Source organism: Rhodococcus sp. NPDC059234 (assembly GCF_042754225.1).
In the GTDB taxonomy this organism is placed as follows: Bacteria; Actinomycetota; Actinomycetes; order Mycobacteriales; family Mycobacteriaceae; genus Rhodococcus_G.
Genome location: NZ_JBHZAH010000004.1, coordinates 1 through 95,791 on the forward strand (window position 1 = coordinate 1; position 95,791 = coordinate 95,791).

Sequence of the window (95,791 nt, forward strand, 5' to 3'; positions counted from 1 at the left end):
CATCGTTTGCGGTTCCGCTAGCGCCGCGCGAACACCGCCGGCTCGGTGCCCGGCACCTGGCCGACCTGCTCGCGCGCGACGAGGTGTCGCAGGTGCGCGGCCGCCTCGGACAGCGCCATGCCCTTGGCCATCGGGTGGAAGTTCTCCCACGGCCGGTACCACTTCATCCGCTGCGCGACCTCCCACACGGTGATCTGGTCGTCGCCGAACGCGTCGAGCAGGTGGGTGAGCCGCTCCTCGTGGTGGTCGATCAGCTCGCCCGCACGGCCGGCGACGTCGTCGATGGGCAGCCCGTGTGCGCCGAGGCCGCGGGTCACCTCCATCGACTGCACGCGGCGCAGCGAGTCCAGGAACTCGGCGAGCGCGTCGCGTTCCTCCAGCGGGTAGACGAAGTTCCCGACGTGCGGGGTGGTCTTCTGCAGCACGTGGTCGCCGGTGAACATCACGTCCGCGTCCTCGAGGTAGAAGCAGGCGTGACCGGGGGTGTGGCCGGGAGTGAAGACCACCCGCAGCCCCCGGCCGGTGAGCGCGATCACCTCGTCGTCGGAGAGGATCCGGTCCGGCGCGGATCCCGGCCCGACCGGTGCGTCGCCGCCCGCCGCGCCCGCGAACGCGTCCAGGTCCGCCTGTGCCGCGCCCGCCCGTGCCATGTTCGTCAGCTGGTAGTCCATCCATTCGGCGTCCCGGCCGGAGGACATCTTCTCGAACAAGTCGTGATCCGCCTCGTGCATGGCGATCCACGCCCCGGACGCCTCGCGGACCCGCCCGCACAGGCCGGTGTGGTCCGGGTGGAAGTGGGTGAGCACGACGCCCTCGACCTCGGATATCGAGTGCCCGACCGACTCGAGCCCACCGGTCAGGCCCTCCCAGCCCTCGTCGCCGTCCCAGCCGGCGTCGACCAGGATCAGCCCGCCCGGCGACTCCATCGCGTAGACGAGCGTGCTGCCCAGGGGGTTGTGCGTCATGGGAACGGAAATCTGGAAGATGCCATCACCGATGGCTGCCGCGTCGACCATCTGACTACCTCGAAACTAGTGAAATAGGTTTCAAACTCTTTGATGGTCATCATTACCGGACGTCCGAGCGGTGGTCCACACCCGGGTCCCGGTCAACCACGGTTGCGCTCGACGACCCAGGCGGCGATCTGCGCCCGCGAGGTGAATCCCAGCTTGGCGAGGATGTGCTCGACGTGTCCCTCGGCGGTCCGCTGCGAGATCACGAGTTTGGCGGCGACGGCGCTGTTGGTCAGGCCCTCTGCGACGAGGCCTGCGACCTGCAGTTCGCGTCGGGTCAGGGCGGCTTTCTCCTTGGCGGCCGACGGCCGGGGTGGTTCGGTGGTCTCGGCGAGCACGTACGCGACGGCCTCGCCGAAGCTCGCGGATTCTCCCTTGCGGTAGTTCGCGTCGAACGACTTCGGCCCGAGCGCCTGACGGGTTCGTCGCTCGCACGCGTCGTGGAATTCGCGCAGGCTCGGGAGCGCGATGTTCGGCACACCCCCCGTCCGCCGCATGGCCTGAGCGCAGCCCAGCAAAACCGCGGCCCGCGGGTAGGCGTCGCCGGCCGCGGCGATCCAGGCCAGGCACTCGAGGCACGGTGCGGAGCCGAACGAGTCGTCGACGGATCGGAACAGTCGCACTGCCTGGTCGATCAGTGCGACGGCTCGCGCCGGCTCGGTCGCCCACACCGTCAACCCGAGCGTCCGCAGTGCCCACGCGCGGAACACGAGCTCGCCGCGAGGCTCGGTGATGTTCAGTACCTGTTCGAGGCAGTCGGCCGCCCTCACCGCGTGGCCGAGCAGTCCGTGGGCGACCTCGACACCGGTCAGGGTGACCACCCGCAGGAGGTGGTCGTCGGGCGGACACGTATCCAGGGCCGCATCGAAATGTGTTGCTGCGGTGGATATGTCGCCCGACATCAGTGCCAGATTGCCGGCGGCGTAGAGCATGGTCGCGGTGGCGTCCGGGTCGTCGATGTCCGCCGCTGCCGCGCGTGCCCGATCGACCCGTTCGGCTCCGGTCGGGACGTCGCCCTGAAACCCGTTGAGCACCGCGCCGAGGCTGATTGCTCGTACCCAGGCCGGGCCGCGCGGAACGCCCTCGACGGCCAGCATTCGTTCGGTCCAGCGGGCGCCCTCGTTGATCTGACCGCTGGCGAGCCAGAAGGGGTACAGGGCCGCCGTGATGCGGAGACCGACCGCCACGTCGTCGGGCTCCGCGATGCTGGCTTCCAGCGCCTCGCGGATGTTCTGTTGATCGAGTTGCAGCCGGGCGATCCAGTCCAGCTGGCGCGGTCCGATCCAGTCGGCTTCGGCCTTCAGCGCCAGGCGTTCGAACCAGTCGCGGTGACGGCGCCGCGTGGCCGCGCACTCGCCGGACTCCTCGAGCTTCTCGAGACCGTACTCGCGGAGGGTCTCCAGGAGTCGATACCGCCCCGCGGTCGCCGACTCCTCGCGAAGCAGGATCGACTTCTCCACCAGTGACGCGATCAGATCGAGAAGCACGTCCGGTGTCAGGCCCGCGCCACAGACCTGCTCGACCGCGGTGAGTTCGAAGCTGCCCGCGAACACCGACAGGCGAGCCCACAATCGCTGCTCCTCGGGGGTGCACAGTTCGTGGCTCCAGTCGATGCACAGCCGGAGTGTCTGCTGCCGCGACGGGGCGGCGCGTCTGCCCCGGCTCAGCAGGGTGTAGCGGTCGGTGAGGCGCTGCAGGATCTGCTGGGGCGAGAGTGCCGGCAGTCGTCCGGCCGCCAGTTCGATCGGGAGCGGCAGGCCCTCGAGCCGGTGGCAGATCCCGGCCACGGCGTCCATGTTGTCCTCGGTGAGCTCGAATCCGGGAAGCACCGCGACGGCGCGTTCGGCGAACAGCGTGACCGCGTCGTAGCTGGGCAGGCCCCCCAGGTCGAGCTGGCGGTCGGGCTCGGGCGCGGTCAGTGGCGGGACGCGGAGGGTCGCCTCCCCGCCGATGCCGAGCGACTCCCGGCTGGTGGCGAGGATGCGCAGGCCGGGGCACCGTTGCAGGAGGGCCCCGGCCAGCTCCGCGACCGCGTCGATCACCTGCTCGCAGTTGTCGAGCACCAGCAGGGTCTGACGCGGCTCGAGAAACTCCGCGAGGACCGCCTGCAGCGGCTGGAGCGAGAAGGACTTGAGCCCGAGGGTCGCGGCCACCACACCGACCAGCAGCGACCCGTCGCGAAGTTCACCCAGCTCGATCAGCCACGCCCCGTCGGGGAAGCCGCGCTGGGTGCTCGACGCGATCCGCAGCGCGAGGCGGGTCTTGCCGACGCCACCGATTCCGGTGAGCGTCACCAGTCGGGCACTCGACATCAACTCCTTGGCCTCGGCCAGCTCGTTGCGACGGTTGACGAAACTCGTCAGCTCCGCGGGCAGGTTTCCCTTCCTGTTCCGGGTCGAGGGCCCGGTCGGCGAGCGCCCGCCGCCGGTCGACGGGCGCCGATCGCCGCGCTTCCGGGAGGGCGCGGACGTCAGCGCCATCTCGTCGACGGGAAGGCCGTGGCGGAACTGGATCTCACGCAGTGCGTCGCCGAGCTGTGCGGCCGTGTGGCGAGCGTCCGGGTCCGTCGACATGGCGCGCTCGATGGTGGCCGCGACGTCGTCGGGAATGTCCAGTTCGCGCAGGTCCGGCACGGGCTGGCTGGTGATGCGCAGGAACTGCGCGACGACCTGCTCGCCGCTGCGCCGCTCGAAGGCCGCGTGCCCGGTGAGCGCGCAGAACAGCGTCGCGCCGAGCCCGTACACGTCCGCTGCGGGACTGGGCGGTCCGCCGTCGAGGACTTCGGGCGCGGTGAAGGCCGGCGTCGCGGTGAACGTGCCGATGGCGGTCTCGAACCCGCCGGAGATGTGTGCGATGCCGAAGTCGGTCAGCGCCGGCTCGCCGTAGTCGGTGAGCAGCACGTTCGCCGGCTTGACGTCGCGATGCAGGATGCCGAGCCGGTGTGCCGACTCCACCGCTCCGGCGAGCTTCACGCCGAACTGCAGTGCCTGCTCGAGTGGCAGGGGGCCGTCGTCGCGGATGTGGACATCCAGCGAACGCTGCGCGTGATAGGGCATCACGATGTACGGGCGGTCGCTCTCGGTGGTGCCGACCTGCAGGACGTTGACGATGTTGGGGTGCCCGGTGAGCCGGCCCATGGCGCGCTGCTCCCGGAGGAAGCGGGTCAGGTTCTCCTCGTCGAGGTCGGCGGTGAGCACCTTCACCGCTACGGTGCGGTCCAGTGGTGCCTGGGTGCACCGGTAGACGACGCCGAAGCCGCCGCGCCCGATCTCGGTCGCGTCGGTGAATCCCGCGGCGTCGAGCTCCGACGTCACCGACGGGCTCACGCCGCGCTGAGTCGCGAACGGATCGCTTCCGGCCATCGGTCAGGCCGATCCGTCGCGCGGAGGACGTCCTCGAGGATGCGGCACGGCACTCACCTCATGGCAGGTTCTGGAATTCCATACTGCCACCCGATTCGGGGTGCATACCAGCGGCCGGCTGGCGCCGCCACCGCGCGCTTGATCGTTCCTCCTGTCGGAGCGCTGTGGTAAGCCTGTCGCATCGTCGACCTCCACCGGTCGGCACGCAGGCAGGGCGACGGGGGGAGCTGGGTTGCTGACGCTGCACCGGGCCGAACGCACGGACACACTCGCCGCTGCGCTCGCCGGCGTGCTGGCGGCCCCGCTGCCGGACCCCTTCGCACGCGAGGTGATCGCGGTGCCCGCCAAGGGCGTCGAACGCTGGCTCACCCAACGCCTCTCGCACACGCTCGGCGCGGCCGTCCCCCTCGAGGGGGAGGTGCCTCCAGCGGACGGGGTGGCGGCGAACATCGACTTCCCTCCGCCGTCCCGCCTGGTGGCCGAGGCGCTCGCCGTCGCAACCGGGGTGAGCGCGGACGACGACCCGTGGGACACCGGCCGGGTGCTCTGGACGCTGCTGGAAGTGGTCGACGACAGCCTCGACGAGCCCTGGTGCGCGGTGCTGGCCCGGCATCTCGGGCACGGCGCCGACGACCACCGCGGCGGCCGCCGCTACGGCACCGCCGCGCACCTGGCCGAATTGTTCCGCAGCTACGGAGCGCAACGCCCGGCGATGCTGGTGGACTGGGCGGCCGGACGCGACACCGACGGCACCGGTGGACCGCTCGACGACGACCTGCGCTGGCAGGCGCAGCTGTGGCGCCGGCTGCGGGAGCGGATCGGCAGCCCCAGCCCGGCGGAGCGGCTCGAGGGCGCCTGCGACCGGCTGCGCGCCGAACCCGCACTCGTCGACCTGCCCGCCCGGCTGTCGCTGTTCGGGCCCACCCGCCTGACCGCCGACCAGCTCGCCGTGCTGTCCGCGCTCGGTGCGAACCGCGATGTGCACCTGTGGGTTTCGCATCCGAGCCCGGCGATGTGGTCGGCTCTCGCCGACGCGGCGCCACCCGCGACCCGCGCCGAGGACGACCGTGCGTTGACGGTCGCGCACCCGCTGCTCGCCGGCCTCTCCCGCGACGTCCGGGAACTGCAGGCCCGACTTTCGGGGCTCGACCTCACCGCCGTCCACCACGCCGCGGCGGCGCTGCCGGACACGCTGCTCGGCCGGCTGCAGGCGGACATCGCCGCCGACCGGGCGCCCGCCCGGACCGGGCCGGCCGACGACACCGTGCAGATCCACTCCTGCCACGGCCCGGCCCGCCAGGTCGAGGAACTGCGGGAGTCCCTGCTGCACCTGTTCCAGGACGACCCGGGGCTCGAGCCCCGCGACGTGCTCGTCATGTGCCCCGACGTCGAGTCCTACGCTCCGCTGATCCGGGCCGCGTTCGGGCAGGACGCGCTCGGCCACCCCGGGCACCGGCTCCGCGTGCGGCTCGCCGACCGTGCGCTGCACCAGACCAATCCGGTTCTCGCCGTGGTGGGTTCGCTGCTCGACCTCGCCGACGGCCGCGTCACCGCCAGCCAGGTCCTCGACCTGCTCGCGACCGCCCCGGTCCGGCGCCGCTTCCGCTTCGACGAGGACGACGTCGAACGCATCCGGGAGTGGACCTCGGTGGCGGGCGCGCGGTGGGGGATCGGGCGTCGTCAACGGTCCGCGTACGGGCTGGACGGCTTCGCGCAGAACACCTTCGCCGCCGCGCTCGACCGGATCCTGCTCGGCGCGGCCGCCGACGAGTCCGACGGCGCCTGGCTCGACCTCGCGCTGCCCCTCGACGACGTCGACAGCAACGACATCGACCTCGCCGGCCGGTTCGCCGAGTTCGTCGACCGCCTCGACGTCGCGCTGCGGGGCCTCGCCGGGCCGCAACCGGTGCCGATGTGGTCGGCGGCGCTGGCCCGCGCCCTCGACCTGCTCGTCGACACGACCCCCGCCGACTCCTGGCAGCTCGGGCAGGCGTCGCGGGAGGTGGGCGAGTCGCTCGAGAACGGCGGGCAGGTGGTCCTGCGGCTCGCCGACGTCCGATCGATGCTCGCGAGCCGCCTCGCCGGGCGCCCGACCCGCGCCAACTTCCGCACCGGCGAACTGACCGTGTGCACCATGGTCCCGATGCGGTCCGTGCCGCACCGGGTGGTGATCCTGCTCGGCCTCGACGACGAGGTCTTCCCCCGCTCGGCCGGGGTCGACGGCGACGACGTGCTGGCCCGCACACCGCTTCTCGGGGAACGAGATCCGCGCAGCGAGGACCGGCAGCTGCTGCTCGACGCGATCATGTCCGCCGGGGAGAAGCTGCTGCTGTTCTACACCGGATCGGACCCGGTGACCGGCGCGACGAGGCCGCCCGCGATCCCGCTCAGCGAACTCCGCGACGTGGTCGAGTCGATGGTCGGGGCGGACGGGATCGACGCCGTCGTGACCCGGCACCCCCTGCAGCCGTTCGACGCCCGCAACTTCCGCCCGGAGGCGCCGCGCAGCTTCGACCGGGCGGCGCTGGCCGGGGCGCGGGCCGCGCGGCACCCCGTCGTCGCCGAGACCCGTTTCCTGGCAAGGCCGCTCGCGCCCCCGACGCCCGGGGACGTGGACCTGGCGGATCTGATCGCGTTCCTCGTGCACCCCACCCGCGGCTTCCTGCGTCAGCGTCTCGGCATGGCCGTGCCCGAACTCGACGAGGACCTCGCCGACGCGCTCGACGTGGCACTGGATCCGCTCGCGCGCTGGGACCTGGGGCAGCGGATGCTCGACGCCCGACTGTCGGGCGTCGCGCTGGCCGACTTCCGGTCCGCGGAGTGGCGCCGCGGCACCCTGCCGCCGTTCCACCTCGGCGAGTCCGAGCTCGGCGGCGTCGAGCAGGCGGTCGAGGCACTGGTCGGGGTGAGTCGCGACGTGCACGTCGGCAGGCCCGAAACCGTCGATGTGGACGTCGATCTCGGTTCGGGGCGGCGGCTCACCGGGACGGTCGGCGGCGTGCACGGCACCGTCGTCGCCCGTACCTCGTATTCGCGGCTCGCGCCCAAGCACCGGCTCGAGGCGTGGGCGGCGCTGCTCGCCGTCGCCGCCTCCGCTCACGCCGACCGGGGGGAGTGGCGCGCGGTCACCACGGGCCGCGGCCAGTTCCGCAGGCCCGCCTGGCGGTCCACGCTCACCGCACCCGTCGACCCGCTCGCGCAGCTGCGGGCGCTGGTCGCCCTGCGCGACCGCGGCCTGCACGCCCCGCTGCCCGTCGCGACCGGGGCGTCGGCCGTCTACGCCGAACGTCGCGCCGGCGGTGCCAGCGTCGAGATGGCCCTCGACGCCGCCGCGAAGGAGTGGGGCGGCGACTTCGGCGACGGCAAGGACCGGCACATCGGCTACGTCCACGGGGCCGCGCCCGCGATGCGCGTGCTCACCGCGGAAGCGGCGCCCGGCAGCGAGGAGACGCGCTTCGGGGCGGAGGCCAGGGCGCTGTGGGAACCGCTGCTCGCGGCGGAAGTGCAGGGGCAGCCGTGACCGGGACCCGCACCTTCGACCTGTGCGGCCCGCTGCCGCACGGCACCACCGTGCTCGAGGCCAGCGCCGGTACCGGCAAGACCTACGCCATCGTGGGCCTGGCCGCGCGGTTCGTCGCCGAGGCGGGGGTGGACCTCGCCGACCTGCTGCTCGTCACGTTCAGCCGCGCCGCCACCAAGGAACTGCGGGAGCGGACCCGGCAGCGGTTCGCCTCCGCCGCAGCGGCACTGGCGGACCCGGAGGCCGCTCGCCGGAGCCCCGAGCCGCTGATCGCGCACCTGGCCGCCGTCCCCGACGGCGAGGTCGCGGTGCGCAGGCGGCGACTGCTCCACTCGCTGTCCGACTTCGACGCCGCCACCATCGTCACCACGCACAGCTTCTGTCAGCGGGTCCTCGACGGGCTCGGCGTCGCCGGTGAACGCGACCCCGACGCGGTGCTCGTCGAGGAGGCCGACGACCTGGTCACCGACGTGATCGGCGACCTGTACCTGCGCGAGCACGGCCGCTCGCCGGCGCTGCTCGGGCCGGCCGAGGCGCGCAAGGCCGCGAAGGCCGCGGTCTTCGACGGGCAGGCGATCCTCGCGCCGGAGGAGGCGGACGGCACCGCGGCGGGGGAGGCGGTCGGGTTCGCGACCGCGGTGCGCGCGGAGGTGTTGCGCCGCAAGAGGATGACCGGACTGCGCGACTTCGACGACCTGCCGCTGCTGCTGCACGGCGTGCTCGCCGACCGGGAGCACGGCGAGGCCGCGTGCCGACGGATCCGGGACCGCTACCGGGTGGTCCTCGTCGACGAGTTCCAGGACACCGACCCGCTGCAGTGGGACATCCTGCGCCGCACCTTCCACGGCGCCGCGGCGGGAGGGGACGCGGCCCGCGCGCTGGTGCTGGTCGGCGATCCCAAGCAGGCCATCTACGCCTTCCGGGGCGCCGAGGTGCTCGCCTACCTGGACGCGGTCCGGTCCGCGGACAGCCACCAGGAACTGACCACCAACTGGCGCAGCGACCGCCCGGTGATCGACGCGCTGACGCACCTGCACGGCGGCGCCGCGCTCGGCCACCCGGACATCGTCGTGCACCCGGTCGGGGCGAACCACCCGGCGTCGCGGCTGCCCACCCTGCCGCCGCTGCGCCTGCGCTACCTGCCGCGGGCCGGCGCGGGGCCTGTGGGCAAGTCCGGGTTCCCGTCGGTCGGACCGCTGCGCGGCCGGGTCGCCGCCGACCTCGCCGCGGACGTCGTCGCGCTGCTGCGCCGCGGCGACCCGCTCGACCTCGGCGCCGGACCGCGACCGGTCGCGCCCGGGGACGTCGCGGTGCTGGTGCGCACCAACGCGCAGATCGCCCTCGTGCACGACGCCCTCGACCGGGCCGGGGTCCCGTCGGTGCTGGCGGGCGGGGCCAGCGTGTTCTCCACGTCCGCCGCGCGGGACTGGCTGTGGGTGCTGCAGGCGGTCGAGCAGCCGCACCGCGCCCCCCGGGTCCGGCTCGCCGCCCTGACCCCGCTGTTCGGGCACACCGCGACGGTGCTCGACGACCGCGGCGACGAGCTGGTCGCCGAGGTCGGGGCTCGGCTCCGGGAGCTGTCCCTCGTGTTCGAACAGTCCGGCTTCGCCGCGCTGTTCGAAAGGCTCTCGGCGGCAGGGGAGTTGGAGGCGCGACTGCTGGCGGTCCACGGTGGCGAACGGTCCCTCACCGACCTGCGGCACATCGCGCAGCTGCTCAACGCCGTCGCGGTCGACGAGTCGCTGGGCCTGACCGCGCTCACCCGCTGGCTCACCGAGCGGATGAAGGACCCCACCTCCGGGGTGGTGGACCGCAGCCGCCGGCTCGACAGCGACGCCGCCGCCGTGCAGATCGCGACGGTGCACGCCAGCAAGGGCCTCGAGTACCCGATCGTGTACCTGCCGTTCGGGTGGGACGCGGCCAAGAAGTCGGTGCCGGACCGGCTGCTGCTGCACGACGACGACGGCCGGCGCATCCTCGACGTCGGGGGCGAGGGCAGTCCGGGGTACGCGCAGCGCAGGAAGAAGCACGAGACGGAGGAGGCGGGGGAGGAGCTGCGGCTGCTCTACGTCGCGCTCACCCGCGCGAAGTGCCACCTGGTGCTGTGGTGGGCGCCGAGCTTCTCGACCGCCGGTTCGCCGCTGCACCGGATGCTGCTCGGTCGCAGGCCCGGCGAGCTGGCCGTGCCGCTGCGGTCCGGGGTGCCCGCCGACCCGGTTGTCGCCGAACAACTCTCCGGCTGGGCGGCGTCCGCCGGGGACGTCGCGAGGGCGGAGCCGGTCGGGGCGGACCCGATCGCCGTCGAGGAGTGGTTCCCGGTGTCCGGGGAGGCGGGGAAGCTCGAGGCGGCCCGTTTCGACCGCGCGCTCGACTTCCGCTGGCGCCGCACGTCCTACTCGGCGCTCACCGCGTCCGCGCACGACGCACACGCCCCCGCGGCCTCCGGCGTGGGCAGCGAGGTCGAGGACGGCGGCACGGACGACGAACCGGACGAGCCGCCGCTGCGACTGCCCGCCGGCTCGGGCATCGCGTCGCCGATGAACGGGCTGCCCGCCGGGGCGGTGTTCGGCACCCTCGTGCACGCGGTGCTCGAGATCGTCGACACCGCCGCGGCGGACCTCGACGCGGAACTGCTGCGCTGCTGCCGCGAGACGACCGCCGGTCAGCTGTCGTCCGTGGATCCCGAGCAGTTGGCGGTCGCGTTGGCGCCGGTGCTGCGGACCCCGCTCGCGGCGGGCGCGCGCACCCTCGCCGACATCGCACCCGCGGACCGGTTGCCCGAACTCGACTTCGAACTGCCCCTGGCCGGCGGCGACGCACCCTCGGTGGAGGTGTTGCTCGGATCAGTGGCGGCACTGCTGCGCGCGCATCTGCCCGCCGGTGACGTGCTGGCCGGGTACGCGGACCGGCTGGCGACGCTGGAGCCGACGCCGCTGCGGGGCTACCTCACCGGCAGCATCGACGCCGTGCTGCGGCTGCCCGGACCGCGTTTCGTGGTGGTGGACTACAAGACCAACCGGCTCGCGCAGAGCACCGCCCCAGTCGGTTCGCTCGCCCCTGGCGACGTCACCACCGCCGACTACACCCGCGAGGCGATGGCCGAGGAGATGATGCGCTCGCACTATCCGCTGCAGGCGCTGCTGTATTCGGTTGCGCTGCACCGGTACCTGCGCTGGCGGCTGCCCGGCTACGACCCGGCGTTGCACCTCGGCGGATCCCAGTACCTGTTCGTGCGGGGAATGGTCGGGCCGGACACCCCGGCGGGCTGCGGCGTCTTCGACTGGCACCCGCCCGCCGCGCTGGTGACCGAGTTGTCGGACCTGCTCGCCGGCCTTCCACCCCGGGGTGATGGGAAGCATCGGCCGGTCAGACCGAACGAAGGTTCCCATCACCCCAGCGGGGAGGCGCCGTGACTGACGTGCGGGTGGCGCAGCGCGGCAAGGGTGTGCTGCGCGAGTTCAACGAGGCGCGGGTGCTGTCCGCGGCGGACGTGCACGTCGCGCTGCGGCTCGCCGCGCTGAGCGGCGAACGGTCGGAGGAGGTGCTGCTGGCGACCGCGCTGGCGGTGCGGGCCGTGCGGTCGGGCTCGGTGTGCCTGGAGCTGGGACGGATTCGCGAGGTCACCGTCGACGAGACGCCCGGCGAGGATTCGGCTCCGGTCGACCTCGACGCGTTGCCGTGGCCCGAGGACGCGGCGGTCGCGGCGGCGCTGCGGGCGAGCCCGCTGGTGGTCGGCGGTGCGGCGGGACCGCTGCGCCCGCTGCGACTGGTCGACACCGAGGACGGCGGACTGCTGTACCTGGAGCGGTACTTCCGGCAGGAGGAGACGATTCGGCGGGTGCTCGACGAGCGCGCCGGCCGGCACCCGGTGGTGGACGAGGACGCGCTGTCGCGGGGGCTGGCGGAGGTATTCGTGGACGAGCACGGCGGTCCGACCGCGGCCCCGGACCGGCAGCGGGTCGCGGCGGCGGTCGCGGCCACCCACGCGACGTCGGTGATCGTCGGCGGTCCCGGCACCGGCAAGACGCACACGGTGGCGCGGATTCTCGCGCTGCTGGCGCGCCAGCCCGGCCCCGCGCCGCGGATCGGGCTCGCCGCGCCCACGGGGAAGGCGGCGGCGCGCCTGGAGGAGTCGGTCCTCGGGGAGGCCGAAACGCTCGGCCTGCCCGACGGGCTGACCGCGATGACCCTGCACCGGATGCTCGGCTGGCAGCGCGGCGGCAGGTTCCGGTTCAACGCCGGCAACCACCTGCCGTACGACGCGATCGTGGTCGACGAGACGTCGATGGTGTCGCTGACCATGATGTGCCGCCTGCTCGAGGCGCTGCGCCCGGACACCCGGCTGGTGCTGGTCGGGGACCCGGATCAGCTGACCTCCGTCGACGCGGGCGCGGTGCTGGCCGACCTGGTGACGCGACCGGTGACGGGGACGGCGAACCCGGCGCTGGCCCGGGTGGTGGGAGCGGACCTCGACGCGGCGGACGACCCGGCCGAGGCGGCGCTGAGCGAGGGCGATCGGGACCGGTTGCGCGGCGGGGTGATTCGGCTCAGCCGGGGCAGGCGGTTCGGCGGCGCGATCGCGGAGCTGGCGGTCGCGGTGCGCGGGGGCGACGCCGATGCGGTGCTCGAGATCCTGCGCCGCGGCGGCGAGCAGGTCTCGTTCGTGGCCGACGACGAGCTGTCGAAGCTGCGGTCGGACGTGGTGGCCTCGGCGGTCGCGGTGACCGCGGCGGCGGAGGCCGGTGACGCGGCCCTGGCGGTGCGGAGGTCGGAGTCGCACCGGCTGCTGTGCGCGCACCGCGACGGCCCGCACGGGGCGAGCTGGTGGGCGCGGCAGGCGATGGAGTGGGTCGGGCAGGAGTCCGGGCAGCGCCTCGACCCCGACAGCTGGTTCCCCGGCCAGCCGCTGCTGGTGACCGCGAACGATCACGACGCGCGAATCTACAACGGCGACACCGGCGTCGTGGTGCGCCGCGAGGACGGGACGCTGGCCGCCGCGTTCGCCCGCGGGCAGGATCCGTTCCTGCTGCACCTGAGCAACCTGTCCGCGGTGCAGACCGTGTACGCGATGACGATCCACCGCAGCCAGGGCAGTCAGTACGACACGGTGTCGGTCGTGCTGCCGGGGGAGGAGTCGGCGCTGCTGACGCGGGAGCTGCTGTACACCGCGATCACCCGGGCCCGACGGCACGTGCGGATCATCGGGAGCGAGGCGGCGGTGCGGGAGGGCGTGCGGCGGCGGGTGTCGCGGGCGAGCGGGCTGCAGCGGGGGTAGGCGAGACGGAGGGTGGCGGCCCCGGAGGCCTGGGGAATCGCGAGGTACGCGATAACGCTAGGCGACAACAACCACCGCCGGCACGCGCTATCCAATGGATGACGGCCATGGCCCTCGAGGCCAGAACTCTGCCAGCACAGTAGTGGTCCGTGGGATCGCTCGCGAGTTGCCGCTGTTATGCCGAGTCGTGCTGAATGATGTCATCGAGCCAGGACCGGACAGCCTCGAGTACCTGCGCAGGATTTGCCACGATCATGCTCGATGTTGCGCCGTAGGCGTCCACGCCAAGCAGTCGGGCGCGGAATCCTGTGGCGTGATCGGATTCCATCCACGCGCGCACGACGAGCACCGTGTTTGGGCTGGGCCGGGTGGTGTCCATCGCTCTCCGCTCCTGGGCCGCCGGTGTTCTCAGTATGGCCGCAGAGCGTCACCGGATCGTCAGCGGCCGGTGACTCGGAGTCGGGAATGTCCTGCGCGGGAACGGGATATGTGCGAGGAGATGAGCGCCTGCAGTCGGGTCGACGGTTCGACGCCGAGTTCGTCGTGGATTGTCTTGCGGAACAAGGCGAAATGCCGCATTGCCTCGGCGATGTTGTCTTCACACAGGTGTATCCAGATGAGAGTGCGGTGTGCGCTTTCTCGCAGCGGTTCCACTCGGGTGGCCTCGAGCGCCGTCTCGACGGCGGCGGTGAATCGGCGGCGCCGGCACAAATGACATGCCATGGCTTCGATGGCGTGCAGCCGAAGTTGGCGTAGCCGCTCTCTTTCGAAGAGGACCCAGTCCTCGTACCACCCGGGGAGGAGCTCTCCCTCGGAGAGGTGGGCGAGGTCGAGGTCGGCTTCGTCTGGTGTGGCGGCGGAGTCAGTGAGGCGATGCGCCCAGGCCACGAAGCGGAGAAGATCGACATCGACCGGTCCGAGCGCTAGGTTCTCGCCGCGGTTGTGCACGAGGTCGGCGTCGGTCTGATGCAGCCGCCACAGGGTGCTGCGGAGGCTGCCGAGGGCGTGCTGCTCGGTGGCTTCGGGCCACAGCAGGTCTGCGATCGCGGTCCTGCTCGTAATGCCGCGCAGTGTCAATGTGGCGAGCAATCGCTGGCCGCCGGGGCTCAGTGGCAGCCGTGTTCCCATCCGTTCGGCACGGAAACTGCCCAGAAGACCGAGCCGGATGGCGGCGGGTACCGAAGGTTCGGGCATGCCCATCATGCTCCCAAACGGAATGGTCGGTCTCTTTTGGTGTATAGGTTACGGCGCAGCGACGCGTGGCAACACCCCACGGCCTGGATTGTCGCGCAGTTCGCGCCTGCGATGGTTATTCAGCTTGGACGGGAGCCGTTGCCTGCGGCGACCGGGGTTATTGGCGCGGGCGCCGGCGTTCGAACTGCCGGGGTGTTGGTTCGGGGGGTCACCGTTGTCCGGCGGGCCTTCATGTCCCTGCCAGTGGCAGCCGACCATTGGTTGATGATCTCGAGCATGTCGTCTCTTATGGTTCCTGCGTTGGTGTTGTAGAGCGTCCCGACCGCGCTCGCAGTGTTGAATTTTCCCTGCTCGATTGAGATCAGCAAGGGTGACGCTATCGGCGCGAGTCGGAAGAATGCTTCCGATTGCGTGTGCGGGGCAAGGCCTACCCGCTCACCGATCTTGCGCAGCCGCTCCTCTGGGCTGCCGGCGTTGGCTTTCAGATCGCTTGTCAGGCTGTTGTCGGTCTCGAGGGCCAGGTGGAACCAGGAGAGCATTGTGACGATGACGAACTCTTCGCGGGCGAGGTTGCCACCTCTCCGGCGGGTTATCAGCATGTCCTGCATGTCTCGGCAATAGTTGGCGATGGCGGCGTCGTCTTTGGTGTTGACTCCGCTTGTGTTGGTGAAGTTCTCCGAGGCGAGCCAGACTTCACGAAGGAAGTCCTCGAACACCGCGATGAACCCAGTGTTGGATGCGACCGGCCGCTGGTACGGGTAGGCGGCCCCTCCCTGTGCGCCGTGGTTGAGGTCGACCCCGAACATCCGGTAGTAGGCGTTGCGGCGGATGGCTTCCGAATCGGGCCGGACGCGGCTGGTGATCGCTGCAATGCTGCCTGAAGGCAGGTCCCGTAGGAAGAGATCTTCGGTCGTGCGCAGCCATCGATGGGTCAGTGGCGAAGGAACCTCGAGCCGTTCGCCGTGAAGGTACTCGCTGACGACCCGTGTGAAGATATCGAGGAGCCGGGTGTTCTCGATGAGGTAGGCGTAGATCAGGTGGTCCCACGCCCCGCCTTTTCCGCCGTCCGGTGTCTGGCTGGAACGGGGCTGCGGTTTGGGTGGAGCGAAGATCGTGTCGGTGATCCCGTCCAACTCTTCTCGGATGCCGGACTCCAGGCCGCTTACCTGACCGTAGAGCAGTGACGGCGGTAGTGGAGTATCGGGGCGGTTGTCGGCGCCGCCGCCACTGTAGGCCCATGCCTCTTCGAAGAAGCGCAGGAGCTGGACCGGGTGCAGCCCCCAGACTTCCTCGGTTGCCACGCGATCGAGGTCCGGCGTCGTGACCTTCTTGGTCTCGCTGAACCAGCGGGCTAGTTGACGGATCATGACCGAGATCCCTCCATGCGTTGGTCACTGCGGAAGTGTGGGGTGCGGCGCATCATCACTGTTGGTGATGTGGAACTCCCAGCGACTCGTGAGAACATCGTCGGTCGAGGTCCTCACCGTGACCGGCCCGGACGTCGCTGTTTCCGGGACGACAACCTCGAATAATTGGTCTGTCCCAGCAGTATCGTCAGTTCGGCTCGCCGTCTGCGGATTCACTTCCACAGGAATCGCCTCTGCTTCACCACTATTGCCGTCTAGAAAACCGACTCGGACGAGCGGAGCGGAGTTGCGCATGCGGATCTGTACCGTCGTTCCAATCGGGCCGCGATCTGGCCTCACGCGGACGATCCTCGCGGGACTGACTCGATAGTCGTCGGTAGGACCGGCGAGTTGGCTGCGGAGCAACGCATAGCCTCGGGCGAGATTCAGTTGCTGCTCGGTCAGTCCGGGGCCGGTTCGATCTGTCAGCATCCTGCCGAAGTTCTTGGCCAGCTCGTGCGCCAAGTTTCTGTAGTCCTTTTTCTGTTCGCGGAGAATCTTCTCGAGAAGCTGTGCGAGTTCGAGGTCCTCCTTAGCGTCCAACGGGGTGGCGTCGTCGTCTCTTGTGTCCATTTTGTATGTCTCCCTTCACGCGGCGACGGTCACCGAGGCCAGTGCCCCTAGACGGCGCATCCATGTTTCGAAATCCTGTGCGGTTTGCGCGGCGGTCTCGGGATGGACTGCGACGCTGAGGGCTGCATGTGCCAGCAGGCGGAGCCCCTCGGCCTGCAGGTAGTGGCTGGATGTGGTTAACGCGCCACCGCCGGCCCTCGTCAGCTCCGTCAGGGCGGTGGGACTGACTCGGGCAGGGTCGACGATCTGCGCCAGTGCGGCGCCGCCGAAGGCGCGCATCGGGGTGCGGAGCCCGAGCTCAACGATCCGGGGTAGCTGTTCGACGCTGCGGGTGAGTAGTGGCTGGAGAGAGGTAGGGGCGGAATCGATCGGGTAGACGGTCTGCCAGGCTTGACGGAGGGTGTCCCAGGGGCCGATGCCGTAGAACCGTTGGCACATCTGCACTCCGACCAGCACCCGCAGGTACGCGATCGGGTGTGGGTCGCCCAGCGGATAGCTGAACACGTGACGTGCATCGTTGACCACGTCGTGTAGGGCCGCGACCGCACCGTAACCAGAGTGGGCGAACGCCAGCAGATCCGGTCCCAGTTCCGTCGCCCACCCCGCCCACACGTCGGCCACCATCTGGTCTGGGATTCCCCGGCGCAACACTGAAGCCAACTCGTCGTTCCACCCGGTCAGATGCGCCACCTGGTGTCCAGCCTCGTGCAACATGGAGGTGGGCCGCAGCAGATTGAAGCGGGTGAGCTTGATTGCGGCGGCAGGAGAAGGGGATCCCCCGTCCCACGCCCGCCAGCCGGCCCGCAGAATGGAAGCACCCAGGCCGCTGTCGAGGTAGATCAGGGCGGGCGGTGGGGTGATCTTCAATGGCGACAGGGGGGCGCGCATGCTCTCGACTGCCAGGAAGTCGCAGGCCCGCAACAACTCACCCAGCCGGGCTGTGGTGCGGGACCGGACGGCGTTCCCGTAGAAGGTGAGAACGGTCTCGGCCTGCAAGTAGCGGCGACGGAATCGGTGCACCCGCTGCTGGCAGCGGTTCAGATCGGCGAGTGTGAGCGCTGCGCGGATGTCGGTCTGTACCGCGTCGAGCTCGAGTCGTGCGCTGGTGACGAGTTCAGACAAGTGTCTGCGCAATGCGAGCCCCAAATAGGCTTCCAGCGCCCGCCAGGCGTCCGGCGAGGCGAAGTTGTCCAGGTCGGCCAAGCCCACGGTGGCGGTCTGCCAGTGCGCCGCCTCGCCGGACAACTCGAAACGCAGCGCGGCGGCCTCGTCGATCATGACCGGAAACCTGCGACGGTACGCACACCGATCTCGGCCCGCTGCAGCAGCGCTTTGGTCAGGGCGACCGCGGAGCCTACCGCATCGCCAGCAAGTGCCTTGCTGAGTACCTGCATCATCGAATTGTGCCGAGCGGTCACGATGATGGTCACCCCGTTGACCGGTTTGTCGGCCGCGGTGAGGAAGTCTTGGCGTTGCCGGGTGAAGTACTCCGACAGGGCCGTGCCGACCCAGTCGATGATCTTTGCGCCGATCTTCTCGAGCAGTTGTACGCCGACCGCGGAGAGCACCTTGCCGGCGAACTGTTCACTCGCCGCCGCCTCGTGTATCACCTTGACGTGTCGCCCGGCGTTGCCCGAGAGCATGCTCCGCAGCGCGGCGGCATAGATCTTCTTGAGCAACACGATTGCAGGGGTGACCGACTCGCCGCGCCGCATCGACGCTGCCACGGCCTGCGTGTCGGTCTCGTTGAGGTGAATGTAGATCTGCGCCTGCGATGCCGGGACATTCAGCGTCAGGTTGGCCTGACTGGTGCGCCCCACCAGCGACCGGGTCGTCACGACACCGCCTTGGGGCGCCGGACGTCGACTTGGACCTTGGGGGATGAGAACTAGGAAGCGCTGTCCAACCGCGATTCGGCGGGGGGAGAGCAGGAATTGGTTAGCCACATCGCGTCCAAGTCGGGGTTCGCCGAACAAGGCGGCGGCCGTCTGTCGGGTCAGAGGCAGGAACAGCTTCCACCCCTGCGACGAGGTCGGGCCGAGTCCTGGAACACCCTGTTCCAGCCTGGCGATCGAGGACAGTTTGGTTCCCACCAGCGCCTCGTACAGGTAAGCCTTGCAGGTCACGGGTGCCGCGACCCCGAATCGGGCCTGCAGGAACGACGCCAGCTGCACCGACCCGAACCCAGTGACCAGCCGGGCGGTCTGCCGGTTCACGGTGACGTCGAGGACCCGGGTGTATCGCTTGTACCGCCGCCGGCCGGTGACCGGGCGCAGCACCCAGGTGCCGCGCCCGGCCAGTCGCGGCGACGCCTCCTGGTATTCCTCGCGGATCATGTCGGGGGGGAATGATTCGGCGGCGGCTTCTGTGAAGGCTTCCTGCACGGCCGCCTCGAGCAGGCGTTGGTCTTCGAAGACTTCCTGCCCCTGCTCGGCGACCCGGCGAACGGTCCCCTCGACGGCGCTGGCCACCGCCTCCCCGGCCAATCTGCTTGGTTCCGCAGGAACCTCCAGCCCGATCAGACTCATCCCGGTGGACACGATGGCCTGCGACAAGGGGGACGCGACGTCCGCTCCCACGTAGGGGCGGACAAGGTCTCCCAGGTAGCCAGCGAGGAAGCCGACCACCTTGTCGCGGCCGATGATGCTGATGCCCAACTTGAGTGCGGCCAGGATCGCGGGAACGAAGTTCTCCATCGCATCGTTGACGTTGCCGCCCGGAGCGGCCTGGGTGACGTCGCGCACGAACTGCTCGCGGGCGGTATCGAGTGTGGCTAGCCGGTCCTCGGTCTCTTGCTCGGTCTCCTGGGCGGCTTCCGCTTGGATCGACTCCTGCTCGTCCTCCTGTTCGGTGAAGAACAGACTGGCCACGCGTGCGTCGAATTCGCGTTGGATCCCGTCCGGGTCCGGGTGTGCGAGCGACTCGCGTGCCGCGAGGGTTTCAGTCTGTTCGAAGCCGCTGAAGTCCTCGTCCTCACCGGCTCCTAGCTCCTGCTCACCGAACAACCGACCCGCAAGCTTGCGGGCCACTGGCCGCAGAGAGACTGGGAGTCGCCCCAGCGCGAGCTTGAGTACCTGCTTGAGCAGCGGCCGAACCAGTCCCTTGAGTTTGCCGAAGATCCATCCGAGCGGGACGATCTTGCCGACGGCGGCGACCCCCTTCTTCGCCAGGCTCACCGCACCGCGGGCAGCGGCCTTGGCCTTGTCCCAGATTCCTCCCAGGAAGTTCTCGAACGCTGGAGACATATGTTCGAAGCTGGGCCGGATCGACTCGAACAGCCGGTCGAGTTCGTCCTCGGAGCTAGTGGTGATGTCGTGTTGCATGTACTGCTGCGCATAGCGATCGAGCACCGCTTCAGCTTCACTTGCGAGCGGGGCCATGTACTGCTCGAGGAATTGCTCGCCGTCGCGGGCCTGGACCTCATTGGACTGCGCGCCCATCGTGGCAGCGGCCTCAGCCGCCAACTCGTAGAGCGCCTCACCGAATTCCGCCTCGTACAGGCTCGAAACCATTGTCTCGTACGCCTCGCGCTCCGGACTCGGCCCACCGAGGCCAGCGGCCTCTCGATACTCGGAGCGGAACGGCGATTCCATACCAGTTCCCGGAGGCATCGTCTCCATGCCCATTCCGGGGGCTTCGTCCTCCGACACCAGCTGGAAGGTCTCGGCAAACGGGGAGGCCGGAGCGTAGGCCTCGATTTCGGCGGACGTGGCGGTCATGGCCTCCCCCTCGGGGATATCGGTGCAGTCCACTGCGACGCGGCCTCCCAAATCAAGCCATCGTCGCGCTCCCAATCGTCCTCATCAGCCGTCATCGAGGTGTCACCAAGCTGTCACCGACCCGAGGAGAGCGCTCCTGGGCGCGGGATACCGTGCGCGTCGCACTACGACTCTGCAGTGGCCTTCGCGACCTGCTCTTAGGCACCGCTGCTGAGCGCGTATCGCGATGGGCCGCAGGGGGATCCGTTCCTGCTGCACCTGAGCAACCTGTCGGCGGTGCAGACCGTGTACGCGATGACGATCCACAGTGCTGCTCGCGCCGGGTGATGGAACCATCAACTGGGTAGACCGAATGATGGTTCCCATCAACCGATGCGGGGGGTAGGCGTCCGGAGACGCGGTCAGTTGGCCGCGGCCTGCTGCAGTTGTCGGAGCGACTCGCCGGTGGTCCCGAGCTCGGCGACGATCGCGCTCCACGAGTAGCCGGCGTCCCGCGCCGCGGCGAGGCTGGCCGCGAGGTCGTCCTCTGCCTGGGCGTGGGCCCGCGCGGCGGCGCGGAGGACGGCGAGCGGGGTGGGCTCCAGGTCGTCTGCCTCTGCCTCTGCCTCGGCGGCGGTCTCTGCCTCGGCCTCGGCCTGTTCGTCGGTGGCGTCGGAGTCGACCTCGGCGTCGGCCTCTTCGTGGGTGGCGTCGGCGTCGGCCTCCATGTCCGCGTCGGGGGCGTCGGTCGGATCGGTGGCCTCGGTGGCCTCGGACTCGGCCACGTCGTCGGCCTCGATCAGGTCGCTCCAGTCGGTCGGCACGTCATTCTCGAAGCGCTGGGCGAACTCCGCGGCGCGGTCGAAGATTTCTTGGGTCGATCGGTTCAACTGGGGGCACCTCGGGAGTACGGGTCGGCAATGTCGCTGGGAGAGAAGGCGCATTCGTGCAGCGTTGACCACGGTGCCGACGTCCTGTTCGGTGGTGCGATCTCGACGACCGTCCCCGACCCCCGTCGCAAAGTTACCCTGCCCCGTCGTCAGAACAGCGTGGGCTCCGCCAGTGCCCCCTGCCGGGCCTCGCGCAGTCGCGCGCTCCACCGCTGCACCAGCCACATCTCGATCAGCTCGGGGCGGGTGTTCGCCTGCGCCGCCCAGTCGCCGAGCAGGGTGACGTACCGGTCGTAGCGGCGGAGGGTGAAGCCGCTGACCGACGGGTCCTCGAGCCAGCCCTCGTGGATCAGCGTGGAGACGCCGTACTGGTCGATCAGCTGGGCCCGGCCGCTCGACGTGCCCGCCTCCACCGCCCACAGGTACACCGCCAGCAGCGACACCCCGACGCCCGGCGTCTCCGGCCAGCCCGACCACGACGCGCTCGCCGCGTTCGGGAGGGAACGCTCGCGCGCGCAGTGCCTCAGGACGCCCCGGATCCGGGCGAGCGGGTCCTCGCCGACGCGGGCGTGCGGATTGACCACGTCGGGGAAGCGGCGCTTGAACCGGCGGTGCGGGTGCGCGCCCTGCCAGGCGGCGCAGAGGAACAGCAGACCCAGGCCGTCGTCGTCCGGCTCGACGAGTTCGCTGCCGCGCCGAAGGTCGTTGCGCTGCACCACCGCGACGCCCTCGGCGACGACGCGTCCGTCGAGATCGCGTCCGCGCAGCCGAATCTCGTGGCCGGCCTGTGCGAGGTGCCCGTTCCACCAGTCGAGGTCGACCTGGGCGCCGTCGTCGAGGACGTGCAGCGGGTAGGACCGGGTGCGGCACCACTGCACGCACGCCTCGGGCGGCTCGAAGCCCTCGTCACTCAGGTGCATGGGGGAAGGATGCCAGGCCGCACCGACAGCGCCGTGACGCGTGCGACGGGCGTGTCACGAGATCGTGACACTTCGTGGCGGAGGCGGGGCGCGGGCGCGGCGGGCTCGTGACACGGCGTCGGCAGTGTCGGTGGCATGAACATTCTCAACCGCCGCGTCCGGGTCCGTCCCGAACGGCTCTCGGCCGCGTTCGCGCTGGGGGTCGTCGGCCTCGCCGTCTTCGGGCTCGCCGTCCACACCACCGCGGGCCAGGTCGTCGACCAGGCGCTGATGGCCCGGGCGTCCACCTCGTCGGCCAGCGGCTTCTCCGCGATCTTCGTCGGGGCGATCGTGCCGTTCACGCTCGTCGGCGGGGTCCTCGTCGCGTTGCTGGTGGTGATGGGGGAGCAGCCGCTGCGGCTGGCCGGCCGGGTGGCGCTGGTGACCTTCGGTCCGATCGTGACGGCGTGGTGGCTCAAGCGGGCGCTGAACCGCCCGAGCCTGGACGGGCTGGTGATGCACAACTCCTTCCCGAGCGGCACGCTCACCGCGGTCGCGGCCGTCGCATGCACGGCGGTGCTCGCGACGCCGCGGCGCTGGCGCCCGGTCGCGGCGGTCAACGCGGCGCTGGTGACCACGGGCACCGCGGTGACGGTGGTGGTGCTGCGATGGCACCGGCCCAGCGACGCCCTCGGCGCGCTGCTGATCGTCGGATGTTTCACGTTGATCGCGTCCGCGTTCACCACCACCGACGCGCCGGTCGGCGGCGGTGACGGGCTCGCGCGGCTGTCGGATCCGCGGGCGGAACGGCTGGTCGCGCGATGAACGCGACCCGGGGGCGGCTCCGGCGCGGCGGTACGATCCTGACCAGCGGCAGGAGTGCATCCGACGAAGGCGGCCGACACGTGGCGAGCATTCTCCTCATCGAGGACGATCCGGCGGGGGCCGAGGCGATGCGCCTCGGCCTGACCCGGCTGGGGCACCGGGTGCGGCACCGCGCGGACGGCAACACCGACCTGGCGGCGGAGATCGCCGAGACCGACCTGATCCTGCTCGACCTCGGTCTGCCGGGCGCCGACGGCTACGAGATCTGCCGCCGGGTGCGGGCCGTGAGCGCGGTGCCTATCGTGATCCTCACCGCGCGGTCCGACGACGTCGACACCGTCGCCGGGCTGGAGGCGGGCGCCGACGACTACGTGGTCAAGCCGGTGACGCCGCGGGTGCTCGACGCCCGCATCAAGGCGGTGCTGCGGCGCACGGTCGCGTTGCCGCAGGCTCCGCAGGCGGCTGCCGCCGCGCCGTCGGACACGGGCCTCGACATCGACCGCCGGGCGCTGCGCGTGCACCGCGACGGGGTGCCGATCACCCTCACCCCGACCGAGATTCGGCTGCTGCTGGTGCTGTCGGAGAGCCCCGGTCAGGTGCTCAGCCGGCAGCAGCTGCTCGCGGCGGCCTGGGACCAGGACTACCTCGGCGACTCCCGGCTGGTGGACGCGGCGATCCAGCGGCTGCGCGCGAAGATCGAGGACGACCCGTCCGACCCGCGGATCGTCGAGACCGTCCGCGGGTTCGGCTACCGATTCGTGCCGCCGCGGTGAGGCCGCGGCTCGGGGGACTGCAGGCCCGCTTCGTGCTGGTGTTCGTCGTCGCGGTGGCCGTGGTGGCGGGCGTGACGGCGGTCGCGGTGGCGATCGCCGCGCGGTCCTGGGTGTACACCAACGCGCAGGACGCGGCGATCACCGAGTTCCGCGACGACATGGCCGTGCTGTACGGCCAGCACATCGACACCTCGAATCCGGCTGCGCTGCAACAGTATCTGCCCGGCGACGCGACCGCCGTGGTGGACGGGAGGGTGGTGCACCGCGGCTCGGTGGATCCGGCGCAGGTCGGTGAGTCGTTCGCCGCCGGCGTCGACTCTCCCCGGCTGGTGCGGTTCCAGCGGCTGGACTCGCAGCGGATCCTGCTCGGCGAGTCGGTGGTGGTCAGCGACGTCGCCGGCGAGCAGGAGCAACTGGTGAAGGCGTACGCGATCAGGCCGCTGGTGGGGGTGCAGGAGAAGTTCGACAGCCTCGTCCGCATCGTCGCGGTGACGCTGACGGTGGGCGTGGTGCTGTGCGGGCTGGTCGGGTGGTGGATCGCGTCGACGCTCGTGCGTCCGCTGCGCCGCCTCGACGACGCGGCCGCGCAGGCCGCGGCCGGCGACCTCGACGTGCGGCTGCCGGAGGTGGGGGTGGCCGAGCTGGCGCAGGTGACCGAGACGTTCAACGAGATGATACGCCAACACGGTTCGGCGATCGCCCGGCTGACGGCGTCGGAGTCGCAGTCGCGCCGGTTCGTCGCCGACGTCTCCCACGAGCTGCGCACGCCGCTGGCCGCGCTGGTGCCGATGGGGGAGGTGCTGCGGGAGGAGGCGGACCGGCTGCCCGCGGACACCGGCGCGGCGGCCCGGATCGTCGGCGAGGAGATCGACAAGCTGGCCCGGCTGGTGGAGGACCTGATAGAGATGTCGCGGCACGACGTCGGCCGGGCGACGCTCGACGTCGCGGAGCTGGACCTGGCGGCGCTGGTGCGCGCGACGCTGACCGCGCGGGGCTGGGACGGCCGGGTCCCGGTGTCGGCGGACGCCCCGGTGCCGGTGCGCGGGGACGCGCGCCGGCTGGAGATCGTGGTGGCGAACCTGGTGGGGAACGCGCTGCGGCACGGGGCCGACCCGGTGCGCGTGAGCGTGCGGCGCGAGGGGGAGCGGGCGGTGGTCGAGGTGCGCGATCACGGGCCGGGGGTGCCGGACGAGCACCGGGAGGAGATCTTCGAGCGGTTCTTCAAGGTGGACACCGCCCGCGGGCGCAGCGAGGGCAGCGGGCTGGGGCTGTCGCTGGCGCTGGAGAACGCGCGGCTGCACGGCGGCACGATCGACGTGGCCCGGGAGGCGGGGGTCACGGTGTTCACGCTGCGGCTGCCGGCGGCGTGAATTGACCTGTGGCGCAGCAAGGCCGGGCCGCCCCCGTGCGGGGCGACCCGGCCTGGTGCTGTTGCCGGGTTACTTGGCGGTGATGCCGAGGTCGCCTTCGGCCGGCTCGGCGTCGTGCCCGCACGCGCAGTCGTCGCCGCAGCCGCCGCCACCGCACTCGCCGGCATAGCTGTCGTCGTCGGCGTCGCAGTCGAGGCTGCCGCCGAACCGGGCCGCGAAGTCGTCGTCGAGGTCGTGGGTGAGGTCGTGGACCTCGTCGATCAGGTTGAGCAGGTGCTGCGGCGCGAACGGGTCCGCGTCGAGGAGGGTCGAGACCAGCAGGTGCTCCTCGCTGAGCGTGAAGCGCAACCGCGGCCACTCCTCCGACAGCTCGACCAGCTGCGTGGTGGCCTGCGCGCGGTCGGTGATGCCGGTGACGATCGACGACCACACGTGCAGCTGCGGTCCGTCGTCGGCGACCGTCACGTAGACGGCGAAGCCGTGCACGGGGATCGCGATGTCGCCGTCCTCGTCGGTGTCCGGCTCGGAGCCGAGCAGCTCGGCGAGGGTGCGCACGCACAGGGAGTGCAGCTGGTCGCGCTCGTCGGTGACCACGGCGAGGGCGCCGTCGATCCGAAGCGGCTGGTCGTCGGTGGTGTCGTGGTCGGTCATCGGGTCCTCTGTCCTGCGCGGGGATGTGTGCGGGTCCACGGTAGCGCGGGGCGAGGGTCTTCGGCGCGGCGCCTACCTGGGTGTACGGCGCACGATCGGTCGTGCGCCGGCCTCGAGGCAAAGACTGGTGTGAATGGTCCACGCCCGGCAGCTCGGGTTCATTCTCCCTTTCCCAGCAGTAGGAGCAATTCCACCAACGGCGTCCTCGAGCAGGACGGTCAGCCCGGGGTGGTCGGTGGTCGCGCCGGACTTGCGGTCGACGTATATGCAGTCCGGGTCGATGCCGGAGGCGGTGAGGGCGTCGATCTTCCGGTCGAGGTCCTGTCCTATCGTTGAGACGCGCGCGTATCTCAGCTCGATGCCGTCAGGCGGATCGAAAATTGTTTCCGTAGCAGGGTTTCGGCACCCCGCTTTGGAATGATCTTTTGAGACGGAATTGAGTTGGGATGACCCACTTCGGCGCCAGGCTGTCAGGAGCCGTCTCACTAAAAGGAAATGGGACTCTCCGGATTTGCTGGGCGATCCCAACTCAGTAGAGCTTGAGCCCCACGTGGTCAACGATGATCCTGCGATTCCCGGAGTCGAGGGCAAAATGGATCCGCCCCACCTGTGACGGTGCCGTGTGATCGCGAACCTTGACGTGCGGCGTTCTGTTGTGCGTCCTGCCGTCGTATTCAAAGTCCCGGAGCTTGGCGTTCTTCTCGATTCGATCGTCTTGAAGAGCGACCTTGAGATCGAACTCGTCCCGCATCCATGTATCCAGATGCGGGTAGGTTCGGTCCTGATCGTCATAGAGGGTCGCCGCAACTCGGGTGAGCTTCGTTAGACACTCGGCCATCTCATCGGGAAAGGGATACTTGCTCTTCTTCCACGTAGTTGCAGCTCGATCGGTGAACAGGATGTGCCCGGACCCGGCGTCTTGCAGATGAAGGAAGAGGTTCTCTGCACTGAATGCGTCACCAGTAATGAGGGGTGGGAGTGTTGCCCAGGGATCTTCTTCGGGTCTTGCGGCGTCAGGCGGAGTGATGCTTGCTTGAAGGGCTACCTTCAGCTGTTCGATTTCGGCTTCGAGAGTGGGCACCTTCTCCGCTTGTGCCTGGAATCGTGAAGCGCGATCCTCCTCGTCTGTTGCGAGTTGCTGCCACTCGTAGGCGCCTGATCGTACGGCGCTGAGTTCGTCTTGTAGGGCTTCAATCTGCGCACTGGTATTGCCCTCGGCCAGGGCATGCGCGGTCCGAGCTCGAGCGGAGCGATCCTGATCGGCGACCTCCGCCCGACGCGCCTCGCGAAAGGCGCGATCCAGACCGCGCGCGAGAACGGATGTCGGTGCGAGCAGCCGCATCAGGTGGGCTCGTAGTAGGTCCGAGTTTTCGGAATTCAACTGTTGCTCGTCGAATGAAACGGTGCGTGCTGAAGGGTCGCTCCAGATCAGCCGTGCGCCCGCAAAAGGTGGTGCGAATCCAGGTATCTCGGCATCGAGAGTCCTCAAAGCGCGATAGTCGATAGTCACGACACGTACAAGACCAACAAGTTTGGCCGCAGACTCGCGAGATGCCTTGAGTGCGGGAAGTGTTCGCGTATGGACGAGCAGAATCGGCAATCGAGAGGGCGTGCGGATGGCCTCAGCTAGGGTGCTGACTTCGGCATCATCTCGGACCTGCAGGTAGCGGCCATCCTGAATCTGACCGTTGATGGCGAGAACGATCTGGTCGTTCTCGAGAAGCGAACGAATGACTCCAGGCTGCCAGAGATCCGCTGGCGGCGCAGGTGAAAGCCATGTAGGAGAGCTCTCGCGTGCCATTGAGACACGAACGGTCGTTTCAGTGCCGATGTGTCCCAACGTCAGTCGGGTAACAAATGCTGAGCCCGATTCTTCACTACCATCCCGGATCTCGACCCTGATCGCTTTCGCATCTTTTGTGCCGGTGGCTTCCCAGATAGCAGTGCGGGGAGAACCGGACTTGTTGGGGCGCATCTCGAGACGCCCACGGGTGGCCAGGGTAACCCGATCAATGCGCTGACCCGAGGTGAAGGTGAGCCAGGACGCGATGCTGCCCAGTGTCGTCTCGTACAGATCGATTGAAGCGTTCCGCGGCCGAACGTCAAACTCCACAACATAGAGAACCTGCACTGTGCCTCCTTCTTCCGTGTTCGATGTGCGCACCCTACTGGCTCACCCCGTCATGGATAGTCTTTGTAGCTGGTGCCGACTCCGACTGTCGTAATTTGGTGCCAGGCCGGGAAGGTCGTACATCAGGCGCCGACTCCGTGCAGGGTGCGGTACACGGACGGCAGGAGTTCGCCGGGGAGCTTCTGGGCGAGGTTCTTGTTGTTGAGGATCTGCGCCAACTGGTTTGCCGAGGATTCCATCGCCCCGATCACGGCGTCGACGAACGCGATATCGAGGTCGGGGCTGGCGGAGACTTGCGCCATCGAGTTGTGACGGGCCTGCTGCTGCAGCGTTTCCGATTCCTCGAGCCGGTCCCAGATGTGCGTCACGACATTCGGGTCGTACGAATCCGGGTGATCGCCGGAGAATAGGTCGTTGATCTTCGCGATCACCACTTCGAGGGCGACCATCTCCGGATCCCTCACGGATCCGGCGTATGCATTCTTCGCTGGCTCCAACCGCACGCCGGCGGTGGCTGGCTGTGCTGCTGCGCCTGCTCGTGGTGACCGAGGTAGTCGATCGTCACCGGGGACGTCGATCGGGGTCTGCTTTTCGTCGCCGGTGAGCTGGGGGGCGGAGTTTGAGGTAAATCGCGAGCTTCTACAGCCACGGGTTCTCGTAGTCGAACAACTGCGACAGGAACTCGTACTGGCGGACGTACATGCCCCACGTCCCTGTCGGAACATCCCCAGCTCGTCGATCGCTGCAGTGTCCGAGCTATCGCCGGCGGACATGCTACGGACGGTGTACCGCTACGCGGCGGGCGCGATCCACATCTCGAGGACGCCGTTGCCCTTGCGCGCGAGGGACGCGTCGACGAGGCTGCGACCTCGGGGCGACCGCGAGTTTGCGTTCAGTGTCGTGGACGATGTTCGAGTCTGTGATGTCGGCGAGGGTCATCGGAACCGAGGAAGACGGGGCTTTTGCCGTCCACCCGGGTCGGTTGGGAGAGCTTCATCTGCGCATGCAGCCACCTGGTGACCTGGACACGATCGTTGCTGGGCGGCGGTGCGTGGGAGTCCAAGCCCGGGACTCTCGGTGACACTATGGAAGGTGTGGCGTGGAGTCGCTTTCGCCAGGTCAGCGGGGCCTAATCAGCAGTAGGCGAGGTGTACCGGATCCAGTATCCGGTACACCTCGTTGCCCGGCCGTGCTAGGGATAGGCCATGCCATCGGCGAGGAAGATCGCCTCGATCAGGTTCTGGTTCGTGGCTTCCGCGATCTTGTCGTCGATGCCAGGTGCGGTCAGGTCCAGTGCTCGCAACTTGCCGTCGACCTTTGCGACCGCGAGGCAGCGGCGGACCCGATCGGTGTGGTCCTGGGCGTAGCGCGCAAGGGCAGACCACTTCGCCGAGGTGTCCGCGAGGTCGAACCGGTGTGGATCGACGATGTCCATGACGAACGCGCCGTCGCCATCGTCGTGCCAGAACAGGAAGTCCGGGTGCATCAGTTGGTGCTTGTCGCCGAACTCGTAGGACACCGCCAGCGCATGCCGGCCTGACGAGGGATTTCGGTACCAGCCCACCAGAGTCTCTGACGCGAGCTCGACGTCGAGAACCTCCGCCTCCCACGACGAGCGGGACGTGTCGACCGGGAACTCGCCCGGGTGAGGCTTTCCTGGGGGAATGACGTACAGGTGAGAGGGGTACGTGGTGATCGGCTCGGTGGCCTTGTCGCGCACCCTCTCTGTCGCGGCCGGGTAGGCGTCACGGACCTCGACCGTCGTGGGAAGCATGGGCGTTGAGCCTTGATGCCATAAGGGTTCGATCTGGTCCCGGACGTGACGCGGACGCGCTGACACCTTCGCGCGATGTTGCTCGCGCCAAGTACCGATCAGCACCTCGGCCTGTTCCTCAATTGTCGCCTTGAATCCGAGGTCGGCCATCGCTGCCAGGCGCACGGCAGCGTCGACCTCGTCCTCGCCCGCGTCGCACAGGTCGTTGAAGTACCAGTTCGCCGAACCGTCCGGGAGCAGGCGTTTGGCCTTCTGAAAGTAGCCCTCCAAGTCTCGCTCATTCGTGGCGGTGCTGGACTTGCCGACGCTCTGCATGATCGTTTCGCCGTAGGCGATCATCGTGGTGCTGATCGTTAGCGACACGATGTCGTCGACCTTCGCGTCGATCTCGCTGCTGTGCTGGCCATCAGCGGCGCGTATCTGGTCGACGATCCATTGCTTGGCCTTCGCCGACCCCTTCGTGATCACGTTGTGCTCGGTGAGCGTAGCCGCCAAGCGCATCAGCTGGGCAGTGCGGGAGCTGAACGACGCTCTCTGTCGCGTGTACGACGGCAGCGTGTCGAGCTGGTCGAACAGTTCGGCCGGCACCGTCGCGGACTTCTCGCACACGACAGGCGCTACGACGATGTCAACCTCGACGGTTTCGTCCTCGGTCAGCGCGCTCACGACCCGCGCGACGTGCTCGGTTCGGAAGCCTGGTAGATACGCGGCCACCTCGTTGAGGCGGTCGTGGCCGCCGTCGATGCGCTTGGTAAGTGGGGTGCGGACGAGCCGGCCGATCAGCTGGGCGATCTCGGTGTAGCTGTCCTTGTTCTGGAACGAGATCATCACCTCGGCCCGCGGGCAGTCCCAGCCGGTAGTCAGCGCAGACTTGAACAAGACGACCCGCGCCTGATCGTCGCCGGAGATCGCCTCCGGCGGCAGGTAGCGAATAGTCCTGTCCCCCACCTTCTTTGGGCCGTGTGGGTCGCCGAAGGCATGAGCGACGGCGTAGTCGGACAGTGCCGGCCACGTCGACTCCATCACCGACAGGATCTCCGCCAGTCGTGCCTCCTCCTTCGCAGGCGACAGGCCCTGCTCAACCTGCACCACCAGCAGCGGCTCGACGAGCCGGTCACCGGTGGTCTCGTGGTGGACGCGCCATGCCTCGTCCGAGGACTTCAGCTCCTCGACCGCTAGCGCCAGCATCGTGTTGTCGGCCGATTGCGACTCTCCGAGGCTGCGCAGCAGGATGCGGTCCTTGAGCAGGCCGGACTCGCGGACGTCGCCGGCCTTGACGTCGTGCAGGCGCATCGTGCGATCGGCGGCGTGCATGGCGGCGTGAAACCGATCAGGCGTTGCCGAAATACCGAGGACCACGGGCGCTGGAGGCTGCGTGGTGCCGATGTTGGTCGTCCCGCCACCGACGATCGTCCCGGCGATCGACTTGCGGTCGTTGCCCTTCGTCGCCGAACCGCGGTGCGCCTCGTCCCAGATCACCAGGAAGTCCTCGCCGCGTTCGCGCGCGGTGTTGGCGATCATGTCCCACGCGCCGTGCGTCCGCTTGTCATTGCGGGTTCCGTCGGCTCGGACGGCGTGCAGTGTCGAATTCTTTTGCATGGCTTGGATATGGACGAAGTAGATGACACCGGGTTCGAGCGTGCGGTAGTCGACCTCGCCCAGGTAGCGGATGCAGTTAATGTCGATCGCACCGCCGGATGCCTGGTGGATTTTCGTGATCGTCTGCGCATTCAGTGCCCGGTCGTCGGTGATCCACAGAACGGTCATGTTCGAGTTCGGCGAGCGGGTCGGTGTGCCCTTGTAGATGCCTTCGAGCACCGCCGTGGCGATGACGGTCTTGCCGGCGCCGGTTGGGGCGGTGAGACCGACAGCGGTGCGCTCGCTGTCTTCAAGGTAGGCCGCGCGCGCCTTGGCGAGGCTGGTCAGGACAGCTTCGACGGCGTCGGTCTGATACTTCTCCAGCGTGAACTTCACCGGGCACCGCCCGCGATGTTGATGGTGTAGTTCGACAGGTAGTCCTCGTACAGCTGCACTGTCTCGATCCCGACAGGGATGCGCTCGACAGCCTCCTGGTACTCGGCCTCGGAGTCGGTGATGATGAATGCCACCGCAGGCGGGGTAGCGCTGGTCGCGGCCTTAGTCACGGCGCTGGTGAACGCGGACAGCGCGTCGATGTCGAACAGGACACCGTAGGCGTCGGTGAGCGCCCAGCCCTCGTCCGGCGCCCTGTTGATGCGCGGCCCTCGCGCACCGCTTTCGAGCCACATCAGAGGAGCGACCGACTCGAACTCGTGCCCGCGGCGAACCATGCCCGGGTCGAGGTAGGTCAGGTCGAACATCTCCACGTTCGCCGCCAGCGCTTCGGAGTGCACAGTGCCATCAGGGCATTTCCCAGTGACAACAGTCGAGACCCTGGGACGGGTGACCGCCTCGAACACACCGCACTCTTCCCACTCTGTGTCGCCGGGGTGCGAGCCGTGTCGACGCAGCTTCTGCTGCTGCTCAATACCTACTTCATTGTTCGTTACTACAATGGATTGGCGATGGCCACCGTCTTTGGCGTTCATCCGCATGATCGCATGAGCGGTCGTTCCAGAACCGCCAAAAAAGTCGAGCACGATTGCATCTGGTGCATTGTTGGCCCACCGAATCAGCTGCTCGATGAGTCGTAACGGCTTTTTTCCATTGGCGAATGCGACACCGCCTTCGGTCGACACATGACCCATGTCCGAATGAAACCCGCGCCAGAGATCTCCTCTGATGACGGTGCGTCCAAACCGGGGAATGTAGTCGTCAGACTGTCGGTAGTTTCGGTCGAGTGTGTAGATCTGCCAGACTTTACCCTTGCCGGATTTAGTGAGCCGATACGACCGGTCGTCAGTGTGGTGCACCACCCATCGGCCAGCCGGCACATCAACCACATTGGCAGAAACCGGCGGGGTATCAGTGCGGCCTATGCGATGCAAGTTGTTCAGGATGAACCCGCGTGCAGCCTCGGAAGCCGGGAGTAGGACGTCCATTGCCGACGCGCCCAGGAACTTTCCTCGTTTTTTGCCAGTTTCGTGGATCAGTTCGAATCGCTCAATGTCTGCGCGCACGTCAGGATCACGGTCGAGACGATCATAGACTGAGTCCGTAGTGCCATCGTCGTTGAGCCACAATGGGTAATTCGCGTCCCACCTGTCGATTCCGTCGTACAGTGGTGTGTGTTGTACCTCCACATCGAATGCGTCTGACTTTCGATATATGAGCACATACTCAATATTCTTGACGATTGTTCCTTGCTGAGCGTTCGTGGTTTTTGGGCCAGAGGTCGTGGACATCTCCACGGCAAGCTGAGCAACCCGGTTGTCCACCTCAAATACCTCATCCAAGAGCATCCGAAGCCTATGTTGTTCATCGTCACCGATCGAGACCATGATTGCCCCCGACGGTTTAAGCAGATGCCACGCAATCTTGATACGACGTTCCATGAACGATAACCACTTCGATGACTTCGCCCGGTCGCTGCCATCGACGAATCTGTCGTTGTAGAGCCACGATCGCTTGCCGCCGGAGTTGTAGGGCGGGTCGATGTAGATCAGATCAACCTTCTCGCGGTGCGTTGACCGTAAGGCTTGCAGTGCATGGAAGTTCTCGCCGTTGATCACGATGTGCCACGGCGCTTTAGCAGGACCGTTCTCGATCCGCTCCGCCGACCGCAGACCGGGGTAGATTGGCTCACCGAACTCACGGACCACGATCAACTCGGAGACGTGCCGCTCACCGCCGTCGCCGCTGAGGACAGCGACCTCGCGAGTGCGGTCGGTGAACCGGTCGACGATCCATGCTTCGGAAGACGACTCGTCGCGTAGCGCGACGCGGATACCCTTGCGGATCGGATGGTCAGGAAGGCGGACCGACTCAGGGAGGTGCCGGTCGAACACCAACCCGAAGCGACGAGACCCACGCAGGAGATCTACCTCACGCGCGAGCCGCTCACGCAGACGGGGGTCGTCGATGCGGGAAATCAACTGGTCTAGGACGTTTGATTCGTCGCCCATTTCGCCCCTTGCCATGTCTTACCGATTCAACTGCTACCCCAGGAGCTTATGGGGTAGCAGTCGGGCTGGTTTCCGTTGGGCTCGGAGCAGCTTGCGGAACCGCGGCCACTCAGCTTGATGACCCGTCGAGCTGGCGAAGGATCTGATCCAGCTGCGCCCCCGATAAGGGTGGGTACCGGCGGTGCCGGTGATGTGATCAGCCGCTCGGCTTCGAGGCTTTTCCTCGCGCGATCGGCGCTCTTCGGAACACGAGTGGCAGGTGAACAATGGACGTCGGACCCCGCCGATCCCGGTAATCAGCTGGGCGGCAAGATGATTTGCACCGACCGGGCGTGCTCGCAACGATGGAGCCACAACGGCGGCCACGCCTCGAGCGGTTCGGGGCTCGGGTCGCCCGGCGAGTCCGTTTCCCCCGCGCCCGGAACAGGCCCACCGCATTCGGGTTCGGTTCGGTCGTGAACCGAGCCTGGTAGCAGGCCGGAGAATGCGGCGGAGAACGCCGTGTGTAGAACGCTCGCCAAGTGGCCTTCTTGACCTCGATCTTGAGACGGTTGGGGTTGTCGTACTTCGCCGCGAGCGCGCACCGACTCCCGTTCAGGCATCGAGGATGCAGTCGAGGCGGCGTAGGACCCTGAGCGGGAGGATCACGTTGCAGTACTGGTTGGCGCGGTAGGGACCCCGAAGTTGGTCGGTGATTGACCAGATGAAACTACCGAGGGTGCTCACAAGGCTCCTTACGAGGCTCACCCGACGACGAAGGCTGGAGGCCCGGCGCGAGCCCGGGCGCGCTGTCCTAACAGGCTGCACACAGTTTGCAGCAGCCGGTGCGTCACCCAAACATCATCGCGCATCACGACACCCCGGCGGGCCACGAAGTCAGCAGCAATGATTGCGCTGGTTCGAAATCGCTCGCGTCGTCAATGAACCGAGTTCCCTCATCGCGTACCGCGCAGCGCGACTGATCACTGCACGGCGGATTCGACGCCACGGCCTCCGTCCGAGTCGTCACGGGATCAGCCGATGGATACGGTGGCAACTGTGACGGCATCAGCGTGGGTAGTGCGTTCGGGCAGGCTGGGAGAAAGGGACCAGGCTGCCATCGCCGAGGGGTGTTCGGGTGGCGGCTGGGAGGAGATCCCGGACCTCACGGCCTGCACTTCGCGCGCCGACATCGCTGGAGTTGTCGAGCCGATCCTCATGGGTGAAAGCAAGGGTCGAGTGCAGAACGTTGTAGCGCAACTGTGGGCAATCCGCGGACGCATCACCCCCGGTGACCTGCTCGTCATGCCGATGAAGACGACCAAGCAGATCGCGCTGGGCCGGGTCACCGAGGGCTACCGGTATCGACCCGACGGGCCGCCTGCGATGCGCCACACGGTGTCGGTGGACTGGCGGCGCACCGATCTGCCCCGCTCGGCGGTCAAGCAGGATCTGCTCTACACGCTGGGCAGCGTGCTCACCGTGTTCGCGCCGAGCAAGAACAACGCGGTCTCGCGCCTCGAGCACCTGCTGCAGTACGGCACGGATCCCGGTGCGGTGGAAGCACTGCCGATCCCGCCCGGAACCGGTACCGCCGGCTCAGAGTCCGACAGCTCAGTCGATTCGCCCGAGCTGAGCACCGATTTCGAACAGGCCGCCACGGATCAGATCCTCACCCGCATCGGAGAGGACTTCACCGGTCACGAGTTGGCGCGGTTGGTGACCGCCGTCCTCGAAGCCGAGGGTTTTCGGTGCGACATGTCCCCGCCCGGACCGGACGGCGGCATCGACATCACCGCGGGCTGCGGCCCTTTGGGATTGGACTCACCAACTGTGTTGGTGCAGGTCAAGTCCGGTGGTCAGGTCGGCGCGCCAGTGGTGTCACAGCTTCAGGGTGTGATGGCGACGCAGAAGGCGGATCAGGGTCTGCTTGTGGCTTGGGACGGGCTGACTCGACCGGGCCGGGATCAGATGCGCCACGATCGGCTCAGGATCCGGGTGTGGGCGGCAGCGGACGTGGTCGATGCCGTGCTTCGCAACTACCCCCGCCTACCGGCCGACCTCCAGGCCCGCCTACCTCTGAAACAGGTATGGATGGTCAGCAACCCCGAGGGCTGATCTCGTGATCCCGGCCGGGCGGGAAGTAGTCTGCCGGGGAGCCCGGGAGCGACCGCGCGTCGTGGACGGACGTAGTCGCGGGAGCACCACAGCACGAGCGTGAGCAGGCGGCTCCCGCGGCGCTCCGTCGAGACCGTTGCCGCCCTTCAGCAACCGGGCGAATGATAGCCGCCCTTGGCTTAAGTCGACCTCGTGCGGGATTAGTCCCGGCCGAACACCTTTCGTTGAGACGCTCTCGGCGCGGGCAGACGGCAGCCTGCGGACGCGGGTGTCCCTGAGCGGCTAGCTCGAAGTCTGTTGGGGACTTGCCTATCGCCGAGTTGCGACTGGTCGCAACGAAATGCGTCCCGCATCGAAGACTCGCCGCTTCAACGGGATGGGTACGTGCGGGTGAACGCGCGTAGCGCACCTCCACTTGCGGTGGTGCTGCAGCGGCGTATGGCGTGCGTCTGCCTGCGAAAACCTGCCCCGTGTGTAGGCCCCATCCGCTAGCGTCCTCCGCTCTCCGGGCTCCATCTAGTCGTGATAGATCGGTTCGAGTGTGCGGTATCGGAACCGGCGTACTGGCGTGGGACCGACGGAACGCCAGACGGATCGGTCCAAGGTGGCATGCTTGAGCGTTACGGTGCCCTCAACTCTCGAAGTTGAGAACAAGGGCGAACACGGACACCGCGACGGCGACTATCGACGGGTATTTGGAGATGGAGAGTCGCACAGTCCGAGGATTCAGGATGGGTACGCCAGTTCGCAGCAGACGCTCTGCACGAGCGGAGCTCGACAGGCGGTAACAGTGACGCACAAAAGCCCCATAAGTATCAGAGTTGACGCCGCTGTGGTCCAGATTTCCAGCGCCGACGCGATCAGCATCTCAGTACGCACATCGATGGACTTGGCGTCGCAGTGCTCGAACACCTGAAGGCCCGGCACGGATGTGCCCACCCGGTGTTCTTGCCGACAGTGCTCGGTTCGGTGGGGCAACGGTGAAGTCGCCGCCGCTCTGCGCGTTCAACGGCAGTTTCGCGTCGTGGAAGGCGTTGCCGACAACAATGTTGTGAGGCTCTCCAACAGCGTCGGGTTTCCGAGGCGGTTCACGTACGTGAGTTGACATCGCAGGCGTTCGCCCAGTCGGCTAGGAGATCCTTGGCCGGTGTCTGAGGCGCAGATCAGTGCCGCGAAGCCGGGGCGTCCCCGACGTCTCCGTCAGCCGGCCGCCGCCAGCGACTGCGCCAACTGCTTGCGCGCCCGGTGAATTCGCGTCTTCACGGTGGCGACGCTGACCTGCTGGTGTTCGGCGATGTCGGCGTAGGGCAGGTCGGCGTACTCGGCGAGGACGATGGCGACGCGGAAGTCCTCGCCGAGTTGACGGAGTGCGTGCTGGACGGCGTCCGAGGTGACGACCTGCTCGTCGAAACCGCTGCCGTGGTCGGTGAGGTCGATGCCGGGGGAGTCGTCGTCGGTGTCGTCGAGGCTGGTGGTGAGCTTGCGGCGGCGAACCACCTTGAGGGCGGCGTTCGTCGCGATGCGGTGCAGCCACGTGTTGAAGCGGGCCTCGCCGCGGAACCGGTGCAGGTTCTGCCACGCCGCGGTCAACGCGTCCTGCAGCGCGTCCTCGGCGTCGTGGGCGTTGCCGGTGATCTGCAGGCACACGTGCCAGGCGTTGGTGCGGTACCGCCCGACGAGCTCGGCGAACGCGTGCTGGTCACCTCCACGGCACGCGGCCAACAGTTCCGCGTCGTCCATCGACTTCCCCCACGCTCCTTGCGTTTTCACCCAACCCCCACACGGCCGTGGGGGATGCTACCCGCAGCCCGCGCACGGCGCGTCACCGTGGGGTCCGGGGCTCCGGTCACAGCAGGTCGTCGCCCGGAAAGGGGTCGACGGCGTCGTGCTGGAGGTCCGGCCCTGGGTCGTGCACCCCGACGTCCGTGGCGTCCCCGAGGTCGCCGAGTCCCGTGTCGGTGTCGGTGTCGTCATCGTCGAGTCGCAGGGGCTCGTCGTCGTCGACCGGGAGGTCCGCGGTGTGGTCGCCGGGCAGCAGGTGCTCGCCGGCCGACAACTCGTCGTCGACGAGGACTATGTCGTCGTCGGGAACGACCGGATCGTCGTCCATCTCGGGCACGAGATCGGCGTCGACCGCCGGCGTCGCCGGGTCCAGCGCGACCGACAGGGCCCGCTCCCACACGTCCTCGGGCAGCGGCGGCAGCGCGTCCGCCCTCGACTCCGCGAAGAGCGACTCGTCATCGTTCATCGGTCACCTCGTCGACTCCTTCGTATCCGTCACCGCCGGCGCCGCGCGTCGGCACCACCGTCACCATTGTGCGTCCTCCGCGCCCGAATCCCGCGATCACAGCGCGATGATCGCCGACCGACGCTCACCCGGCGTCGCCGCGGGGGCGAGCAGCGCGTCGTCTGGGGCGTCGGTCACGACCATCTGGAAGCCCGAGTCGGCCCAGGCCGCTTCGAACTGTTCGATCGGGACCTCGAGCTGATTGCCGTACGGCACACCGGGATCCGACAGGATCACCACCCCGCGGGCGTCGTCGATGCCCGCGACGACGAGGACGTGATCGGGGGCGTCGTCCTCGCCGGCCTCGTCCTCCGGTGTCCAGATCTCCCCGGAGTCGACCATCGCGATCACCCCGTACCCGGCGTCCAGCCGGCCGCGCAGGTCGTCGAGGGAACCGTCGGTGCGGGTGCACGGCACCCCCTGATCCTCGAGCAATGCCTCCACGGCGGGCAGGGTCATCCCCGCGCTCGGATCGTCCATCAATCCGAGCTCGACGGCGCGGTCCACCAGCTGCTGCGGGTCGGTGATCGTCGCCCCGGTGTACTGGGCGACGACCTGCGCCACCACCGACGGCCCGCAGTACCCGTCGAACTGCTGGTAGAACCAGTCCAGCGTCCACGCGACCGGGTTACCGTGCACCGCACCGTCGTCGGTGAGGTCGGGACCCTCCTCGACGGACGCCGCCACGTCACCGGCGGCGCCCAGGGAGACCTCGTCCGGCACCGACACCTCGTCCGGCTCCGCCGCCATCTCGGGCTGCAGGTCGGCGGGCGGGATCTGCTCCGGCGCGGCGTCGTCCACCGCAGGCGCCTCCGCGACGGCCACGTCGGCACCCGACCACGCGCCGCCCGCGCCGTCGTCGAAGTCGTCCATCGTCGATCCTTCCGGGGCGGTCGGTCAGGCCAGGTCGGCGGGCAGCTCGTCGACGACCGGCGGCTCGTAGGCGTCGGTGCCGGCCTGGGTGTGGTAGCTGTCGTCGGCGGGGATCAGCGATTCGTAGGTGCTGATGTCGCCGAGCGACCCGACCCCGTTCTCGCCGGAGGTGAGGTACGACTCCTGGCTGCCGTCGTTGTCGTTGTCGGAGGTGACCAGGTCGAACTTGCCGTCGCCGTCGGTGTCGATGAGGGTCGCGTTGACGACGCCGTCGCCGTCGGTGTCGACGGCCGCGGTGTCGAAGCGGCCGTTGCCGTCGCTGTCGACCAGGTGCACGTCCGGTCGGCCGTCGCCGTCGGTGTCGAACTGGCTGGCGGTGATTCGGGCGCCGTCGATCTCGTCCTGACGGACCGGCTGACCGGTGGCCGGGTCGTGGTAGGTGACCAGGTCGACGTCGCCGTCGTCGTCCTTGTCCTCGGCGATCCGGACGGTGCCGTCGGCGCGGACCGCGGTGGCGGTCTCGTAGGTGCCGTTGTGATCGGTGTCCTGCTCGACGAGGGTGACGTTGCCCTCGTCGTCGACGTGGGCGATGGTGTCGACGCCGTCGACGCGGGCGTGGATGACGTCGACGTTGCCGTCCCGGTCGACGTCGCGGGGGGAGTAGTAGTCGACGTTGCCCTCGAGGCCGGTCGCGGTCGGTGCCGGCTCGGTGGCGGCAGGGGCAGGTTCGGAGACGGGCTCCGCGACCGTGTCGGGGGTGGCGGTGCCGTAGGTGGCGGTCGCGGGGTCGCCGACCACGTCGGATCCAGCGGTCGCGTCGGCGCCGATGTTGCTGAGTTCCTCGGCGGTGGCGTCGATCGCGTCGAGCCGGTCCTCGACGGTGGCGGTCGGTTCGGTCACGGTGGTCTCCTCGGGTGCGGTGTCTGCGGTGTCGGTGTCCGTGATGGACGGGGCGGACGGAGCCGGTGCGGGGGCGGCGCCCATGATCTCGTCGATCTCCGCGCTGACGGCGTCCCCGATCGCGTCCAGCTTCTCGTCGGGGCTCAGGTTCGGGTCGGCCGCGATGTCGGTGAGCTCGGCCTCGTACTCGGCGAGGTCGGCGTCGGTGTATGCGTCCGGGTTGCTCATCGTTTCGTCCTCGCTCGCTCTCGTGTGCGTTGTCGAGAGTTGGATGCGGCGGGACACCGGAAAGGTTCCCGACGGTGGCGAGCAATCCTCGCGGCCCCGGCCGACACGCGAAAGGGGCTGCCGAACACGGTGGTTCGGCAGCCCCTCGTCATGCGTCCGCGATCAGTTCATGAGCCCCGAGCGGGCCAGGAAGGTCTTGGCGCCGTCGAGGCCCTGGGCGCCGCCGTAGGACGCCATCACGCCGGTCGACGAGTTGGCGTACCAGATCTTGAAGGTGTTGTTGTAGCCCGGGCCGTCGATGTGCGCGGCCGCCACCCGGCCGGTGTCCTCGACCGTCTCGTTGGTGGCGACGGCGGAGTTGTTCTGGAATCCCTGCCGGATCCCGAGCACCCGCTTCTTCGCGTCCTTGACGTCGACCGAGACGATGATCGACTGGTAGTCGCCGGTGGTGATGCCCGCGGTCAACGCGCTGCCCTTACGGATCACGCACTGCAACTGCAGGCCACCGTTCTCGGTCTCCCCGGACGTCTTGCAGTTCTCCACCTCGGTGCGCAGCGCAGCCGGCAGCCCGGCGATCACCGCCTCCTTCGACGCAGGCGCGGTCGCGCCGCCCGTACCGTCACCGCCGGAACCCGCGGCCGCACCGGAATCCGTGGCGGCACCGGACGATCCGCCCGCGACCAGCGCCGGGGCCGGCTCGGCCGGGGCGTCCTCGCCGCCGAGCGCGTACACGCCGACCCCGACACCGACGGCGACCACCGCGACGGCCGCGGCGACCAGCGCCCACGTCTTCCCGCGACCCGCGGTGCCCGACCCGCCCGCCGGGACCTCGGGGGGAATGGCCGAAAACTGTTGCGTGGGCGGATCGTACGACTGGGTCGTCGGCGTCGACTGCGGTGGCACGGGCGGCGCGTACGGCTGAGGTGCGGGCGCGGGGGTCACCGGCGCGGCACCGGGCGGCGGCCCGCCGAGACCGCGGACGATCGGCGCCGCCGCGGCGATCGCGCCCTGCGCCACGACGGTCTTCGGGTCGTCGAGGGTCGCGATCGGGCCGAGCTCGGCGAGCCGCGCGTGCACGATCGGGATCCGCGAGGAGCCGCCGGTCAGGTACAGCGCCTCGAGCTCGCTCGGGTCGGTGACCCGGGCGTCGGCCAGGGTCGCCCGAGTGAGGTGGACCGCCCTGTCCAGGGCGGGGGCGATCAGTTCCTCGAACTCCTCGCGGGTGATCTGGAACCGTTCGCTGCCGCGCCCGTCACCGCCGGTGACGGTGATCGTCGCGGACGGGGCCTCCGACAGCAGCTCCTTGGCGCGGCGGATGGAGTCGTCGAGGGCGTACCGGACGTCCATCGGCGCCTCGCGACGCAGGTAGTCGAGCAGGTCCGGGTCGCGGGCCTCGAGCTGCTGGTCCACCCAGCGGCGGACGAACGCGTCGAAGTTCTTGCCGCCGAGCCCGTTGTCGCCGCGCGCGGCGACCACGTCGAAGGTGCCCGCGTCGTTGGCCTCGAGGACGGCGATGTCGAGGGTGCCGCCGCCGAAGTCGAACACCGCGATCTTCGTTCCCGGGGCGAGGGTGTTCGCGCGCGAGTAGTAGTGCGCGGCGGCCCGCGGTTCGGACACCGTGCGGATCTTCGACGCGTCGAGCCCGAGCCGCCCCGCGGCGTCGAGGAGCACCTGGATCTCCCGCGGCGACCACGCCTCCGGGTGGGTGAGCACCAGCTCCGACGGCGCGGATCCGCCGTGCGCGCCGACCGCACGGGCCATCACCGACTCGAGCACCGCCGCGACCGGCACCGACGCCGGCAGGTCGTACCCGTTGACGTTCACCACGCCCTGCGCGACCACGCGCTTCGGGGAGGGCATGAACGCGGCCGGGTTGGACTCGGCCCGGTCGGCGGCGACGTCCCCGACCGCGATGCGGTCCGGCGACTCGACGAACACCGACGACGACATCGTGGTGCGGTTGTGGCTCAGCTGCAGAGCTTCCACGGACCCGGACACCGGGCCGGTGTGCGCGGCCGCGGTGTTGGAGGTACCGAAGTCGATACCGAGCACCCATTCTCGGGCGGACATCAGCGGAGTCCCTTCTCGTCGCCGGCTGCCCGGGCGCACTGGTTCATCGGTTCGGTCCTTCCTGTGTCCGCAGCGGAGCTGGGACGTTCGTGTCGTCTCCCAGTTGGATCGCGGGCACCGGCGAAAGGTTCCCGGTGGTGTCGACGACCGTCGTCAGCCCCGGCCGGCGGGCCGCACGGTGACCTGGTTCGGCTGGTATCCGGCGGCCGTCGCGGCGTCGCGCAACCCGCCGACCTGGCCACGGGTCCAGTCCTCGGGATGCGTCAACACCAGCGCGTCCGGTCCGGTCACGATCCCGGCCAGCTGCGCCGACGCGACGGCGGCGGCCGAGGTGGCGGCAGGCACGACCAGCTCCGGCCGCGACCGGGCGTCCGGTGCCGGCTCGCCCAGCGAAAGCCGCTGCGCGAGACCCGTTCCGGTGTCGAGCAGGCCCGCGGACACCGACCCGTCCGCGAAGTCGATCGTCAACACCAGCGTCCCGCCCATCGTGCCCCCTGAACCTCGTCGCCGTCCCACGGTCGGGACGGCCGGGCGGCATCATTGCACGACGCCGCCCCAGCCGTGCACCGCCGCCCCGATCGGAGGCGGAAGAATCTCAGTGGCGCACATCACAATTCGGCGGAGTGTTCGAGGTCGGTGCGGCAGACGCCCGCCGGGGCCGACACCGGGAGGCGGAGTAATGCCCTAGGGTACGGACGGTACCGACGGCAGGCGGCACGGAAGGAGATGCGTGGACGGGTCCGGAGAGCACGATCGCCGGACGGCGACGCCCCCGCGTCAACGGGCCGACGCCCTGCTCGCGTCGATCACCGGAAAGATCCTGCGCCCGTTTGGTCACGACGAGCTCAGCGACCTCGCCGAGCAGCGGGCGTCCGGCGCGGACCAGGTCCGATCCGTCGTGGTCGTCGGCGAGGTGGGGCGTGGCAAGAGCTCCCTGATCAACGCCCTCGTCGGCAGGCGGGACGCCAGCCCCGTCGGGGTGGACGTGACCACCTCGACGACCCTCGCGGTCGGGGAGGCGTCCGGCGAGTACCCCGACGGCACCGCGCACCTGCTCTTCCCCGGCCGCAGCGAACGCATTCCGCACGCGGACCTCGCGGACTGGGTGACCTGCGAGGGCCGCCGCGTCACCGACGCCCGGATCGACGAGCTGCCGACCCGGGCGATCGTCCCGGTCGCGGGCAGTCGCCTCGGGGACGTCACGGTGGTCGACACCCCCGGCGTGGGTGGACTGGACCCCGGCTACGCGGCGCTGGCGACGGCGTCCGCGGCCCGGGCGTGCGTGCTGGTGATGGTGTGTGACGCCGGCAGCCCGATCACGGCGCCGGAGATGGCGTTCGTCCGGGACGCCGGTGCCGGCGTCGAGGCGCTGGTCGTCGTGGTCACCAAGACCGACAAGAACGTCCGGCGCTGGAAGCCGATCGTCGCGGAGAACCGGGCGCTGCTGCGCGAACACCTCGGTCGGGACGTGCCGGTGCTCCCGGTGTCGAGCCTGCGGGCGCTGCTCGCCGCGGAGTCGCCGCCCGGACCCGAGCGGGACCGCGCCGAGCAGCGGTCCGGCATCGCCGGTCTGCGCTCCACCATCCACGCGAAACTGGCGGCGGCGGAGGACCTTCCGGCGGCGAACGGGCTGCGGACGGTCGTCGGGGGACTGCGGTCCCTTGACGCCGACATGGGCGCACAGATCGACGCCCTCACCCGGGGCGACCAGGTCATCCCGGGCCTCACCGAGCAACTCGCGGAACTGCAGGACCTCAAGGACCACTCCCAGCAGTGGGAGCAGTACCTGCAGCGGGACCTGACCCTGATCCGGCAGGACGCGACCGACGAACTCGACCGCCGGCTGGACGCGATCCGGGACAAGTGGACGACCCGGATCAACAAGAGCGGAATGGAAGTGCTGCGGAAGAACCCGCAGCACTTCACCGCCGAGATGGAGAGCGACTTCCAGGGCGCGATGGCGGCGTCGATCACCGTCTTCCTGGACCGGTTGCACGGCACCATCGTGGCGCCCCGATTCGATTCGGAATTGGTGTGGAACGAGATTCAGCACCAGGTCACCGCCGCCCTGGCCAACCGCTCCCTCGAGACGCACCGCGTCGCCGGGAAACGCCAGGGCCTGCTGGACCCGTCGATGCTCACGATGGGCGTGATGGGCTCGTCGATGCTCGGCGGCCTGATCGGAGTGACCACGGTCGTCGGCGTCGGTGCCGTGGTCGGCGTCGCCTGGGTCGGATTCAACCTCGGTTTCCGGGCGATGCGGGCCGGCAAGACGAACCTGCTGTCCTGGATGCGGGAGACGACCGCCACCACCAAGACCACCACCGCGCGGATGCTCGAATCCGCACTCGCGCTGGCCCGCCCGGAGATCGTCATCCGGTACCGCGACCACCTCAAGACCTCGATCGAGCATCTGCAGAAGCAGATCAAGGAGGCCGAGGACCTCGCCCGCACCGACAAGGCGACGCGCGAGAAGAAGCTCTCCCGCCTCGAGGGCAACCGGAAGGTGGTCGTGAACAACATCGCCCGGGCCGAAGCGCTGATCGCGGAACTCACCGGCGCCGACGGCGGTGCCCGGTGACAGGTCCGCCGCTCGATCCGGTCCGCGCCAGCCTGGACCGGGCCCTGCACGCGCTCGCCGCACTCGGTCCCGAACTCGCCGCGGAGGCCAACCGGATCGGCGCGATCCTGTGGTCGCCGCCACGGATCGTGGTCGTCGGGCGCCTGAAGGCGGGCAAGTCCACCCTGGTCAACGCGCTGGTCGGGGCCGCGGTCGCGGAGACCGCTGCGCTCGAGGCCACCAGCGTCGTCTCCGTCTACCAGGACGGCGCGCCGGCCCGGGTCGAGGCGGTGCTGCTCGACGGCACCCGCAACCCGGTCGACACCGTCCGCGGGCAGATCGCCGCCCTGCCGGTGCCCGCCGACGAGATCGCGTACCTGCACCGGTGGCTGCCGTCGGCCGCGATACGCGATCACACCCTCGTCGACACGCCGGGACTGGCGACCCTGACCGCGGAGAACGAGGCCCGTACCCGCCGCGCGCTGATCGACGGGTTCGAGCAGACCCGCACCGCGTCCGTCGACGCCGACGCGGCGGTGTTCCTGTTCGACTCCACCCCGCGCGCCGACGAGGTCGATTTCCTGCGGCAGCTCGGCTTCACGCCACTCACGACGCTCGGGGTGCTCTCGCGCGCGGACGGGTTCGGGGAGGGTGCGCTCGGCAACCGGGACCCGCTCGAGCACGCCGCCGAGCACGCGGTCACCCTCGCGCATCGCTTGCGCGGCACCGTGATGACGGTGCTGCCGATCGCCGGGCTGCTGGCCGAGACCTCGCACACCGGCGCGCTGACCGAGGCCGATGCACGCGCCCTCGCGGAGCTCGGGGCGATGGCGCCGCTGGACCTGATCGACCTGCTCGACTCCGACGACCCCGCCGAGCCGCACGTCCGCGACCGGCTGCTCGACCTGCTCGGCGAGTACGGGATGATCCACGGTCGTGCGGTCGCGGGCCGGGGTGCGGCCGCGCTCAACGACTGGCTCGTCGCGAAATCCGGTGTCCCGCAGTTGCGGCGCGTCCTCGCTCGGCATCTCGGTGCGTTCGCCGCGGTGCACCGGGCCGGCCGGATCGTGCGGGAGCTGGACCAGCTGGCCTACACCCATCCCGCCCGCGACCGGATCCGCGACATCGCCGCCGCCCTGCGGGCGGACCCCGCGCTGCGCACCGTGGTCCTGTTCGAACACCTCGGGGCGATGCTCGACGCCGACCCGGCCTCGCCGGTGACCGACGAACTGCGTCGACTGATCGAACACCCCACCGACGCAGGCAGACTCGGGCTCCCGCCGGGTGCCACCGCAGATCAGGTCCGGGCCGAGGCCCGCCGCAAGCTGTCCTGGGCGCAGGCGCAGCAGCTGTCGACGATGACCGCCGCGGAGGACGCGGCCCTGGTCCCGCTGATCCACACGTACGGACTGCTCGCGCGCGGCGTGTGAGCCGCGCCACGATCGTCTCGGTCGGGAACCTTGCCCGCCGCGCCGGGCATCCAACCCCCGACACCATCCCGAGGGCCCGAGCGCGGCGCGGGAGCGACGAAAGGACCACCGAAGTGCGTGGGACGAATGTGATGCGGACGAATGCGATGTCGAGGAAATGGATTCCGCGGGCCGCGGCCGTGCTGTGCGCGGGCGTGCTGGTCGCCGGCTGCGGCGGCACCGACAGCGAGCCGAAGGCCGGTTCCGGCGGCGCCGCTGCCCCGACCGTCGACGCCGCCGCACTGGACACCGGCAGTTACCCGACCAGTCCGGCCCCCGAATTCGGAGTCGCCACTTCCGAGAACATCATCGAGGTGGAGGGACAGCGACTCGCCGAGTTCACCGTCGCGCCGTTCGAGATCGACCCCGAGCTGATCGCCGGGAAGATGCCGACGATGGTGATGCGCAGCGGCAAGAACCTCGGTGTCGTCATCGGCGGCAAGGCCGGCGACATCGCCCACGAGAACCAAATGCTCTACGGCTATGTCTCCACCGCCGCCACGAACACCCCGAACGTCACCGACCCGTCCCGGTCGGTGGTCAACGCGGTGCTGCGGTTCGGCAACCCGGAGATCGCCGCCAAGGTCGCCCGCGCGATCCAGACCGAGCTCACCACCGTCGACGACGGCGCCGGGATCGCGACCGCCCAGACCGTCGACGTGCTGCCGAACACCCTCGTCTCGACCCGCGAGACGAATTCCAGTGCGGGCCGGACCGTCTCGGTGAACGCACTGACCCCGCACGGCGACTACCTGCTCTACACCTGGGCGCAGGCGCCGGTCGGCCAGAAGGACTGGACCGCGAAGGCGGTCGCGAAGGCCGTCAGCCTGCAGGGCCCGCTGATCGACAAGTTCCCGGCGCAGCCGACCAAGGAGCAGAACGGCGGCAAGTCCGCCGAGTTCCCGAAGGTCGACCAGGACAAGATCCTGATCTACGCGGTCCCCGAGAAGGACAAGCAGGCGAAGCTCGGCGACGACATGGCCGTCTACGGCCCGCGCGGCATGTCGCACAAGTCGACGAACCCGCCGCTGACCTACCGGGTCCTCACCGAGACCGGGGCCGACCACAGCGCCGTGGCCAAGACCACCGTCTACCGGGCCTCGGACGGCGCCGGTGCCCGCACGATCGCCGACGAGTTCGCGAAAGATCTCGCCGCGCAAGGCTTCGCCGCGGCGCCCTCCCCGCAGGGGCTGCCGGACGCGAAGTGCGTCACCAAGGACACGGTGCGCGGCACCGAGATCTACTGCACGGTGGTCAACGGCCGCTACGTCGGCGAGGCCTCCGGTCTGGACGACAAGAAGGACGTCGACCAGCAGATCTCTGCTCAGTACCTGATCCTCGATCAGGCCGACCAGAATATCTGACCTTCCACCATCGAGCCGGTGGCCCCGTGTCGTGGGCCACCGGCGTCGTCGGTCAGCGCGCCGTGTGGACGCGGGGCACTAGGCGACGAGGTCCTGGTACTCCGCGTTCTGCGCGACGAACTTCTCCACGTACGAGCACCCCGCGATGATCTTCAGCCCGTCAGCCCGGGTGGCGTCGAGCGCGGCCGTCACGACCTTGCCCGCGATGCCCTGGCCGCGAAAGTCGGGGCTGGTGACCGTGTGGTCGAAGTTCCGCACGCCGCCGACCTCGGTGTAGTCGGCGTGGCCGGCGAGGACGTCGTCGACGTAGATCTCGAACGTGCTCTGCTCCGGCTTGTGCTCGATGCGGTTCGTCACGGTCACGGATCCCTTCGTCGGTGGTTGCCTCGCACGCTACCCAGAGGGCGTACGCGGGGCACTGCAGGGGTCAACCGCCCTGCCGTGCCCGCGTATTCCGGCGGGCCGACGGTCAGCCCAGCAACTCCCGGATGTCCTCGGCCGAGAGCCCCGCGTTGAACGCCCCGCCCTCGTCCACCACGGACGTGAACAGTTCCGACTTGCGGGCCTGCAGCGCGAGCACCTTCTCCTCGATGGTGTCCTTGGCGATCAGCCGGTACACCATGACGTTGCGGGTCTGCCCGATCCGGTGGGTGCGGTCCACCGCCTGCGCCTCGGACGCCGGGTTCCACCACGGGTCGAGCAGGAAGCAGTAGTCGGCCTCGGTGAGGTTCAGGCCGAACCCGCCCGCCTTGAGGCTGATCAGGAACACCGGAGCGTCCCCGGTCTTGAACTCGCCCAACACCTTCGCGCGGTCCCGGGTGCGCCCGTCGAGGTAGGTGTATCCGACGCCCTCGGCGTCCAGCCGCGTCCGGACCCGGTCGAGGAAGCCGGTGAACTGGCTGAACACCAGCGCCCGGTGGCCGCCGTCGATCACGTCCGCCAGCTGCTCGAGCAGCGCGTCGATCTTCGCCGACCCGACCGACGCGTGCGCCTCGTCGACCAGCGCCGCGTCCAGGCACAGCCGGCGCAGCAGGGTCAGCGACTGCAGGATGGTGAACCGGTTGGCGTCCACGTCCTCGACGAGGCCGAGGATCTTCTGCCGCTCGCGTTGCATCTGGGTGTCGTAGAGCTGACGGTGCCGCGGCGTCAGCTCCACCTCGAGCACCTGCTCCTGCTTCGCGGGCAGGTCCGAGGCCACCTGCTCCTTGGTGCGACGCAGGATCAGCGGCTTGATCCGCCGCCGCAGCCGCGCGAGCAGCTCGGTGTCGCCGCCGGTCTCGATCGGCTTGCGGTAGAACTCGCCGAACTTCGTGGGGTTCGGGAACAGGCCCGGCGCGGCGATCGACAGCAGCGACCACAGCTCCATCAGGTTGTTCTCCATCGGCGTGCCGGTGATCGCGACCTTCGTCGGAGCCTCGATCCGCCGCATGCACTGGTACGCCTTGGACCGGTGGTTCTTCACGAACTGCGCCTCGTCGAGCAGCAGCATCGACCACCGGTGCGCCGCGTACTCCTCGTCGTCGAGCCGGGCGAGGGTGTACGAGGTGACCACCACGTCCGCGCCGTCGATCGACTCCGCCAGCGCCGCACCGCGTTTGGTGCCGGTCTCGGACACCGCGACCACATTCAGGTGCGGGGCGAACCGCGCCGCCTCCGCCGCCCAGTTCGCGACCACCGACGTCGGCGCCACGATCAGCACCGGCGGGTCGGCCGGGTTCTGCTGGCGCGCATGGCAGATCAGCGCCAGCGACTGCACCGTCTTGCCGAGGCCCATGTCGTCGGCGAGGATGCCGCCGAGCCCGTTGGTCCACAGGAACGCCAGCCAGCGGAAGCCGTCGAGCTGGTACGGCCGCAGCGTCGCCCGCAGCGACGCCGGCGCGTCGAGCGTCGACGCCGTCGTCACGTCCAGCAGCCCCTGCACCTGCTCGCGCCACCGGGCGGCCTGCCGCTCGACCACCCCGAGCGCGGCCAGCTCCTCCCACATCCCGGCCTGGAACCGGCTCAGCCGCAACCGGTCCGGCTCCTGCTCGTGCAGGTCACGGGCCTCGGTGATGAGCTCGCGCAGCCGCTGCAGCTCCGGTCGGTCCAGCGACAGGTACGCCCCGTCCGGCAGCAGCAGGTGCGACTGGCCCGCGGTGAGCGCGGCGAACACGTCCCGGAACGGCACCGGGGCGTCCTCGACGCGGACGGTGATCGACAGGTCGAACCAGTCGCCGTCGTCGGTGGCCTCGGTGCCGACCCCGATCTGCACGCTCTCGCCGGCGTCCCGGTAGTCGGCGGCGGTGCCCTTGACCCGGACCTCGACGTCGCCGCGCGCGTCCAGCAGCGGCAGCAGCTCGGTGGTGACCCGCGCGGTGTCGAGCCCGTCGAGGTGCACCCGCGCCAGCAGCGTCCCGCCGGGCCCGAGCAGCCGGTACTTCTCCAGCGGCAGGTCGAGTCCGGCGAGCAGGGCGCGTTCGCGGCCGGCGTCGCGGAAGGACTCGTCGCCCGCGCGCAGCTCCACCGCCCGCTCGGCGCCGCCGACGGCGTACCGATACCGCCAGTGCAGCGCGACCCGGTGCCCGGCCGCGTACGCGACGTGCAGCAGCAGCGTCGGGCCCTCGATGGTCGGCGCGGTGAACGACCCGTCGGTCGAGCGGACCGTCGCGGACCGCTGCAGCCGCGGGTAGTACTCGGCGGAGAAGCGGTCCACGTCCCGCGCCGGCACGACGATCGAGGCGTTGCCGACCACCAGTTCCTGCATCGCCCGCGGCGCCGTCCCGGACAGCCGGGCGATCCGGAACGGCCACTCCGCGGGGTTGGCGCCGCGCGGGTCGCCGGGGCGCAGGTAGAGCACCCCGTGCGCCTCCTCGCCGAGGAAGCCGAGCACGGTCACCGGCTGTTCGGAGTCGTCGGTGCGCACGGTGGGGGTGACCTCGAGGTCGCCGCGGGACTGGTCGACGTCCACGCAGAGTTCGGCGGCCGCGGGGGTGGGGAGGGCGCCCATGCCCTTGCGGCCGTAGAGCAGTTCGACGCCCGCGTCGGCGGCCTCGTCGAGCAGCGTCCACAGCCGCGGGCTGCTGACGGTGGTGAGGTCGAGGTCCTTCTCGCCGGACCCGTAGGTGCGCCGGGCGCGCCCGGCGGCCTGGTGCGTGGCGTGCAGCTCGGACAGCACGTCGCGGTGCGCGGGCAGCACGTCGGTCATGTGCGGCAGGCCCGACCACGTCATGTTCGCGTTGGCCCAGCCGGACCGGCCGGGCCGGGCCAGCCGGGCGCTCAGCCGCCAGAACTGCGAGCGGGGGCCGGGGGTGAGGGTGAGCTGCACCGCGAGCGGGACCGTCCCGGCGGGCCGGTCTGTGCCGCCGAGCGCCGCACCGAGCAGGTCCTCCCAGGACGGGGGAGCCGGTTCGGCGGTGTCCGACTGGTCGAGGAGCGCGACCGTCACCGCGACCGCGTGCTTGCAGTTGAGCCGGACCGGGCAGCTGCACTCGCCGCGGGTGAACTCGAGCCGGTCGGTGTGCGGGGCGAACGACACGCTGGTGCGGTACAACTCGGTGCCGTCCACCAGGCCCACCGCGCGGCGCTCGGCGGCGATCCAGTCCAGCTCGAGCACCGACCCGGCGCGGGCGTAGCGCACGCCGCGGTCGTAGGTGGTCTGCCCGACCGCCCGCACCAGGGTGGAGAGGGTGTGGTCGTGGTCGGAGGGGAACGGCATGCGTCGACGGTAGCCGGTGGCGGCGACGGTGCAGGTCGCGTGCTCGGCGAACGTCTGTTCGCGTCCCTTGTCGTCGAGCCGGTGGGGAGTAACGTCGCCCGAGGAGAAGCACGCGTACGTCGATGGGGGCGGGTCGTGGCTGAACGGATCGGGCTGGTCGTGGCGGGAGCGGGCGCGCGGGGCGCGTTCGAGGCCGGGGCGATGGCGTCGCTGCTGGAACGGATGGCCGAGGACGGCACCCCGCCGTCGATCCTGGTCGGCACCAGCGCGGGCGCCCTGAACGTGGTCGGGCTGGGCGGATTCTCAGACCGGGGACTCCCTGCGGCGGCCGAGAACGTCGTCGGCATGTGGGGTTCGATCGAGCTGGACGACGTCGTCGAACCGGTGAACAGCGTCGTCGGCAGCGGGCTGCGCTACCTGGGGCAACTCGCCGGACTGCCGGTGCGGCTGCCGAGCCTGCTCGACACCGAGCGGTTGCGGGAGACGCTGTCGGCCCGGCTGCCGTGGGACATGCTGCACGAGAACATCGCCGCGGGACGGGTCGACGCCGTCGCGGTGGCCGCGACGTCCGTGGCGACGCGCGGGACGGTCGTGTTCGTGGAGAAGCATCCGTCCGTGCCCCTCCCGCCGCACGACTCACACCGCAACATCACCTACGTGGAGACCGAACTCGGGGTCGACCACGTGCGCGCGTCCGCCGCCGTGCCGGGGCTCTTCCGCCCAGTGCACGTCAGCGAGCCGTCGGACTGGTCCGGCTGGTACGTCGACGGCGGGTTGCTGCTGAACACGCCTCTCAAGCCCGCGATCGCCTTCGGTGCGGACCGGTTGGGCGTCGTCGCGACGCACCCCCGGACCTGGCCGACCGGGCTGCCGTCCGACCAGCTCACCCACACCGGGAAACCGGACGTGTTCGGGGCCGCGGCGCTCGCCCTGCGCGCCATGCTCGCCGACCGCATGATCGAGGATCTGCATGCGATCGAACGCCGCAACACACGTGCGCACCCGTACCCGAGGAAGCCCTACCGGATCGGCTTCACCTTCGCCGGCCCGTCCCCGGACCGGGCCGGCGACATCGCCGCGCTCGCGGACGAGGTCTTCCGCGACGAGTTCGAGGGCCTGCGATGCGGGCGGGACCCGTCGCTGTGGGCGCTGGCTCGGCTGATCGGGGGCGAGGCGGCGGACCGGGGCGATCTGCTCAGCTTCCTGTTCTTCGACCCCGCCTTCACCCGGCGGGCGGCGGAGCTGGGGCGCGCCGTCGACCTGGTCGAATCGGGTTAGGAACGCTCTATTCCGGCTTCGCTGCGTTCACCGAGTCAGCCGATCGCGACCGGGTGGTAGTACAGCGCGGTGTCGGTCTCCTCGACCCGGACGTCGACGGTGTCGCCGACCTCGAGGTAGTCGTTGACGTTGATCCGGGCGCTCGACCCGACGATCCGGCGGACCGAACGCGCGGGGATCAGGCCCTGCCTGCCGTCCGCGCCGACGGCGAGGGCGTACCGCGGCCCGGTGCGGGTGATCCGCGCGTAGACCGTCGGCTCGTCCGACCCGTTCGCCGGCGTGCCGTCCGGGCCGGCGTCGAGTTGCGCGGTCTGCCGGTCGAGTTCGGCCGCGAGCAGGTCCGCCATGGTGTCCACGTTGTCCAGGAGCTCGGCCATCTGCCGGGCCACGTCCTGGTGAAACTTGTTGGGTTTCAAGGCCTTACCGGGCTTGTACATGTCCTCGTGGGTGAGCTCGCCCCACGCGTCCTGCAGCAGCGTCTTCACCTGCACCTCGACCTTGACGCCCAGGTCGCCCTCGTGGGTGGCGACCTTGACCAGCAGGATCGCGTGGTACGCCCGGTAGCCGCTGTCCTTCGGGTGGGTGACGTAGTCGTTGGGGGGCACCGCGAGGCGCACCGAGCAGGCCGGCGAGGTGCAGGCCTCGTTCAGTTTCACGGTGAACGCGGCGAGGTCCCGCGGCGTCTTGCACAGCACCTTGATGCCGATCAGGTCGTGCAGCGACTCCGCGATGTCGTCGGGTGTGGTGGGGCGCTTGATCTTTCCCTCGGCGACCTGGCGGCGGATCTTGTCGGTGGTGCGCTGACGATCCTTGATCCGCGCCGTCCTGGCATTCAGCCGGTCGCGGTCGAGGTCCTCGAGCACGTCGTCGGCGAGCGTCTCGAGGAACGTCTGCGCGGTGACCAGCGCTGCGGCCCACGCGCGTTCGTGCAGGTCGTAGAGCTCGTTGACCAGCGTCTCGACATTGTCGGGCTTCTTCCGGGTGCGCATGTGTTCCTTGTCCGTGCTCCCCGCTCGGTGCGGGTGAGCGGGGGTGGGTCAGTTCGGCTCGTCGAAGAGGGTCTGCTCGCCGGGGTCGGTGAACAGTTCCATCTGTCGTACCGGTTTCGTCGTCGGCGGGGTGGTCAGCTCGCCATGGTCGACCTCCATCGGCGCCGGGTCCGGCTCGGGGACGCCCTCGAGGCGCCCGCCGAACCGGTCCGCGAACGCGTCGTCGACGGTCCGAGCGAACGCGAAGAGCTGCTCGAGCATGTCGATCAGGTGCTGCGGGACATACGGATTCGCGAGCACCGACGCCCACGCCTCCACCCGGTCGGTGGACAGCGTGAACTTCAGGTGCGGCCAGCGGCGGTTCAGGTCGGAGATCAATTCGCTCGCCCGGGTCCGGTCGCTGACGTCGCAGACCAGCGGCACCCGCACCTGTACCTCGCCGCCGTCGAGGTGCGGGCCGACGAACCCGACCACCCGCCCGAGCGCGAGCAGGAAGTCGCTGTGGCCGTCGTCGCCGGGCGGCTCGTCGAACAGTCGCGCCAGGGTCAGCGCGACGAGCTCGTAGAGGTGTTCCTCGTCGCGCGGCACCACCGCCGCGCTCAGATCCAGCTCGAACACGTCCTCGTCGTCGAGGCCGACCGGTTCGATCGCCATCGCCTCGATGGTGCCGACCGCCTCGATCCGCAGGAAGCTCGGGTGCGGCACGCTCCACGTCTCGCGGAACACCGTGACCGCCATCGCGGCGAGCTGGTCGGCCCAGTTCGCCGGCTTGTCGACGAAGAACGCGGGCGACCCGGCGTCCGGCTCGTCGTCGGGCTGACGGGTCGGCCGGTGCCAGCCCAGCTCGACCAGCCGGTCCTCGTCCACGGCCGACAGTCGATGTCGCGGGTCGAGGTAGGCGTTCGACGGCACCTCGCAGCGCACCTCGCCGGCTCCCCAGGCCAGGAACTGCACGCACGGCACGAAACCCTCGACCGACGACTCCTCGCCCAGCTCCAGCGCGAGCAGGTCGTCCTCGCGCATGGCGGCGATGATGTCGGCAAGCCGCACCTGGAACTCGGTCCAGGCGCGCTCGACGCTGGTGTCGAACCCTTCGAACCCGGCCATGATTCCCCCTCATGTCTCGCGTCACGTGCCGACCGCCGATCTGCTTGACGTGCCGACAAGACAACGCTAGCGCGGACCTCGGACAGATTGCCGGAGGCGGCGCGGACGGTCGGCGTCGGTGTGGCGAGTCGAACTCGGGCGGGGTGTGGCGGGTGTTGCCGGTGAGGCTGGAGGGCCGCGTGATCCCGGTGAACGTGCAGGTGGCGGGGTGATTTCGTTTCCCGCTGACGTGATTGGCTGCGTCGCGAGCGTGCAGTGGCATCGAAACGTCGGGAACGGCGCGGGCGGGCGCTGCGTCTGTTTAGGTGGATCGGTCTGGAATCTCGAGGGGGTGTCGGGTGCGGGGGATGCTCGTGATCGGGGTCGTCGGCGCCGGCCTGCTGTTGGCCGGGTGCGGATCGGGGGAGACGGATGGCAAGGCCGATGCGGCCGGGGCGGCGGGGGAGCCGGTGTTCAGCCCGTGTGACGACATTCCTGATGATGCGGTGACTGCGATCGGTGTGGATCCCGCGACCCAATCGCGCGACATTCTCGGGGTCAAACAACCAGGCTGGAACATTTGTGGTTGGAGTGGACAGCGGTATTCGGTGAGCGTCTTCGCAACCAACTACAAGCTTCAGGATGTTCGGTCGAACAGTAAGAACGAGGAGTTCGCCGACGTCGTTCTCGGCGGGCGAGTGGGCGTCCAGTATCGGGATGTCGCGGACTCGAGCCGTGAGAACTGCGACGTAGCCGTCGAGTCCGGCGGCGGAGCTGTGCTGGTTTCGGTCGGGTTCCACGTGCTGACTAAGCCAAGAGATGCTCAGGAGCCGTGTGACGTCGCCGTGCAAACTGCTCGAACACTCCTGCCCGTGATACCCGAGTGATCCTCAGGTCGATCGAGAGAAAGGTGCGGGGCTATTTCCGAAGGTAAGGAAACGAATTGGGCATCAGTCGGATCCAGCGTTGATGCGGGTCAGCTGTATCTTGCTCCCGAGGTGGCAGCGGGGTGTGCAGTCCGTTGCGGTGAGCTGGTGGCTGAATTGAATGGCCTGCGCGATCGTGCGCGAGAGCTTGCAAAGGTCGAGGGATTCGGTTCCCGACTGCGAAGTGGAATCGCGCTCGCAACCAAGTTCGAAAAGAAGGCAACCGGCGGCGACTACCCGCTGGACCGCGCAATTGCTGACCACATCGAAGTCGTCCAGCAGATGCAGAACGTCTTCGAGCAGATCGAGGGGAAGTACTCGTCGGCAGAGGAGTTGGGAAAGAGGGGGATCACCGCCGCTGGCGCCCCGTTGTCGGGATAAACCCGTGTGCCGGCGGAACCGGTCAGGACCTCGCTGCGTCTGTCTGAGTGAATCATCCGAATCTTGTGAGGGGGCGTCGGGTGCGCGGGAGGGTCGTGGTCGGTGCGGTCGGCGCTGCCTTGCTGTTGGCGGGCTGCGGTTTGGGGTCGGTGGATGGCGAGGCTGATGCCGCGGGCGTCTCGGCGGGGGAGCCGACGTTCAGTCCGTGCGACGACATTCCCGACGAGGCGTTGCGGGCGACCGGGGTGGATCCGGCAACGGAATCGCGAGACATTGTCGGGGTCAAGCAGCCGGGCTGGAACATCTGCCGGTGGGACGGAACCGGATACACGATGGAGGTCTTCGCAACCGTCCACACCTTCGAGGAAGTCCGCTCCAACCCGCGGAATACCAACTTTCAGCCTCAGCAAGTTGGAAATCGCGACGCTGTGTCGTACCAAGAGGTATCCGATCACAGACGTGAAAGCTGCGATGTCGCAGTCCGCAGTGGAGGCGGCGCGGTACTCGTCCGGGCCAATCTGCACACGGCGGACCCGTCGCCGGAGGATCGGTGCGCGATCGCCCTCCGAACGGCGCGCCAGTTGGAGTCGTATGTCCCGCGATGACCGTGTTGCCTGGGATGAGTTCGTCGTCCGTGAATGGGGAGCGAATGGCAGGCAATGAGAAACCGCAATGGGACTCTCTCGCCACGGATGCGGCGACGGGTCACCTCTCCGTGGACCGAGAAACGGCCAATTGCTGCGCACAGCGTTGCTCTGAGCTCTCGACAGAGCTGGAGCAGATCAAGATTCTCGCGAGAGGTCTGTCGAGCGTGAACGGATTCGGCACTCTGCTCCCATCCGGCGTCACCCTCACGTCCAAATTCGAGAAGAAGGCCGCTGGCGGCGACTACTCGCTCGACCAGGCAATCGCGGACCACATCACAACCGTTGAACAAATGCAGCGCGTGTTCGACGAAATCGAGGCCAGGTACGGGGCTGCCGACACCGCGGCCACACGGGGGATCGAATCGTCCGGCGCAGGTCTGACCGACAGGGGGAACTGACATGGGAATTCCGAGTCTCGACGACCTGAAGGACCGCCTCGGCGAGTTCGCCACCGACATCGGCGAACTCGCGCACCACCCCGGCAACAAGATCGTCGACATCGTGTCGGGCTACGACCTCAACGAGCGCAGCCGCGTCCGCGACGAACAGGAGGCGGGCAACGCCGAGCGCTCCGACATCCACGGCACGCAGTCGGACCTGCGCGGGCGATTCGGCGGCGCATACGACCCGCCGGCGATCACCGCTCCGGAGAGCTTCGACTCGATGTCGCACGCCGAGATCAAGGCCGCGGTCGACGAGATGGCGGTCGGACCGATCCGCGCGAGCGCTCTTGGCTGGACCCGGATCGGGGACTCGCTCGAGCAGGCGCTCACCGGCTTCCGGCGCGACATCTCGACCCTGATCGGCGCCGGCTGGGAGGGCATCGGTGCCGACAAGGCGAACGAGGCCACCGCGAAGTACAGCGAGGCGTCGAAGAACCTGGCGGTCGCGGGCAAACTGATCGGCAGCAAGGTCGCCGAGGCCGCGACCGGCATCGCGCAGGTCAAGGCGACGGTGCCGCCCGTCGAGCAGGGTTCGGTGCTCGGGGCCGCCCTCGAGGTGGCCCTCCCGCCGGCCGGCCTGATCAAGGCCCTGCTGCACGGGCGGGACGAGGCGCACCAGCAGGCCATCCAGGTGATGAAGACCGTCTACACGCCGGTGATGCGGCAGGCCGACACCAACGTGCCGGTGCTGCCGACCCCGTTGAACGTCGTCAACGGCATCGACCCGTCGCCGGTCCCGCAGCCGGGCGCGGGTGGCGGCGCAGGGGCTGGGCCAGTGTCCGGCCCGCCCGGCTCTTCCGGCGGCGCCTGGCCGCAAATCGCGAACCAGGGCGACCACCGGCTCGGGGCGACAACCACTCCGGGCGCCCCCGACGACGCGACGACGGCGGGCACCGGCAACAACCCGCTCGGTGGCGGCGACGCCACCACCGTGCAGTCCGCCTCGAGCCCGAATTCGAGCCTCGCCCAGAGCGATCCGTCGTCCGGCTCGACCAGGCCCGCATCCGCACCCGCATCCGACGGTGCGGGATCCGGAGCGGGACTCGCGGGCGGCCACGGGCCGGGTGCCGGACCGACCGCGGGCACGCACTCGGGATCGCACGGCGGCGCCGGCGCGGGCGCAGGCACACGCGCAGGCACACGCGCAGGCGCCGGGTCCGGCCGCGGCGCGCGGTCGGTGGCCGGCCTCGGCGGCGGAGGGGCGGGGTCGGCCGGCCTCGGCGGCAGGGTCCCGGGCGGACTCGTCGGCGGGATCGCGGGCTCTCCCGCGTCGGCCGGGTCCGGTGCCTCGACGGGGACCGCGGCGGCGGGAAAGGCGGGCGCGCCCGGTGCCGGCATGATGCCCGGCGCCGGGGCCCGCGGCCGCGGTGACGAGGACACCGAGCACAAGACGCCCGGCTACCTGATCAACGTCGACAACGGCAACGAGATCGTCGGCACCCTGCCGAAGGTCGCGCCGCCGGTGCTCGGCGCCTGAGCCGTTTCAGGATCGCGGCTACTTCAGGATCGCGCCGGGATTGAGGATCCCGTCCGGGTCCAGCGCCGTCTTGATCCGGCGGGTCAGCTCCATCACGTCCTCGCCCAGCTGGTTCGGCAGCCAGTCCCGCTTGAGCCGACCGACGCCGTGCTCGCCGGTGATCGTCCCGCCCAGCCCGACGGCCAGGTTCATCACGCGGCCGAACGCCAGCTGCGCCCGATCCACCTCGTCGGGATCGGAGGAGTCGAACACGATGAGCGGGTGGGTGTTGCCGTCCCCGGCGTGTGCGACCACGCAGATCAGCACGTCGCAGTCCTCGGCGATGGCCTCGACACCGGTGATCAGCCGGGGGAGCGCGTCCATCGGCACCCCGACGTCCTCGAGCAGCAGGCTGCCCAGCGCCTGCACCGCCGGGAACACGGCCCGCCGCGCCGCGGTGAACGCCTCGCCCTCCTCAGGATCGTCGGTGGCGAACACCTCTGTCGCGCCGTGACTTTCGCAGGCCGCCACCATCGTCGCGATCTCGTGCGCGGCGGCGGCGCCCGGCGCGTCGGACTGGGCGAGCAGCAGCGCCCGAGCGTTGCGGTCCAGGCCCATCCGCACCGAGTCCTCGACCGCGTTGATGCTGGCGTGGTCCATGAACTCGAGCATCGCCGGTCGCATCGTGCGGGTGATCGCGAGGACCGCGTCCGCGGCGTCCTGCACCGACTCGAACGACGCGACGAGGGTCGACGCAGGCGACTGCGCGGGGATCAGCCGCAGCGTGACCTCGGTGATGATGCCGAGGGTGCCCTCGCTGCCGACGAACAGCTTGGTCAGCGACAGTCCCGCGACGTCCTTGAGTCGCGGTCCGCCGAGTTGCACCGCGGTGCCGTCGGCCAGCACCACCTGCAGGCCCAGCACGTAGTCGGTGGTGACGCCGTACTTCACGCAGCACAGTCCGCCGGCGTTGGTCGCCGCGTTGCCGCCGATCGAGCAGATCTCGAACGACGACGGATCCGGCGGGTACCAGAGTCCGTGATCGGCGGCGGCGGCCTTGACCTCCGCGTTGAGCAGTCCGGGCTGGACCACCGCGACGCGGGTGACCGGGTCGACGGTGATGGCCCGCATCTTCTCGGTGGTGAGCACGATGCCGCCGTCCACCGCGGACGAGCCGCCGGACAGTCCCGACCCGGCGCCGCGCGGGACCACGGGAACGCGGTGCGTGGTGGCCCAGCGCATCACCGCCTGCACGTCCTCGGTGCAGGTCGCGCGGACCACCGCCAGCGGGGTACCCGCGTTCGGGTCGGCGGCCCAGTCCTGGCGGTAGCCGGCCGTCAGGTCCGGGTCGGTGACCAGGGCGCCGTCGGGGAGGATCGCGGCCAGGTCGTCGAGCGCAGCGGGATCAACCGTCGTCATGACTCCATCATGCCGCCTGGGTCCGGGCGCGCCAGCGGTCCATCCGGTGGCCGGGAGGCGCCGGCGAGCGGGCGGCGTACGGTCACCCGCGCTGCTGCGCCAGCAGGGCGGCGATCCGCTCGATCAGCTCGTACGGAATCGGCTTGCCCAGCGGGAACTTGGCCGTCCCCGGACCCGACCTGTACGGCGCCAAGTCCCGCTCGAACTCCGGGCCGCCCGCGGGCAGCGGGTACACGCTGACGTGGTGCTTCCACCCCGCGAAGTACACCAACGACTTGCCGCCCAGGGTGACGGTGGGGATGTCGTAGCTGATCCGCTCGCCCGACCCGGGGACGATCCGGTGGAGTCGCGCGCGGATCTCCTCGAGGATCGCGCGCACGCCGTCGGGGAAGGACGCGATGTACTCGTCCACGGTCGCGAATTTCTCTGCCACGGGCCACCTCTCGTCGACGCGGGCGCTCAGCCCGGGACCACCGCCGTCACCTCGAGCTGATGCACACCGGGCTGGGTGCAGCCGGTCCCGCTGTGCGGCAGGTACAGCGAGTCGTACGCATTCGGCGGGTACACCCGCAGCCCGCCGACGGCGCCGGGCACGCACTGCTGGGACGGGTAGTTCAGTACCTGCACGGCCCGCACGTTCGCGGTCGCGCTCGCTCCGGGCGCCACCGGCACCGGCCCGGTGCCGGAACCGGCGCGGGTCGCCGGGGCACCGACCTGGGTGCCGCCCTCCCCGGTCACGTAGGAGACCCCCGGGAAGCCGTCCAGGGTGCACGTGCGACCGCCGGTGTTGGCGAACACCAGCGGGATCATCACCGACCCGGCCGCGCCCTCGGACTGGCCGGCGGTCAACCGCAGCTCCGCTGCGGTGCACGCGTTCGGATCGACAGCGGGGTGATCGGTCGAGGTGGGCGCGGTGCTCTCGCCGGGCCCGGCGCTGCCGGTCGGTCCACCGCCGGTGCCCGCGGGAGCGGTCTCGGACCCCGCGGGCGGCGCCGCCGTGACCGCCGCCGTGTCGTTCGAGGTGCCGGAACTGCAGCCCGCCAGGGCGAGTGCGAGCGCCGCGGTGAGCACCGCTGCGGATTCCCGAGTGCGCATCGCCGCACCGTCCTCTCTCGGCTGCCCGACCGTCGAGTCGAACCTACCCTCCGCTCAGCGGTGCCCGGCGTGCAGGCAGGCCTCGAACATCGCCCGCACCTCGCCCACGTGTTCGTCCAGGTTCTCGACGGTCCACCCCTCGGTCGACACCGGCGGGAGCACCTCCACGTGCACCGTCCCCGGGTGCGCGACAAGCGAATTGCGCCACATCAGCTCGCCGGCGTCGTGGATGACGATCGGCACGATAGGCACCCCCGCCTGGATGGCCAGGTGGAAGCCGCCCTTCTTGAACCTGCCCAGCCGCGGGGTGGGGGAGCGGGTGCCCTCCGGCGCGATCGCGATCGAGATGCCCGAGAGCAGCTTGTCCACCGCAGGCGCGAGCGCCGCCTTCGCCTTGGTGGTGTCCGACCGGTCGATGTACGCGACGTCCAGCAGCGCCCCGACCGGGACGAACCGCGGGTCGTGCGAGGCCTCCTTCTTCGCCACCCCGGTCACGTCGCGGCGGATCACGCTGCCGATCACCAGCATGTCCAGCGACGACTGGTGGTTGAACATGAACACCGCTGGCCGCTCGCTCCAGGCGTTCTCCCTCCCGGTGATCCGCAGGGTGATCCCGCAGATGGTCAGCGCCACGTCCGGGCCGAAGGTGCCGACCAGGTTCGCCGCCATCTGACGGTTGCGGGTGAGCAGACCGGCGGACGCCCCGACCGCGGCGGTGGTCATCAGCGCCCCGATCGCGGCGGCGGTGCGCGCCGTCGACAGCGGTGTCGCCCCGCGCTGCGGCTTGCTCAGCGTCACCCTCGACCAGCCCCGTTCCCTGGCCACCCGGGTCAGGCCGCGGTCGGGGTTCAGGGCGACCGGCCGCCCGACCGACTCGAGCATCGGAACGTCCTCGGCGCCATTGGAATAGGCGAACGCGTCGGCCAGGTCCGCCCCGCGGGCCTCCGCGTACGCGGCCAGCGCCTTCGCCTTCTCCGGGCCCCACAGCGGTGGGGTGGCGAGTGCACCGGTCAGCATCCCGTCCACGACCTCCGGCTCGCTGCACAGCACGTCGGTGATCTCGAGGTCCGCGGCGACGTACTGCGCCTGGTAGGGCGTGGCGGAGGTGGCCATCACCACGGTGTGCCCGGCCCGCCGGTGCGCGGCGAGCAGGCCGCGGGCCTCGGCGTAGATCATCCCCGCGATCTCCTGGACGAACAGCCGCTGTCCCCACTCTCGCAGTTCGTCGTCCTGGCGACCGGCCAATGCCTGCACCGCGATCTGCATCAGTCCGTCGACGTCGGCGCCGCGGAACTGGGTGTCGATCGCCGCGCCGGTGGTGCGCAGCAGCTCCTCGAGGCTGATGTCGAAGCGGCGCAACCGGTCCCGGTACACCACGCTCGCCGAGTAGCCGGCGATCAGGGTGCCGTCGAGATCGAACGCGGCCAGTGTGCCGGGCCCGGGTGGTGCCGCCGCGATCGCCCGGTGCAGGTCCCCGAGGGCGCTCACCGGTCCGGGTCCTCGGTCAGGTAGCCGGGCTCGTGGGGAAGGTGGCCGTGCTCCTGCAGCTGGTTCAGGCGGGCGTGGGCGAGGGCGCGGATGTGCCGGACCCGTCCGACGAGGGTGTTGATCTCCTCCGCGAATGCCAGTCGGCGCGCCGTGAGGTCGGCCGCGCTCTCCCCCTCGGCCGGCGTCATCAGCCCGCGGTTGCGGGCCAGCCTGAGCGCGGTGGCGAACAGCTCGCCGGAGATCGACTCGCTGCTGGCGATCTGCTGGCGCAGCCGACGCCTCCTGGCCAGGGACAGGCACTCGGTGACGAAGACCTTCTCGTCGAACTTCGCCGCCACCGGGGTGTCGACGAGGTGGTCGGCCACGACCGCGTACGCCTCCAGGAACGGCAGCAGGACACGGTGCGCCAGGTACGGTTTCGCCCCCGTGAGCACCTTCTGGGTGTTCTGGGGTTCGCCGAGGTCGAGCTCCCACCGCGGGTCGATCAGGTCGAGCTCGGTGCGCATCTCCCGCTCGAAGGTGTCGCGGTCACTGAAGAAGAACTCGAACTTGAGCAGGTCCCGGATGCGTTTGGCCTCGGCCCACCCGTCGACGATCGGGTCGGCGAAGCGCCCGTCGACCGCGGCCTGCAGCACCAGTTCCGCGATCGCGCGAACCACGAGGAAGTGAATGGTCGTGTTTCGGTAGAACGCGGCGACGAGGTGCTGATCCTTGCCGAGGTAGAACACCCGGTCGTCGCCCTCGCCGTCGCAGCGCAGCACTCCCGAATCGAGGTGCGTGCGCAGCGCCTGGCGGATCACCTGCGGGTTGGTCAGGTCCACGTCACCCGCGGTCGGCAGCTCGCGCGCGCTGATGTACGCGACCAGTGGCGTGAGCATGAAGGTCAGCTCGGGGATCGTCAGCGCGCGGTCCTCGATGCCGAGGAAGGCCAGCATCACCAGCGAGGAGGCCGTCACCGGGGTCACCTCGTTGATGCGGTGGCAGACCTCGAACGCCGTCTTCTGGATCGCCAGGCGCGAGTCCTCCTCCTGACTCAGCGATTCCGCGAGCGAGAGGGGGCGTCCGATGGTGACGTGCGCGACGCCGGTGCGCCGCCCCTGGGCGCGGACGTAGCCGAACAGCCAGCGCAGGCTCTCCCGCTGCTTGGCCGCGCCGTGCGCCTCGTCGGCCATCGCGCTGACCTCGTAGAGCTGGTCGTAGGTCAGCGACACCGGCACCAGGTAGACGTCGGAGGCCACCGAGGACTGGAAGGCCTTGGCCAGGTAGGTGAGCAGGCCGAAGCGCGGCGGCCGGAGCTTGCCGGTGCGGCTGCGTCCGCCCTCGATGTACCACTCGAGGTTGAACCGCTTGGTCAGCAGGTACCGCATGTATTCGCGCAGGGTCCACTTGTAGACCTCGTCGTCGCCGAACTTGCGGCGGATGAAGACCGTGCCGCTGCGCTTGCTGATCGGACCGATCGGCCAGAAGCTGACGTTGAGCCCGCCCATCACGTGGTTGAGCGGCAGGCCGCCCCCGACCAGCGCGGGCCGCAGCACCAGCGGGTCGAGGTAGGAGCGGTGACTGGGCAGGAACACCAACGAGTGCTGCCGGTTCAGCTCGCGCAGCTCCTCGAAGCGCGAGGTGTCCACGTCCAGGCGGTACGCGCGGGAGAAGTAGCGCCCCAACCGATCCCACAGTGCGACGGCCCGGCGGCTCTGCGTCGCGACCAGCTCGGCGAGTGCCTCGCGGGACCGCTTGTCGACCTCGGCGACGCTGACGTCCAGTCGCTCGGCGAGCTCGCGGACGCCGGCGTGAAAGCGGGTGGTGTCGGTGATCTCGTCCACCACGAACCGCGACACCTTGTACTGCGAGCCGAGTAGTCCGCGTTCGGCGCGCTCCAACGCCAGTGCCGCCTGCCGACGGATGAACTCCGGGAGGGACCCGCCGCCGGAGTCGGCGAGCCGGCGCTCGAGGTCGCTCAGCGGTGCAGGTTCGCCCTGGACCACCCGGCAGCGCTCCGGGGTGCTGCGCAGCGTCCGCCGCTGCGCACCGCGGCCGGGATGCAACGGGTCCCGCGGGGACAGCGCCTCGCGCAGCCTGTGCGAGTTCGACTCCTCCGGCGACCGCGGCAGCCACACCACACGCACGGGCGTGAGCAGTGGGTCGTCCTCGCGCCGGGTCAGGTCGCTCAGGCTCTGGTCGGTGATGACGACGGTCGTCGGGGCCCCGCCGGTCGGGTCCTTCTGCATGCGGAGCCAGGTGCGCAGCACACCCGACTCGGTCTCGGTCATCGACTCGGTGAGATAGACCCGCGGCCGTTCCATGTGCGCAGTCATTGCCCTGCTCCTCTCATGACCTACGCCCCTTCCTCTCGTCCCAGTGCCACGATCTCGTCGAGGCTCTCCTGCAGACAGTCCATGAAGAGCGCGGGTTTGGTGACCGCGGCCGTGTCGAGATTGACCCCGATGCAGCAGGTGCCGGCGTGCGAGACCAGCGTCGCCATCACCGCGCAGCCCGGCGCCGGGCCGAACGGGAACATCCGCTCGATCCGTGCGCCCGCCAGGTACACCGGGACCGGGACCCCGGCGACGTTGCTGGCCTGCAGGTCCAGGCCGGTGGACTGGGAGAGGTACCAGTTCGCCAGCAGCGAGGTGGGCAGCCGGGACAGCAGCGGGGCGGCGAGATCGAGCGCGTCGAGCGCGGGTTCCTCGCGCAGTCCGAGGACGATCGCGCGCACCTGTGCGATCCGCTTCACCGGGTCCGCCTCGGTCGCGGGTCCGGCGAAGCGCACGGCCGCGAACCGGTTGCCACCGGACGGATCCGAGGCGCGGCGCATGTTCACCGGCATCCCCATCGGGACCTGCCCGACCTGCACGCCGAGCTTGTCGTGGTAGCGGGCAAAGCCGCCGAGCAGGGCCGCGACGTACGCGTCGTTGACCGATCCGTGGGCGTCGTGGGCCGCCGACTTGAGCTCCGGCAGCCCGACCTCGAGCACCCCGAACCACCGGCCGAGTCCGCGGTTGCGCAGCAGCGGCGAGCCGGTCGCGGGCGGCGGCGTGACGATGCGGCGCAGTGAATTCGCGTACCCCACTACCTCGGTCGCGGCGCCGACCGGGTTGGTGACGGTCGCGACGGCCGCCCGGACGGCGCCGCCCACGAGGTCGCCGATGCGGCCGGGCGTCTTCTGGATCTCCGAGACCACGTCCTGGCGCATGGCCGTGATGGTGGACAGGTGCTCCGGGGGAGCGGGCAGGCGGTCCGGCTTGTCGGGGGTGGGCTCGGCGCGGCGACTGTGCAGCAGGGTCATCAACCCGATACCGCCCATCCCGTCGGTCATGCTGTGGTGGGTCTTGACGACGTAGACCGCGCGGCCGTCGGGCAGGCCCTCGATGAGCATCGCCGTCCAGGGCGGCCGGGCCTTGTCGAACGGTTCGGTGGCCAGGTGCCGGCACATCCGCAGCGCGTGGTCGAAGTCGGCGGGCTCGGGCAGTCGGACCCGGCGCAGGTGGTAGTCGAGGTCGAACTCGGGGTCCACCGACCACACCGGGTTGCCGAGGCCGAACGCCGGCTCCACCGCCCGCATCCGGATCCGGGGCACGATGTGCGACGCCCACTCGTGCGCCTTGACCAGTCGGTCCCAGTCGGGTGAGCGGTCCAGGACGTCGACCGCGACGATCGGGGTCCGCAGCTGCGGCTGCGCCTCCTCCATCCGCCACATGCCGGTCTCGAAGTCGGACATGGTGCGATCCCAGCCGGCCGCGACGGCGGAGAGGTCGACGTCGACCGCGCTCGGTGGAATCAGCGGATCGCCATCGGCCATGGTCGCACTCCCTCGGTGGTTGAGTCCTGTCCGCGGTCGTCGACCTCAGTCTGTACCCGACCGGGCGGACGCGTCACGCTTTCGGGACGCGGGTGTCGGCGCGGCTACTCGGCGACGCCGATGTCCTCGTTCCACAGCTCCGGTTGCTCGGCGATGAAGCGGGCCATCATCTCGATGCAGCGCGGGTCGTCGAGGACCGTCACCGCGACCCCGTGGTGGGCGAGCCAGGCGTGCCCGCCGCCGAACGTCACGGCGTCGCCGACCACGAGCGCGCCGATGTTGAACTGGCGGACCAGGCCGCTGCAGTACAGGCACGGCGAGAGGGTGGTGACCATGATCGTCGAGCGGTAGTCGCGCTGGCGGCCCGCCGCACGGAAGGCCGCCGTCTCGGCGTGCATCGACGGGTCGTCGTCCTGCACGCGCCGGTTCCGGCCGCGTCCGAGCAGGGTGCCGTCGGCGGCGAACAGCGCGGCGCCCACGGGGATGCCGCCCTCCGCGCGTCCGGCCAGCGCCTCGGCGAGCGCGGTCTCGAGGAGCAGGTCGGGGGAGGTCGTGGTGTCCATGACCCACCTTCGGCCGACCCGATCTCCAATGTCAACGGCCGGTGCGAGTGCGGCTGTGCGAGGGGAGGATTCGTGTCCGGTATGTGTGGTCGCCGCGCACGGCCGCCGCTTGTCGGTTAGCGTCTGAGGGACTTCGATCCTTGCCCCGGCGAAAGGATGTCGTCATTCCCCTCTACCAGTTCCGGTGCGCCACCTGCGGCCCCTTCGACCGGACCTTCCCGATGGCCGGCGTTCCCGACGCGGCCGACTGCCCGACCTGCGCGAGCGGCGCGCACCGACAGATCACCGGCCCCCGGCTCGCGCACGGGGCCACCACCGCGATGTGCCTGCTCGACGCGACGAAACGGTCCGCCAGCGAACCGGTCGTGGTCACCGGCCCCCGTCCCGGCGTCGCCCGCAACCCGACACCGATCACCGCGAACCCGCTGCACCGCGGGTTGCCGCGCCCGTAGATCCGGCCGTCGCCTCGACCCGAAAGTCCACGTTCGAGAAGGAGACTCGCGTGCCCGAGCTGCTGTTCCCGTTGGATTCGTCGAAGAAGTTCACCGACCAGGAGAAGGTCGGGCACAACCGCTGGCACCCGGACATCCCGGCCGCAGTCACCGTCAAGCCCGGCGACGAGTTCCGGGTGCACTGTCGCGAGTGGTTCGACGGCGCCATCCACAACGACGACTCGGCCGACGACATCCTGCACGCCCCGCTGACCACCGTGCACACCCTGTCGGGTCCGTTCGCGATCGAGGGCGCCGAGCCCGGCGACCTTCTGATCGTGGACATCCTCGACATCGGGCCCATCCCACAAGAGGATTCGGGTCCGCTCGCCGGCCAGGGCTGGGGCTACACCGGCATCTTCTCCAAGTCCACCGCGGGTGGCTTCCTCACCGACCAGTTCCCCGACGCGTACAAGGCGATCTGGGACTTCTCCGGCCAGACCGCGACGTCCCGGCACGTGCCGCACGTGAGCTTCACCGGCATCGTGCACCCGGGTCTGATGGGCACCGCCCCGTCGGCGGAGTTGTTGTCGCGGTGGAACGCTCGCGAGGGCGCGTTGATCGCCACCGACCCGGACCGGGTGCCCGCGCTGGCGCTGCCGCCGGAACCGCGCGACGCGATCCTCGGCACGCTCAGCGGGGCGGAGTTCGACCGGGTCGCCACCGAGGCCGCCCGCACCGCCCCACCCCGCGAGAACGGCGGCAACCAGGACATCAAGAACCTGACCAAGGGCTCTCGCGTGTTCTACCCGGTGTTCGTCGACGGCGGTCACCTGTCGGTGGGGGATCTGCACTTCTCGCAGGGCGACGGCGAGATCACCTTCTGCGGGGCGATCGAGATGGGCGGATTCATCGATCTGCGGGTGGACCTGATCAAGGGCGGCATGGAGACCTACGGCGTCTCGGAGAATGCCGTCTTCATGCCGGGCAACACCGATCCGCAGTACTCGCAGTGGCTGGCCTTCTCGGGAACGTCGGTGACCCTGGACGGGGAGCAGCGGTACCTCGACTCGCACCTGGCCTACCAGCGGGCCTGCCTGCACGCCATCGACTACCTGACGAAGTTCGGCTACAGCCCGGAGCAGGCGTACCTGTTGCTCGGAGCGGCGCCGATCGAGGGGCGCCTGTCGGGTGTGGTGGACATCCCGAACTCGTGCGCGACGGTGTACTTGCCGACGGCGATCTTCGACTTCGACGTCACCCCGTCCGCGGCCGGTCCGGTGCGGATCGACCCCGGCATGGGGGCACCGCGCGCGGCGGGGTAGGAGAGTGACGCACCTTACAGTGTCAAGTCGCTCGCACGGGTGCCACGAGCGCCTTCGTTAACGAAGTGTTTATTTCGTAGCTATACAAACTTCCCCGTTCAGCGGATAGATTGCCCCTTATCGCTCGACGGCGTGCCAGCGTTACAGGTCGAGCGAAACGTTCTCCGGATGGAGGGCGGGAGCAGTTGTGAAGGAGTGACGAGATGAGCCATCTGTCCAGCGGCGTCGACGACATGGTTCGGGCCATCCTCGCGTACGAGTTCGAGGATCTCGACACCGTCGACGCGGGGGCCATCGACGACATCCGCGCCGGGTTCCTCGACGACTGGGTGCTGTCCATCTCGACGTCCGGAATGCTCTCCGAGCGGATCGTTGCCGAGGTCGAGCGGGCGTGGCGGTTCGACCCCGAACTGCTCGTCGATGCGCTGCTCGACGGTGCGGACGAGGTCAGTCGCCGGCGGTTCAAGGGGTCGCGGGGCCGCCACGCGGAGACGGTGCCCACCGCCTCGGCGCTCGGCTGACGCGGATCCTCATTCGTCACATCCGTCACAGTGGTAACTCTGTTACCGGATCGTGGCGCGGCACCCTCGCAATGGCAGCGATTCGGGGATAGCGTGTCCCCAATCGCTCGAGAGCGCCACAGTGTTACAGCAGTACGCGAAGTCGCATCCGACGGAGGGACCGCCACGATGAGAGCTCTAGGATCCCCGACATACGACCTGGTCAACGCCGTTCTGTCCTACGAGTACGAGGGCGGAGAGATCGACGTCCACGCCATCGACCGGGTCCGCCGCGGCGATACCGACGAGTGGATGGTCGCGTTGTCCGAAAGCGGCCTGTTCTCCGACGACGCCCTCGTCTCCGTCCTCGGCGCTTGGCATCGGGATCCCGAACTGCTCGTCGACGCGCTGCTCGGCGGTGCCGACGAGGTCTCCCGCCGTCGCCTCAAGGCGGCGCGGCGCGCCTCCCTGCTGCCCGTGGTCCGGCCGCGGCAGCACATCGTCGGGATCGGCTAGCGCCGACCCGCTCCGACTCCGCAGCTACCCGACCTGGCCGCGACCGACGACGATCGCCTCGTCGTCGGTCAGCGTCCGCAACGGAGTCCCCGACCGCCGGTAGTTGTCCGCGACCTCCTCGATGAGCGCCGCCTCCGCCGGGTCGTACCCCGGTGAGCGGTAGTGCGGGACGATCGCGTGGTCGACGAGCCCGAGCCCGTCCCACACCACCGGAACCCCGCACGTCGGCTCGACCTCCGCCGGATCGTCCAGTAGTTCGAGCCCCCGCAGGCTCGGCGACATCACGCACGCGCCCGCGCTGTACCCCGCGTAGACCAGGGCGTCGGCGCGCAGCAGTTCGGTGAGCAGGGCGTCCGCGCCGCTGCGCGCGAACTGGGCCCGCAGCACGAACGTGTTGCCGCCGCGCACCCACGCCAACGTCACCCGCGACAGGGCGGTGCGCAGCGCATCGGGGCGACCGACGAACTCGCGCAGGTCGAGTTCCTCCGGCTCGAACCCCAGCCGGCGCAGCGGCACCAGGTCCGAGACCACCGCCGAGTCGCGAGCGCTGCCCCACGCGTCGGCCGCGTTCGCGATCACCGCGGCCCGCCCCGGCTCGCCGACCAGCTCCAGCAGTCGGCCGGGATCGGCGCCGAAGCGGTAGGAGGACAGGAACAGCCGCATCAGATGGTGAACGGGAGGTTGGTCGCCACCCGCCGACCGAGCTCCTCGTCGCCACCGAAGTCGATCTCGTCGAGATGCTCGGCCGGGTTCACCCGACCGCCGCACAGCCGGGTGAACAGGCGCGAGTCCATGCCCAACGTCGCGGTCGCCGGCCCGTCCAGCGCCGGCACGACGGCCGCACGACCGTCGACCGACACGTGGATCCGGCGGGCGAGCGGTCCGGAGAGGTCGAAGGTCACCGACGACCCCTGCGGCGCGCGACCCTTCTTCCCGACCGCGAACCCGAGTCCGGCGAGGATCTCGGCGAGCGCGTACTCGCCGCGCGGTCCGCCCTCGTCGCCGGGCAGGTCGACCGCGTCGCGGATGTCGTGCTCGTGGAACCAGCAGTCGAAGAGCCGGGTCCGCATGAAGCGGCCGTAGCTGTCGGGACCGACCGGCGTCATCGCCGGCGCGTCGAAGTCGTCCTGCGTCATCGCGTCGAGCGCCTCAGCCCGCGCCATCGTGATCTCGCGGAACGCGGCGAGCATCTCGGTCGGGGTGCGGTCGCGCAGGCCGATCACCCAGCGTTCGTTGTACGCCCCGATCGGGTTGTGCACGTGAGCGGCGGGCTGCACGGCATCCTCGGCGATCGGCGGTTCGACGCCGCCCAGCAGCGATTCGGTGCCGATGAGATGGGACACGACGTCGTGGACGGACCAGCCGGGGAGCGGCGTCGGCTCCGACCACTGCTCCGGCGACAGGCCGTCGAGCACGAACCCGATCTTGTCCCATTCCTCGACCAGCGCCGCGGTCAGCGGTGCCTTGTCGACCAGCGTCGGCTCTCTCGCGTCGCTCATCGGGCCAACTCTAGGGCCGGAGGGTCCGGACGTCCGGGCTATCGGTGCGGGCGTGTTCGGACCCGGCAGGCGGTGCGCATCGCGGGCAGCCGTGGTCGAGGCCGTCCGGGAGGAACGCGCCGCAGTCCGGGCACACCCGGTCCAGCCAGCACGCCGCGTCGCCGCCGAGATCCTGCTCTGGATCTGGTCGCTCCGCAGGCTCCGCTCCTGCCTTCACACGATCTCCTCGAGGAACTCCGCGAGCACGTCGGCGTTGCTGTGCTCGACGTCGCGGGTCGCCGTCAGCAGCACGATGGCCCGGCCGTGGGCGAGGGCCAGCACCCGCGCGATCGCCTCGCGGCCCTCGTCGGATTCGAGTTCCGCGCGATAGCGGGCCCGGAACTCCCGGAACTGGGAGACGTCGTGGCTGTACCAATGCCGCAGTTCGGTCGACGGAGCGAGGTCCTTCGCCCAGTCGTCGTAGTGGAAGTCGTCCTTGCGGACCCCGCGCGGCCACAGCCGGTCGACGAAGACCCGGGCGGTCCCGGGCTCGGACTCGGGATGGTCGTAGACGCGCTCGACCGTGATCGTCGGTGTCGTCTGGCTACTCATCAGCACCTCCGCTCCGCCGCTGCACTCAGGCTACGTGATGTGACGCAGGTCATGTTTCCATGCCGGATTCGCCCGATACATCCCTGTTCGGATTCGATTCAGAGCGCGTTCAGTGGGATTGTGCTTCCCTTCGGGGCCGTAGGTCTGTCTAGCATTGGCTACTTCGTGCGTGCTGGGTCATCTTCCGCTTGTCGCACGCGGGCTGCCATCCGTCGCGGCCCGGTCACCGTCTACCTCAGGAAGTAAACAGTTGGACACAACGCAGAGTTCGCCACAGGCGCGCCCGACCGTCGGCGTCGTTCGGGAAACGAACGACGGCGAGCGGCGGGTCGCGCTCGTCCCGAAAACCGTCGCCACCCTCATCGGCAAGGGCCTCGACGTCGTCGTCGAGGCCGGCGCGGGGCTCGGGGCGCTGATTCCCGACGACCTGTACAAGGAGGCGGGCGCGACCATCGGTGACGCCTGGTCTGCGGACGTCGTCCTCAAGGTCGCGGCCCCGAACGCCGAGGAGACCGCCCGGCTGCGCTCCGGTCAGAAGCTGATCGGCTTCCTCGCGCCGCGCACCAACGAGTCCGGCATCGCCGCGCTCGCGGACGCGGGCGTGGAGGCGTACGCCGTCGAGGCCATCCCACGCATCTCCCGTGCCCAGGTGATGGACGCGTTGTCGTCGCAGGCCAACGTCGCCGGCTACAAGTCGGTCGTGCTGGCCGCGTCGGAGTCCACCCGCTACTTCCCGATGCTGACCACCGCCGCGGGCACCGTCAAGCCGGCGACCGTGCTGGTGCTCGGTGTCGGTGTCGCCGGCCTGCAGGCGCTGGCCACCGCCAAGCGTCTCGGCGGCCGCGTCACCGGCTACGACGTGCGTCCCGAGGTCGCGGACCAGGTCCGGTCCGTCGGCGCGCAGTGGCTGGACCTGGGCATCGACGCCGCGGGCGAGGGCGGCTACGCCCGGCAGCTGACCGAGGCCGAGCAGGCCCAGCAGCAGCAGGCGCTCGAGAACGCCATCAAGGGCTTCGACGTGGTCATCACGACCGCGCTGGTGCCGGGTCGCCCGGCCCCGCGCCTGGTCACCGCCGCCGCGGTCGAGGGCATGAAGCCCGGCTCGGTGATCGTGGACCTCGCGGGCGAGACCGGTGGCAACTGCGAGATCACCGAGCCCGGTCAGACCGTCGTCAAGCACGGCGTGACGATCTGCTCGCCGCTGAACCTCCCGGCCACCATGCCGGAGCACTCGAGCGAGCTGTACTCCAAGAACCTGTACGCCCTCGTCGAGCTGATGCTCGACGAGAACGGTGCGTTCGCGCCGGACTTCGACGACGAGGTGCTGGCCGCCGCGTGCGTCACTCGCAAGGAGGCATCGGCCTGATGTACACCGAACTGTTGGCGAACATCGCGATCCTGGTCCTGGCCGGGTTCGTGGGCTTCGCCGTCATCTCCAAGGTGCCCAACACCCTGCACACTCCGCTGATGTCGGGCACCAACGCCATCCACGGCATCGTGGTGCTCGGTGCGCTGGTGGTGCTCGGTCACCTGCCCGGCGACGCGCCGTGGAGCATCAAGATCATCCTGTTCGTCGCGCTGGTGTTCGGCACCCTGAACGTCGTCGGCGGCTTCGTCGTCACCGACCGCATGCTCGCGATGTTCAAGCCCAAGAAGGACGCCGCTGTGTCCGACAAGAAGGCGGCGGCTGTCGAGAAGAAGGGGGCTGACGCCTGATGGGCTACCTCGTCTCCATCCTGTACATCGTCGCGTTCGCGATGTTCATCTACGGTCTGTCGGGTCTGACCGGCCCGAAGACCGCGGTGCGCGGCAACTACATCGCCGCGGTCGGCATGCTGATCGCGGTGATCGCGGTCCTCATCGACGTCCGGGACACCGACAACTGGGGCCTGATCGTCGGCGGCCTGTTCGTCGGAATCGTGCTCGGTGTCCCGCCGGCGCTGAAGACGAAGATGACGGCCATGCCGCAGCTCGTCGCGCTGTTCAACGGCGTGGGCGGTGGCACCGTCGCGCTCATCGCGTGGGCCGAGTTCCTCGACTCCGACGGCTTCACCACCCTCGCCGACGTGCCGTCGTCGCCGGTGATCGTCGGGTCGCTGTTCGCCGCGATCGTCGGCTCGGTCTCGTTCTGGGGCTCGCTGGTGGCGTTCTCGAAGCTGCAGGAACTGCTGAACAAGAACGTGGAGAAGGTGTTCGTCTCCAACGCGAAGGCGTTCCAGGTCGCGAACATGGCGTTGGCGCTGGTCTCGATCGCGTTGGCCGTCTACATCGGCCTGGGTGCCGACGGCGACCCGCAGTCGCCGTGGCTGATCGTCGGGCTGCTCGTCGCGGCCGGTGTGATGGGTCTGTTCGTGGTGCTGCCGATCGGCGGCGCCGACATGCCCGTCGTCATCTCGCTGCTCAACGCGCTCACCGGCCTGTCGGCCGCGGCCGCCGGTCTCGCGCTGAACAACCAGGCGATGATCGTCGCCGGCATGATCGTCGGCGCGTCCGGCACCATCCTGACCAACCTCATGGCGAAGGCCATGAACCGGTCCATCCCCGCGATCGTCTTCGGCTCCTTCGGCGGCGACGCCGGCGGCGCGGCCGGTGGCCCGGCGGCCGGCGGCACGGTCAAGGCGACCTCCGCGTCGGATGCGGCGATCCAGATGGCGTACGCCAACCAGGTCATCGTCGTCCCCGGCTACGGTCTCGCCGTCGCCCAGGCGCAGCACGCGGTCAAGGAGATGGCCTCGCTGCTCGAGGCCAAGGGCGTCGAGGTCAAGTACGCGATCCACCCGGTCGCCGGCCGCATGCCCGGGCACATGAACGTGCTGCTCGCCGAGGCGGACGTCGAGTACGACGCGATGAAGGAGATGGACGACATCAACGGTGAGTTCTCGCGCACCGACGTCGCCATTGTCATCGGCGCCAACGACGTGACCAACCCCGCCGCACGCAACGATCCGAGCTCGCCGATCCACGGCATGCCGATTCTCAACGTCGACGAGGCCCGCTCGGTGATCGTGCTCAAGCGGTCGATGTCCTCGGGTTACGCCGGCATCGACAACCCGCTGTTCTTCGCGGACACCACCTCGATGCTGTTCGGTGACGCCAAGAAGATGGTCTCCGAGGTCACCGAGGAGCTCAAGGCGCTGTAGGCGGCTGCGCACAGCTGTTTCGGGCCTCAGACCGAAGGCGCCCTTCCCGGATTCGATCGGGGGAGGGCGCCTTCGGCGTTCCGTCGCTAGTAGATGATGCTGCCGGTCGGGATGAGGGCGGTGGTGATCATCGCGATCACACCGGCGAGGGGATTGACGTCGTTACTGCCCATGCGGTGGCTCCTTGGCTTGGTGAAACAGCTGTGCGCGGCCCGAACGTACAAGGTGCCCGGCGGCGGGGTGGTCGAATCGCCCGATTTCGCGGGGCTGTTCAGACCGACTCGCCGAGCTCGCTCGGTACCCGGGGACGACCGACCAGTCCGGCGTACCGCGAGGCCAGCAGCACGAACGCCAGCGGCACCAGCATGGTCGCGGTCAGCGGCATCAAGCTGGTCAACCAGCCGAGCAGGGCCGGACCTGCCAGCAGCCCCACGTAGCCCATCCCGACCACCCGCGACATGTTGGCCCCGGGCGCGCCGACCGTGAGGTTGCCGGCGGCGGTGAAGATCTGCGGGATACAGCCCGAGAGCCCGAGCCCGAACAGTGCCCACCCGATCAGCGTCGATGCCACCCAACTGGACCCGATCACCGTCGCCAGCCCGGCCGCCGCGATCAGGGTGCCGTAGCGCACCACCGCGACCGGACCGAAGGCCGCGCTGATCCGGTCCGCGGTGAACCGCCCAACGGTCATCATCGTCGCGAAGGCTCCGAACGCGAGCGCGGCGGTCGCGTCCGAGGTTCCCAGATGCTCCTTGACCTGCAATGTGCTCCAATCGTTCGCCGCGCCCTCGGCGAGGAACACCGCGAATGCGATCGCGCCGAGGGCGAGCACCTTCCGGACGCTGCCGCGGTCGCCGGGGCTCGACGCCGCGGGGGTCGCGTCGTGCTCGTGCACCAAGTGCGGCAGCAGAAACGGGCCACACCCGGCGACCGTCGCGAATCCGATTGCCGATGCTCCCGCCAGCGCGGTCAGCGGCGACCACCCCGCGGCCAGGGTCGCGGCGCCGAGCAGCGACCCGACCACCCCGCCGACGGAGAACAGGGCGTGGAACGCCGACATGATCGGCCGGCCGTACGCCCGCTCGGCGTGCACCGCCTGCGAATTCATCGACACGTCGAGGGCGCCGTTGCCGAGACCGAACACGGCCAGGGCCGTCGCCAGGCCGACGGCGTCGGTCGCGAGGGCCGGGCCGATCACGCCCGCCGAGATGAGCGCACCCGCCGCCAGCACCATCCGGCGGCTGCCCCAGCGGTCGGCGAGCGGTCCCGCGATCTGCATGCCGACGAGGGCGGCGGCGGCCAGGACGAGCAGCAGCCAGCCGAGGGTGGCGTGGCTGATGCCGGTGCTGTCGGAGATCGACGGGATGTGCACGACCCAGGCTGCCAGCAGGAACCCGTTGACCGCGAAGATGCCGAAGACGGCGGCGCGTGCTCGACGGAGGCGGGCGGGCTCGACGGTGGAAACGGACACCCGTCCTTCCTATCGGCTTCGCCGACTGGGCGCGAATTTCACCCCGACCGGGGTACCGATCGCGCGCGGGCGGGGAGCCGCGTCAGGCGAGGGCGAGGAGGGTGAGCGGGTCGGTGAGTATCGCCGCGACGTCGGCGAGGAATCGCGAGGCCTGCTCGCCGTCGACCAACCGGTGGTCGAACGACAGACCCAGGGTGGTCACCCAGCGGACCGCGACCTGGTCGTCGACCACCCAGGGCCGGCGCGCGACCGCGCCGAGGCAGACGATCGCCGCCTCCCCGGGGGTGAGGATCGGCGTCCCGGTGTCCACCCCGAACATCCCGACATTGGTGATGGTGACGGTGCCGCCGGACAGGTCGGCGGGGGTGGCCCGGCCGGACCGCGCGAGCTCGGTGGCCTCGTCGATCGCCCGGGTCAGCTCGACGAGGCTCATCAGGTGCGCGTCCCGGACGGTCGGGACGAGCAGGCCGCGGCCGGTGGCGGTGGCGATGCCGAGGTTCACGTAGTGCTTGGTGACGATCTCCTGCCGGTCCTCGTCCCAACTCGAGTTCAGGTCGGGGTGCGCGCGCAGCGCCACCAGCACGACCTTCGCGACCAGCGGCAGCGGCGACCGCCCGAGTTCGGCGAACTCGGGGGAGGCGTGCAGCCGGGCGAGCAGGTCCATCGAGGCGGTGACGTCGGCGGTGACGAACTCGGTGACGTGCGGCGCGGTGAACGCGCTGCGGGTGACCGCGGCGGCGGTCTGCTTGCGGACGCCACGAATGGGCGTTCGGGTTTCCTGGTCCGACGGTGCGATGCTCGCGCGCACGTCGCCGGCGGTCACCGCGCCTGCCGCGCCGGTGCCGGGCACGACCTCGAGGTCGACGCCGAGTTCGCGGGCCAGCTTGCGGGCCGACGGCTTCGCGTCGGGCCTGCGGGTCGCGCGCCTGCTCTCCGGGGCGGCGGACGGGCCGTACCCGACCAGCACCGAACCGTGCGAGGGCGCCCCGGCGTCCGGTGCCGCGGGCGCGCCGGCACCCGGGGCCTGCGCGGTGCCCGGCCCGCCGATCCGGATCAGCGGCGACCCCACCGCGACCGCCTCGCCGGGCTCGGCGAGCAGCGCCAGGACGGTGCCGGCGTACGGCGACGGCAGCTCGACGACCGCCTTCGCCGTCTCGACCTCGGCGATCACCTGATTCAGCGCGACCGTCTGACCGACCGCCACCGACCAGGAGACGAGTTCCGCCTCGGTCAGGCCCTCGCCGAGGTCGGGCAGCCGGAACTCGTGCACCTCGTCGTCGGTCACGTCCGGCCCCCTTCAGGCTGCGAGCGTCTTGTCGACCGCGTCGAGGATGCGGTCCGGGTCGGGCAGGAAGTACTTCTCCAGCTTGGCGGCGGGATAGGGCGTCGCGAATCCGCCGACCCGCAGGACCGGCGCCTCGAGCTGGTAGAAGCAGCGCTCGGTGATGCGGGCGGCGATCTCCGCGCCCAGTCCGAGGAACACCGGCGCCTCGTGCACGACGACCAGCCGCCCGGTCTTGCGCACGGATTCCTCGACGGTGTCGAAGTCGACGGGCGAGAGCGAGCGCAGGTCGATCACCTCGAGCGAGTGACCCTCCCGTTCGGCCACCCTGGCGGCGGTGAGCGCGGTCGCGACCGTGGGGCCGTAGGCCACCACCGTCGCGTCGCTGCCCGCCGCGACCACCCGGGCCCGGTGCAGGTCGAGGTCGGGCGGCGCGTCGAGGTCCACCTCGCCGCGATCCCAGTAGCGATGCTTCGGCTCGAAGAACAGCACCGGGTCGTCCGCGGCGATGGCCTGCTGGATCATGTGGAAGGCGTCGGCGGGGGTGGACGGGCTGACGACTCGCAGTCCCGCGGTGTGCGCGAAGTAGGCCTCCGGGGACTCCGAATGATGTTCGACCGCACCGATTCCGCCGCCGAACGGCACCCGGATGGTCATCGGCACGCGCACCCGGCCCTGGGTGCGGTAGTGCATCTTCGCGACCTGCGAGACGATCTGGTCGAACGCCGGGTAGACGAATCCGTCGAACTGGATCTCGCACACCGGCCGGTAACCGCGCAGTGCGAGACCGAACGCCGTCCCGACGATGCCGGACTCGGCGAGCGGGGTGTCGACGACGCGGGCGCCCCCGAAGTCCTTCTGCAGGGTGTCGGTGACGCGGAAGACGCCGCCGAGCGCGCCGATGTCCTCGCCCATCAGCACGACCTTCGGGTCGTGTTCGAGGGCGCGCCGCAGCCCGGCGTTCAGGGCGCCGCCGAGCGTCAGGGTGGTCATGGCCGGGCCTCCTCGAAAGTCCGCAGGTACCGCGCGAAATCCGCGCGCTCCTCGTCGAGGAGGGGATGCTCGCGGGTGTACACGTGCTCGAACAGGCTCAGCGGCTCCGGGTCGGGAATCGCGAGGGTGCCGGCCCGGAAGGCCGCCGCCGCGTCCTCGGCCTTGTCGTTCACCTGCGCCTCGAACGCGGCGTCGAAGTGGTCCTCGCGCTCGAGCAGCCGCCGCAGCCGGTCGACGGGGTCGCGGGTGCGCCACAGTTCGAGCTCGGCACCGGTCCGGTAGCGGGTCGGGTCGTCGGAGGTGGTGTGCGGACCCATCCGGTACGTGATCGCCTCGACGAAGCTGGGGCCGCTGCCCTCGCGGGCGCGGCGGGCGGCCGCGCGCGTCACCGCGAGGACGGCGAGGGCGTCGTTGCCGTCCACCTGGACACCCGGGATGCCGTAGCCGGTGGCACGGCCGGCCAGCGGGTACGGGCTCTGCAGCTGCACCGGTTCGCTGATCGCCCAGTGGTTGTTCTGGCAGAAGAACACCACGCCCGCGTTGTAGGTCGCCGCGAAGCCGAGCGCCTCCGACAGGTCGCCCTCGCTGGTGGCGCCGTCCCCGAAGAAGGCGAAGGTCGCGATCTCGGCGCCGTCCATGTGTGCGCCGATCGCGTAGCCGGTGGCGTGCAGCCCCTGGGAGCCGACGATCACCGCCGGATTCGTCAGCCCGACCTCGTACGGATCCCAGCTCGACAGCGCCGCGCCCCGCCACATCCGCGGCCACTGCGCGAGGTCGACGCCGCGGCAGTAGGCCAGCCCGTGCTCGCGGTAGCTGGTGAACACGAAGTCGTCGGGCCGCATCGCCCAGGCGGAACCGACCTGCGCGGCCTCCTGACCCAGGCAGGGCACCCAGATCCCGATCTGGCCCTGCCGCTGCAGGGCGGTGGCCTCGGCGTCGATGCGCCGGACCACGACCATGTCCTCGTACATTCCGCGCAGCTGCTGCGCCCCGACGTCGGCGACCGTGTCGGCGTGCTCGGACCCGTGCACGCGTCGGCCGTCCGGCTGGACGAGCTGGACCGGGTAGGCAATTTTGTCGGCCACCGCGACCTCCTCGAAACCGCGCCGGGCGCAGGCCTTCGTGGGGCCGCGGGCGGCGCTGGGGGTGTCCTCGAGTTCACAGGATCCACCTCCAAGCGTACTGCGCGAGCGGGCCGCTCGGATGTGTCCGCGGAGGTCACCGACGGACCAGCCCGAGCCGCAGGTTCGCCGGCTTGAGGGTGAACTCCTCGGCCACTTCGAGCTGGTAGCCGGGCTCGGGCACGAGGTCGTAGCGGCGCAGGATCAGCGCGAGCGCGAGCACGGTTTCGTGCAGGGCGAGTTGACGGCCGATGCACGAGCGCAGGCCGGTGCCGAACGGCTTGTAGATCCCGGGCGGGCGGGTCCGGGCACGGTCGGGCAGGAAACGGTCGGGGTCGAAGGCCTCCGGTTCCGGGCCCCACACCCGGTCCCGCTGCACCGCGAGGGTGAGCGCGAGGATCGCCTGCCCGCGCCGGACCGGGTGCCCGCCGAGGGTGGTGTCCTGCTTCGGCTCCCGGAAGTAGCCCGGCGCGATCGGCCACAGCCGCAGTGTCTCGTCGACGACTCGGCGCAGGTACCTGAGCTTGTGGACGTCGCCGAACGGCGGGTCGGGGTCGGTTCCGGCGGGCCACAGCGCGTCGAGTTCGGCCCGGGCCCTGGCGGCGACCTCGGGATGGGTGGCGAGCAGGTGCAGCGCGAACGACAGCGTCCCCGAGGTGGTCTCGTGACCGGCATTGAGGAAGGTGATCACCTGATTGCGCACGTTCTCGTCGCTCAGTCGTCGCCCGGACTCCGGGTCGGCGGTGGTGAGCATGAGGGCGAGCAGATCGTCGTGCTGGTCGCCCGGATCGGCGCGGCGGGCCCGGACGACGTCGTCGACCACCTGCCGAATGTAGGCGACGTCCGCCTCGTTCTGCCGGACCTCCCGATAGTGGACGATGTTGTTCAGCCAGCGCACCGGGATCCGGAAGCCGCCGCGTCCGACGAAGGCGAACGCCCGCGTGACCGCGGTGGCGTAGGGGTCGGGTTCGGCCGAGGTGAACGAACCGAAGTGGTAGCCGAATCCGATCCTGGCGATGGTCTCGAGGGTCAGCTTGCTGGTGTCGGCGTGGACGTCGACGAGGCCGTGCGCGGACCGTGCGTCCCAGTAGGCGAGCAGTTCGCGGTCGGTCTCGAGCATCGTCTCGTGGTAGTTCTTCATCGCGGCCAGCGTGAAGGCGGGCATCAGGATGTTGTGCGCGGCCGCCCAGTTCGGTTCGGTGGTGTAGGCGCTGAAGAGGGCGTCGCCGACCCGTTCCCGGATGGCGGCGATGCTGAAACCCACGTGCTTGTCGAAGCGCTTGTCGTCGCCGAGTTCGGCGTAGACGTCGGTTCCGGCGGCGACGGTCAGATGCTGGTTGAAGATCTTGGTCTCGAAGAGCGGGCCGAGGGTGCGGGACTGCGCCGTCAGGTTCTGGGCGGGTCTCGACGGATCGGCCGCGATCACGTCGCCGAGCACCGGCAGTCGGTGCGGCGGATGCGGCAGCGCAGGCACGTCCATGACGCTCGAAGTCGCCATTCCTCATCTTTGCGCACTCGGCGACCGATTGCACCCGTCGTCGGATTCGCCGCCCGGACACGCGGTCGAACTCGGCCGTGTTCCGTCGGGCCTGCCCTACCCTGGGTGGGCTTGACCACGTTGTGAGACCTCGTCGACAACAAGGGAGTGCAGATGAAGTTTGCCCGAGCGATCCTGACCGCAACCGCGCTGACGGGGTCCGCGGCCCTGGCACTCGCGCCCACCGCGTCTGCGGCAACCGCGTACCGCCTCGCCACCGTGCCACCGATCGGAACCGTCTACGCCCACAACCTGGTGACCCTCGGGGTCTCGGTCGGCCCGATCCCCACCGGCCCGGATGCGAGCACACCTGTGATCCTGACGGTGACCGAACCGGGCGGCGATGCGCACACCGTGACCATGCCCCTCACCTTCGGCGTGGCGACCGCGGCGACCCCGATCCACGAGGCCGGGCGATACACGGCCACCTTCACCTTCGCTCCGCCCGGCGGGGACCGAGCCGAGGCCACGCTGCAGTTCGACGCGGTCGAGTCCCCGCTGACGGGTGGCAGTTCCTCGTAGACTTGCCGAGAAGGGCAGGTGGCCAACGGCATCCGGCGACCACCGCTCGTGGACGGACCACCGGTCGGCGTCGTCTTCGGGGCCGTCGATATTCGCATCTGCACGGTCGTGGGAGCGTCCGGGCTCTAGCATTCTCCTGAGTGGAGGTCGGGCTCTGCGCCGCGCCCGTGCGGCCGGGACGAACGCTACCGCCGCCGCACAGGCCGCCAACCGGGAGGATGGTCCGCATGAACAACGCAGTGGGTCTCGACGAGCAGGCGGTGTCCGCGTGGATCGCGGACCTGGGGGTCGGCGCGGTGGCCCCGCTGACGTTCACGCGGATCGGCAACGGGCAGTCGAATCTGACGTTCCTCGTCGCGGACGCGGGCGGCGGGCAGTGGGTGCTGCGGCGGCCGCCGCTCGGACGACTGCTGGCGTCGGCGCACGATGTCGCGCGCGAGTACCGCATCCTGTCCGCGCTGCAGGGTACCGGCGTGCCGGTTCCGAAAGCGCTTGCCCTGACCGAGGATCCGGCCGTCACCGACGCGCCGCTCATGCTGATGAGCTACGTGGACGGGGTGGTCATCGACAGCATCGGGGTGGCCAAGACGTTGACCCCCGACCGGCGCCGCGCCACCGGGCTGTCGATGCCGGCGGCGCTGGCGAGCATCCACCGGGTGGACCTCGAACTGGCGGCGCTCGAGGACCTGGCGAGCCACTCGCCGTTCGCGGAACGGCAGCTCAAGCGATGGTCGGGGCAGTGGGAGAAGTCGAAGACCCGTGAGGTGCCGGCGGTGGAGGAACTGGCCGCGCTGCTGGCTCGTTCGGTACCCGAGCAGCGTGAACTCACCTTGGTGCACGGCGACTTCCACCTGAGCAATGTCATCACCTCCCGTGAGGACGGGCGGGTGGTCGCGGTGGTCGACTGGGAGTTGTGCACGCTGGGCGATCCACTCGCCGACGTCGGTGCGTTGCTCGCGTACTGGTCACAGGCGGACGACGAGGTGCAGGGGCCGTTCGTCGCCTCGACGCTCGACGGTTTCCCGACCCGGGACGAGCTGGCCCGGGCCTACTTCGACGAGACCGGCCGCGATCCGGCGGCGGTCGGGTTCTGGCACGCGCTGGCACTGTGGAAGCTCGCGATCATCGCCGAGGGCGTGCTCCGCCGCACGACGGACGACCCGAGGAACACCGCCGCGGTGGGCGGCCCCTCGACCAAGATCATCGATGACATCGTGGCCCGGGCGATGCTCGTCGCGGACGAGGCCGGATTGCGCTAGCGCGGGATTCCGTCGCCTCGCGGCCGGCGAACCAACAGGGCTGCCGCGGCCGTGATCTCCTGGGGGATCGGCACCGGCCTGCGGGTCCGCGCGTCGACGTACACGTGCACGAACCGTCCCGTCGCCGCCGGGTCGAGGGCGCCGTCGGGGCCCTCGCGAAAGATGGCCAGCGAGTAGACGATGCTGCGGGTGCCGAGGCGCTCCACCGCCAGGCCGACCCGCAGCTGATCCGGGAAGCTGAGTTCGCGCAGATACCGGCAGGACGTCTCGGCCACCACGCCGATCGCGGGCAGGTCGCGAATGTCGACTCCGGACTCGGCGATGAGGAAGGCGTTCACCGCGGTGTCGAAGTACGAGTAGTAGGTGACGTTGTTGACGTGGCCGTAGTGGTCGTTGTCCGACCACCGCGTGGGCACCGGCCACAGCACCGGGTAGTCGGCGGCGGTGGGTGTCGATTCGGCGGTCATGGGCAGACCCTAGTGGCCGCGCCGCAGGAACCGTCGGACCACCAGCCCCACCACCAGCGCCAAGAGGGCGGACCCGACGCCCGCGACCATCCCGGTACCTGCGAGCAGCGCCGCGCCGGGCGTGGACCAGGCCAGCGTGATCGGCATCCGGTAGTGCCGGGACAGCCAGCGGATTCTCGGGCTCGGGCGCGGGAGGGTCAGGTGCGGACCTTCTTGACCACGAACAGCAGGATCACCGCGCCGAGCAGGCAGGTGAGGAAGCTGAAGATCCAGCCGCCCTCGCTGACGTTCACCCCGAACAGGCGGAGCAGGAAGCCGCCGAGCAGGCCGCCGACCACGCCGACGACGATGTTCATGAAGATGCCCTGCTGTTCGTCCGTGCCCATGACCTTGCTGCCGATCCAGCCGGCCAGGCCGCCGATGACGATCCATCCGATGATGCTCAATCCCAGCATGATTGACCCCTTGTCAGACGACGCGCCGTCGAGGACGCATAGTGAAACGGTAGCGAAGTTCCAACCGGTCCGCGGTGCTCGTCGCGTCGGGATCGACAGCAGGGGGCTCTCACACCGGTGCGGAAAGCGCCGCGGGCGGTACCGGCGAGGAGTAGGTTGCCAGGCAAACCCTCGTCGACGATGGGAGCGGGCGATGTCCGCGAAGACCGTGACCAGAAGGCACCGACGGCGAGGGTTGTTCGCGGCCGTGGCCGTCACCGCGCTGATAGCGGCGGGGTGCTCGAGCAATTCGACGTCGACCTCGAGCAGTTCGGCGCCCTCGGGTTCGGGCGCGGCATCCTCCAGCGCGGAGAACAGCGCGCCGATGGATCCCGGGGTAGCGCAGCGTCTCGACGCCGCCATCGAGGCCACCATGACGCAGACCGCGGTGCCGGGCACGATCGTCGGGATCTGGGGTCCCGACGGCACCTACGTGAAGGCGTTCGGGGTGGCCGACAAGCAGACCCGCGCGCCGATGCAGACCGACTTCTACAGCCGGATCGGCAGTCTGACCAAGACGTTCACGGCCACCGGTGTGCTCCAGCTCGTCGACGAGGGCAAGGTGGGTCTCGACGACCCGATCTCGAAGTACGTCGACGGCGTCCCGAACGGCGACCAGATCACCATCCGGGAACTGGCCCGGATGCAGAGCGGGCTGGCCAACTACTCGGAGAGCCCGGAGTTCCAGAAGGCGTTCTTCGCCAATCCTCGCGCGCCGTTCACCCCGCAGCAGCTCCTCGGCTACGCGTTCGCGCAGCCGCCGACGTTCCCGCCGGGGCAGGGATTCCAGTACTGCAACACCAACTACACGCTGCTCGGACTCGTGGTGGAGAAGGTCAGCGGACAGCCGCTCCCGGAGTACGTGCAGCAGAAGATCCTCGCGCCGCTGCACATGGACAAGACGGTCTTCCCCACGAACAACGCGTTCCCCGATCCGCACGCGCAGGGCTACACCGTGCAGACCGCCGACGGCAAGGAGGCCACCACCACCGACTGGGACCCGTCCTGGGGATGGGCGGCCGGGGCGATGATCTCGACGCTCGACGACCTGCACATCTGGGGTCCCGCGCTGGCGACCGGCACCCTGCTCACGCCCGCGACGCAGGCGCAGCGGCTCGAGACGGTGAGCGCACCGGGATATGCCCCGGGTGTCGGGTACGGCCTGGGTATCTTCAACGCCGAGGGGTGGATCGGTCACAACGGCAGCCTGCCCGGATACCAGACCGTCACGGTCTACCTGCCCGAGAAGCAGACAACCCTCGTCATCATGACCAACAGCGACATCGCGTACCAGGGCTCCGAACCCAGCACCATGCTCGCGACTGCCATCACCGAGATCGTCTCCCCGGACCACGTCTACCGCCTCGCTGCGAACGGACCGGCGCCCGCGGTGCCGGCGTCGACCACCCCGACGAGCTGATTCGGGACGCGCCGCCGCGGGTACGGTGAGCCGATGGCGGCAATCGACGTAATTCGCGGGGACATCACGACATTCGAGGCCGACGCGATCGTGAATGCGGCGAACTCGGCGTTGCTCGGTGGCGGGGGAGTCGACGGGGCGATCCACCGTGCCGGTGGCCCACGCATCCTCGACGAGTGCCGTCGACTGCGTGCGACGACCCTGCCGGACGGGCTGCCTGCGGGTGACGCCGTCGCGACGAGCGCGGGGGACATGCCCGCCCGCTGGGTGATTCACACCGTCGGCCCGGTGTACTCCGCGAGCGAGGATCGGTCGGCGGTGCTGCGGTCGGCGTACACGCGCAGCCTCGCCGTCGCGGACGAACTGGGTGCGAGGACGGTCGCGTTCCCGTTGATCTCCGCCGGCGTCTACGGCTGGCCGCACCGGGACGCGGTGTATCAGGCGGTGACCGCGGTCCGCGGCGCCCGCACGAACGTCGAGCGGGTCGTCTTCGTCGCGTTCAGCGAACCGATGGCGGCGCTGCTGGACGCGGAACTGAGCGTGCTGACAACCGTCGGGGAGATCGCCGAGCGGCTGGGCTCCGCGCGACCGCCGGTGCTGCTCGACGTGCGCTGGGCGCTCGGCGATCCGGACGGCCGTGCACACTACGAGCGGGCGCACATCCCGGGCGCGGTGTACGTCGACCTGGAGTCCGAACTCGCCGCGCAGCCCGCCCCGGAACACGGCCGGCATCCGCTGCCGACGACCGCCGCGTTGCAGGAAAGCGCCCGGCGCTGGGGAATTCGCCAGGGCGACTCGGTGGTGGTCTACGACGCCACCGGGAACACCGCCGCGGCGCGTGCCTGGTGGCTGTTGCGCTGGGCGGGCGTCGCCGATGTCCGGATGCTCGACGGAGGACTCGCCGCGTGGACGGCGGCCGGCCTCGCACCGGAGTCCGGCGGCGGTCGGGTCCCCGAACAGGGGGACGTGCTGCTCGGCGAGGGGCACCTGCCCGCGATCGATCTCGACGACGCGGCCGACTGGCCGAGCGGCGGTGTCCTGCTCGACGCCAGGGCCGGCGAGCGCTACCGCGGCGAGGTCGAACCGGTCGACCCGCGGGCCGGGCACATACCGGGGGCCCTGAGCGCGCCGACCACCGACAATCTCGACGATGTGGGACGGTTCGCCGACGTGGCGGCGCTGCGACGGCGATTCGCCGCGCTCGGTGTCGACGGATCGGCGCCGGTCGCGGTGTACTGCGGGTCCGGGGTGTCGGCCGCGCACGAGATCGCCGCCCTCGCCGTCGCCGGGTTCGAGGCGGCGCTGTATCCGGGATCCTGGTCGCAGTGGTCGAACGACCCGAAGCGGCCCGCCGCCACCGGGCCGACGCCATAGGAGATTGCGCCGAGGCGAACGGGAAGTCGGTGTGGCAAGAGGATTCTCGACGTCGGTCCGGTCAGGACCGCGAGTACTCCGAGGCCCGGCGCACCTGATCCGCAGACGGGGTGACGCCGGTGTACAGCGCGAACTGGGCGGCCGCCTGCAGTGCGATCACCTCGGACCCGGTGATCGTCGGCTTGCCCGCCGCCGCGGCGGCCCGGATCAGCGGGGTGTCGGGCGGCATCGCGACCACGTCGAACACGACCTCGGATCGTCCGATCGCGTCGGCGTCGAACGGCGACTGCCCCTCCTCGGGCCCGCCCGCCATCCCGGTCGGGGTGGCGTTCACCAGCAGTCGAGGCCGCAGGTCGCCGAGGTGGGCGCGCCAGGCGAAGCCGTACTGCTCGGCCAGGGCGGGACCGGTCGTGGGGTTGCGGGCCACCACGGTCACCGAGCGGAAGCCGCTGTCCCGCAGTGCCGCGACGACTGCCTTCGCCATGCCGCCGCTCCCCGCGACCGCCACGTCGAAGTCCGCCGGGACCTCGTGTTCGGTCAGCAGGCGGGCGACCGCCTCGTAGTCGGTGTTGTAGGCGTGCAGGGTGCCCGACTCGTTGACGATGGTGTTCACCGAGGAGATCGCCGACGCCGACTCGTGCATCACGTCCACGAACTCGATGCACGCCTCCTTGAACGGCATCGAAACGCCGCATCCACGCACCCCGAGCGCGCGGACGCCCGCGATCGCGCCGGGCAGGTCGGTCGTGGTGAACGCCTTGTACAGGAAGTCGAGGCCGAGTTCCTCGTAGAGGAAGTTGTGGAACCGGGTGCCGATGTTCGACGGCCGCCCGGAGAGGGACATGCACAGCGTGGTGTCCCTGTTGATGCTGTCCCTGCTGATGGTCCGGTGCACGGGTCGACGCTATCCCTGCCGTCGCCGGCAGTCCAGGGAGCCGAAGGGCACACCGGACGGTCGCGCGCGCCCGTCGGCTCCGCGACATCGAATTCTCTTCTTACGAAGCAGGTTCGGAAGTGCTGTCGGCCACCTGCTGGACCACGTCGGCATAGGCTCGGAAGAGGCGCGGATGGGTGGTGTCGAGATTTCGGGTCAGCAGGACGGACCAGCACTCCGCCGTCAGCGCGCGGGCGCGGGTCCCGGACCATGGTTGCGGAAGCAGCTCCGGCGGCAGGAGCGGGTCCGGGGTCATCGCGCGAGTGAACTCGGATGCCAGCTCGATCGCTGCGGTGACGGCCTCGGTCTCCGCCCCGCCCGCGGTGTCGCGCAGCCGCCGGAGTCGGTTCTCCGCGACGTCGATGAGCCGCCGGTGTCCGTCGGCAATGCTGTCGAGCGGCCACAACTGTGCCGCTATGGCGCGGGGATCGTCCGCCCCGCCCACGCTGAGGTCCGATGTGGTGCACGAGGTCACGTGGTCGGAGACCGTCAGCTTCGAGGCGAGGGCTCGGATGTGCCGTTCCCAGGGATTCGGTGAGATGTAGAGCCCGCCCTGGATCGATGCGCCACCGAGGTGGATGATCCCATCGCGCATCGCGTCCCGGGCCTGCCTGGCCGACTCTGGAATTGCGAAGGCCACGAGGTGCCAGTTCCCGTCCCAGGGCGCATCGCCGCGATCCTGCGCGAACATGAACCGCACGAACTCGAGGTCGGGCTCGATCGAGCTCTTGGCCTCCGCGGTGGCGCGCAAGACGGCCCGCCGGCCCCGTCCGTCCTGCGTGAACTGGCCGTCCGTGACGAGCCGCCGAATGCACAGCCGGACCTGTTGGTCCGTCATCCCCAGCGCATTCGCCACCGAGTAGAGCTCGTTCGCGTCGATCGTGGCGTCTTCGCGAACCATGCTCTCCACGAGGACGCGCGTCGGTACCTCGACGGTGTGTCCGTTGCCCTCGTCCATTCGTCACCTCTTGTGATCGCGGCTGCGACTATCGATGATAGAACGTTCGTTACGGTGACGGTCCGGTGTCGGATCGCGAGGCGGAGGAACTGCTGATTGCGATCGCCTAGGTCGGAGTCGCGGATGAATGGAGCGATGATGTGCATCCAGGGATGCGGCGAGAGCGGGACCTCGAACGGTGAGGAAGCAGCGGCGACGGGTATTCCTGCGCCGCTGCTTCGGGACTACCGCCACATCGGAGGAATCGAATCGATCGAGGTTGACGGCACTCGGTACTTCTTCGGCTACGACTTCAGCGAAGATCTGGTCCTGTCCCCACTCGTCGACGACAACGAACTCATGTCGGTCTTCGCGGAGGCGCACATGGAGCAACGGGACGGCCTTCACGATCGCGCGTACTGGCGGGATCTCGTTGACGGATCACTCGAATCCTCGGGGTTGGCGGAGCCCGAATCCTGCTCCTTCGAGTCCGAACAACTGCGGCTGGTCGTCACCTCGCTGAGGAGTGTCGCAGAAACCGGAGTGCCGGTGCCTGACTTCAGTTACCCCTATCACCTCAGATTCCTGCTGTCCTCCGCGGGGCAGTGGAAAGAGCAGTTCACCGCAACTGCAGAGGGTCTCAGGGTCATCACGGGCAGTGAGAGCCCTGCCGCGGGGACCACGCTCGAGCGGATCGCTCGGGACGTCCTCGGTGAGACCCGGAATGCGATGGATGCTGCTGGGGGAAACTGGGCGGAGGTCTTCGCCGCACTCACCCCATGACGCCGCGCGGTGCCACTCCCTGACGTTGAAGCGATCCAGCTGACACATCGCACGGTGAGACCCCCGAGGGTCAGGCCGGTGCGAGCCGACTGCGCAACCAGTCGACCATCATCGGCGTCAGCTCCGGCAGCTTGGTCACGGCACAATGGCCGGCGCCGGGAATCACATGGACCTCGGTGTCCGGGCGTCCTTCGAAGATCAGGGTGTCGTCGAGGGGGACGTGCACGTCGTCTGCCCCGTTGACGACGAGCATCGGCGCGTTGTGGTTGTCGCGAAGGAGGTCGCGGCGGTCGAACACTCGGGTCGCCGCGATCAGTTCTTCCCGTGTGCCTGGGGCGTCGAAACCGACTGCATTGCCGACGATGTCGGCCATTCCGTACAGCAGGCGTTCGAGGTTCGCGACCTCGAACGCCGCCGCCACCGGCGCGCCGATGTTGATCGCGGCGTCGACCGCGCCCGTCAAGCCGGATCGCACGGCGAAGTTGCCGCCGAAGGAGACGCCGAGGTGGCCCACCTTGCCGTCGCCGAGCCCGCGTGCCGCTGCAATCAGGCCGTCGACGACCTCGTCGCCGAATTCGTCCAGGGGGACCGGTGATTCGCCGGTGCCTGGCTGGTCGAAGGCGAGCACCGTGACGCCCGCGTCCTGCGCGAAAGCGACGGCGAGCGGGTGTATGTCCATCTTCCAGCCGTCGACGCCGCCGCTGAGCAGCAGGACCGGCTCGCTGCTGTACTTTCCGTCGGCGGAGAACAGGTGTACCGGGAGCTCGACGGCGCCGCTCCGGTACGGCAGCGTGAGGACGCGGCGCTCGAACCGCACCCCGAACCCGTCCGCGGCCCGCAAGTACTCGTCCACCTGGTGGCGCAGGGCCCGGCGCCGTGATTCGTTTGCGAGGACCGGGAACTTGGCGATGCCGTAGACCATGGACGCGAGCGCATGATCGCCCCGTGCGGAGTGTTTCGCCGCAAGGCGCGACCATTCGTGCACCCAGCCGCCGGGAGCGTCCGACCACATGGAGTCGATGGCTGCCCGCGCGTGCGCGAGATCCTGCGGCGCGAGTCCGAAGCTCAGGAACTGCCCGGACCGCTCCTCGATGAGCGCGTTGTGATCGACCGGAAACTCGTACGGCATGGTTCGCTCCTTCAAGGTCATTAATGCAACTAATTGTTGCGTTATCAACTCTGGCATGCCGACCGAGTAAACGCAACGGATTGTTGCGGTAAGTTGGGGCCGTGTCAGTATCCGAGAGGCCGGGCGGGCGCAGTGCGCGTGTCCGGGAAGCCGTGTTCGCCGCCACCCTGTCCGGACTGTCGGATCGCGGCTACGCGTCGTTGACCGTCGAGGACATCGCCGAAACCGCAGGCGTGCACAAGACGACGATCTACCGGCGGTGGGGCACGCTGACCCAGCTGGTGGCCGACGCGGTCGTGGATCTGTCCGAGACCACGGTTCCGGTTCCGGACACGGGCGCCCTCGAGTCGGACCTGCACGAGATGGCTCGCTCGATCGTCGACCTGGTCACGAGCGAATCGGGCCGCGCGATCGTCGCGGCCCTGTTCTCGGATGCCGTTCGCACACCGGAGGTGGCGGCGATCAAACGCGAGTTCTACGCCGCCAGGTACGCACTGGCCGACGTGGTCGTGCGCCGCGCCGTCGGGCGCGGCGAGATACCGGAGAACGTGTCGGCCGCCGACCTGCTCGCCGCGGTCGCCGCTCCCATCTACTACCGCCTGCTGGTGGCGGACCTACCGGTGGACCGGGTCGTCGCCGATCGCGCCGCCGCCGCGGCATTGGCAGCAGCTCGGGCCGGCGTCCTGAATGCATGAGCGGAACGCGCGGCCCGACCGACGGACCGGGTCGCGGCGCCATTCCCATACGGACGGAGGCGAGTCGCGCTCTCGCGGCGGTTACGACTGGTCGACGTCAGTGTGTCGAGTCCGACTAGATCGAGTGTGAATTCGAGCGGGGGACATCGAGGACGAAGCTGACGGCGCGGGCAAATTCCTCGGTCGCGGCTTTGGCCTCGTGATCGACGAGCATGCCCGCGAAACCGTGCGGCATGTTGTCAAACCGTCGTAGCTCGGCGTCGACACCGCTGTTGTGCAGTCGTGTGATCAACGTTTCGCCCTGATCGCGGAGCACATCCATGCCCGCTGTCGCGACGTAGGTGCGTGGCATCGGCGACAAATCGGTGGCAGACAGAACTGAGAAGTGCGGATCTGTCTGTTCGTGCGAGGTTGGCGCATACCACCGCATCGCGCGACGGACACAGCCTTCATCGAGCGGGACGGAGAACATCGCCGTCGACTGGTAGCGATCCAGGTCCCAGTCGAGCGCCGGGTACAGCAATGCGACCGCCGCGGGCCGATAGCGAGCGTCTGCCGCGAGTGCGACGGCAGCGGCAAGATTGCCTCCCGCACTGTCACCGCCGATTCCGATGCGGGCGGGATCGACACCCCACTGGTCGGCATGGTCGACCGCATAACGGAAGGTCGCGCCGGCGTCGTCGAATGCGGCAGGAAACGGGTGCTCCGGAGCCAGCCGATAGTCTGCCGAGAAAACCGAGACTCCGGCACGATCGGCGAGGAACCGCAGCGTGTTGTCGTAGCCTGAAACGCTGCCGACGTGCCAGCCACCGCCGTGCACGAAGACCAGCAGCGGCCGCGACGGTGCTCCGTCTTCCGGTTCGTACAAGCGGGCAGCCAAGGGGCCGGCATGCCCGGGGATCGTCCATGCCGATGTGCGAACTGGGCCGGTCCGAACCGTCGTTGCCGCGCGCATCAGCCAGTCGAGCTTTCCCCTTGTGAGGGCTGAAGGCGCACGTCGGGCAAGGAGGTCGCGTTTACCCATCGTCGCCAGCAGATGTAGCCGCGGGTTCATCTGCTGGCAGTCGAGGACCGGAGGCCGGACCGGCAAGCGGCCGGAAATCCTCGGTGACACAGCCAGCGCTCTCCCGACCGACCGCTCCATCATCACGCCAGCCTCATCGACCAACCGCAATCCAATCAGCCGTTGGTCCATGAGCCGAGCTTGTCCGGGTTCATCACGATCGCGATCTCTGCGACGCGACCGTCGACGACGGCCAGGTCCATGACCGCGATCACGTGGTCACCGATCGAGATCTCCAGTCCGGTGCGGTTGTTGACGATGGCATCCCGCACGACCATGTGCTCGCCGTGGGCCTCTCGCACGCGGACTATGCCGAGGAGGAACTGAGCGACGCGGGCCGCTCCGGTGACCGGAACGCGGGCCACGTTGACCATCCCGCCGCCATCGGACCGGACAACGACTTCGGGAGCCAGCACGCCGATCAGTTCCTCGAGATCGCCGGTGGTGCAGGCGCGAGTGAAAGCTGACACCGCCTGCTGCCGTTCGGCGTTGTCCGACTGGAATCGTGGCCCGGAGCGGATGCGCTGGCGCGCGGCCGATGCGAGCTGCCGGCACGCGTGCGGAGTGCGACCGACGATGTCGGCGATCTCCGCGAAGGGCAGGCCGAATACATCATGCAAGATCAGGGCCACTCGTTCGCCCGGTGTCAACGATTCCATCGCGCGAAGCAACGCCAGTGACACCGACTCGTCGAGCGTGACCGCGTCGGCTGGGTCCTGCGGTCTCGATGTCGGGTCGGTCGGGCCGATGATCCCGGGGACGGGCTCGGGCAACCAGACCCCGGCATAGGACTCACGGCGCGCACGCGCGGACCCGAGCTGATCGAGGCAGATTCTGCTGACGACACGGGTCATCCACGCGAGTGGTTCTCGGATCAGAGCGCGGTCATGCGGCGACAGGGAGTGCCACCGGATGGCGCCCTCCTGGATCGCGTCCTCGGCGTCGTGCACCGAGCCGAGAATTCTGTACGCGACCCCGAACAGGTGCCGGTAGTCGGGAGAATCGGTGGTCAGGTTCATCGTTGATCCTTACGGCTGGAAGGCCTGTCCGATACGGGCAGCACTCGTGGTGGACGGCCGGCCGTGTTCGTCGTGCTGTTCCCGTCGGGTCGCGCGCCATCATCCGGTAGACGCAGGCCTGGCGGATCCGAGTCTGCCAGTTTCTGGGCGCCGAGCGCGTACCGAATCTGGAGGCACACGAGGAGTGCGATGATCGCGGCTGTCGCTGCCATCCCGACAGCCAGCATCGCGGCGAGTGGTGATCCGGCCGCGAACATCTGGGCGGAAAGGACGAGCAGGCAGCTACAGCCGATCATTGCCGCGGCAGCGCCGGCGAACACGGTTGACTTCGATCTCACGGACGCCCTCCGAGCTCAGTTGCGGAAGACGTTGGAGATGACGAATACGGTGAAGGAGATGACCGCGACCGCCGCTACGGCAAGTGCGATCTCGAACCCAGTCCCCAGACTCATCGGTGACTCCTCTCAATGCGGTGTTGCGCACACGGCCGGCGGATTCCCAGCGGATGCGATGCAGGGGTCGAACGTGAAGATCGTGTAGGTGCCCGCGACGAGCATCAGCGCGGCCGCTGCGTAGGCCGTCGTCGTGAGAGCCCATCTGGTCATGGCCGGGCGAATGTAGTCGCAGATGATCACCCGGATGCCGTTGGTTCCGTGCAACACGGCCAGCCACAGGATGCCGAAATCCCACAGCTGCCAGAAGGGGCTCGCGTACTTCCCGGCGACGAACGCGAAGTCGACCTTGTGCACGCCGTCGCCTGCCACGAGATTGACATAGACGTGCACGAGCACGAGCACGAGTAACACCACACCGGAGGCGCGCATGAACAGCCACGCATGCTTCTCGAAGTTGTTGTGACGATGAGCTGTCGGAGTGGCGATGTGGGGTGTAGAGCCGTTCGCGTACATGTGGATTCCCTCGCAGACCTAGATGTAGTGGCTCAGGTGGCGGGCAAGGAACGGGACCATCAGCGCGGCCCAGAGCGCGATCACTGCCCACAGCATCGGCCGGGCGTACCGCGGTCCCTTGCTCCACAGGTCGATGAGCACGATGCGGATCCCGTTGAAGGCATGCCCGAGCAAGGCCGCGACCAGTCCGATCTCGCCGATCGCCATGACGATGGTCTTGTAGGACGCGATCACCTCGTTGTAGGCGTCGGGTGACACCCTCAGCATCAGGTTGTCGGCGACGTGGACGAGAAGGAAGATGTAGATCACCATTCCGCTGATCCGCTGACCGACTGCTGCCCACATGGCGAGTCCGCCGCGGTAGCCCCGCCCGTAGCTGCCACGCGCACTGCTGCGCCGGAGTTGTGTTGCAGCGGTTCCGGTACGAGCATCCGACGCGGAGTAGGTCATCGCCGCACCCGGTCGTCGCCGGTCGGCGCGGCGGCCTTGGGGCCCTTGGGGGCCTTGTAGGCGCCTGGGCGGGTCTGTTCTTTGATCAGGCTGTTCAATGTCATCGAGCAGATTGCCTCTTTGAAGCGGGCGCCCATGCGTCCGGACAGCGCCAGCGGCCGCGGGCTGTCGTCAGCGCGGACGAACTGGATGTAGCCGTATTTGCGGCCGATGCTGATGCACTGCGCGACGAACCCGACAGACAACGGTTCCGGCTGTTGCCCTCGTAGCCGGGCGAGGATCGTCGCTGCTGCGTGCCCGCCCAGCGGCAACGCCATTGCGCAGCCCATACGCAGGTAGGGGTATGCGTCGGAGGGAAGGACCACCGCGTCACCCGCACCGATGATGTCGGGGTGATCGATACTGGTCAGCGTCTCGTCCACCCGAAGTCGTCCGGCCGCGTCCGTGGCCAGGCCGCTGGTGAAGGCGAGGTCCGGTACGGCGAACGATGCGGTCCACACGCACACGTCGAACTCGAGTCGCTCACCGCCGGTGGTGGTGATGGCATCCTTTGTCACTTCTGTGACCTGGGTGTCCTCACGCCAGGTCACACCGAGCTTCGACAGTGTCGCGGTGACCCTGCGGCGGGCCGATTCCCGCATGAACCCCAGGATTGTTCCGCCGCAGACGATCTCCACGTCCAATCGCGGGTTCGCGGCGGCGATCTCGCCCGCGGTTTCGACGGCGGTCAGGCCGCCGCCGACGATGCGCACCCGAGCCTTGTCCGCGAGCGCGGCGATAGCGGACTGCAGGGCGCCGGCGCTGTCGACATCCGCGACTCGATAGGCGTGTTCGTCGACCCCCGGCACCGAGTGATCGGCGGTGCTGCCCACGGCGTACACCAGGGTGTCGTAGTGGATGGACTGGACTCTGCGGTCGGCGACAGTGCGGTCGACAACCACCTCGACCAGGTGTTCGTCCGGATCGATCAGCGCGACCTTGCCGACGACGAGCGCGGCGTCGGGGTGCAACACCTGCCGCAGGGGGGTGGCCGCGGTGGCGCGGGTGCCGGCCGCGACTTCGTGCAGCCGGATGCGCTCGATGAAGTCGGGCCTGGGGTTCACCACCGTGACGCTGCACGGCACGCCACCACCCTCGCCTGCGGAGTTGGCCAGGCTCGACAGCAGCCGATTGGCGGCGAGCACCCCGGCATACCCGGCACCGACGACGACGACCCGGTGAACTGGTTCGGTGGGCATGCGGTCGATGTTCGTCTTGGTCATCAGACTCTCCTGGCGTTGCGCCCACCGAGCGTGGGCTCCTGCCTATCTGACGAGGCACCGGCTGCAAATGTCAGAGTGCAACCCGTCACAGGCGGGCGCGGCCGAGGGAAACGCGGAAGGACTTGCGGGTTCAGCCGACACCGCCGACGCTCGGCGGTGT

80 protein-coding genes and 2 pseudogenes are annotated in these 95,791 nt (G+C 69.5%); 29 read left to right on the plus strand and 53 right to left on the minus strand.

The window, feature by feature from the left end:
- Positions 1-17: 17 nt before the first annotated feature.
- On the minus strand, positions 18-1,016 hold the full coding sequence (locus ACFXGJ_RS01455; RefSeq protein ID WP_378615726.1) for an MBL fold metallo-hydrolase: 999 nt from the start codon (positions 1,014-1,016) through the stop codon (positions 18-20).
- 92 nt (positions 1,017-1,108) lie between these two features.
- Positions 1,109-4,375 (minus strand): protein kinase, encoded by a 3,267-nt coding sequence (locus tag ACFXGJ_RS01460; protein WP_378615728.1) that lies wholly within the window; start codon positions 4,373-4,375, stop codon positions 1,109-1,111.
- A gap of 232 nt (positions 4,376-4,607) precedes the next feature.
- On the opposite strand from ACFXGJ_RS01460, the gene recC reads away from it, so the two are divergent.
- The 3 genes and pseudogenes from recC (at position 4,608) to recD (ending at position 13,170) form a co-directional block, all read left to right on the plus strand.
- Entirely contained in the window at positions 4,608-7,895 is a 3,288-nt protein-coding gene (recC, locus tag ACFXGJ_RS01465; protein WP_378615730.1) for an exodeoxyribonuclease V subunit gamma, read from the plus strand.
- Positions 7,892-9,997 (plus strand): annotated as a pseudogene (locus ACFXGJ_RS01470) (UvrD-helicase domain-containing protein); the annotation flags it as partial. The gene recC and the pseudogene ACFXGJ_RS01470, both read left to right, overlap by 4 nt.
- 1,307 nt (positions 9,998-11,304) lie before the next feature.
- Complete coding sequence (gene recD, locus ACFXGJ_RS01475) at positions 11,305-13,170, plus strand: exodeoxyribonuclease V subunit alpha (RefSeq protein ID WP_378615732.1); 1,866 nt, start codon at positions 11,305-11,307, stop codon at positions 13,168-13,170.
- 175 nt (positions 13,171-13,345) lie between these two features.
- On the opposite strand, the gene ACFXGJ_RS01480 is transcribed toward recD, so the two are convergent.
- The 8 genes from ACFXGJ_RS01480 to ACFXGJ_RS01515 form a co-directional block, all read right to left on the minus strand.
- Complete coding sequence (locus tag ACFXGJ_RS01480) at positions 13,346-13,549, minus strand: hypothetical protein (RefSeq protein WP_378615734.1); 204 nt, start codon at positions 13,547-13,549, stop codon at positions 13,346-13,348.
- Between the two features lie 59 nt (positions 13,550-13,608).
- Complete coding sequence (locus ACFXGJ_RS01485) at positions 13,609-14,364, minus strand: BTAD domain-containing putative transcriptional regulator (protein ID WP_378615736.1); 756 nt, start codon at positions 14,362-14,364, stop codon at positions 13,609-13,611.
- A 119-nt stretch (positions 14,365-14,483) separates the two neighbouring features.
- On the minus strand, positions 14,484-15,731 hold the full coding sequence (locus ACFXGJ_RS01490) for a hypothetical protein (protein WP_378615738.1): 1,248 nt from the start codon (positions 15,729-15,731) through the stop codon (positions 14,484-14,486).
- A 24-nt stretch (positions 15,732-15,755) separates the two neighbouring features.
- Positions 15,756-16,343 carry a hypothetical protein gene (locus tag ACFXGJ_RS01495; protein WP_378615740.1) on the minus strand — a complete coding sequence of 196 codons (588 nt, stop codon included), beginning with the start codon at positions 16,341-16,343 and terminating at the stop codon, positions 15,756-15,758.
- A gap of 15 nt (positions 16,344-16,358) precedes the next feature.
- Positions 16,359-17,621: a hypothetical protein gene (locus tag ACFXGJ_RS01500; RefSeq protein ID WP_378615742.1), complete on the minus strand. Its 1,263-nt coding sequence runs from the start codon at positions 17,619-17,621 to the stop codon at positions 16,359-16,361.
- Entirely contained in the window at positions 17,618-20,062 is a 2,445-nt protein-coding gene (locus ACFXGJ_RS01505; protein ID WP_378615744.1) for a hypothetical protein, read from the minus strand. The genes ACFXGJ_RS01500 and ACFXGJ_RS01505 overlap by 4 nt, the downstream gene beginning before the upstream one ends.
- Before the next feature lie 401 nt (positions 20,063-20,463).
- Positions 20,464-20,931 (minus strand): hypothetical protein, encoded by a 468-nt coding sequence (locus ACFXGJ_RS01510; protein WP_378615746.1) that lies wholly within the window; start codon positions 20,929-20,931, stop codon positions 20,464-20,466.
- 149 nt (positions 20,932-21,080) lie between these two features.
- Positions 21,081-21,851, minus strand: coding sequence for a hypothetical protein (locus ACFXGJ_RS01515; RefSeq protein WP_378615748.1), 771 nt, complete (start codon positions 21,849-21,851; stop codon positions 21,081-21,083).
- A gap of 135 nt (positions 21,852-21,986) precedes the next feature.
- Here ACFXGJ_RS01515 and ACFXGJ_RS01520 point away from each other — a divergent pair, with 135 nt between their 5' ends.
- The 3 genes from ACFXGJ_RS01520 (at position 21,987) to ACFXGJ_RS01530 (ending at position 24,798) form a co-directional block, all read left to right on the plus strand.
- Positions 21,987-22,655 (plus strand): phosphatase PAP2 family protein, encoded by a 669-nt coding sequence (locus tag ACFXGJ_RS01520; protein WP_378615750.1) that lies wholly within the window; start codon positions 21,987-21,989, stop codon positions 22,653-22,655.
- 80 nt (positions 22,656-22,735) lie between these two features.
- Positions 22,736-23,428, plus strand: a complete 693-nt coding sequence (locus ACFXGJ_RS01525; RefSeq protein WP_378615752.1) for a response regulator transcription factor — start codon at positions 22,736-22,738, stop codon at positions 23,426-23,428.
- Positions 23,425-24,798, plus strand: coding sequence for a sensor histidine kinase (locus ACFXGJ_RS01530; protein ID WP_378615754.1), 1,374 nt, complete (start codon positions 23,425-23,427; stop codon positions 24,796-24,798). Before ACFXGJ_RS01525 ends, ACFXGJ_RS01530 begins: the two co-directional genes overlap by 4 nt.
- 69 nt (positions 24,799-24,867) lie before the next feature.
- Here ACFXGJ_RS01530 and ACFXGJ_RS01535 read toward each other — a convergent pair whose 3' ends face one another.
- From ACFXGJ_RS01535 to ACFXGJ_RS01565, 7 genes are all read right to left on the minus strand, one after another.
- Entirely contained in the window at positions 24,868-25,449 is a 582-nt protein-coding gene (locus ACFXGJ_RS01535; protein ID WP_378615756.1) for a hypothetical protein, read from the minus strand.
- A gap of 72 nt (positions 25,450-25,521) precedes the next feature.
- Complete coding sequence (locus tag ACFXGJ_RS01540) at positions 25,522-25,935, minus strand: recombinase family protein (RefSeq protein ID WP_378615758.1); 414 nt, start codon at positions 25,933-25,935, stop codon at positions 25,522-25,524.
- 43 nt (positions 25,936-25,978) lie between these two features.
- Positions 25,979-27,580 (minus strand): hypothetical protein, encoded by a 1,602-nt coding sequence (locus ACFXGJ_RS01545; RefSeq protein WP_378615760.1) that lies wholly within the window; start codon positions 27,578-27,580, stop codon positions 25,979-25,981.
- A 122-nt stretch (positions 27,581-27,702) separates the two neighbouring features.
- Positions 27,703-28,029 (minus strand): hypothetical protein, encoded by a 327-nt coding sequence (locus ACFXGJ_RS01550; RefSeq protein ID WP_378615762.1) that lies wholly within the window; start codon positions 28,027-28,029, stop codon positions 27,703-27,705.
- A gap of 743 nt (positions 28,030-28,772) precedes the next feature.
- Positions 28,773-31,328 (minus strand): DEAD/DEAH box helicase, encoded by a 2,556-nt coding sequence (locus tag ACFXGJ_RS01555; RefSeq protein ID WP_378615764.1) that lies wholly within the window; start codon positions 31,326-31,328, stop codon positions 28,773-28,775.
- Positions 31,325-33,397 carry a site-specific DNA-methyltransferase gene (locus ACFXGJ_RS01560; protein ID WP_378615766.1) on the minus strand — a complete coding sequence of 691 codons (2,073 nt, stop codon included), beginning with the start codon at positions 33,395-33,397 and terminating at the stop codon, positions 31,325-31,327. The genes ACFXGJ_RS01555 and ACFXGJ_RS01560 overlap by 4 nt, the downstream gene beginning before the upstream one ends.
- 594 nt (positions 33,398-33,991) lie before the next feature.
- Complete coding sequence (locus ACFXGJ_RS01565; protein WP_378615882.1) at positions 33,992-34,204, minus strand: type I restriction-modification system subunit M N-terminal domain-containing protein; 213 nt, start codon at positions 34,202-34,204, stop codon at positions 33,992-33,994.
- A 411-nt stretch (positions 34,205-34,615) separates the two neighbouring features.
- On the opposite strand from ACFXGJ_RS01565, the gene ACFXGJ_RS01570 reads away from it, so the two are divergent.
- On the plus strand, positions 34,616-35,494 hold the full coding sequence (locus ACFXGJ_RS01570) for a restriction endonuclease (protein ID WP_378615768.1): 879 nt from the start codon (positions 34,616-34,618) through the stop codon (positions 35,492-35,494).
- Positions 35,495-36,694: 1,200 nt separating this feature from the next.
- On the opposite strand, the gene ACFXGJ_RS01575 is transcribed toward ACFXGJ_RS01570, so the two are convergent.
- The 6 genes from ACFXGJ_RS01575 to ACFXGJ_RS01600 form a co-directional block, all read right to left on the minus strand.
- A complete protein-coding gene (locus ACFXGJ_RS01575; RefSeq protein WP_378615771.1) occupies positions 36,695-37,234 on the minus strand; it encodes an RNA polymerase sigma factor in 540 nt (179 codons plus the stop codon).
- Positions 37,235-37,340: 106 nt separating this feature from the next.
- Complete coding sequence (locus ACFXGJ_RS01580; protein ID WP_378615773.1) at positions 37,341-37,742, minus strand: hypothetical protein; 402 nt, start codon at positions 37,740-37,742, stop codon at positions 37,341-37,343.
- 96 nt (positions 37,743-37,838) lie between these two features.
- Positions 37,839-38,654: a C39 family peptidase gene (locus ACFXGJ_RS01585; RefSeq protein ID WP_378615775.1), complete on the minus strand. Its 816-nt coding sequence runs from the start codon at positions 38,652-38,654 to the stop codon at positions 37,839-37,841.
- 24 nt (positions 38,655-38,678) lie between these two features.
- The gene (locus tag ACFXGJ_RS01590) at positions 38,679-39,782 is read right to left on the minus strand and encodes an FG-GAP repeat domain-containing protein (protein WP_378615777.1); all 1,104 of its coding nucleotides are present in this window, start codon (positions 39,780-39,782) and stop codon (positions 38,679-38,681) included.
- 162 nt (positions 39,783-39,944) lie between these two features.
- A complete protein-coding gene (locus tag ACFXGJ_RS01595) occupies positions 39,945-41,852 on the minus strand; it encodes an Hsp70 family protein (RefSeq protein ID WP_378615779.1) in 1,908 nt (635 codons plus the stop codon).
- A gap of 153 nt (positions 41,853-42,005) precedes the next feature.
- A complete protein-coding gene (locus ACFXGJ_RS01600; RefSeq protein ID WP_378615781.1) occupies positions 42,006-42,338 on the minus strand; it encodes a hypothetical protein in 333 nt (110 codons plus the stop codon).
- A 244-nt stretch (positions 42,339-42,582) separates the two neighbouring features.
- Here ACFXGJ_RS01600 and ACFXGJ_RS01605 point away from each other — a divergent pair, with 244 nt between their 5' ends.
- The 3 genes from ACFXGJ_RS01605 (at position 42,583) to ACFXGJ_RS01615 (ending at position 47,245) form a co-directional block, all read left to right on the plus strand.
- Entirely contained in the window at positions 42,583-44,433 is a 1,851-nt protein-coding gene (locus ACFXGJ_RS01605) for a dynamin family protein (RefSeq protein WP_378615783.1), read from the plus strand.
- Positions 44,430-45,842 carry a GTPase gene (locus tag ACFXGJ_RS01610; RefSeq protein WP_378615785.1) on the plus strand — a complete coding sequence of 471 codons (1,413 nt, stop codon included), beginning with the start codon at positions 44,430-44,432 and terminating at the stop codon, positions 45,840-45,842. The genes ACFXGJ_RS01605 and ACFXGJ_RS01610 overlap by 4 nt, the downstream gene beginning before the upstream one ends.
- A gap of 146 nt (positions 45,843-45,988) precedes the next feature.
- Entirely contained in the window at positions 45,989-47,245 is a 1,257-nt protein-coding gene (locus tag ACFXGJ_RS01615) for a hypothetical protein (RefSeq protein ID WP_378615787.1), read from the plus strand.
- 78 nt (positions 47,246-47,323) lie between these two features.
- Here the strand turns inward: ACFXGJ_RS01615 and ACFXGJ_RS01620 are convergent, their stop codons facing one another.
- Positions 47,324-47,602 (minus strand): GNAT family N-acetyltransferase, encoded by a 279-nt coding sequence (locus ACFXGJ_RS01620; protein WP_378615789.1) that lies wholly within the window; start codon positions 47,600-47,602, stop codon positions 47,324-47,326.
- A gap of 112 nt (positions 47,603-47,714) precedes the next feature.
- On the minus strand, positions 47,715-50,939 hold the full coding sequence (locus tag ACFXGJ_RS01625) for an SNF2-related protein (RefSeq protein WP_378615791.1): 3,225 nt from the start codon (positions 50,937-50,939) through the stop codon (positions 47,715-47,717).
- A 135-nt stretch (positions 50,940-51,074) separates the two neighbouring features.
- On the opposite strand from ACFXGJ_RS01625, the gene ACFXGJ_RS01630 reads away from it, so the two are divergent.
- On the plus strand, positions 51,075-52,217 hold the full coding sequence (locus tag ACFXGJ_RS01630) for a patatin-like phospholipase family protein (RefSeq protein ID WP_378615793.1): 1,143 nt from the start codon (positions 51,075-51,077) through the stop codon (positions 52,215-52,217).
- 35 nt (positions 52,218-52,252) lie between these two features.
- Here ACFXGJ_RS01630 and ACFXGJ_RS01635 read toward each other — a convergent pair whose 3' ends face one another.
- Both ACFXGJ_RS01635 and ACFXGJ_RS01640 read right to left on the minus strand, forming a co-directional pair.
- Entirely contained in the window at positions 52,253-53,206 is a 954-nt protein-coding gene (locus ACFXGJ_RS01635; RefSeq protein ID WP_378615795.1) for a GTP pyrophosphokinase family protein, read from the minus strand.
- 48 nt (positions 53,207-53,254) lie between these two features.
- On the minus strand, positions 53,255-54,313 hold the full coding sequence (locus ACFXGJ_RS01640) for a hypothetical protein (protein WP_378615797.1): 1,059 nt from the start codon (positions 54,311-54,313) through the stop codon (positions 53,255-53,257).
- Between the two features lie 347 nt (positions 54,314-54,660).
- Here ACFXGJ_RS01640 and ACFXGJ_RS01645 point away from each other — a divergent pair, with 347 nt between their 5' ends.
- The 5 genes from ACFXGJ_RS01645 (at position 54,661) to ACFXGJ_RS01665 (ending at position 58,166) form a co-directional block, all read left to right on the plus strand.
- Positions 54,661-55,179 carry a DUF3558 domain-containing protein gene (locus tag ACFXGJ_RS01645; RefSeq protein WP_378615799.1) on the plus strand — a complete coding sequence of 173 codons (519 nt, stop codon included), beginning with the start codon at positions 54,661-54,663 and terminating at the stop codon, positions 55,177-55,179.
- A gap of 147 nt (positions 55,180-55,326) precedes the next feature.
- On the plus strand, positions 55,327-55,599 hold the full coding sequence (locus ACFXGJ_RS01650) for a hypothetical protein (protein ID WP_378615801.1): 273 nt from the start codon (positions 55,327-55,329) through the stop codon (positions 55,597-55,599).
- Positions 55,600-55,694: 95 nt separating this feature from the next.
- Positions 55,695-56,204, plus strand: a complete 510-nt coding sequence (locus tag ACFXGJ_RS01655; RefSeq protein ID WP_378615803.1) for a DUF3558 domain-containing protein — start codon at positions 55,695-55,697, stop codon at positions 56,202-56,204.
- Between the two features lie 44 nt (positions 56,205-56,248).
- Complete coding sequence (locus tag ACFXGJ_RS01660) at positions 56,249-56,644, plus strand: hypothetical protein (protein ID WP_378615805.1); 396 nt, start codon at positions 56,249-56,251, stop codon at positions 56,642-56,644.
- A gap of 1 nt (position 56,645) precedes the next feature.
- Positions 56,646-58,166, plus strand: a complete 1,521-nt coding sequence (locus ACFXGJ_RS01665) for a hypothetical protein (protein WP_378615807.1) — start codon at positions 56,646-56,648, stop codon at positions 58,164-58,166.
- 18 nt (positions 58,167-58,184) lie between these two features.
- Here the strand turns inward: ACFXGJ_RS01665 and ACFXGJ_RS01670 are convergent, their stop codons facing one another.
- The 7 genes from ACFXGJ_RS01670 to ACFXGJ_RS01700 all read right to left on the minus strand — a co-directional run bounded on the left by ACFXGJ_RS01670 (position 58,185) and on the right by ACFXGJ_RS01700 (position 66,509).
- Positions 58,185-59,564 (minus strand): FAD-binding oxidoreductase, encoded by a 1,380-nt coding sequence (locus ACFXGJ_RS01670; RefSeq protein WP_378615809.1) that lies wholly within the window; start codon positions 59,562-59,564, stop codon positions 58,185-58,187.
- 82 nt (positions 59,565-59,646) lie between these two features.
- On the minus strand, positions 59,647-59,997 hold the full coding sequence (locus ACFXGJ_RS01675) for an iron chaperone (RefSeq protein ID WP_378615811.1): 351 nt from the start codon (positions 59,995-59,997) through the stop codon (positions 59,647-59,649).
- 26 nt (positions 59,998-60,023) lie between these two features.
- Entirely contained in the window at positions 60,024-60,659 is a 636-nt protein-coding gene (locus ACFXGJ_RS01680; RefSeq protein ID WP_378615813.1) for a DUF4232 domain-containing protein, read from the minus strand.
- Positions 60,660-60,713: 54 nt separating this feature from the next.
- Positions 60,714-62,147, minus strand: coding sequence for an HAD-IB family hydrolase (locus tag ACFXGJ_RS01685; RefSeq protein ID WP_378615815.1), 1,434 nt, complete (start codon positions 62,145-62,147; stop codon positions 60,714-60,716).
- Positions 62,144-64,462, minus strand: coding sequence for a glycerol-3-phosphate 1-O-acyltransferase (locus ACFXGJ_RS01690; protein ID WP_378615817.1), 2,319 nt, complete (start codon positions 64,460-64,462; stop codon positions 62,144-62,146). The genes ACFXGJ_RS01685 and ACFXGJ_RS01690 overlap by 4 nt, the downstream gene beginning before the upstream one ends.
- 20 nt (positions 64,463-64,482) lie before the next feature.
- Positions 64,483-65,946 carry a wax ester/triacylglycerol synthase domain-containing protein gene (locus tag ACFXGJ_RS01695; protein WP_378615819.1) on the minus strand — a complete coding sequence of 488 codons (1,464 nt, stop codon included), beginning with the start codon at positions 65,944-65,946 and terminating at the stop codon, positions 64,483-64,485.
- Between the two features lie 104 nt (positions 65,947-66,050).
- Positions 66,051-66,509, minus strand: coding sequence for a nucleoside deaminase (locus ACFXGJ_RS01700; RefSeq protein WP_378615821.1), 459 nt, complete (start codon positions 66,507-66,509; stop codon positions 66,051-66,053).
- A gap of 140 nt (positions 66,510-66,649) precedes the next feature.
- Between ACFXGJ_RS01700 and ACFXGJ_RS01705 the strand changes: the two genes are divergently transcribed.
- The 4 genes from ACFXGJ_RS01705 (at position 66,650) to ACFXGJ_RS01720 (ending at position 69,281) form a co-directional block, all read left to right on the plus strand.
- Entirely contained in the window at positions 66,650-66,961 is a 312-nt protein-coding gene (locus ACFXGJ_RS01705) for an FmdB family zinc ribbon protein (protein ID WP_378615823.1), read from the plus strand.
- A 50-nt stretch (positions 66,962-67,011) separates the two neighbouring features.
- A complete protein-coding gene (gene fmdA, locus ACFXGJ_RS01710) occupies positions 67,012-68,265 on the plus strand; it encodes a formamidase (RefSeq protein ID WP_378615825.1) in 1,254 nt (417 codons plus the stop codon).
- Between the two features lie 203 nt (positions 68,266-68,468).
- Positions 68,469-68,786, plus strand: a complete 318-nt coding sequence (locus ACFXGJ_RS01715) for a hypothetical protein (RefSeq protein ID WP_378615827.1) — start codon at positions 68,469-68,471, stop codon at positions 68,784-68,786.
- 168 nt (positions 68,787-68,954) lie between these two features.
- Positions 68,955-69,281 (plus strand): hypothetical protein, encoded by a 327-nt coding sequence (locus tag ACFXGJ_RS01720; protein ID WP_378615829.1) that lies wholly within the window; start codon positions 68,955-68,957, stop codon positions 69,279-69,281.
- Between the two features lie 24 nt (positions 69,282-69,305).
- Here ACFXGJ_RS01720 and ACFXGJ_RS01725 read toward each other — a convergent pair whose 3' ends face one another.
- The 3 genes from ACFXGJ_RS01725 to ACFXGJ_RS01735 form a co-directional block, all read right to left on the minus strand.
- Positions 69,306-69,944 carry a Type 1 glutamine amidotransferase-like domain-containing protein gene (locus ACFXGJ_RS01725; RefSeq protein ID WP_378615831.1) on the minus strand — a complete coding sequence of 213 codons (639 nt, stop codon included), beginning with the start codon at positions 69,942-69,944 and terminating at the stop codon, positions 69,306-69,308.
- A complete protein-coding gene (locus ACFXGJ_RS01730) occupies positions 69,944-70,780 on the minus strand; it encodes a maleylpyruvate isomerase family mycothiol-dependent enzyme (protein ID WP_378615833.1) in 837 nt (278 codons plus the stop codon). Before ACFXGJ_RS01730 ends, ACFXGJ_RS01725 begins: the two co-directional genes overlap by 1 nt.
- A gap of 213 nt (positions 70,781-70,993) precedes the next feature.
- Positions 70,994-71,371, minus strand: a complete 378-nt coding sequence (locus ACFXGJ_RS01735; protein ID WP_378615835.1) for a DUF488 domain-containing protein — start codon at positions 71,369-71,371, stop codon at positions 70,994-70,996.
- A gap of 250 nt (positions 71,372-71,621) precedes the next feature.
- Between ACFXGJ_RS01735 and ACFXGJ_RS01740 the strand changes: the two genes are divergently transcribed.
- From ACFXGJ_RS01740 to ACFXGJ_RS01750, 3 genes are read left to right on the plus strand one after another with little or no spacing between them, the layout of a single operon-like run.
- The gene (locus tag ACFXGJ_RS01740) at positions 71,622-72,737 is read left to right on the plus strand and encodes a Re/Si-specific NAD(P)(+) transhydrogenase subunit alpha (protein WP_378615837.1); all 1,116 of its coding nucleotides are present in this window, start codon (positions 71,622-71,624) and stop codon (positions 72,735-72,737) included.
- A complete protein-coding gene (locus ACFXGJ_RS01745) occupies positions 72,737-73,087 on the plus strand; it encodes an NAD(P) transhydrogenase subunit alpha (RefSeq protein ID WP_378615839.1) in 351 nt (116 codons plus the stop codon). Before ACFXGJ_RS01740 ends, ACFXGJ_RS01745 begins: the two co-directional genes overlap by 1 nt.
- Positions 73,087-74,511, plus strand: coding sequence for an NAD(P)(+) transhydrogenase (Re/Si-specific) subunit beta (locus tag ACFXGJ_RS01750; RefSeq protein ID WP_378615841.1), 1,425 nt, complete (start codon positions 73,087-73,089; stop codon positions 74,509-74,511). Before ACFXGJ_RS01745 ends, ACFXGJ_RS01750 begins: the two co-directional genes overlap by 1 nt.
- 271 nt (positions 74,512-74,782) lie before the next feature.
- On the opposite strand, the gene ACFXGJ_RS01755 is transcribed toward ACFXGJ_RS01750, so the two are convergent.
- The 5 genes from ACFXGJ_RS01755 to ACFXGJ_RS01775 form a co-directional block, all read right to left on the minus strand.
- Entirely contained in the window at positions 74,783-75,982 is a 1,200-nt protein-coding gene (locus ACFXGJ_RS01755; protein WP_378615843.1) for an MFS transporter, read from the minus strand.
- Positions 75,983-76,064: 82 nt separating this feature from the next.
- Positions 76,065-77,267, minus strand: a complete 1,203-nt coding sequence (locus ACFXGJ_RS01760; RefSeq protein ID WP_378615845.1) for a dihydrolipoamide acetyltransferase family protein — start codon at positions 77,265-77,267, stop codon at positions 76,065-76,067.
- Positions 77,268-77,279: 12 nt separating this feature from the next.
- Positions 77,280-78,257: an alpha-ketoacid dehydrogenase subunit beta gene (locus tag ACFXGJ_RS01765; RefSeq protein WP_378615847.1), complete on the minus strand. Its 978-nt coding sequence runs from the start codon at positions 78,255-78,257 to the stop codon at positions 77,280-77,282.
- Positions 78,254-79,342: a pyruvate dehydrogenase (acetyl-transferring) E1 component subunit alpha gene (pdhA, locus tag ACFXGJ_RS01770; protein ID WP_378615849.1), complete on the minus strand. Its 1,089-nt coding sequence runs from the start codon at positions 79,340-79,342 to the stop codon at positions 78,254-78,256. The genes ACFXGJ_RS01765 and pdhA overlap by 4 nt, the downstream gene beginning before the upstream one ends.
- 133 nt (positions 79,343-79,475) lie before the next feature.
- Positions 79,476-80,876 (minus strand): cytochrome P450, encoded by a 1,401-nt coding sequence (locus tag ACFXGJ_RS01775; RefSeq protein WP_378615851.1) that lies wholly within the window; start codon positions 80,874-80,876, stop codon positions 79,476-79,478.
- A gap of 153 nt (positions 80,877-81,029) precedes the next feature.
- Between ACFXGJ_RS01775 and ACFXGJ_RS01780 the strand changes: the two genes are divergently transcribed.
- Positions 81,030-81,437, plus strand: a complete 408-nt coding sequence (locus tag ACFXGJ_RS01780; RefSeq protein ID WP_378615853.1) for a hypothetical protein — start codon at positions 81,030-81,032, stop codon at positions 81,435-81,437.
- A gap of 227 nt (positions 81,438-81,664) precedes the next feature.
- On the plus strand, positions 81,665-82,696 hold the full coding sequence (locus ACFXGJ_RS01785; RefSeq protein WP_378615855.1) for a phosphotransferase family protein: 1,032 nt from the start codon (positions 81,665-81,667) through the stop codon (positions 82,694-82,696).
- Here the strand turns inward: ACFXGJ_RS01785 and ACFXGJ_RS01790 are convergent.
- The 3 genes and pseudogenes from ACFXGJ_RS01790 to ACFXGJ_RS01800 form a co-directional block, all read right to left on the minus strand.
- Positions 82,693-83,163 carry an acyl-CoA thioesterase gene (locus ACFXGJ_RS01790; protein ID WP_378615857.1) on the minus strand — a complete coding sequence of 157 codons (471 nt, stop codon included), beginning with the start codon at positions 83,161-83,163 and terminating at the stop codon, positions 82,693-82,695. The genes ACFXGJ_RS01785 and ACFXGJ_RS01790 overlap by 4 nt on opposite strands.
- A 36-nt stretch (positions 83,164-83,199) precedes the next feature.
- A pseudogene (locus ACFXGJ_RS01795) lies at positions 83,200-83,331 on the minus strand (benzoate transporter); the annotation flags it as partial.
- A 29-nt stretch (positions 83,332-83,360) separates the two neighbouring features.
- On the minus strand, positions 83,361-83,618 hold the full coding sequence (locus tag ACFXGJ_RS01800) for a GlsB/YeaQ/YmgE family stress response membrane protein (protein WP_378615859.1): 258 nt from the start codon (positions 83,616-83,618) through the stop codon (positions 83,361-83,363).
- Between the two features lie 193 nt (positions 83,619-83,811).
- Between ACFXGJ_RS01800 and ACFXGJ_RS01805 the strand changes: the two genes are divergently transcribed.
- Both ACFXGJ_RS01805 and ACFXGJ_RS01810 read left to right on the plus strand, forming a co-directional pair.
- Complete coding sequence (locus ACFXGJ_RS01805) at positions 83,812-85,077, plus strand: serine hydrolase domain-containing protein (RefSeq protein WP_378615861.1); 1,266 nt, start codon at positions 83,812-83,814, stop codon at positions 85,075-85,077.
- A gap of 33 nt (positions 85,078-85,110) precedes the next feature.
- A complete protein-coding gene (locus ACFXGJ_RS01810) occupies positions 85,111-86,451 on the plus strand; it encodes an O-acetyl-ADP-ribose deacetylase (RefSeq protein ID WP_378615863.1) in 1,341 nt (446 codons plus the stop codon).
- A gap of 61 nt (positions 86,452-86,512) precedes the next feature.
- Here ACFXGJ_RS01810 and ACFXGJ_RS01815 read toward each other — a convergent pair whose 3' ends face one another.
- Both ACFXGJ_RS01815 and ACFXGJ_RS01820 read right to left on the minus strand, forming a co-directional pair.
- Positions 86,513-87,346, minus strand: a complete 834-nt coding sequence (locus tag ACFXGJ_RS01815; protein WP_378615865.1) for a shikimate 5-dehydrogenase — start codon at positions 87,344-87,346, stop codon at positions 86,513-86,515.
- 100 nt (positions 87,347-87,446) lie between these two features.
- Positions 87,447-88,343: a PaaX family transcriptional regulator C-terminal domain-containing protein gene (locus ACFXGJ_RS01820; RefSeq protein WP_378615867.1), complete on the minus strand. Its 897-nt coding sequence runs from the start codon at positions 88,341-88,343 to the stop codon at positions 87,447-87,449.
- A 123-nt stretch (positions 88,344-88,466) separates the two neighbouring features.
- Between ACFXGJ_RS01820 and ACFXGJ_RS01825 the strand changes: the two genes are divergently transcribed.
- Positions 88,467-89,105 carry a hypothetical protein gene (locus ACFXGJ_RS01825; protein ID WP_378615869.1) on the plus strand — a complete coding sequence of 213 codons (639 nt, stop codon included), beginning with the start codon at positions 88,467-88,469 and terminating at the stop codon, positions 89,103-89,105.
- Positions 89,106-89,175: 70 nt separating this feature from the next.
- Here ACFXGJ_RS01825 and ACFXGJ_RS01830 read toward each other — a convergent pair whose 3' ends face one another.
- A complete protein-coding gene (locus ACFXGJ_RS01830) occupies positions 89,176-90,234 on the minus strand; it encodes an alpha/beta fold hydrolase (RefSeq protein WP_378615871.1) in 1,059 nt (352 codons plus the stop codon).
- Between the two features lie 101 nt (positions 90,235-90,335).
- Between ACFXGJ_RS01830 and ACFXGJ_RS01835 the strand changes: the two genes are divergently transcribed.
- Complete coding sequence (locus ACFXGJ_RS01835; protein ID WP_378615873.1) at positions 90,336-90,929, plus strand: TetR/AcrR family transcriptional regulator; 594 nt, start codon at positions 90,336-90,338, stop codon at positions 90,927-90,929.
- A 115-nt stretch (positions 90,930-91,044) separates the two neighbouring features.
- Here ACFXGJ_RS01835 and ACFXGJ_RS01840 read toward each other — a convergent pair whose 3' ends face one another.
- The 5 genes from ACFXGJ_RS01840 to ACFXGJ_RS01860 form a co-directional block, all read right to left on the minus strand.
- A complete protein-coding gene (locus ACFXGJ_RS01840; protein WP_378615875.1) occupies positions 91,045-92,124 on the minus strand; it encodes an alpha/beta hydrolase in 1,080 nt (359 codons plus the stop codon).
- The gene (gene sigJ / locus ACFXGJ_RS01845; RefSeq protein WP_378615877.1) at positions 92,109-93,011 is read right to left on the minus strand and encodes an RNA polymerase sigma factor SigJ; all 903 of its coding nucleotides are present in this window, start codon (positions 93,009-93,011) and stop codon (positions 92,109-92,111) included. Before sigJ ends, ACFXGJ_RS01840 begins: the two co-directional genes overlap by 16 nt.
- 464 nt (positions 93,012-93,475) lie before the next feature.
- On the minus strand, positions 93,476-93,919 hold the full coding sequence (locus ACFXGJ_RS01850) for a succinate dehydrogenase (RefSeq protein WP_378615879.1): 444 nt from the start codon (positions 93,917-93,919) through the stop codon (positions 93,476-93,478).
- Between the two features lie 18 nt (positions 93,920-93,937).
- Complete coding sequence (gene sdhC / locus ACFXGJ_RS01855) at positions 93,938-94,369, minus strand: succinate dehydrogenase, cytochrome b556 subunit (protein ID WP_378615880.1); 432 nt, start codon at positions 94,367-94,369, stop codon at positions 93,938-93,940.
- Entirely contained in the window at positions 94,366-95,631 is a 1,266-nt protein-coding gene (locus ACFXGJ_RS01860) for an NAD(P)/FAD-dependent oxidoreductase (protein ID WP_378615881.1), read from the minus strand. The genes sdhC and ACFXGJ_RS01860 overlap by 4 nt, the downstream gene beginning before the upstream one ends.
- Positions 95,632-95,791: the final 160 nt, after the last annotated feature.

Excerpts from the sequence above, each read along its gene's own strand:
- ACFXGJ_RS01455 (WP_378615726.1), bottom strand. The coding sequence starts at position 1,016 with ATGGTCGACGCGGCAGCCATCGGTGATGGCATCTTCCAGATTTCCGTT.
- ACFXGJ_RS01460 (WP_378615728.1), bottom strand. The coding sequence starts at position 4,375 with ATGGCCGGAAGCGATCCGTTCGCGACTCAGCGCGGCGTGAGCCCGTCG.
- ACFXGJ_RS01480 (WP_378615734.1), bottom strand. The coding sequence starts at position 13,549 with ATGGACACCACCCGGCCCAGCCCAAACACGGTGCTCGTCGTGCGCGCG.
- ACFXGJ_RS01485 (WP_378615736.1), bottom strand. The coding sequence starts at position 14,364 with ATGCCCGAACCTTCGGTACCCGCCGCCATCCGGCTCGGTCTTCTGGGC.
- ACFXGJ_RS01490 (WP_378615738.1), bottom strand. The coding sequence starts at position 15,731 with ATGATCCGTCAACTAGCCCGCTGGTTCAGCGAGACCAAGAAGGTCACG.
- ACFXGJ_RS01495 (WP_378615740.1), bottom strand. The coding sequence starts at position 16,343 with ATGGACACAAGAGACGACGACGCCACCCCGTTGGACGCTAAGGAGGAC.
- ACFXGJ_RS01500 (WP_378615742.1), bottom strand. The coding sequence starts at position 17,621 with ATGATCGACGAGGCCGCCGCGCTGCGTTTCGAGTTGTCCGGCGAGGCG.
- ACFXGJ_RS01505 (WP_378615744.1), bottom strand. The coding sequence starts at position 20,062 with ATGACCGCCACGTCCGCCGAAATCGAGGCCTACGCTCCGGCCTCCCCG.
- ACFXGJ_RS01515 (WP_378615748.1), bottom strand. The coding sequence starts at position 21,851 with ATGCACCTGAGTGACGAGGGCTTCGAGCCGCCCGAGGCGTGCGTGCAG.
- ACFXGJ_RS01520 (WP_378615750.1), top strand. The coding sequence starts at position 21,987 with ATGAACATTCTCAACCGCCGCGTCCGGGTCCGTCCCGAACGGCTCTCG.
- ACFXGJ_RS01535 (WP_378615756.1), bottom strand. The coding sequence starts at position 25,449 with ATGACCGACCACGACACCACCGACGACCAGCCGCTTCGGATCGACGGC.
- ACFXGJ_RS01550 (WP_378615762.1), bottom strand. The coding sequence starts at position 28,029 with ATGGTCGCCCTCGAAGTGGTGATCGCGAAGATCAACGACCTATTCTCC.
- ACFXGJ_RS01560 (WP_378615766.1), bottom strand. The coding sequence starts at position 33,397 with ATGGGCGACGAATCAAACGTCCTAGACCAGTTGATTTCCCGCATCGAC.
- ACFXGJ_RS01575 (WP_378615771.1), bottom strand. The coding sequence starts at position 37,234 with ATGGACGACGCGGAACTGTTGGCCGCGTGCCGTGGAGGTGACCAGCAC.
- ACFXGJ_RS01580 (WP_378615773.1), bottom strand. The coding sequence starts at position 37,742 with ATGAACGATGACGAGTCGCTCTTCGCGGAGTCGAGGGCGGACGCGCTG.
- ACFXGJ_RS01585 (WP_378615775.1), bottom strand. The coding sequence starts at position 38,654 with ATGGACGACTTCGACGACGGCGCGGGCGGCGCGTGGTCGGGTGCCGAC.
- ACFXGJ_RS01590 (WP_378615777.1), bottom strand. The coding sequence starts at position 39,782 with ATGAGCAACCCGGACGCATACACCGACGCCGACCTCGCCGAGTACGAG.
- ACFXGJ_RS01595 (WP_378615779.1), bottom strand. The coding sequence starts at position 41,852 with ATGTCCGCCCGAGAATGGGTGCTCGGTATCGACTTCGGTACCTCCAAC.
- ACFXGJ_RS01600 (WP_378615781.1), bottom strand. The coding sequence starts at position 42,338 with ATGGGCGGGACGCTGGTGTTGACGATCGACTTCGCGGACGGGTCGGTG.
- ACFXGJ_RS01615 (WP_378615787.1), top strand. The coding sequence starts at position 45,989 with ATGTCGAGGAAATGGATTCCGCGGGCCGCGGCCGTGCTGTGCGCGGGC.
- ACFXGJ_RS01625 (WP_378615791.1), bottom strand. The coding sequence starts at position 50,939 with ATGCCGTTCCCCTCCGACCACGACCACACCCTCTCCACCCTGGTGCGG.
- ACFXGJ_RS01635 (WP_378615795.1), bottom strand. The coding sequence starts at position 53,206 with ATGCGCACCCGGAAGAAGCCCGACAATGTCGAGACGCTGGTCAACGAG.
- ACFXGJ_RS01640 (WP_378615797.1), bottom strand. The coding sequence starts at position 54,313 with ATGGCCGGGTTCGAAGGGTTCGACACCAGCGTCGAGCGCGCCTGGACC.
- ACFXGJ_RS01645 (WP_378615799.1), top strand. The coding sequence starts at position 54,661 with ATGCTCGTGATCGGGGTCGTCGGCGCCGGCCTGCTGTTGGCCGGGTGC.
- ACFXGJ_RS01660 (WP_378615805.1), top strand. The coding sequence starts at position 56,249 with ATGGCAGGCAATGAGAAACCGCAATGGGACTCTCTCGCCACGGATGCG.
- ACFXGJ_RS01665 (WP_378615807.1), top strand. The coding sequence starts at position 56,646 with ATGGGAATTCCGAGTCTCGACGACCTGAAGGACCGCCTCGGCGAGTTC.
- ACFXGJ_RS01670 (WP_378615809.1), bottom strand. The coding sequence starts at position 59,564 with ATGACGACGGTTGATCCCGCTGCGCTCGACGACCTGGCCGCGATCCTC.
- ACFXGJ_RS01680 (WP_378615813.1), bottom strand. The coding sequence starts at position 60,659 with ATGCGCACTCGGGAATCCGCAGCGGTGCTCACCGCGGCGCTCGCACTC.
- ACFXGJ_RS01690 (WP_378615817.1), bottom strand. The coding sequence starts at position 64,462 with ATGACTGCGCACATGGAACGGCCGCGGGTCTATCTCACCGAGTCGATG.
- ACFXGJ_RS01695 (WP_378615819.1), bottom strand. The coding sequence starts at position 65,946 with ATGGCCGATGGCGATCCGCTGATTCCACCGAGCGCGGTCGACGTCGAC.
- ACFXGJ_RS01700 (WP_378615821.1), bottom strand. The coding sequence starts at position 66,509 with ATGGACACCACGACCTCCCCCGACCTGCTCCTCGAGACCGCGCTCGCC.
- ACFXGJ_RS01715 (WP_378615827.1), top strand. The coding sequence starts at position 68,469 with ATGAGCCATCTGTCCAGCGGCGTCGACGACATGGTTCGGGCCATCCTC.
- ACFXGJ_RS01720 (WP_378615829.1), top strand. The coding sequence starts at position 68,955 with ATGAGAGCTCTAGGATCCCCGACATACGACCTGGTCAACGCCGTTCTG.
- ACFXGJ_RS01725 (WP_378615831.1), bottom strand. The coding sequence starts at position 69,944 with ATGCGGCTGTTCCTGTCCTCCTACCGCTTCGGCGCCGATCCCGGCCGA.
- ACFXGJ_RS01730 (WP_378615833.1), bottom strand. The coding sequence starts at position 70,780 with ATGAGCGACGCGAGAGAGCCGACGCTGGTCGACAAGGCACCGCTGACC.
- ACFXGJ_RS01735 (WP_378615835.1), bottom strand. The coding sequence starts at position 71,371 with ATGAGTAGCCAGACGACACCGACGATCACGGTCGAGCGCGTCTACGAC.
- ACFXGJ_RS01745 (WP_378615839.1), top strand. The coding sequence starts at position 72,737 with ATGTACACCGAACTGTTGGCGAACATCGCGATCCTGGTCCTGGCCGGG.
- ACFXGJ_RS01750 (WP_378615841.1), top strand. The coding sequence starts at position 73,087 with ATGGGCTACCTCGTCTCCATCCTGTACATCGTCGCGTTCGCGATGTTC.
- ACFXGJ_RS01765 (WP_378615847.1), bottom strand. The coding sequence starts at position 78,257 with ATGACCACCCTGACGCTCGGCGGCGCCCTGAACGCCGGGCTGCGGCGC.
- ACFXGJ_RS01775 (WP_378615851.1), bottom strand. The coding sequence starts at position 80,876 with ATGGCGACTTCGAGCGTCATGGACGTGCCTGCGCTGCCGCATCCGCCG.
- ACFXGJ_RS01780 (WP_378615853.1), top strand. The coding sequence starts at position 81,030 with ATGAAGTTTGCCCGAGCGATCCTGACCGCAACCGCGCTGACGGGGTCC.
- ACFXGJ_RS01785 (WP_378615855.1), top strand. The coding sequence starts at position 81,665 with ATGAACAACGCAGTGGGTCTCGACGAGCAGGCGGTGTCCGCGTGGATC.
- ACFXGJ_RS01790 (WP_378615857.1), bottom strand. The coding sequence starts at position 83,163 with ATGACCGCCGAATCGACACCCACCGCCGCCGACTACCCGGTGCTGTGG.
- ACFXGJ_RS01800 (WP_378615859.1), bottom strand. The coding sequence starts at position 83,618 with ATGCTGGGATTGAGCATCATCGGATGGATCGTCATCGGCGGCCTGGCC.
- ACFXGJ_RS01805 (WP_378615861.1), top strand. The coding sequence starts at position 83,812 with ATGTCCGCGAAGACCGTGACCAGAAGGCACCGACGGCGAGGGTTGTTC.
- ACFXGJ_RS01810 (WP_378615863.1), top strand. The coding sequence starts at position 85,111 with ATGGCGGCAATCGACGTAATTCGCGGGGACATCACGACATTCGAGGCC.
- ACFXGJ_RS01820 (WP_378615867.1), bottom strand. The coding sequence starts at position 88,343 with ATGGACGAGGGCAACGGACACACCGTCGAGGTACCGACGCGCGTCCTC.
- ACFXGJ_RS01825 (WP_378615869.1), top strand. The coding sequence starts at position 88,467 with ATGAATGGAGCGATGATGTGCATCCAGGGATGCGGCGAGAGCGGGACC.
- ACFXGJ_RS01830 (WP_378615871.1), bottom strand. The coding sequence starts at position 90,234 with ATGCCGTACGAGTTTCCGGTCGATCACAACGCGCTCATCGAGGAGCGG.
- ACFXGJ_RS01840 (WP_378615875.1), bottom strand. The coding sequence starts at position 92,124 with ATGGACCAACGGCTGATTGGATTGCGGTTGGTCGATGAGGCTGGCGTG.
- sigJ (WP_378615877.1), bottom strand. The coding sequence starts at position 93,011 with ATGAACCTGACCACCGATTCTCCCGACTACCGGCACCTGTTCGGGGTC.
- ACFXGJ_RS01850 (WP_378615879.1), bottom strand. The coding sequence starts at position 93,919 with ATGTACGCGAACGGCTCTACACCCCACATCGCCACTCCGACAGCTCAT.
- sdhC (WP_378615880.1), bottom strand. The coding sequence starts at position 94,369 with ATGACCTACTCCGCGTCGGATGCTCGTACCGGAACCGCTGCAACACAA.
- ACFXGJ_RS01860 (WP_378615881.1), bottom strand. The coding sequence starts at position 95,631 with ATGACCAAGACGAACATCGACCGCATGCCCACCGAACCAGTTCACCGG.